Source organism: Argonema antarcticum A004/B2, assembly GCF_023333585.1.
GTDB classification, from domain to species: Bacteria; Cyanobacteriota; Cyanobacteriia; order Cyanobacteriales; family Aerosakkonemataceae; genus Argonema; species Argonema antarcticum.
Genome location: NZ_JAIQZN010000001.1, coordinates 1 through 115,343, shown reverse-complemented (window position 1 = coordinate 115,343; position 115,343 = coordinate 1). Strand labels below are relative to the sequence as shown.

Sequence of the window (115,343 nt, the reverse complement as noted above, 5' to 3'; positions counted from 1 at the left end):
AATACAGTTGTTTCTAACAGTGCAATAGTTTCCGGTTCCAGTTGTCCTAATTTCTTGGTAAGTCGAGTTTTATCGAGAACGCGAATTTGATGGCAGAGGGCAACAGAGTCTTGATTCAAGCCTCCTTCACCACTAGATATTTGAATACAAGTAGGAAGCTCGGCACGGCGCAAATTGCTGCTGACAGGAATTGTGATGACGGTTGTGGTAAATTTGGATAGAGTATTTTCTTGAAAAATAATTACGGGACGAGTGCCAGCCTGTTCTGAACCCTGAACTGGATCGAGAGTTGCTAGCCACACTTCCCCACGCTTAATAATCATGCTCGATCCTCTTTTTGTAGTTGCTCGATGTAGTCTGCTATTCCAACTTCTGCAAGTTCTCTGTCTTCCTGGGCAAATTCTTGATAGAGGCTGGCAAATTGATCTAAATCAACTACTTTTTGATTGAATCGACTGCGAAATTTGATAAATTCGATAAATTCGGCAACTTGCTTGAGTTGATCGTCATTAAATCGATCGATTTCTTGTTTGAGCTTTTCTTTGGTTAATTGCATTTTGGTTCTCCTAAAAGAGTTAATTCAGGTTTGTTTATTCTCAACAATAGCAATTTCTTCCTCTGTCAATCCATAGAGTTGATAAACAATCTTATCTATCAGTTTATCACACCGCATCAGTTGCATTTTGATTGGCAGTAAGGTATCTAAACTTGCCTGATATTCTTTTTCTAAGGGTTGCTGTTCTTTTCGCGCAACGGGATCGATTTTAAGTTTCTTTTTGTTTTTCTTCAGCACTTCGATTAACTCGTCAAAGCTGAGATGGGGTTCGTCTTTGGAATAGTCTCCTAAATAATTCTGAATTTTCGATTTATTTGTGAGGGTGTCAACTGGACAACCGATAAACCGTTCTAGCCATTGCAAAAAGCTTTTGATTTCGGTTTGTTTTTGTTTGTTTAAATCGATCATTTGTTCGGCTAGATAGGCTAATAAATCGTGGATTACATCGGCTTCTTCCGGTTGTTGGCTGAGGTGATGGTTGGTTGACTTGGGATATTATTGGATCGAGGTTGTGAGCGATCTTTATGCTTGATAGTGCGTAGGTGCTTCGCCTTCTCCCAGAGGTTGCTCTATTCCTCTTCAAATGCTCCATCAAACTCTGTAAGTGAATCCTCTTCAATTTCAATCTCATCAACTGCATCATCAGTTAATCCTAGTTCCTTCTTGGCAAATACACGCCGTGCGCGGCGATCGAGAATCTTGATAATATTAGTTCTATCTTCTTTAATAGCCTCAATATCCTCTTTTTGAATCAGCACCATATAGTAACGGGATACTTCCATCATGCGATAAGCGTACTGGAAAGCATCTCTAGTAAACTCACCAGTAGTCACAATCATCACTACATCAGCGCCAGTTACAAAAGTCATGCCTACTTCTTTAGCTAACACCTCAACATCTACTCGTTTGGTGTTTTTGCACTGAATTTGCCAACGGTGATAAACAAAGCGATCCGATGCAGCTAAAACATCTACTTCCCCTTGTCCAGTTTCATAGTCCCGTTTGCGCCATTTTGTGAATCGAAGACTCGTCAAACGAATCATCCAAATTGCTAGCAATTCTAGTGCTTTGCCTTTAATATGTTTATCTGCATGATCTAAATCATTGACAACATCTTCAAAACTTCGATTTAGCTCAGTTTGGGAAATTTCTGTTATGTCTGCAATAGACTCTAACAATTTAGACAGTAATTCACGCTGTGCTTTTTCAGTCAGCTTAACCAGATTGGGTTTAGCACCACGTCCACCCGTAGTTTTCTCAGTTTCAATTAAACCTACTTCTACTAAAGGTTGAATAATATCCTTAACAAATGACTTTGAGGGGAACCGTACTTTATAAACACTCACCGCATAGTTAGCAATGTCATTCCACTTGGTTAGCTCTATAATGCTCATCTGGAGCATTGCCAATAGAAAATACTTTTGCTCTGAAGTGAGAGTATAAATCTCATCGATATAGTCTTTATCAAGTTCTAGGATGTCATAGACTCGATCCCAATTAATTTCGTATGTTTTCTCAAATACCCCTGCTTCTTGTAACCATTGCCGCATAGTGCTAACATAGATGGCGTTGGGAGAGAGAGAATACCCCATCTCTTGAAGTTCGTAACCAATTAAATCCAATTTTGGTTTATCGCCTCTACTGTTAATTGCTTCCACTGCTTTCAGCAAAGACATTCCAGTTAAGTTAGTCAGAATGTGACGAGCAAAAATTGTAGCTGCTTCATCAGCATCGCTCTGATAAGCTAATATTTCATTAGCAAGATCTGTTACTTGGTACTGCCAATCATCATCATTAATCGACTCAACTAACTTGTAAGCACGAAGAGAAAGAAATGTATTCATCGCAAGTTTGCTGCGATTTTCCCCTTGCTGTAAATCATTTTGCGTTGAGTGACTAGAATAATAACGCTTGGCAATTTCAGCCTGTAAGAGACGGCGATCGGGTTGGCAATTTACACAGAGTTGCACTAATTCCGGTAAATTCATCGTTTTAGGTTCAAACTGATGCCCGTAGGTAAACTTTAGTTTTTGATCTGCCATATTGTTATTATGTGATTGAAATAAGTCTAATTGGATATAACTATTTTGCTCGTCTATTGTAGATGATTTGTCAATATAATCAGGGGCTAAAGCCAGCGCTTTGGCTTTCAGAACTTTTCTCTCTTTTAATGGAGTAACAACCAATGGGGCATCTTCTTCAAATCGAAACTGCGATGCTTTAATATAATTTTGATCTAATTCAAAAGCTAACCAACGGCGATCGAGGGTTTCCGCTACTCGTCCTGTAGTATTTGAACCTGCAAATGGATCGAGAACTAAATCACCAGGTTCTGTACAAAGTGCTATGACAAATTCAGGTAATGCTTGGGGAAATCTAGCAGGATGAGCTTTAATTCCTGCTTCTTTACATCGTCGCTGATAATAATCATTAGATGCAGTATTAGAAGCTGAGATAACATTGACAGGCTGTGCTAAATCATGCTCTAAAATCCAATTAAATTCTCCTAATACTGGCAGCCCAATGAACGCGCCGGAACTGCACGTAGGATCGGCTATGATGTTTGGAGGAATAGCACCACCCCGATCGTTCTGAAATTTAGTAGAAATATCATGCCCAGACGGGCGTAACTTGGCATCATACCCATTTTTCAATAGGTTTTTCATCGCCTCACTGTAAGGGCGTAAAACCCGTTTGTTATTGGCTTTAGGGTGCGGATCTTTTGATAACCACCAAACTGTATTCACAGCATCTTTCACCCTTTCTCTCCGCACTGTAACCCACTCAGCAGGGGTCGGAAGTTTGGCTGGATTGTACCAAAAAAGTTCTTGGGCGAGGAAGAAACCCAAACCACCTTCTGATTTTGGTTTGCAAAGCTCTATTACTAACTCAAAATGATACATCGAGCGCACGGGAAAACCTTTAAGCCACGTTCCTCCAATATCTATGACTAGCGAGCCTTCGCGCTTGATAATACGATAGAATTCACGGGCAAATGCCTTGAACCATTCAACGTATTTATGAGCATCTACATTACCATACTCTTTTTTTCTTACTAGGGCGAAAGGTGGAGAAGTGCAAATTAAATCGACGCTTTCATCTGGCAATTCTGCCATGAGTTCCAAGCTATTACCTAAGTAAGCTGAACCTAGCTGCGTCCTGTAGTAGGGCTGACGGCTAATTTGGCTGGCGATATCAAACTTAGAAATACTTTGCACCATTTCGCTTTCCTGTGACAACCCAAAGAGATAGAGTAACGACTTTTATCAATATCTTGAACGCAGACTTTCACAGATTATACCATTCCTCTTTCAAATTTGCGGTTTTTCAATGGTGCATCTCATTGTTCCGATGTCACCGCTTCCCCGCGTCGGGTAGCATCTGCGACAAATCCTCCCGCCAAATCAGGAAAAATGCGATCGAACACCAACGCTTTTAACTCATTCCCCACTCGCGTCGCATAAGTTGTGCTACCATCGCGCACTCGTTCTAAAAAATTGCGTCCTTGGGAATCTTTAACGAATGCTTCTTGGCGAAAGAATAGCCAAAAATCTTTAAACTGATCTAAATCTTCTGCTTCCAGAAGTTCCACCAAATCCACTTGATAAAACTCTGTTGCTGTGGAAGAAGCTTGTCGATAATATAACCGCCACTCTCTCCCATTGGTTAAAATTCCCCAATCTACCCCCGTTCCCGTGAGATAGCTAGCAATCTGAAAAGATGGGTTAGTATTCTTATAAATATCACGTCGATCGTTAGCGGAAACCTTGCTGAGTGAACGTTCCCAGTATTTTGCTTCTGCGATCGCAATTACCCGCCCATAAAACGCAGTCTCATTACTTTGTAAAGGATAGGCAGTATCCCGCTCATTTTCACTATTAAATAAAGCATAATCTGGTCGTTCTGCCCTACCTTTACCGCGAGTCGTCACCTGGGGAATATAGCTAAATCCCAGAATATCCAATGCAGGTTTAATAAATACTTCCTCTGTTTGCGCTTCACTCAGGGTTGGCAACAGAGCTTTTTTGGAAATATAAAGATTTTTTAACTTTTGAAACTTGGCTGCCACATCCACTTGCCATTCCGGGGATTCCTGAAGCCGATGTTTCAGATAATGCTGGGAAAAAAGCGGTTTGTTTGGTTTTTGTCTATCTGTCACGATCTAACCTCCGATTTTCAGTATTCCCACAATTTACCCCACCCCCCTCTTCTATACTTTACAGCAACTTGCAGTCGGAGGTCGTAAACCCCAGAAACCCGGTTTCTTGAAGAAACCGGGTTTCGCGTACCTACTCACCAGAAAAGCGCTGTAACAACTTTTCCAAACACAAAGGTACTGCAACTTCCATCTCCCATCTAGCTAATTCTTCTAAATGGGAAACTATCCAGTAATAAGTTATCGCCTGATACAACATTCCCAACGTTTTCGACAATTCAAACGCTTCAATCAAACGTTCCATCGGTTCGTAAATTGTCCAAGCTTCCAGATAGGCATTGCGGAGGCGAGTACGTACATCGGGAATATCGGGAACGTATTTTTCAATATACAAAAAGTTAACGATATCGAAAAAAGGATGCGCTACGGCGCTAGTCGGCCAATCAAAATAAATATAATTATTATCATCGGTTACAACGACATTTTTTGCCCAAAAATCCCCATGTACTAGCGTCTGCGGCAGATTGTAACTTGCCAATGCGTCGCACATTGCCTTAAATTTGGGAATCAAAGCACGCAGTTCATCAATATCACTTTCTTCAATAATTATAAAATCTCCTGCCTGCAATGCCTCGGTATCACTTAACAGCAACTCAATAAAGTATGATAGCGTTTTCAAACGACGATCGGGCCAACCCAACCTTATCAAATTATCAACGTGCTGAACAGATTCTATCTGAATTTCAGCATATAAGCGCAACGCTTTCTCCCACTGAACGACATCTGTAACTTCTGACAAAATCCTTCCACCGAAATCCAGCATCAAAATCCAGTGCTGTTCTGGTTCCACAGCTAATATTTTGGGGAAATTTGCTGGATAATATTCAGCTAAAGTTTGCGTGAATAAGAATTCTTTACCTAATACATCGGGCGTAGCTTTAAAGTAAATATTTCCCGCCGTCGTACTTATCCGCATCACGCAGGAAACACCCCAAGATCTTAATTGTTCAATAGGAGAAATAACACTTATGCCAAGACTATTTAATTGTTCGTCAATCCAAATTGTTGCCTTTTCAAACCAGCCAATTCTTGCCCAAGGAACTCGGTGTGTGCTAATTTTAGAATCTTCAACCTCATTAAACCAAGCTTTCAGCACATCACGATGCACTGGCACAGTTAGCGGTAGATTATCCAATTCGTATTTATCAATCCAACGAGCCTCAGCAGGTGGGTTCCAGCCGGGAGTGTGATTTTCAATGACAAAAACTCGGTTTACGCGATCGCTCTCAGTATCCAAGTCATTGTAGACGCAGCACAGCGTTGTTACATCAATGCCCAACTGCTCGTGCATAGCTTGGTTTACCAGACCAACATGAGCAAAATGATTTTTAGCAGGCACAAAATGTGGTAAAGACCAACCATCCTTAACCCGAAGCACCAACACCTTGGACTCGGTTGTATGGGGAATAATCGTGTAGCAATCAAATATTCTTTTATTAATCATAAGCTGCTACGCATCTAATTTGACAGTCAGTTTTTCCGATCTTCTTGTGGGATGGGCATCCTGCCCGTTTTTATATTGGATTTAGATGCGTAATATCTTATTATGTCCGGTAGCATCTGTTACCTAAAAAATTCAGGTTCTTATTCTTATCTGCGTTCATCTGCGTTCATCTGTCTTCATCTGCGGTAAAAATTTAACCAACGATGAAAACAGACAATTTGACAATATCACTGATAAGTAGTCGGACACGATATCATTAGTCATTGGGGAATCTGAAATCTCAAATTGCCCAGTACCTAACTGCCAAGTTCTTTCGATCGCCGATAAGCCTTTTTAACCGCTTCAATCAAAGCCGATCGAAAACCAAGACGTTCTAATTCAGCAATGCCAGCAATAGTTGTACCGCCAGGACTGGTAACCTTGTCCTTGAGTTCCGCCGGGTGCATACCCGTTTCTTTAAGCAGTTGAGCGGTGCCAAGTACGGTTTGGAGTGCTAACCCAGATGCGATCGCTCTTGGCAAGCCTGCCGCCACCCCACCATCGGTAAGCGCTTCTACCAGGATCGCCACATAACCCGGCCCAGATCCCGATAAACCCGTCACCGCATCCAGCATAGTTTCTGGCACTTCCACCACCTCTCCCACAGCTTGGAAGATACCTTGCGCCCGTTCAAGGTGACCCAGCTGTACATGATTGCCAGGAGCGATCGCAGTCATCCCAGCGCCCACCGTTGCGGGCGTATTCGGCATCGCCCGAATCACCGGCTGTCCCGGAAAAGCCCATTCCAGCTTATTCAAGGGAACGCCAGCCATAATCGAAATCACCAGCTGCCCTTCTACAACAACCCCATCTTCTACCAACTCTGCCGCTACGCTATCAAACACTTGCGGCTTAATTGCCAAAAACAGCACTTCGGCTGCCCTTACCACTTCCTTATTGTCAGATGTCACTGCGATCTGGTATTGCTGGGTCAACAAACTGCGGCGTTGCGCCTGGGGTTCGCTGACCAGAATTTCTGACGGTAGATATATTTGTTGATTAATTAAGCGGGATAAGAGAGCTTCTCCCATTACCCCGCCACCGATGATGCCAAATTTTATAGTCATTGGTCATTAGTCATTGGTCATTAGTCAAGAGTCATTAGTCAAGAGTCATTAGTCAAGAGTCATTGTTGACTGCCGACTGCTGACTGCTGACTAATGACCAACTCTAGTTAGATCGACTGAACGATCCGCTGATCGGTTGCCCAGGAGGGGGCTGGAGTGGCTGGACGGGGGACGCGCACTTGAGGCTGAGGGACTTCGTGAACGACACCCGATTGGGTACTCACCTGGACACAGTTAGGCGTAAACAGGAAGATGCTTTCGCCAATGCGTTCTTGGTGACCGTCGATCGCATAAGTGCCACCTGCGATAAAGTCTACCGCACGTTGGGCCTGGTCGGGGTCCATCATCGTCAGGTTCAACACCACCGATTTCCGTTCCCGCAAAGCTTGAATTGCTTGAGGCATTTCTTCAAAGGTGCGGGGTTCCATTACCACAACTTCAGAAAAGCTGTTGCTAACTCCGGGCATTCCAATCACGTTATTCATTGGGGATGGTATTGTAGTTTCTGGTGCTACGGTGATGCGATCGCGCATCCGGCGACGCTGACGGCGATCTTCTTCAGTGGCGGGTTGAGCAGTTTCCTCTGGGTAGAGGTTTTGGTAGTTATTCCGCTCGTCCGCATCGTCGTAATCGTCGTACTCGTATTCGACTGGCTCGTTGAGGCCAACGAAATCTCTTAGCTTGGTAAAAATATTATTCACGGTTGTTCACACTCCATCCAACTACAGTTTACTAGAGATTGTTTCGATCGTTTTGGCAGAGAAGAGGCATTTGAAAATCGGAGTTTTTCGCATACCTTCGCTTATGGTAAGGTTACTTGACTTGGGAAGCACCTCTTCTATTTATAATGTCTCGACGCTGGCAATATGTTAGCCTATGGTCTGTTTAATTTTAGAAATTATTCCGGCTAAAGTAGCCGATCGTCGATTTATAGCTAGGGACTAGGGGCTAGGGGCTATAAAAGTCAAAAGTCAAAAGTCAAAAGTCAAAAGAAGAAACAAGAAAGAAAAAAGGGGCTAGGGGCTAGGGGCTAGGCTTCGACGTGAGCGCTCAGCGTTCGACTGAGCGTTCGGCTGAGCGCTCAGTCGAACGCTCACGCCGAAGTCCGAACGGGGCTAGGGGCTAGGGGAAGAAGATTGTCAGCACTCAGCACTCAGCACTCAGCACTCCTGAAGCACTCAGCACTCAGCACTCAGCACTCAGCACTCCTTCTCTCTTTCGCCAAACAGAGTTGTCCCCAAGCGTATCATCGTCGCACCCGCTTGCACTGCCAGGTGGTAATCGTCGGACATACCCATTGAAAGGTGCTGCATTTGAATGCGCGACCAATTTTGCTGCTGGATTTTTTCCGCTAGTTCGCGGGTACTTTGAAAAAATGCCAGAATTTCTTCTTCATCCAAATTTAGGGGAGGAATGGTCATTAACCCAACTATTTGTATATGTTGGCACCGATCGAGTACGGCCAGATCTGCTAGCAGTTCGGATACTGTCCAACCGTGTTTGTTGGGATCGGGTAAAAGTTTGACCTGGAGGCAAACTTGCGGCTGTTTGGATAGCGATCCTGCCAAGTTATCCAATTGCTGGGCTAATTTTAAACTATCTAAAGAATGAATCCACTGAAAATGCTCCAAAGCTTTTTTAGCTTTATTGGTTTGAAGATGTCCGATCAGGTGCCAGGTGATATCCGGTAAATCTTGCAGCTGAGACTGTTTGGCTTCTGCTTCTTGCACGCGGCTTTCGCCAAAATCCCGTATTCCGGCAGCATAAGCAGAACGCATAGCATCTACCGACACCTGCTTGGTGACGGCAATCAAGCGGACAGATTCGGGTAGCTGTTGGCGAAGGAGGCTAATCCGAGACGCTATTGCATCAGATAACTGGGAGCGGGTCATTGAAATGTGCGATGATGAATGACCATGAGCTTATCGTACTCCTGATATTGACCGCTGCGACGCAGCGATCGCAGGCGATTTTCTACCAAAAGGCGAGAATCCGAACGGGTAATCGGCTCGCAAGTGATGCCAGCCGGTGTAGTGACAACTAAAAAAAACAGACGTTGAGCGTAGAGTGTGGTGAATAATTCCTTGTGTTCTTCAAGTACGCACACCCGGTAAAGCAAACCAAATGTAGGATGATTCAGGTAAGTTTCTGTGTTTTCATTCATTCTTCAGCGTAAGCTGATTAATACTTATTCCAGCTATAAAGGGCGGTAACCTATATCTGGGTTGTACCCAGTTCGCATAACCTCCAGCATGGCTGGGGCTCAGATGCCAGTTGTATTGCACAACTCTGTCACCAAAAGGGACAACAGTAGATTGCTTGGCGGGGGTATTGACAATATCAGTATTTTGACAAATGTGCAACACAGTATATCTCAACTATTCATCCCATTACTTTATAGCAATCTGGGCTCATCTTTTTGCTAATTTGCCGTCAGCTACGATCGCACCTCCCACTTGACCCCAAATGATATTTAGCTATGCCTGGGGCGGGCTAAGCCAAGGAGCGATCGCCAATACTAGGGTTGTACTGGTTCCATCATCACAGTTCGCCGTTCCCCCAAATCAACCGCACTCCCCAGAATACCGCTAAAGTTGCGATCGCAAGCCAGTCACTTCTCTTCATACGCAACTGACTCCACTCTACCCGATGTCGATCGGGACTGGTAAAACCGCGTACTTTCATCGCGCTGGCGATTTGATCGGCTCGCAGGAGCAGATTTTTCAGCAGTCGCTCTGCGATCGTCATCCACAGTCTAATCGCTCTCCGCAAACCTAGCTTTTTCCAATTTATTGCCCTTGTCCACACCGATCGGACTAGGTTCTGCACTTCTTCCAAGACTAAGGGAATGAAGCGCAAAGATAACGTTAAAGTTAGCACAATTTCTGTCACCGGCCAGTTGAATCGGCGCAGGGGTCGCATTAAGCTTTCAATCCCAGCAGTTATTTCCTCTGGAGCAGTTGTGAGCAGGTACAAATTAGTGCTGTAAATCAGCGTAAATAGTAAGGTACTGACGCGAATTGCCAAATCTAAAGACCTGCGGGTAACTGCGATCGGCCCCTGTTTAAATACTATGTAACTGTAGCCTGGGGATTTTAGATTTGCGATCGCCGATAAGAAATTCTTCTGCTCCCCCGCTCCCCCACTCCCCCGCTCCCCCGCTCCCCCGCTCCCCGGCTGAGGGTTGACAAAAGCCATTTCATCTGCTGGTAGTCGCGGCTGATAACTTACCGCCATTCCGTCAGGGGCTAGAGCGCTCAAGAAGAAAACAAATATACTGAGGATCAGCAACCAAACCATTTGCTGACGCCACACCCGCAACGGAATTCTCGCTGTCAAGGTAATCAAAATCAGCAATACTGACAGGGCGATGCGGCTAGAGGCATTTGCCAGAATGGGCGCAAACAGGAAGCTCATCAACCAACCTAGCTTGACTCGCGGATCGAGTTTGTGCAGCCAAGTGGTGGGTTCTTCGAGGTATAGCCCTAAAGGTAGCGATCGCAATAAATCCATCTTTCGATTTTAGACTTTAGACTTGGGAGTTTCGGTCAGACTTGTAATGGATGCTACCGTCATAGCTAAGATTTCATTTGTTTCTGACATCAAACTTTTTAATTGCTCGGCAGGCATTAATTCAGATTCGATTAAAAGCTCCATCCAGTATAAACTCTCATCGGTCTTCTCTTGTACGATTCTCAGTTTATCGACTAAATGGAGACTAGCTTCATAGTGACAAGCTGCCCGATATTTAGCACCTATAGATGTAGCCGATCGCAGTAACCGCTTGCCCATAAATTCAGCAGTTTGCCCTGGTGGCAAGGCATTTACCAGGCGAATAACTCTCAAGGCAAGCTGCTTAGTTCTAGTCTTAAACTTTTGCTTGTCCATAATAGATTTTAGGTTGTATGGTTAAATTGTATAACAATCTAAAATCTAAAATTTTTAGACGCGGGTAGCTCTGTTTTTCGTGGGGCCTTCTACTTCACGAGCTTTTTTACCGCGCCACAGCAATCGCAATGGTGTGCCTTTAAAACCTAGTTGTTTGCGGAATTGGCTTTCCATGTAGCGGCGGTAATTATCGTTGAAACGGACGGGATCGTTGACAAAGAGAGCAATGGTGGGCGGTTGAGTTTTGACTTGAGTGCCATAGTAAATTTTGCCCTGACGCCCTTGACGGGTGACTGGGGCAGAGTGCCACCTGATGGATTCTTGAATCACTTCATTAATCACGGCGGTAGTTACCCGACGTTGGTGTGCCTCAGCTGCGGAGTCGATCAAATCGAGAATCTTTTCTACACGCTGACCCGTTTTAGCGCTGACAAAAATACTTTCTGCCCATTCGGTAAAATGCAGTCGTTGTTGCAAAAGTTTTTCGTAGTCGTAGATTGTGTAGGAATCCTTTTCGACCGCATCCCACTTATTAACTACAATTACGCAAGCGCGACCTTCTTCAGCAATTCTACCTGCGAGTTTTTGGTCTTGGTCGGTAATTCCATCAACAGCATCTATTACTAACAAAACTACATCAGCGCGGCGGATCGCTTTGAAGGCGCGATTAATCCCAAAAAATTCCGGGCCATATTCAACGTTTTTCTTTTTGCGAATCCCCGCCGTATCGATCAGGCGATAAGTTTTATCTTCCCGTTTTACGACGGTATCGATCGCATCGCGAGTGGTGCCGGAAATCGGGCTAACTATGGAGCGATTTTCTCCTACAAAGGAGTTCAATAAACTCGATTTACCAACGTTAGGACGACCGACAATTGCAACTTTAATTTCGGTTACGTCTGGGATTTCTCCTACTGGCGGCAAGTAAGTAATTAGATCGTCGAGTAATTCGCCAGTACCGCCACCGTGAATGGCAGAAACGGGATAAGGTTCGCCTAATCCCAGTTCCCAAAATTGTGCGGCTTGAGTTAAACCTTGTTCTGGGGATTCGCATTTATTGACGGTTAGCAGGACGGGGACGGATTGAGTACGCAACCATACTGCGATTTCTTCATCTGCTGCTGTTGGGCCAGCTTGTCCATCTACGACAAATATAGCGGCACAAGCTTCTGAGAGTGCTGTCATTGCTTGTTCGCGAATCAGGGGTAGAAATTCGGTGTCGTCGTCGAATACTAAGCCGCCGGTATCGACAACGGTGTATTCGCGATCGCGCCAGTATGCGGGGCGATAGGTGCGATCGCGCGTCATCCCCGGTTGATCGTGGACAATGGCATCCTGTAAACCTGTCAAACGATTGACAAGGGTAGATTTACCCACATTAGGGCGACCGATAATAGCAACAATTGGCAGAGGCATAGTTCAATCCTGAGTCTTGTGCGAGTTTGGTTAGGCAGTGACTCAGGTTTGATTACTTTCCCCTCAGCCCTGTTTTTGCTCCAACATTTTATTATAGCATAATATATTCGGATACTATTTAATTAATATGAGGACTTTAGAACGTATTGTCTGGAGTCCAAAACACCAATGAATTAAACACACTAAAATCGCGATAATTCATTGTCCAAACTGGACAGCGATAGCGCAAAGCAGTCGAAATCACAGCCGCATCTTCTAAAGTACCGCGCCAATCCGGTAAATTGCTGACAAAAGCTTGTAATTCAAGCAGATCGACTTGACTAACAGAGATTAGGTAAAACCTCCTGACCATTAAATTGAGTCTACTTTGAGCAATGCTTGGACTAATTTTTCGCGACAGCCACTTGTAAACCTCAAAAACAATAGGTATAGGAATGAGTAGCTTGGTTTTTTGTCCTTGTAACTGGTTAAACCCCGCAACACATTGATTATGTTGCGGGTGATTAGGATGAAACAAGCCAATAATAGGGCTAGAGTCAATTACAATTTGTTTCAAAAAGAATCCTCCGAAAAATCTTCTTGATTAAGATGGCTGTCTTTAATCATGCCCGCTACTGCTAGCAATTCAGAAAGGTCTTTGTATTCCGGTTCAAATATTCCCAATCGTTCGCGCATATAAAGGATTAATCCTGACGGGGAATTTTCCTTGAGGTATTGTTCGAGTAGGTCTGCCAATTCTTCAGGCAGTTCAATTGTTCGTTTCATGATGGCGTACTTTAAGCGCTCCGACTTTATTATACAAATTAATTACAAATCTGGTAAACTTCGTACAGCCTGCTCAATTTTTGCCGCTTCCGAACAGTAAGCGATCGTAACATCTCGAACTCGCCGTGGATAGGGATCTTTTCTCTTATCTAAAAGCAGATCGAAGCCACGGGCGATAGATATAGCTACTTGATTCGTAATCAAATATCTATCATGAGGCATTTGATTAGCTTGGGTTTCCTTCTTGATAATTAATTTAAAGTTAGGAAAACTATGGGTGTGTCTCATTTCAGATTCAAATTGACGGAGTGAGGCAACAAAAGTACGTATTTTAGCTTGGCATATATTACGGGTGTCCAAACCACAGTATACCTCCAAGACACAACTCACTCCCAAGCGCGATTCTCGAAGGAACACATCAATAATCCACTCCAGCGTAAGTTTATAATTATCTCCTATTTGGCCTATATCAGGAGGTTGTAAAGCTGACCGACCGATCCAGCGATCGTAAATTTTTATATGCTTGGCATCTCTAAAAAGGGGTATGAAGATTTCCTGCTCGAATTTATCCTGCTTAGATTCGCCGTTGAGAAAAACGCGATCGACCTGTTTTAAATGAGATTCAAATAAATTAGAGATGCGATATTCAGCAACATCGATAACTTCAACACTTGGGAACAACGCTAACTGTGTCTCTGTACACTCTTTGCAACCATAACTAACCAAAATAGCTGGCGGCAAATATTCTTTACCTATCCTGATACATTGCTGGCATGGTTTGTTCTTGCAGATAGGTTTAAATACATCTGGTAGCGACAGTTCAACAAAGCGATTTTTCTTCTTAAGATCCTTCAAAAGTACCTCGGCTTTCTTCCTGAACTTAACTGGTAAATTGCCGATATCTTGAAACAGTGCGGCTTTGATACAGTTAGTTTCATCTAAAAGAACTACACCGTTTTTTTCTAGATCCTGAAGTAGTCCGATCATCATGCCGTAGTGAACGGATTGGTTCTCAGGATTGGCCTTTAAGACTGAGGGCAGAAGGATTGTTCGCACCAGCATATTATTGAAAAATCTCGTTAAAATCTTCTTCAAAAAATCCATCAGGCCACTCATCTATAAAGTCGCCTTCTTCGTCCAATCTTAAGTGCAAGCACTTCGAGCCTTCAGCACCACGGTCAACATAAATAACTGAGACATCTTCTGGTTTTAACTCTCCCTTACGGATTAATTTCTGAAGCCGCAGCATTAGATGTTCGCTGTGAGTTTCGATAATAAATTGATTATCGAAAGGAGACTTAATGCACTCTGCCAATAGAGAACAGAGTTCTGCTTGTAGGCGTGGATGAATATGGATTTCTGGTTGCTCAATTAAGATAGTTGTGTTGCGTGAAAGCATACTTTGCACAATGATTGGCAGCACTTGGCTGATGCCAAATCCCACATCCAAAAGGCTAACATTTACACCAGTGTATTTGTCAACTAAGCGGAGTGCGAAAACATCACTTAATTCGGATGTCTCCTTGTTAGTGTATGATGCAACTTTAAGTTCGTATTCCAATCCAAAGCGCTCCAGTTGTTCGTTTACCTGTTTCAAAAGCTCTGGATTCCTGAACAGGATGTCTGATAGCATCTTTCCAGACTTTCCTACTTGTTGGCTTGAGTTGCCACTTAAGATGTATAGTCGTTCTGGGTATTCTCGCAAAGGGCCTATGTAAATAAGGCTTTCTAGGAAACGTCGAAACATAGAACACCCCTGAAGGGTGATACCCAAAATGTCTGGTAGCCAATGACGTCTGTGATCCTGAAATAGGTATCGGATTTCTGGGTCAGGTAACTTTTCTGCAAGCAGGCCATCTGACGTGACGGGTAGGAAGTTTCGACAGATAATAAATGGATGCTCATACGCTTTTGAGAAATCCTCTATAAATTCCTTAAATTTGTAGTTATCGAAGCGTTTCTGCAACTGGATTAATTCGGTTATTTCCTTATTAAGTTTTTCTAGCTGTTCTTTTTTTCGCTCTGACTGTAATAATTGCGATGCTCGACTCTTTTTTTGCTTCAGATGGCTGTCAACCTCTGCGAGTGCGTTTTCGGCAATTTTCGAGCCGTAAATATCAAACCAAGCTTTCCAAAAGTTATAGTCATAGTTAATATTGTCTACTTTTAGGATAATCTCTCGCGAACCAGCACGCTCAATTTCCAAAACCTCTCGCTTTTCAGGTTTATAGATAACCACAGGGTATGACTCGTCTTCGAGGAACAATTCAACTGATAAAAAAACTACATTTGATGTCTGTTTATCATAGCTGAAAGCAACCTGCAACCCTAAAAGAGGAGCCTGAATCAGCTTATCTCTGAGAAGGTTTTCTAAAGCATTAGTTTTTCCCTGATTGCCAACATCGAAAACAACCTTGAACGAAAATGATTTGCTGATATCGTGACGATGGATAAATTCCCGATAGCCACCTAAATTAACAAGATTGCCTTTGGGGAGTAAAAGGGTTTCTGGGTTTTCTGCTTCCTGAAGAGTTTGTTTCAGCAGCAGCAGGGATTGCAGTACCGAACTCTTGCCGGAGGAATTTGGCCCATAGATGAGGGTGATGGGTCGAATCGGGATGGTTTCTGGCCCGGCGAATGCCTTAAAATTGGTAAGCTGGTATTCACGCAGCATGGTATTATCTCCGACCCAGCCTTGAGTCAGCACCGTAAGTTGTTCTTTTGAAATTATCTCAGAACGCGCAGAGATTATTTGCATCTACGCCAAGACAGTGGATTATAGGATGCGATCGCATCTGATTTTCAGGTGCGTCTGAGGGGATGAAGCTGGCTTTAAATGTGGCGGTGGCGGCAATTCTAATAGCTTTTTTAGGATTGCTAGCCTTTGTAAATGCGTTGTTAAACTGGTTTGGTACGCAGGGCTAAGGCATTCGGGAGCGAAAATCTTTGAGTAGAAGCGATAAATTATCGGCCTGAATGCGTTAGCCCTTACAATAGACCTCTTGCATAAATCCGAAAAGGGGGAAGCATTTGCGGATAAAAACTCTTATTTCAGCGATAAATCTGGGCGCAAATGCTTCGCCCCTACAGTTAAAAATCGACTTTGGCAAGAGGTATAATTTGTCGTAATCGCCTTGGCGGTTTTTATTTAACTCGATCGCACATTACCATCAAAGCTATGCAAAAATACATCCCACTGGTAGCACGAGCTTTTCTGTCTGCCATTTTTCTCAAGTCCGCCTTTGACAAGATTACCGACCCGGCTGGCACGCAACAGTATATGGCTGCGAACGGTATGCCCCTGACAGGTTTGTTTCTAGTGGCGGCAATTATTGTAGAACTGGTTGGTGGGCTATCGGTGTTGTTAGGTTACAAAGCTAAGTGGGGCGCGATCGCACTTATCCTCTTCTTAATTCCAGCCACCTTAATCTTCCATACCAATTTTGCCGATCGCATTCAGGTAATTCAGTTTATGAAGAATTTAGCGATAATGGGTGGATTGCTGATGGTGTATGATTTTGGCTCAGGGCCTGTTAGTTTGGATGCACGCACCAAATCTAAAAGTTTTGAGTGAGAAATGTTGATAAACGCATCGACAAATCATCCACTTCGCCAACCCCTATTTCGGGCGCTTTGGATCGCCTCAATTGCATCGAGTATCGGCACTTGGATGCAGAATGTCGGGGGGGTGTGGTTGATGACATCCCTCACACCTTCGCCGTTGATGGTGGCGCTGATGCAAACAGCAACAAGTTTGCCAGTTTTTCTAGTCGGACTTCCGGCGGGGGCGCTTGCCGATATTGTCGATCGCCGTCGCTTGTTGCTATTCTGGCAAGCTTGGATGCTGCTGGTAGCTATTTTGCTTGCGGTAGTGACGTTCTTAAATGTGACTACACCCTGGTTATTGCTAGGACTCACTTTCGCCCTTGGTTTGGGTGCGGCGATGAACGCGCCAGCTTGGCAAGCAATTATACCCGAACTGGTGTCGCGTGCGGATCTGCCAACTGCTGTGACGGTTAACAGCGCTGGCTTTAATGTGGCACGGGCTTTGGGGCCAGCATTGGGCGGGATTATCGTCGCAGCAGCAGGCCCAGGGGCGGTGTTTCTGCTGAATGCGGCATCGTTTGTGGGCGTAATTTTGGTGATCTACTCCTGGAAGCGATCGCCTCGCAAAAATGCCCTGCCCACTGAACGCACGATCGGTGCAATCCGAGCCGGAATAAGATATTTAAAGTATTCGCCAGCCCTGCGTACTGTGCTGGTGCGTACAGGTGTATTTATTATTTGCGGCAGTGCATTGTGGGCGCTGCTGCCCCTGGTAGCGAAGCAGATGGGACTGGGTTCGTTTGGATACGGGGTGCTGCTGGGGTGCATCGGTTTGGGTGCGGTAACGGGTGCTTTTGTGCTACCGAGAGTGCGGCAGAAAGTTTCCACCGATCTGCTGATCGTCAGCGCAACGGTAGTATTTGCCTCTTCCACACTGGCATTGGCTTATTTACGCAATCTGGGTTTGCTCTACGTGGCCCTGGTGGCGGCGGGACTGGCATGGATTGCGATTATGTCCAGTTTCAATGTGGCGACGCAGCTAGCCGTGCCGACGTGGGTGCAGGCCCGATCGCTCGGCGTTTATCAGTTGGTATTTCAGGGCGGTTTAGCGATCGGCAGTGCCATCTGGGGCTTAACGGCTGAGCATTTCGGAAACTCTGCTGCCCTTTCTGGTGCGGCAATTGGGCTGGTTGTGGGGCTAATAGCGGCGCTACCTTATCGGTTAATTGCTAGTGAGAAGTTGGATTTAACGCCGTCGTTACATTGGCCCGAACCCGTTGTAGCGATCGAATTAAATCCAGAGGAAGGCCCGGTGCTAATTACCATAGAATATCGCATCGACCCGGAGCGATCGCACGACTTTGCAGAAGCAATGCACGCTTTAAGCCGTGTCCGTCGGCGCGACGGTGCAATTCGCTGGAGTTTGTGGAAAGACACCGCCTTACCAAATCGCTACCTGGAAACTTATGTTGTCGAATCTTGGGCGGAACATCTGCGTCAGCACGAACGCATGACTGTCGCGGATCTTGGAGAGGAAGCGCGTGTTCGTGCTTTTCACATTGGCGACAAGCCGCCTCTAGTTTCTCATTTAATTTACGCTCATGATACTCACGGCGTTCGTTAATTATGAAGTGCGATATATGATAAGGAGACTTGGAAAAATGACGATTGGTTTGAAAACTCCTAGTAACTACTACATGGAACTAATTACCACATTTCCACCACGTCCGATTACTTGTGAAGTTGAGTTAACCGCTACTCAAAATCGGATTAATTCTATTTTGGATAAAAGGAATATTACCCAAGATGACCGCGACTACTTAAATGTGCTTGGCACTTTAGTTTATGATTACGAACAAAAACATGAAGTAATGCCTGTTTTGAAAGGTGTCAAGCTGCTGAACGCTTTGATGGTGGAAGATAATATGGCAGTAAATAAAAGACTTGGTTGGTATATGGGAAACTGAGGTACAGGTGTCTGAGGTACTGAATGGGGAACGAGAACTGACAGCAACTCAAATGCAAAATTTAGCTGAGTTTTTCCATGTTTCTGCTGCTGCGTTTTTGGAGTGAATATCGCCAGATGTTTCGCGATCGCTAGATTCTTCTTCCAGTAGTTCCTCTATTGTCTCCAAATGTCCTAAAATGTGAGGAATAGAACCATACTGGAAAAAATCAAAGATTTCTGTAAGTTTTTCTATTTTTGGAGATCCTTTCGCCACATCAATTATCTGCTTGGAAATGCTTTCCAAGTCCAAGCTAATTTCTTCGAGATTAAATAGCAATCGATCGAGCTTCTTTTTGCCAAGTTCAATTTCTAGTTTATCTCGATTTTCTTTGAGGGTATTGATTGCATCTCTTAGCGAGTATCGTTGGGAAAGCATAAGGTTAATTCGTTGCTAGATTTGCAGATAAACTCAGCCGCGATCGCACGCATTCTGCTATTGAGCATTTATAGCTAGGGACTAGGGGCTAGGGGCTAGGGGCTAGGGAAGAGGGAAGAGGGAAAAGCTTACTCCGTAAGGGATTATGGACTAAAGGTAACAGTTGGAGTTGGCTTAATCGCCCTGGCGGTTGCTATAACTGTCAATGCCGATTTGCCAAACAATTTCATTCCTTTAACGCTTCTTGTTTTAATTGCACAAAAGCGATATTTTCTAGCACAACAGAAGGTAGTTCGCCTTTCCCTAATACCTGTTTTGCATCTAAAATTTCAATACCTACGAGTAATTCCCCTTCGCCAATATCTAAAGCGATGTCTTCATTTAAACGTAAAGTTCTGCATTGACGATCGCCTTCAATTAAACTAATGTAAAGTGCATCAGCTTCAGAGTCGTAAGTGATTTTCATGGTTTCTATCCTCAAAGGTAAAAGGTATATACAGTAATAACAACAATTTCCGTATCTGTCTCTACAATAACTGGCGCTACCTGTTTAATTCGGTAAAATGTTCCCTGCCAGTCAGCATTATATTCAAAATTCTTACGACATATCAATCTATCCTCCTTGGCAGATTCTCTGCTGCCTGTCTGAACTACTTCTCGCACCTCCTCTTGATTCGTACCGCGCTGAGGACATCGTAGTAAAGCGTGTCTGGTAAACCGTATATTTTTCATATTCCTCTTATTTTACCTTCATATTAATCGGTTCGATCGCTCCCAACAAAGGTTCTAACAATTGTCGTTCTTCGATCGCTAATTCCAGCAAAACCCGCCGATCGCCTTTCTTCACCCGATATTTAACAGCAGTATTGAGAAGACGGAGGGGGATTTGGAATTCTTTATATTCACTTGTCAATTCTTGCCACACTTCAAGCCATGTTTGTGCTGCTTTGTCGCTAACCATTTCTGACATTAATGCAGGGATGCTTCGCACAATTCCCTGTCCTAATTCAGCAACGACTTGGTGCTTGTTGTAAATTTCTATTAGGGTGGAAATGCGCGATCGCCACATTTGTGTATGGTGAATATCATTAAACAAATTGCGGATAATTCCAGCCGTGTCGCCTGTATTTGGCTCCGAAGAATGGGCAAAGCGTTCCAGCGCGTCATCTAACGCTACACTACCTTCGTCCCAATGGTTTAGCATCAAGAGTGCTTGAGCGCGGTGGAAGAAAATCCAAGAATATTTTTCGTCTAGTTCGATCGCCTTATCGTAGGCTTCTAAAGCCTTATTCCATTTTTCTAATCGCTCCAGCACCCAGCCTTTCTGACACCAAGCCCAACCATAATTTAGGTCAAGTTCGAGCGCTTTGTTGTAGGAAGCCAAAGCATCATCGTAGCGTTCGAGTCCGCACAGAACCCAGCCTCGATTGCTCCAAGCCGACTCATCAAAAGGGTCAAGAGAAATTACCTTATCGTATGACTCCAAAGCTTCTTTATACTTTCCCAGTGCAGACAGTCTCCAAGCTCGTGTACTCCAAACCTCTATATTATTAGGGTTACCCTCGATTTCCCTGTCCAAGGATTCTAAGTCATCGTTTTCACCTTTTTTTTCTTTGTTTTTGAGATAGCAGCACTTCCAATCAAACAAAATTATCAGATTGCGCGGATCGAAGTTATATGCTTCGTCAAAGGATTCTAAGGCTTTATCATAGTCTTCTTGTTCGTAAAATACTTTACCTCGTCCCCACCAAACTATTGAATTATTCGGTTCAATCTTAATTGCTTCGTCACAGCATTCCAACGCTTCATTATAGCGTCCCAGAAAAAGTTTGGTAAATGCTACGGCTAAATAGTCTGAAGCATGACCGCGAATCTCTAGCAGTTTGTTTCCTTGTTTTAAAGCATAGTCAAAGTCTGCCTTTTTAATATGAGTTTCATATTCCTTCCACAAGGCTGGTACACGCTGATCTTCAGGTTCATTTTTTTCACTTTTCTTAAGTGCTGCCAGCACAATTTCAAACTCTGATATATTGTTTAAAGGTGACTTCAATTGCTCCTCTAATTCGTTCCGTGAATACCATTTTCGCAGAAAGTCTACGCATAAACATATCGGCTCTGTCCGCTTTTGTTTGACTTCCAAGCAAAGGCGCATCAGCGGATCTTGTAGTTCATAAAAATAGTTGTCTCCGATTGCTTCATAAATTACATACCCTTTTCTCTCAAGATCCTTAAGGTTACTAGAAGCTGTTTTATATTCCATTAAACAGGATTCCGCAATTTCTTGTATCGGAATAGCACCTTGGCGATCGCACAAAAACTTCACAATCTTTCTTTCTTCCTGCGAAAGCCACGCCATCCGCCCCTGATAGTATGGCGTCAGTTCATCCACCGTCCGATTAAACTGTTCGATCAATTCATCTAACTTCTTGCGAGTGAGAAATTCGGCGAATATAACATAAATGCGGTGGTTCCCACAAGCAAGGTGGTGGACTGCTTTGATGCGATTCCGTCCCGTTGGCGTTTGGATGAAAGATTCTAGTTCGCTATTGCCTTCTAAGTTGGCAATTTTCGTCAACAAATCAACAGCCTCATCTAGCTTTAACTTTTCTAAGTTATGAGAATTAAAAGTGCCATAGAAAGGGTAATCTTGCAACCTAACTCCATCAAATAAACTCTGTGCTGTTGCTAAAATTGTCAAAAATGAATAATTGTGAATATATGCCCGAAGTTGTTTTTGTCCAATATCACCCAAACCGTCAAATAAATCATCTAAGTTTTCTACCAGCAGCAGCAGGGTACGCTTACCGACAAAATCCTTAAGCAAAGCGGCGGCTGTATGTTCAGCCTCATCAGGCGATGATTGATAAATTGCCTCCAGTTCCTTAACTTTCTGATTTAACTGAGCATTATATTCTTCTGGATATTCTTTTTCAAGGGCCCAAAATATCCGTCGCAGGAACTCCAAAAATGATGTAACCCCCCACTCTTCCTCCGCTAACCACGCAATCAGCAATTTATCCCGCAAATCCTCCATTTTGGAAACCCGGTGATAAATCAGTGCTATTAAGTGCGTTTTACCAATACCCCGCATCCCAACTAACAGTCGGAAATGTTTATTGGCTGTTAGCGCACTTTCGCTGATTACTTCTACTAAATGTTGTGCTAAAGTTTCACGCTGGACAAATATAGTTTCCAGTGTTTCCTGCTTCATTAAACTGGGGGTGAAGCGAGATATGAAAGTGCTTGTCATACTGTTAGCCCTCTGGATAACTCCCAGTAACGTTTAATTAGGGGATAACGGAAGAGAAATTTACCGTTAGTTTCTTGAATTATGTAGTAATCACGCTGTAACAAGGTTATCACAGTCAGTGCTATTTCGCGGTCTTGTGTTGTTGGCTGAGACTTGAGACTATCGAACAATTCATTAAATGACAAAGGCTGGTTTGTAATCGCCAAAATATCCAGTAAATCTAAGGCATAAGGACGCTTTTCGTCATTGTAGTAAGTATCAATCCTCCTCCGATAGTGAACCATATCCCAACGATTGAGGGGATCTGTCAAGAAACCATTGACAATTTCACTGACGGTTGCTGCACTAACAACACCACCACGCGATTTTAATTGACTAACAATGTGGTGGATGTAGAAAGGAATATTATCCACTGCTTGTGCAATTTCGGCAGATGTTATCTGTAAATCAGGCGTAGAAATATTTTCACCTTCAAGTAACTGACGTGCTAACTCTGTCGCATCAGTTGAAGATAAAGGCGATACATCCTCAATGTACATATCATTGGTTGGGGCATTAGCATATCCTGCTTGTCTGAGAGAATCGATCGCATGATGCAAACCGATCGAACCTGTAAATACCATCCTAATTTCTGGGTGCATCTGACGGAGCGATCGCAAAGTATCCAGCACTTCCATCGCCGCCTCATCGCCGATATTACCCAACATATACGGTACTTCATCCCAAAAGAAAATTACCGTGCGCTCTTTATTTTCCACCAAATCTTCAATAGTTTGAGTCAGCACGTTTTTCCAGTGAGGAGCGGCAAAACTGGGTAATTTGAACCCCCTGAATTCTGCTCCTCCTAATTGCCTTAATAAGTCGCGTGTCCGCTTTGCTGTCCGCTTCAATCCGCCCAAATATTCTTCTACATCCTGCAAAACTACTTCGACGAATTCCAAGGGCGATCGCACTTTTTCTAAGTCATGATAAATAGGTAATTTATCTGCTGGCGCTTCTGCTTCCATCTTCTTAATCACGCAAGTTTTCCCCATTCGGCGTTCAGCACTCAGCACAAGACTCTGACGCTCCAAAATGTCCCACAATCGTTCAATTAAGCGATCGCGTCCGATCACTTCCGATGGCGCGACTTGTCCCCCAGGATTAGCTCTCATGTTCTATCCTTTATATGCTATTGTTAGATACTTATTTTGATTTTACTTTAAAATTAACGTATAGTGCCATCCGACTGGTATTAACTCAAATTATATGTCGATCAAAAGGTTATGGATAGCTACCGCCGGAGTAGCGATCGCACTAGCAATTATTTTTGTTTCTCCGAGCGGGATTCTAGCACAGAATTTCGATCGCATTTATGTGTTTGGCGATAGCCTCTCCGATATGGGCAATGTCTTCAAAGCTACCAACAAGAAAGCACCCACAAGTCCGCCCTATTTTCAAGGACGTTACTCGAATGGCCCTGTTTGGGTAGAATATCTGGCGTCTAAGCTCAAATTACCCCTCAATCTAAATAATAACTTCGCCTACGCAGGTGCTACTACAGGGGATTCTCAGGCATTACCTCCAGGAGTGCTAGCGCAGATCGATCGCTTTAAAGCCACTAATTCTGCCGTCGATCCGATCGCTCTTTATATTATATGGGCTGGTGCTAATGATTACCTTGGTGGTGCTACGGACACTACCGCACCAGTCAACAATTTAGTAAAAGCAGTTAAATCTCTTGCCGCAGTTGGCGCTAAAAATATCGTCGTGGTTAACTTGCCGGATTTAGGAAAACTTCCAGGGACTAGGATAATTGAACGTTCCAATTTACTCAGCAATTTAAGTAAGAAGCATAACTCCGAATTAGCTGCGTCTGTCAACGGTTTGCAGCAAAAATTAAGCGACGATATCAATATCACATATCTTGATGTTAATTCCCTATTTAATCTAGCTATCACATCTCCAGAAAAGTTGGGTTTTAAGAATGTCAAAAAACCCTGCTTAATCAAAGGCAGGATATGTGATAATCCAAATGAATATTTATTTTGGGATAACATCCATCCCTCAACTGCCACCCATAAGTTATTAGTAGAATTAACCTTTTCGGCATTAAAACCAGTACCAAAATCGACCCCATCGTTTATTCTAAAGTTCACGATTACATTAATTATAATTGTCTTATTTTGTGCTTTATGTTTGGTATCAATACTGAATTACAAAAAAGCTAAGAGAAAGAGAGCGTAAAAAGCGATCGCCAGCCCTAACCTTAATATTAGTTACTGAATATGCCCTCTATACAACATTTCCATAAATTTAGAACTACCCATCCCTGAATCAAACGTATGTAGCCCAAAATTGCGGGAAAGTTCTTCACAAACTTTCACCCCGCGAACACTATTACCGCGATCGTCAAGCAGTGGCGAAAACACTGCAATCCCAATTTGATTGGGAACGACAACAATAATTCCTCCAGAAATCCCGCTTTTAGCTGGTAATCCAACAGTGTACGCCCATTCACCCGCAAAATTGTACATACCGCAGGTGTACATGACGCTGAGAATATCTTTAATATAAGAACTATCTACGGCTCGTTCTCCCGTAATGGGATTGACGCCATTGTTTGCCAAAGTTGACGCCATCACTGCCAAATCGTGACAGTTTACCATTAAAGAACACTGCTGAAAATATAGGTCGATCGCCTCATCAATTTTTTCGTCAATCATGCCAAAATTGAGCATTAGGTGCGCCATCGCCCAATTGCGGTGTCCGGTAGTTCGTTCTGACATGAAAACCGATATATCTATAAAAACATCGTGGCCGATATATCGCCGGAACATATCTAGCATTCGGTTCAGGCGTTCGGTTGGCCCCGCACCTTTAATTAAGCTAGTGGTAGCGTTCGCACCCGCATTTACCATCGGATTGTAAGGTCTTTTCGATCGCTCATCAAGGATAATAGAGTTGAATGCTTCTCCCGTCGGTTCAACGCCAACTTTGGTCAAAACATAATCGCGCCCGTGTTCCTCAAGGGCCATCCCATATACAAATACCTTTGAAATGGATTGAATGGTAAATAGCCGATCGTAATCGCCGACCTCGAAAACTCGACCATCCACTGCGATCGCGCAGATACTGAACAAATCTGGGTTCACCTTTGCCAGTTCCGGGATGTAAGTCGCTACCTTGCCATCGCCTAGTGATTTGTACTTGAGATGCAGGTCGTTCAAAAAAGACTCAAATGGCGATGCGACAACCTCAGATGGGTTAATCTCTGCTTCCAGATTGTCTCCGTTTGCCATACTCTTTTAGATCTTGCCCTTAACGAATAACTCTTCTTCAAGAATATCTCTTATGAGCGGCAAACAGATTCTCAGACTAAAACAGAGAAACAAATCATATCAATGCTAGAATTTGGTAACGAGTCGCTCGCATTTAACATTGGTCTTTTCTTACTCTCAGCTTTAGCAATTGGCCTCAGCGGCTTCTGGATGACTGGGATCGCCGAGCGTTTAGCTGAAAAAACCGGACTGGGACAAGCCCTGATGGGGGCCTTATTTTTGGGATTTAGCACATCCTTGCCGGGGATTGTTACCTCAGTCACCGCCGCCTTGGAAGGCTATCCACACCTAGCCATTGGCAATGCACTAGGGGATATCGCCGTCCAAACAGCTTTTCTGGGAATTGCCGATATCACTTACCTGGAGGCAAATCTCGAATACGCAGCTGCTGACGCTGCAACATTGACGCAAGGAACTTTGCTGATAGTTTTATTAGCCATTCCTTTACTGACGATCGGTTATCCATCAATCACCTTTTGGGGAATTCATCCCGCCTCGATCGCACTCGTAGCCACTTACATTTTCGGGTTGCGTCTGGTAGCTGAGGCTCAAAATCTGCCGATGTGGAAACCACAGCAGACAAAGGAATCAACTGTCAAAGAACCGCAAGCAGAGGAGTCAGAAAGCCCCGGATTAATTAGTTTGTGGTTGCGTTTCTTTTTACTTGCTGCCGTTCTTGGCATTGCAGGATATGGCGTCGAACAAGCTGGAGTTTCGATCGCCAACTCTACAAGTCTTTCGGAAAATGCCGTTGGCAGCCTCTTCACCGCTATATCAACCTCACTGCCAGAACTCGTGACCACCATAGTTGCTGTCCAGCGCGGGGCTTTTACTCTGGCTGTCAGCGGCGTCCTGGGTGGCAATAGCTTCGATGTATTGGTTTTAGCTTTGTGCGACTTAGCCTATAGGAAAGGCTCGATTTATGAAGCTTTAACGCAAAGCGAACTTTTTGTGCTTGCCCTAACCATTCTGATGACTGGTATCTTACTCTTGGGTTTGTTGCGTCGGGAAGAACATGGCATTGGCAACATCGGCTTTGAGAGTTTTTTCTTGCTGCTGCTGTATTTATGTGGGTTTTTGCTGGTGTTTTTCTCCGGTTGAATTCCTGGGGCCGATCGCTTTAATCAGTTATGGAGGAAACCAATTTGGTTTCCTCCATAAGTCTTTTGATGGCGAATATCTTTTAAATTTTGGCTTGCTTAGTAGCTGTCTTGGCCCGGAACCTTATCAGCATCAGCAGCAGACAAAGCCTGATTGAGGGAGGCATCGCGGATAGCCTCCCACTGAATGAGGAGTTCAGAACCGCTGAGGTCACTAGCTTTGTAGCGCTGAATGGCTTGTTCCAGTTCTTCTAGAGTACTGAGAATGGGAATACTGTAGGTAAGCTCTGACATAGGGCAACCTTCAATTACGGGACTGATATTATTTTGACCTTACATACTTCTATTTTAATCAAAGCTGTATATAAACAGTATAAAATATAACATTTTGTATAACTTTGACTAAAAAGTTTAAAGTGATGCAAATCACAACTTAGGACGAGAGCGATCGCAAATCTGGGAGAGCTGCATCACGAGTAACCCTAAAATTTATCACAAATAACTCCTATTTGCATCACTGGAACAATTCATAACTGAGCGGATGATAAAGATATCAAAGAAAAACACCAATTTGAAATTCTTACCAAGGTCAGCTATGTCTTCCATCACCAGTGCTTCCCCACAAACAAACCTGAAATTTCAAGGCCCGATCGAAAATATCCTGCATCCAGTACGCCAGTGGCTAGAATCAATAGAAATCCAAGACTCCAAAGTAGCTAAGTTGTTGTGCAAACTTATCCCATCTCAATGTCCCTTTGAACGAGATATTCAGGTATTTGGACGTACACTTTTCCACATACCCCCGATGTGTAAACTGAATCCTGTCTACGACCAGTTGATGATGTTGCGTTTCCGCGCTTTAACTTTCCTAGCCGATGTTTGTGGAGAAGATATTACCCAATACTGCTGCTAAGTCAATCCATTTGGGATTTTAGATTTTATATTTTGGATTGAAGAATTGACCTCGCAGCCTGTACTGAATGCTTGGTTTGTTATTTTAAAGACTGAAGGACTTAAACTCAACTTGGCTGTCCGCCGACTCGATCTACCAAGCTTTAAGCAGCTTATTGAAAAAGGTAGTAATCGATTCTCGCATCTGGTACTTGCGATACCACTGCTGAAATGCTCTCTCGTATTCCTCGTCCTGCAAGTGAAAATTATTCCAAGTATTAAGACCAAGGGCTAATCCCCAGAATAATAAAATATAAAGCGACCAAGAAAGGTAGCCACCACTAACTAAATTCAGCAGTACCAAAAATGTATTGACGATCGCATACTTGCCTAAACTTTTCTTGAATCTTCCGACGCGGTAGGTGTTGAACGCCTGCCGCTTTTGCATTTCGCCCTGTAAGGCTAGCCACTCTTTTTCTGCTACCTCAAGATTTTCTGAAGATATTTCTAACTCAGTCGCAATTTCCAACAACTGTTCGCGGGTAAAATCCCCTTCGTAAGATTGCCGGGAGATAGCCAGATGGAGAATTTGCTGGATCTCTTCTTGGTTGTAAGAACGGGTAATTCTGGATTCGGAGACTGACATAATCTAGTTTGCTATCAAATTTTTCTCAAGTTTGGCGGTACTTCTTCTATTATGGCGAGTATCTAGGGTAAGCAGTGTCTACCCTACTACAGTAATTGGGGATTATTCCATTTTTGCAAATATATCTGTAGGGGCGTTCGCGAAGCGTGCCGGAGGCATTAGCATTCGGGCTGATAATTTATGGCTACAGCCAAAGACTTTCTGCCCGAATGCTTCGCCCCTACCCAAAACCTTAGCAGTAATTGTGAGCCATGCCCACCTTATGTACTGTTCGCTACGCACCGTTCGCTAAACCGAACCTTAACGGACGGCTACCACTATAGTTGAAATATTAAAAGCGTTGTTACATTCCGTTACAATCAAAGCATGAGAGCAAAACAAAACTCTCAAAGCTGAAATAAGAGGAGTCCTAATGAACGGCACTTTTCGCGTTGGCAATCTGTTTGGCATTCCCTTCAATATCCATCCATCCTGGTTTTTGATCCTGGGTTTGGTAACGTGGACTTATGGAAGCGAATTAGCGGCTAATTTTCCAGGATTGGGCGGGCCATTGCCTTGGGTACTGGGATTAATGACAGGGTTACTGTTATTTGCTTCCGTCTTAGCGCACGAATTAGGACACAGCTTTGTCGCCATGCGCCAGGGAATTGATGTTAAATCAATCAATCTGTTTCTGTTTGGTGGGTTGGCAAATTTAGAAAGAGAGTCCAAGACACCAGCTGAGGCATTTTGGGTAGCGATCGCAGGCCCAGCAGTCAGTTTACTACTATTCGGTATCTTCACAGCCATTGGCTTAGGAACAAACATTTCAGGGCCTTTGGCAGCTATTGTAGGACTGCTAGCCTCGATTAACTTGGCTTTGGCGCTATTTAACTTAATTCCCGGTTTGCCTTTAGATGGCGGCAATATCCTCAAAGCTGCTGTATGGAAAGTCACCGGCAATCCTTATAAAGGTGTTGTATTTGCCAGTCGCGTCGGTCAAATCTTTGGTTGGATTGCGATCGCCTCTGGTGTGCTGCCTCTGGTACTATATGGCAGTAGCGCTAACTTCTGGAATCTCTTAGTCGGTTGGTTCTTGCTGCAAAACGCCGGTCAGTCAGCCCAGTATGCTACAGTGCAAGATAAGCTCGCTGGATTGACCGCTGAAGACGCCGTAATACCCAACAGTCCGATTGTCTGTGCCAATATCTCTCTCAGACAGTTTGCTAACGATTACGTTATCGGTCAAACTACCTGGCAGAAGTTCTTAGTTACCAATCAAGAGGGACAGTTGGTAGGTGCGATCGCAGTTGAAGACCTCAAAACCGTTTCTCTCGAACTTTGGCCCCAAATTAAAGTCAGCGAAATAATGCGATCGATCGAACAATCCAACACTGTTAAATCAGATCGATCGCTGCTAGAAGTTGCCACACTCCTGGAACAACAAAATATAACTCAGCTACCTGTAATTCGCGATAACGGTGTGCTGGTGGGACTGCTGCTAAAAACCTCTATTGTCAACTTGCTTCAGAGACAAGCGCAAGCAAACCCAGCCTAACAATTTTAGATTGGAATGAATTTGAGATCTAAAATTAAAATTCCCCAGGATAACGAGAATCTCGACAATCCTGGGGAGTTTTGTTTGGTAGACAGGGGGGATAATTTTAAATCTTAGATTTTAGATTTCAAATTGAAGAATTTTATATTTGCTTTTCTTAAATTTGAAATTATAAATCCCTATCTCCTTTTGACTCTTTTACATCCTCATCAAAGCAACCAAGTATTAACGGCAAAGTCAGGTTCCTTAGTTCCCTCTGGTGCCATTTTTCCTATTTTCCGCTCTATTGGTTTGTAAATGGGTGTAATGGGTGCAGGTGTAATGGGTGCAGGTGTAATGGGTGCAGGTGTAATGGGTGTAATGGCTGTAATGGATGTTTTGATGTCTTTAGTCTCTTTTTTCAGAGCATTCATTTCTTCAATAAGCTTAGAATTAGCATCAGCTAGTTGCAAAGCTTCTTTTTTGGTTTGCTCAAGGTCTGCCTTTAGCTTATCAACCTGTTTTAAATCTTTTTGTAGCTTGTGGACAAGATTTTTTTGCTCAGTCAATTCAGATTGTAGCTCGATTACTTGCTGCTGTAGAGAACCTTCGTGTTGATGTGCTAGCTCAAGTTGGCTGGCTTGCTCCAAAGCTGCTTTCAACTCAACTATAGTCGCTTCTAACTCAGCCGTGGTTGTATCTGCCCCTTTAACAGCACTTTTATCGGGAGAGACTGTTGATAATTCTTCTACTGCTGGAGCATCTTGTTCTACAACTTCCTCAGCGGTGGTGTCGATCGCAGGTGTCTCTTCTACCTCTGGGGATTTTTGCGCCTCTTGGCGTAGCACATCTGAAACTGAAATCCGTTTTCTAGTAGCCATCATTTTCTCCAATCACGCTGTAATTCATTAGCCACGCGGCGGTAATCTGCTTGAGCTTCTCGTGCATTATTGCCTCGCCATTGAGTAATAGGTATCCCCTCAAGCGCTGCTCGTTCGTGGGCTTTGTAGGCACGGACAAAGGCATTGCAGGCGGGTATTCCTAACTCCATGAGGGTGTTTTGCGCCTCTAGGGCTTCTCCCAAACTTCGGGAATCCACCCTAGTCAGAAGCACCCGATGGGCAATTCCAACCGGCGTGACTGCTTCCCGTACTGTCTCAATCAGTACAGCCAGATCCATTGGCGCTGGTGGTGTGGGCAAAATAAGGTAATCTGCGATCGCCACAACTGCCGCTAATGCTTCCGAATGCAGCGCCGGAGGTGTATCCACCACTACTAAATCATACCCTTCTATCTTGCTTAAACCACTCAAAAGTTTTGGGTCTGTCTCTTGAGCTAAGTCAAAGCCCCATTTTTCCCGATTGCGCTCAACCCACCAAGTAGCAGAACCTTGAATATCTGCATCCACTAGAAGAACCCGTGTTTTCTCCGAGAAGGTGGCAGCCAAATTGACTGCTGTAGTAGTTTTGCCTACTCCTCCCTTACCGTTGGCGATCGCAATTATTCTTGGCACTGCTTGCTTCCGACGCTGACTTCACTTAGAGAAATATAGCGCTTTATCTGGAACTTCCGGCATTAGATTCATCTATTTTAGAACTTACCCTTTTCGTCCCCTAACCCCTTGCCCCCCTGACCCCCAGTACTGGGGGGAGCTGGAGCCAATGAGTCTCAAAGACTTCTCACTCATTTGCCCTGTTACAGATGTTATACTCAAAAAAATTACGTTGCTTGGTCAAAGCCAATAGCGCTGTACATGGCAAACGCAACTTTTTCTAACGGTCACGCCCTACTGATTGGTGTTGGTGCTGATTTACCAGTTACCGTAAAGGATGCAACAGCCTTACGAGATGTGCTGATTGACCCAACCCGTGCGGCCTACCCACCAAAACAAGTTGAACTATTGACGGAGGCTAAAGCAACTCGCCAAGAGATTCTTGAGGCTTTTGACCGACTTATCGAGCAGGTCAATCAAAATCCTGATGCTACAGTAATTATCTACTTCTCCGGTCATGGTGGACGGATTGAGTCCCTTGATGGCCCTCCTGAGTATTTCCTAGTCCCATCTGGTTTTAACTGGAACCAACGGGCAGACACCGCCATTTCAGGATTGGAGTTTACTGAAAAGATTGAAGCAATCAAAGCTCGAAAGCTCGTTGTTCTTTTAGATTGCTGTCATGCAGGTGGTGTGCCAGCACTGAAAACACCAGGTACAACATTTATCAAGTCACCCGTGCCGCCTACTTTACTAAGTAGCTTGGAAAGCGGTAGTGGTCGGATTGTTGTTGCCTCATCGCATGAAGATCAGTATTCCTATACTGGCAATCCATATAGCGTCTTCACTGCCTGTCTGCTAGAGGCTTTACAGGGTAAGGCATCTGTAAATCAGGATAATTATGCCCGTATTCTCAACGTTTTGAGTTACTTATTCGACCAAGTACCCAAGCGAACAACAGATAAGCAGAAGCCTTTTGTCAACAAGATACTCGACCTAAGTGATAACTTTCCGCTTTGTTACTATGCAGGTGGTGAACTAAAATTACGGGTCGAAGTACAAAGTTCTGAGCCAGTTTTTCGACTCAATCCTTTGACTGCTAGTGAGGACACCTTGACGAAAATGAAGAGGGAGCGAATACAGAGAGAAATAAGTATAGCCGCTCAAGAGCGTAAGTCTGTAACTGAAAAAATAGAAGTCATAGTTAAGGCTCTTGATATCGAAGATAATGCTTTGCGAGTGCGTAGTCTTAAAATTCAAAAAGAGCGATATGAAGAAGAACTTAATCAAATTCAAGAAAAAATTGAACAGCTTCAAACAAAAATGTCCTTACTTACTTAGTTTTTAGGGAGGAAGAACATAAAGGAAAAAAGTCTAAAAACTACCATTAATTAGAGTAATAACGAGCATTCTGCAATCTATGGCTGATGGATAATTATATAGGTAGGAATTGAGCGGCAATGACAGACAAAAAAAATGCTGATTTGACACCTGAAGAATCTCAAACTCCGAAAAGTTCCGAATCTGGGCAAGAAGCGCCTAATCAGGAAGCAAAGTTAGATGCTGAGAACAAAGCAGAGGAACCCGATGCTGCTAAGAAACCAGCTGGAGTCAACGCCAAAAAAGAATCTCAAGATTTTTTTGAAAAAATTCATCAAAAATCTCCCAGGCAAGATTCACATCAACCTTCTTCAAAGAATGATGGCGACGAACAAAAAGAAGATTATTCAGATATTTTAACTGAAGATCCAGAGCTATTGCAAACCAAGCTAAAGCGATATGAAAATGATCATAAACAGAAACACAATGAGTATAATATTTTAACTGAAAATATAGGAATACTAATAGATTCTATTCACGATGACAGAAGATCCGGCTTACAAAAAGATAAAGATTCAAAGCAAAGGGCAGAATTTGAACAACAGAAAGAATCAATTAACAAAGATATTGAAAAGCTTGAAAATAATATACATCTAATCAAAGATAAATTAGCAAAAGTTGAAACACTAAAAAGTAAAATACCTGGATATAAAGGTGAGGTAACCGAACTTACTAAAGAAGATGAGAATATTTCTGCTAATTCACTGTTTGTAGAAAATAAACCTATTAAAAATACAGTACTGTATGTAGCTACATTTTTCCCAGATCTGAATCCCCATGATTTCGATCGAGTTGTTTCATTTTTGTTAGAAGAGCAAACAACTACTGTCATGGTAAAGTCGCAAATAACTACAGAACATGGCGAAATACGACTGATTGAAGCTCCGAAAGAAAAGCCGCTAACCGAAATTTGGCAAGAGAGCCAACACGATCAAGTTTTAGACAATTGCTACCTTAATTCCGTTTATCTAGAAGATTTATCACAAATACAAATAATTGATTTTAATTTTCTATCCTTAAGAGACAAGCTTAAAAAATACTTTAAGAAAAAGCTAAGTTTATATTTATCCAAACAATTTAATCGCTCTCGATTCTTAATATTTTCACTTTCTATAAAGGTAGCTATTAATGCAATATATTTATCAGTTGATATGGCTATTTCTTCTCCTTCTGCTTATGGAGAGGATTGGCTGTTTGAAATTATTGTAGGATTTACTGAAAAGGCAAATTATAACATTGATAACGATAGCGAAAGCGAACCAGAACCACAACTTAATAGATTACTGGCAGAAATTACACCCGAAAAAAGAAGCTCTTTTGTCTTTAATCGCGTATCAAGTTTGATTGTTGAAATGCTCGATTACTCTCAGCTACAGGACGTAGTTAAGAATTTCTTTGAAAAGTTGATGTTAGTGAAACGCTATGATGCTGTTCTAGGAATTGTCAAACGTTTGCGTTCGGCACCTCAATTTGATGAACTTTACTGGATAAAGCAGCTGTTAGACCGGGGAGATGAAAAAATACGATCCGATGCTTATAAGTTCTTATACAGTCAGCTAGAGCAAAACAGTTCCTGTATTTACGAGCTACTAGATACTATAAAAGCTTGGTTACCTGAACGAGATCGTACTCCAAAAACATATTCTCAATCCAATCAATATGCTTTACGGCTATTGGTAGAGTACTGTTCAGAAACAATCCGGGATCTAGACTTCAAGGACTATGGTTGCTGGCCATCTAAGTATCCACTGTTTGCGCCTCTGCATGGTAGCTCAATTGAGAGCAAGCTAGAGACTTTAGTTACTTGGATCTTTCATCCAGGTTTGAACTATATCCTCAAGTATATTTTCGACACTAATACTACACAGTTTATTGGCTTCTTGGTTGCAGAGTGGTTTACTATCTTATGGGGGTTGGAAAAAAAAGAGCCTGAACAAGAAGCTTCTGAAGTAGCTGATAACTTAATTCGGCAAATAATTTTAAACACTAATCGTTCCCAACAAAAAGAGCTTGTTGAATTTTGGACAACACTTACAGATAATTTGCTAGATGAAACTGAATTTTATGGAGAGTCTGAAGATAAGAAATTAAGGAAAGAATCTTTACGTAGGCGTAATTTAGTCAAACAATTGAAGAAACAATTCAAAGCTTTTCAAAAAAACATACCCGTAGCAAAATAAGGAGATTAACAATGAGTCAAACTAATTCTTTAGTTAAAGTCATTAGGGAAATAGATGCCAAAACAAGAGAAGAAAAAGCAAAAGCAAAATCTTCTGATGAAAAAGTAGTAATTATTGATAAGAAAAAATGGCAAGCCGTACCCAAAAAGCCTTTGTTTGGGGATTTAGCGTTTTACCTTGTTTGCAATAATAACGACCCTTCAAATATTGCTGAACGTCAAGCTCTTCCCTACTATCTAACGTATTTTGTTACGGGTGAGAAACTCGGTATTTCTATCACCTACTGGGCAAGTTGCGAGCCTGGCAATGAAGAGAAAGTGGCAGAAACTCTCTGTCGTGGCAAGACTTTGGGCGAAGCACTTGATAAAAAAATTGAGAAATGGATTGCTGATTTTACTAGAAATGATGCTTCTGTATTCCTGGAAAACTATTCTATTCAATTAGCAAAATTACGAGAGTATGTAAAAATAAAGGTTAAAGAAGAGGTTGGTATAAACCTCGAACTGAAGCTTTCCCTTGAGAAAGAGGCTCAACTTCAACCTTTTACAATTCCCTCTTTTCCAATGGATGTGTACGTTTCTGATTGTGATGATACATTAGAGCTTCAAATTCAAACTGAGTTAATTGTTGATGAAAACAATAAAGTAAAAGCCATATTCAATGATGTCAAAGATGCTCTCAAATGGCGAGAATTAGTAAAACAGTTTAAGAGTGAGGTTAAAAATTACTTACTACGTCAAATTACCATAGACCAGTTTAGCTATGAATTGAAAGATACTGTCCGCGACCAACTGGTAGCACATTTAAACTCCATTTTAATTAATTATGGTCGGAAAGTAGGGTACTTATCTCTCAGCAGTAATGCGGTTGCCTCAGCCAAACAGCTTGTCCCAATAAAATGTAAGGTGGAGTGCGAGGTTCAGAAATATTCAGAACCAATATTTGTTGGAAACACCATATTGATGTTGCCTCTAAATACAGCAAGGTATAAACCTAATGAAGCTTCTAAATTGGCAGAATGGGTTGAGAGCGAACTAGAAAAAATTATCAAGCCTTTAATGCTTAAGAAGAAGTATATCGATGTTTTGTGCGATTTTGAGGATGTGGCTGAAGAAATTAAAAAGCAGATGCAGTATGAGGCTAAGTCTATTGGCTATGCAGTGAATCAGATTGTCTCTGTCCCCAACTTAGAACACCTTGAACTCAAAGAAAATTTTGATATAGAAGTTTATCAAAAAACTTTTGCAACTAATGATGCCAATGTCAAAGTAATTTTAGGCATATCTGCTACTGCAAAAATTGAAGACTTCACCAAAATACAAGATTACTTGAAGCCCAAAACTGACATCAAAAAGTTAATTGAGGAAACAATTTACCGTGCTACGAGTCAATTTTTAAATAACATCTCACCAGAACGATATTATATGCGTTTTTACCATGCTGGTGTAGATGAAAATGGACGCCCTGAGAGAGAATCAGTTCAAGAAGAATTAATAAGTGTAATCAAAAAAGAACTAAAAGCACGTTTCAGTGCTGAGGTTAGCAGGATAACTACAAATATATATGACACAGAGATTGCCAAACACTTCAAAAAATTGTATGGAATGATAGGTTCCTTTGCTGTGGAAGTCTCTTCAAATGTTGATATAGAGGAAGCAGTTAAATTCCAGGGTGATTTCCAGATTGAGGGTGTTGAAACAAATAGTTGGTATAAATTTCAAGCTCGAAAGCCTGAAATCGATAAAATTCGTGAATCTCTTGAAAAAAATCTTAATAGGAATTTAAGTGCTTTTACTAAAGATGACCTACAGTACATAAACTTGGAATACCTATCTTTGATAGAGCGTCTGATAAACGAGTGGGCTACAGATATTGTAGTTGAACAATTTGGTTTAAAAATCCGCATAACCAATTTGTATCGTATACGTACCGAACAAGAAAAGCTTCTGGCTGGGGAGAAAGTGAACCAACTCCAGGCAGCTCGCGAAGCAAGACAAAAACAACTTGCTGCTCAGGGTGAAATGACTTCAATAACAAATCAGTTTAAATTGTCAGAATTAACTAAACTGCGTGAAAAACGCTTGAAGCTTATTGCAGGCGAGGATAATGAAGATGAAATTGAAGAGTTAGATGAGAAAATTCGCGTTCTAGAAAAAGAAGTCCGGGTTTCCTCTTTGGAAGAAGCTACAAGCAAGGTTGTAAAACCCCAAACATCGAAATCTCCAAGTCTTCGTGAGGTAGCCGAAAAAGCTAAACTTCAGGGCAGTAAAAACAATCCGGCTCTAGATACTGCTCATGACACAGCCCTTCCAGAACTAGAAGGAAAAAATAGTGAGTGAGTAATTAGTTGGCATTATGTGACAAATCAGTTACATAATGCCTTGTCGCACAAGAAAGACTAAAACCAAAACAGTTAATAATCAGAAGCAATAAACTGAACTATGGAACAGATTAGAGTAACATTCCAAAAGCATGAGGGAAGCGATGAGCGGACGCTAAATATTTTACTAGATGAGAAGTTAGGTGAATTCCGTAAGGAGGTGCAGACACTACTGGGCTTGCCAGATGACCCACCTTGCCGACTTGTGCTGGATAGAACTGGCGAAGAATTAAGGGATAATGCGACTGTTAGAGAAGCAGGCATTCAAGCCAATGACAAGCTCTTACTGTTCCCGTTAGGTGCTTGGCAAGAAAAGAATAGCAGAGGTTCTGTTTCCAGCAACATTAAAGCTGTCCAGGAGCGAGATGGCATCTCTAGGGACACTGAAACTATCCAGCCAGAGCCAACTAAGACGACGTTCTCAAGTTTAAAGGATTGGCAAAAAGCGACGATAACTGGTAGTGTGATTGGGACGTTTATGCTTGTGGCTCTGGTTTTGACTAGACCTCAAACGCCGCCATCTCCCCCACCTACGCTACAACAAACAACTGCACAACAACAAATAACTGCTCAACGGCCTTCACAATCACAGCCAATTTCACAGGAAGAGGCTGTCAATTTGATTCAGAGATGGCTACAAGCCAAGCGAGTAATGTTGGCTCCTCCTTATAATCGTCAAATTGCTGCTGAAATAACAACTGGTGAGCAATATGATAAAACTGCTGGCCCTGATGGGTCGATTGATTGGCTAGAGAAAAATAATGCTTATTACCGATTCGGTGTCCAAAAAATTGATGGTGTTGAACGATTAGTCACCAATGGTAATGAAGCGACTATTCAAGTAAGAGTTACTGAAGACAGGACACTTTATAAAGATGGAAAAATTGACCCCAATGAAACTGATTTTAAAACGCGAACAGTAGTGTACAATTTGCAGTTATTAAATGGTACTTGGAAAATCGTTTCTTATAAAATAATAAAAAAATAAAATAATTAAGATGGTCTTCAAAAAAAAGTTTGCTCACTTTAAATTTATATTAATTACAATTCTAGTCGCGTTTACTGTAGTGGTATGCGGGGCTTTATTGGTGCAATTATCGTCCCAAAATTTACCAGTTCAGTCTACTACTAAATCTCCTTCTAATCTGGTTTCTCCTCAGCCCAACTCAAGTTCTCCTGTTCCATCTGCATCAGTTGCACCAACTAATTCGACGGTAGGAAGCGCCAATTTAGATCTAGCCCAGCAAGGATCTGTTTTTAGTCAGACTACTTATGGACATTTTCCTTATAAACAAGCAGATCCAAAGCGAATGATTATTGTAGCTAGTTATGCTACAGAAGAGTACCAGCGATTTGAATCAGTTGATCCAGAAGCCGGAAAAGCACTTATGAAGATGATTTATGCGGCTAGAGATGAAGGTGTCTGGATCATCCTTGTCTCAGGCTTTCGCACCATCAAGCAACAACAAAAATTATTTCAGGAACAGATTAAGCGTCGTGGTTCTCCTGAAGCAGCGGCCAAAGTCAGTGCTCCATCTGGGTATAGCGAACATCACACTGGCTTCGCTGTTGATTTAGCAGATGGTCAATTTCCTAAGCAGGATATTACCTATCAATTTGAAAATACCGCTGCTTATCGTTGGCTAACTCGCCGCGCTAAAGAATTTGGCTTTGAAATGTCTTTCTCACCCAACAATGCACAAGGGGTGAGCTTTGAGCCTTGGCACTGGCGATATGTGGGTTCACCTGATTCAGCCGCAATATTTGCAAATGCAAGAAACCTGCGATAGTTGGTGCGACTTAACACTTGAGAGTAAAAATATTTTTTGAAAGAGAGGATGCTTGCATTTTTCTACGCAATTTAGTATGATTATAAAAATGTAAAAATCAACCCTATCAAGGAAAAACTTATCCCTATGGACACAAAATCAAAGGCTAAATTACTAAAACTGTATGCACATTATCACCCCAACGAGACTTAATTTTGGGAAAAGCACCCTAATGCAGAAGTTAGCCTCCGGTTATGGAATAAACGCACAAAAAAAGCTCAATGGCAGAACCTTGATGAGTTAAGCCAAGACTTTGCCTCAGCAGATTTAGTTGCCAATCTAACGGTGTTTAACATCGGCGGTAATAACTATCGACTCATCACCTTGGTAGATTACAAAAAACAAAAAGTTTTTATCCGCCATGTCCTCACCCATGCAGAATATGATAAGGAGGACTGGAAAAATGACGACTGGTACACATAACAATAACGCTTATATAGAGTTGCTCAAAACTTTTGCTCCTCGCCCGATCAATTCTGAGGAAGAATTACTCGCTACGCAAAAAGTAATTGATTCGCTGATCGATCGCGGCGAACTAACAGCAGACGAACTAGACTACCTCAACGTTTTAGGTAGTCTAGTCTACGAGTACGAACAACTTCATCATGAACCGATACCCGACATTTGTGGTGTAGAGCTAATCAACGCGCTTTTGGTAGAATACGATTTGCAGCCCAAAGACCTACTTCCCATTTTTAAAACCGAATCCATTGTATCTGAAGTGCTAAGCGATCGACGCAAACTAACAGACATTGAGATGGGCCAACTCGCTGATTTCTTCCAGATGTCTCCTGATGATTTTTTGGGTTAAATTAAGCTAATTTTTGATTGATATCATGTCCTTGCTCATCGTTAGTGTAAGGACATGATATCGTCAAATTGTTTGTTGTCATCAGTAGTTAAATTTTTACCACAGACTTCGACGTGAGCGCTCAGTCGAACGATGAAGACAGATGAACGCAGATGAACACAGATAAGAATAATCACACGAATTTTTTAGATGAACGATGCGTAAGGACATGATATGATTCCTTATTTAAATGCGCCTCAGCTTAACTATCGTTGTGTCGCAGAAGAGTTTGGTCGATTCAATAAAACTCGTTCACCATAATTCAATAGCTTTTCTAAATTAGCCAGACGGTTATCCCAAGTTTGAACTTGATAGGAATTCTGTGTAGAATGCTGGCTCATCCAGTTGCGAAACTGCGAACGAAATGATTTTAAAGAATTCCTTGCTGCTGCGAAATTAGTGGGAGTTGGCTGTTGAGCTAGTTGATTTAAAGCAGTTGAAAGTGCTGAGCCTTGAGTGCTAAAAGACGATCGCATTCCCTCTGCCATCTGAAGTTGGTTTGTTTGTGTTTGCACCAGAAAACCCCATTCCCGCTGGAGAGAGGCGAAACCAGAAGCCGCCGAAGCGAAAGGCTGACGGTAGGGAATCGGTTCTTTTAAGCTAGCCCCGTTGTTGCCTTGGGTACGATTGAAAATCGATCGCAGTCGATCGCTAAAATGCTCGAAGGCAAATAGCGAGTAACCGCCGTTTGGCAAATCTCTCACAAACTGAATTTGATCGATCGCACTTATTTCCGGTAAGTTTAGAAGCAAAATCCCCGGCAATACCAGGGTTGAGCTTAAATCCGGGCTACTCAGCCAGGGTGCAGTAAGTTGAGAGAAACGATTGGTATCCTGAGCATAAGCCATCGGCACCACCAAATCCACATCGCCTCTTTTTGCCCAAACTTCCCAATTTTGTTGCAACTTTTGAATTCGTTCCTGTACGGGATACCCAAAAACAGCAGCCGACATAATTAAATTGGGACGGCGCTGGCGTGCCATGTGGGAAACTTCTGCCACGAAAGAATTAATTTGACTGGTACGAAACTCAGTCCACTTTTGCCACATTGGGCGATTGCTAGGAGAAATCTTCATCGGATCGACCCCAGCCATTTCCTGAAATAGCTGACGCGCCGCTTTCCCATATCCGTAGACCGATCCCCGACTGGGGTCTTGAAACGGGTAGCGAATGTAGTCGAGATGCAAGCCATCCACGTTATAGCGGCTGAGGATTTCATCGCACAAACTGAGTAAATAGCGCCGCACTTCAGGATTTGCCGGGTCTAGGAACGGCTTTGTCTGTCCCGCCGGAATCATCCGGCCTTGGTTATCGTAATTAGCCCAATCGGGATGAGCCGAAATAATTGGGCCGGGATAGTCAGGGGATAGGTTGAGAATGGCATTGTGACGCTGGTTGCCAACTGCAAAAGTCCAAACCCAGGCGTGCAATTCCATACCCCGCTCGTGAGCTAACTTAATCGCAGCAGCTAGGGGGTCCCAACCCTTTGTGAGCGGGTTCTGTTCTGGCGCGACTTGACTGGGGTAAATGGTGTAGCCTGCATTGACCGTTTCAAAAAAGACGGTATTAATTCCCGCTTGAGCGAGCCCATCAAAAATCTTGGCTAAGCCGCGTTCTGAGCCTGCTTGAACGATCGAACCGCGATCGAGCCAGATAGCCCGGATTTCCGATTGAACTATAGGGCTAGAGGTTGGGTAAAGGTTCCAGAGGTTAGACCGTGCTTGCAGCCATTGACTTCTAGCAGTGGCGTAGTCCCGTTTGGCAATCAATTGGGGGAATGCTTGCAGCACTTCTCGTGCATTTTGTAAAGTGCCAAGTGCTGTGTTCTGAGTGCTAATTGGAGAAGTAGAGGCGACTGTTGAAGAAGAGCTGATGGAGATAGTTTCTTTTCTCCCCGGTTCTGCCGCTCCCCCAGCAACCTGCACCCCTGTATTTAGACTGGCGGAGTTAACAGCCAAAATGGCGCTTTCCACGCGACCGAGGAGGTTTTGTAGTTCTTGGCGCATAGCGATCGCTTCTTTAGGCGCGATCGGTTCCCCATTTGGTGCAACGCGAATCCCAGCAGTCGCCACCCGTTCGGTCGGGTCAACTGGGGATTGGCGATTGGCGATTGGCGATTGGCGATTGGCGATTGGCGATTGTTCTCCCGCTCTCCCCCTCCCCCGCTCCCCCGCTCCCCCGCTCCCCCGCACCGCCGTCGTCGGTGTCTGTCTGGGAGCCGCTGCAACGTTGGGTAAAGCGCCAGGAGCGACGCAATTAGCGGAAGTTGGGGGAGGTGACACTCCAGCCTGGGCGATATTGCCATAACGGCTTAGAGCCGCCTTTAGCCAACCCAGATCCAGCTGAGCGCTAGCCGCAGTATTGACGCCCCAGCGCCAGCCTAAAAAAGTGGCGCGGTTAGTCGTCACAACTGCTGGAGGAGAGTCACTTATTGTCCAGGTGGCAGCTGTTTGACTGTTCAAACTGGTGGGAATGATCACGCCGCCGTGGATAGTGCCTGTGAGTTCCTGTCGCACCCACTCCTGAGTTCTGGTACGCATGGGTTGTAGCGCTTCTGGTTCGGAGAGAGGAAAAGCCCAGTAAGCACCCAAAAGACTGCGTAACATTTGGCGAACTCCCGGCGGGGAGAGGTTGCCCACAGGCCCGCTCGCGATCGCACGACCGCCTTTACTCATCCACGCTTCTAGAGCTAGAGTCTGCTCCTGGGTCAAGCTTTCCACATTCGGCAAGAACAGAACCGTGACGCCGTTCAAATCTGCCACATTTTTAATTTTTTCCAGGTCAACAACGCAATATGGCACGCCGCTCTCGCTTAAGCGAGTCGTAATGCCGCTCCATTGGGTAGCATTATCGGGGCTACGTACCACACCCAAGCGGATACCTTGCGCTGACGCAGCAGAAAAAGGTAAAAGCATTTCCAGGCAGAGCCAGGGAACGAGGTAAAAAGGTAAAAGAAACAGACGAAAAAGATATTCCAGTTTGATCTTTTGCTTTTTACTTTTTGATTTGTCAATTGTGACTTCTGACTTGCGACTCCTCACTCCTAACACCTGATTTGTGACTCCTCACAGCAATTTTGGATAAAGGAGAAGATTTAAATCCCCTAGCCCACAATCTCATTAACCGGGAACCGATCCATCAATTGGATAGCGCGGCTGGCATTTCGCTTCAATGAATCTGGTAAATAAGGTACGTGAGGTATTTGCGAGAGGAAATCTAACGTTCTGCGTAACATCCGCACCACATCTCCTTCATCTAAAGAAGTGTTTTCGCACAGATGCACCCAATCCACACCCAAAGCCCATTGTTCCACCAAGCCGATTAAATCATCCTCTAACCATACTGGCAAAGCGACATTGTGACGACGCTGGAGCTGGAATAGCTGGCGTCGCAAATTTCGCAATTTGTCTATAGCTTCCTCAACTTCTGGAGCGGGATCGAAGTTTGTTCTGGAATCTGGGCGGGGTGTTTCGGTAACTAGGGCGGCACAAGCCCCTGCCAGGTGATGGGGGTCTAAATCGTCAAATTCTCCCGACATCAGCGCCAATCCCAGCCATAGCTCGTTATCGCCGCGAATTGCTGCCGCCGCTTGTCCCATGCGAGTTGGCAGCAATCCCTCCAAGCAGCCAAACCCTTGCAAAATTTCAATCAAGTCGAGGAATTCATCCCAGTGCCGTTGGGTTTCGAGATCGAGTTTTTCTTGGCGATCGCTAATTTCCTCTTGCAAACTAAGCATACGACGGAAACGTTTGAGCAGCGCCGCTGGATTGCCCCACTGATGGATGGGGTGAGCGTCCAGTTGCGCTTCCACTGCCTTAACTCGGTGGGCTTGAGCCACCACTTCTGGGGGATCTTCAGGCGACGGTGGTGAGGGGATCGCACGAGCGACAGGGGCGCTAGCTTCTGTACCACTACGCACGCTACCGAGTTTCATGGGCAGTTCGGGCGGTGGCCCCTCCAAGTTATCGACAGCGGCAATGCGGGGCAATTCCGCATGAAAACCAACCACATCTACCGTCCCCACCACATACCAGCGGTTATCCTGCCCCAAACAGATCAGGTACGGACTTTGTCCTGGGCCTGGTATTTTATTTACTAATGTTGCTGAGATGGGGTTAGGAACGGGTATATGTCTGCCTTTGAGGCTAAGTATTGTTCCTGCTACGGCGAAATTGAGGGCAAGAGCCATATCGCTCGCCTGCATAGAGGCAGACTGCTGTTGCAGCGTTTTCAACAACTGCTTTTCTACCCTGAGTCGCTGTTGTAATTTTTCATAATTAGCCAACACGGCGGGGTCAAATTTTCCCAATTCTGACTGATATTTGGCCAACTCAGCCTCTCGATCGGCGATCGCTTGCTGTTGGGGTCTGAGCGTCAATGTCGCCAAGTACTGACCGAAACTGCGTTCTACGAGTGCTTTCGCCTGTTGGATGGTATGCGTTTGCAGGAGGTTCAGCACCATACCATAGCTGGGGGTAAACTGGCTGACTAAAGGATCGGGCTTGGATGTTGCCAGGTAAGCTGCTTCTTTTGCCCCTTCAAAGGGCGTTTGCAGCGTCACCACATAGCCTCTTTCGTCCATCCCCCGACGCCCAGCCCGACCGGCCATTTGCAAGAATTCAGAGGCGTTCAGCAATCGATGTCCGCGATCGGTCCGTTTGGAGAGCGTTGAAATTACCGTTGTCCGGGCGGGCATATTTATCCCCGCTGCCAACGTTTCCGTGGCAAACACCACTTTAATCAAACCCAGTTGGAACAGTTCTTCTACAAAGCCTTTCCAGGTGGGCAAAATGCCAGCGTGGTGGGCGGCAATGCCCCGATAAAGCGGTTCGATCTGCCCAACTCGACCAGCTTCTGGGTGGCGTGCCAAAAATTCGTCAATTCGCTGTTTTAGCTGTTGAGTTTCTGCTTTGTTAACCAGACTGAAATCCCCAATATCTTCCACTGCCTGGTCGCAGCCCCGGCGACTGAAGATAAAGTAAATTGCCGGTAGCATATCCCGTGCCTGCAATTGGCTCAGTACAAACGATAAACTGGGACTTTCCGGTCGTTTGCCGCCCCCTTGTTTCCCTTGAGCGCCTTTGGGTTTGAGGCGAAGGTTTATTTTCGTTTGGTCATCGTTGAGCAGGGGAAATAGCCCTTTGGGAGAACAGAAGTTAAATTCCAAGGGTACGGGGCGGAAGTCTGAGTAAATCAGGTCGGTTGGCCCGTGAACCTGGCCGATCCAGTCGGTCAGCTGTTCGCTGTTGGCGACTGTGGCAGAAAGTGCCAGTAATTGAATCTCGTGGGGACAATAGATGATCGACTCTTCCCAAACTGTACCCCGCTGGCGATCGTTCATGTAGTGACACTCATCCAGCACTACTGCTTCCACGCCAACTAAGGATGTGCCGACTTCCCCTATTGGTGTGCCGTAAAGCATATTGCGGAAGATTTCTGTAGTCATCACCAAGATGGGGGCTTCCCGGTTGATGGACATATCCCCGGTTAGCAGTCCCACATTCTCAACCCCAAACTGCTCGCTGAAGTCGCGGCACTTTTGGTTGGAAAGGGCTTTGAGGGGGGTAGTGTACAGCACCCTTCTGTTCCGCGCTAAGGCACGGTAAATGGCGTATTCTCCAATTAATGTTTTCCCCGAACCTGTGGGGGCACAAACTACGACTGAGCGATCGTCATTCAATGCCTCGATCGCATCTAGCTGGAATTTATCCAGCTCAAATGGGAATAATGTATTCAGGTCAAGCTCTGCTTTTGTACGCGAACGGTTCACACACGAATATTCCAAATAGTGTTGCAGACAAGGATTCACTCATATCTTGCACCAGCTTCAGAAACCAGGTTTCTCGCAACTGGCTAAACCTAAAAGCCTAGATTTTTCGTCTAGAAACCCGGTTTCTCAGGTCTTGTTGAGAATGGTGCAAGATGTGAGTTCACCAAACTCTAACCCAATTGAGATGCCGAGTCTGCCTGATTCTATCCAATTTTGGCATTTCTCAGAGATTCCTAACCAGGGGCTAACTTGCTAGGGGCGAACTTGCTAAGGGCTAGCAAGGCAACTTAATAAAACCGACCAGGCACCTGTGGAATTGGTAACCTGGTCATTTTAGGTAATAAAGGCTCGTGCCGATTATTAATAATTTTGATTGTTAGCTGACGCCCGAAACCGAGACAGCCACGAAGATCAGACTACCTACTAGAGCTAGAGCAGCCGCACCCATAATCACATAGTTACGCTGTTCGGTTTTGCTTGGAGGGGTTGCTTCGTAGATTTTTGGCTCGATCGCAAAGTTGTTCAGCAGACCGCCATCTTCTTTAATGTAGGGCATGAATATTATCCTCAGTTTTTTTGATCTTAATTTATCGTAACAATACTTATCATACTCGCTTTCTCAAAAAAACTTACAAATCTTTACAAAAACTAAGGAAAGTCAAAAGTCAAAAAGGGGAGGAGCAGAGGAGCAGGGGAGCAGAGGAGAAATTTTCTTGACCACTGACAACTGACAACTGACAACTGACAACTGACCACTGACAACTGACCACTGACCACTGACCACTGACAACTGACAACTGACTACTGACTACTGACCACTGACAACTGACAACTGACAACTGACAACTGACAACTGACAACTGACAACTGACAACTGACCACTGACCACTGACCACTGACCACTGACCACTGACCACTGACCACTGACCACTGACCACTGACAACTGACCACTGACTTTCCCTACCCAGTAATTTTGCCAGTTAGGGGCGAACTTGCACTGGCGTAAGCTTTCACCGGAATTCTCCCAGCCAAATAAGCGAGACGTCCTGCTTCGGTAGCCATACCCATCGCCCGTGCCATCGCGGCGGAATTCTGAGCTTGGGCTATGGCAGTATTAATTAACAACGCATCTGCCCCCATCTCCATTGCCGCTGCTGCTTCGCTGGGCGTTCCAATTCCGGCATCAACTACCACAGGAACGGTTGCATTGTCAATAATTATCTCGATATTCGCAGCATTTTTGATTCCCTGTCCCGAACCGATAGGAGAACCGAGAGGCATGACGGTAACGCAGCCGACTTCTTGCAAGCGTTTTGCCAGCAGTGGGTCAGCATTGATGTAGGGCAAAACAGCAAAGCCTTCTTTCACAAGCTTCTCAGCGGCCTCTAGAGTGCCGATGGGGTCTGGCAATAAATACTTGGAGTCGGGAATCACTTCTAATTTGACAAAGTTATTGTCCTCTTGCCCTAAGAGTTTAGCCATTTCCCGTCCTAATCTGGCTACGCGGATGGCATCTTCAGCAGTTTGACAGCCTGCGGTGTTGGGCAACATCCAAATTTTAGTCCAGTCTAGAGCTTCGGCGAGTCCTTCGTGTCCTGGGGCGTTGGTTTGCACTCGCCGCACGGCAACGGTGACGATTTCGCAACCGCTGGCGATGATGCTATGCTGCATTTCTCTTATGCTGCGATATTTGCCAGTTCCCGTCATCAGGCGGGATTTAAAAGTTTTTCCGGCGATGGTGAGAGGGCAATCTAACAAATTGACATCGTTTGTTTGTGGCGTTGATTTGTCTAAAATTTGCATTTTTTTATCTCTTGTATTCGTACAGTAGCGAGAAACCAGGTTTCTTATATTGTCTTATATTTCTCTATTTTCGGAGGTATAGCAACCGCTCTCGTCGGTTAGGACATTCTTAATTCCTTAAACCGTTCGGCTGAGTTTCGACAAAGACTTCGGCGTGAGCGCTCAGGCTTCGACGTGAGACGGTCGGCGAGCGCGCAGTCGAGTCGCGCTCAGCCGAACGTCTCACGTCGAAGCCTAGCCCCTAGTCCCTATTTATATATTCTGATTCGCACTTTGCTTTTTGTAACGCTAATTGTTTGTGAACCTGGAGTAGTTAAAATGATTCAGAAGCCGATCGCAATTTCGATCTAAAATCAAATCGGCCATTAGCAAAGCGGTGATAGGAGCTAACAAAATACCATTGCGATAGTGTCCTGTGGCTAAAATCAAATTGTCGTAGGCACTAGATCCGAGAATGGGTAATTCATCGGGAGTTGCAGGTCGAAATCCCCACCAAAATTCTATGATGGGAAAATGTTGTAATTCTGGATAAAGTCGGATTGCTCGTGCCAGTAATGCTTGCATCCCCGCTGGAGTATTATGCGGTGCGAAACCCACATTTTCGCTAGTAGCTCCTATAACAATTGTGCCATCTCGACGCGGCACAATGTAAATTTCCTCCCCAAACAAAACCTGTTTTAAACCCAGGGTTGGTGATGGCGATCGCACTGAGAGCATTTGTCCCTTTTTGGGATATACTGGCACTGGCAATAATTCATGTGCCCACGCACCAGTTGCTAAAACATACCGTTCGGCTTGCCAATCTCCGGCAGAGGTTTTTATAGAGGCAACTTGCCGATTGCGGATTTGGATTTTTTCAACATTTACGCCTTCGCTCATATTAACGCCCAATTCGCGTGCTGCTGCCCACAATGCTCTTGCTAAAGCACGATTATCGACTTGTGCGTCTTCAGGATACCACCATCCACCGACAACTTCCGAACTCAGTCCAGGCTGATGTTTATGAATGGCTTCCCTATCTAACCAAATGCTAACAGGACATTCTTCCTTGCGTTGTTGCTCCCCAGACCTATAAACTGGAGCTAGAATACCACAAGGCCAGTATCCGGTTTCTAAACCGCTGATTTCTTCTAGTTTTCTTGTCCAATCAGAATATATTGCCCGACTCTGCACGCACAAATCGAGCATCGGGCTTGGTAGTATTTTTTCGGCTTGGGGTGCGAGCATTCCGGCGGCGGCATGAGCTGCTGCTTGCTGAAAGTCTCGTGTCAGAACGGTAACATTTGTTTTGCGTAGTTTGAGTTCGATCGCAAGTGATAGCCCAACAATCCCACCGCCGATAATTAGAATGTCGCTTGGTATATTCATTTATTCAACAAGATTCTCTACCACAGCGCTGGAATGGGCTCCCAGAAGGATTGCTACAGCCACTGCGATCAAAACGCGAGGTTAGCTGAATAAGCCTATCTTTGTCCAATTAATAGCAATCTACCATTGGCTTGCTACAAATTGCGCCTTTCAATAGTAAGATGTCTAGGCGACAGGCAAATATTCACCGCTAAATTGCGATCGGGGATGGAAGTTATCCCTGGGCTGTCCACACGGTGCGATCGCCCTGCCCCCACATCCCATCAAATTTTGTCACGGTTACATCACCTAAAACTTGGGTTTGACAGGCTAAACGGAGGTTTTTCGCAGGAGAATGGGGAGGAAGACTTAGCCGCGTTTTCTCCCGCCAGCTAGCCTCGGAAACCTGCCCTTCCACCTTGACGGCGCAGGTGCCGCAAGTGCCGAAGCCATGACAGTTCACTACTTTGGCTTTATCGTTGTACAAAGCAATGTCATTTTCTAACAAGACTTTACGGAGATTCGCGCCAGAAGCGCATTCAAAAGTCTTTCCTTGTGCAGTTATCTTTGGCATAGTTATTTATCGATGCGTTTCTAAACATTTTTACATCTCTTAAACAATATCGCGTTTAGGCATTTCAACAACAGGCTTGGGGATTGGTCAGTTGTCAGTGGTCAGTTGTCGGTGGTCAGTGGTCAGTTGTCAGTTGTCAGTGGTCAGTGGTCAGTGGTCAGTTGTCATTCTCCTCCACTCTCCCACTCCCCCACTCCCCCACTCTCCCACTCTCCCACTCCCCCACTCCCCCACTCCCCCACTCTTCCCCTTTTGACTTTTGACTTTTGACTTTACTAGCCCCTCTCTCTCTATGACCCCTGACACATCTAGCCAGAAAATTTGGATTTACGATACAACTCTCCGAGACGGCGCTCAGCGCGAAGGATTGTCTCTATCTTTAGAAGATAAATTGCGAATTGCCCACCAACTAGACCGGCTGGGAATTCCTTTTATTGAAGGAGGATGGCCAGGGGCGAATCCGAAGGATGTGCAATTTTTCTGGAAACTGAAAGAAGAACCCCTGATTCAAGCGGAAGTGGTAGCTTTTTGCTCGACGCGACGACCGGGAACAACTGCCGCTGAGGATTCCATGCTGCAAGCGATTTTGGCGGCTGGGACTCGCTGGGTGACTATTTTTGGCAAATCCTGGGATATGCACGTCACAGAGAGTTTGAAGACCAGTTTAGAAGAGAATTTGGCAATGATCGGGGATACGATCGAATATCTCCGCAGTCAGGGACGGCGGGTGATCTACGATGCCGAACATTGGTTTGATGGGTACAAGCACAATCCAGCTTATGCTTTGAAGACATTGGAAAGTGCGATCGCAGCTGGTGCTGAATGGCTAGTCTTCTGCGACACCAATGGCGGCACCCTCCCCCACGAAATTGCCCAGATTGTTCGAGATGTGGCTAGTGCGATCGTAGATGGCGACATTTCTCAATCCAAAATCCAAAATCCAAAATCCAAAATCCAGCTGGGTATTCACACCCACAACGACTCAGACACAGCCGTTGCCAACGCTCTAGCTGCCGTGATGGAAGGTGTCAGAATGGTTCAAGGCACCATCAATGGCTACGGCGAACGCTGCGGCAATGCGAATCTTTGTTCTCTGATTCCCAATTTGCAACTAAAGTTAGGGTATTCCTGTATTAAAGATGAGCAACTAAAACAGCTAACTCAAGCCAGTCGGTTTATCAGCGAAATCGCCAATTTAGCACCCGACGAACACGCAGCTTTTGTAGGACTTTCTGCTTTTGCTCATAAAGGTGGCATCCATGTTAGCGCTGTTGAGCGCAATCCCCTGACTTACGAACACCTTGAGCCGGAACAGGTGGGCAACCGTCGCCGCATCGTTATTTCTGACCAAGCTGGACTGAGTAATGTTTTAGCAAAAGCCCGCAGTTTTGGCATCGACCTAGATAAGCAAAACCCAACTTGTCGTCAAATTCTCCAGCGCCTCAAAAAGTTGGAGAATGAAGGTTATCAATTTGAGGCCGCAGAAGCTAGTTTCGATTTGCTTATGCGCGAAGCTTTAGGGCAACGACAGCAGTTTTTTGAACTCAAAGGTTTTCGAGTACATTGTGATATTGTTGCCTGCGATCGCGAAAAAGACTGCCTTCCTTATGCGCTAGCTACTATCAAAGTGTCTGTGAATGGCAAAGATATTTTGGAAGCGGCTGAAGGAAATGGGCCTGTTGCCGCCTTGGATGCCTCTCTACGCAAAGCTTTGGTGAATTTCTATCCGGCGATCGCAGAGTTTTACCTCACAGATTATAAGGTGCGGATTCTGAACGGAGACAGCGGTACTGCGGCGAAAACTCGCGTTTTGATTGAGTCTAGCAACGGTCATCAACGTTGGACAACCGTGGGAGTTTCCACCAATATTTTGGAAGCTTCTTATCAGGCGGTGGTAGAAGGTTTGGAGTATGGTTTGCTGCTGCATTCTGCCGCGAAGGCTTCATCTCTAGGTGCTAGGGGTTAGGGAAAGAGAGAAATTTTAGATTTTAGATTTTAGATTTTAGATTTAATTTCAATCTTCTCCCTCTTTTCTCTTCCCTAGTCCCTAGAGCGCCAGTCCAGTAGAAGTATTTGACAAAATAAACTAAACGTGATTATTTCCACAGACCTCGGCAGGGCGAAGCATTCGGGCAAAAAAATTGTTGCCGATCGCAATCGACTGTGGCCCGAATGCTAATGCCTACGGCACGCTGCGCGAACGCCCCTACACAATACATATTTTGTCCTTTCTGTCAATTTATTCTACTGGACTGGCGCTCTAGTGCAGCGCGGCAGAAATAACCCACCAGGGAAGAAGTAGTTAAATGCCTGACACCAAAGGATTTTTGACTTTTGACTTTTGACTTTTGACTTCCGCGTAGCGGCACTAGCCCTCTTCCCCATTGCGAGCGAAGATTTCGATCGCTTCACTGCGAGTCAACTGATTTTTATGAGCTAGAGCCGCCAGTTGTTCCCAAGCTGTATCTGTGAGGCGAATTGACCGCAAGCGTTTTGGTTCGCTTTGATAGTCCTGTTCAAACTTACCAGAAGCGGAACGCTTGCGGCGAGAGGATTTCTGCCTGGTACCGGAATAGGGATCGGGTGGTTTTTCTTGGCGATCGACAGTAAACAAGAAAATCAAAGTGTCAATCAGGCGATCGCTTTCCATCGGCATAATCTCCTTCGCGTGGAGCATATCCTGAATAATCACAAAATGCACTAATGTACCGATAAACACTCGCGCTGCTGCTTCTGGATCGGGTAATCCCATTTCCTCATGAGACTTCAGGTATTTAAGGAGATGCTGAAAAATCTTTTTATCTACGTTACGAACAAAAATTTGAGCTAGTACGGGAAAACGACCTGATTCGCCAATAATCAGTCTTACTAAGTCTCGCAGTTCGTGCTTGTTCTTTACGGTTTTGACAATATTTGTGGCTAAGCGTCGCAGAACCTCAGCGGGTTCTCCTGACCAGGATTTTGGATCTTCGGGATTAAACGCGACCTGAAATTCATTTTGCGTCAATTGCTCAATCAGGGCGGCGAACAAGCTTTCCTTATCTTGGAAGTAGCTATACACCGTAGTTTTGGATACACCAGCCGCTGCTGTTACCTTGTCCATCGTGGTAGCAGCATAGCCATGCTCTAAAAACTCTTGCATCGCACCTTTGAGGATGGCTTCGACTTTATCTGCTGACTGGGGACGTCCTGAGCGATCGCCATCTGCCTTTTTCATCTTTCTTGTTTTTCGCTTGCTACTCTGCACTCTCAAGCATACCCCTTGACAAACTAAACTGTATCGTTTAGTTTTGAATGAGTAAACTAAATCGTTTAGTTTACCCATCTCACCCAGAAGGAAGCTTATGGTAAGCAATGCAACGGTTAAGGATTCCCTATTCCTCAAACCTATCCCCCGCCAGTTTGTAATACTTGGAATAGCAGGAAGTATTGGCATTATGGGGATAACAGCAGCGCGAGTCTTCAACTTAGAGTTACCGCAATCGGAACCTGCAAGCCTTGTATCTCAGGTAGTTGTACCCCAAGTGAAGACAGTGACGGCATTAGGCAGACTCGAACCGGCGGGAGAAGTGATAAAACTTTCCGCGCCAGCGCAAAGCCAAGGGAGTCGGGTAGAAAAACTGCTGGTAAAAGAGGGAGATAGTATAAAAGCAGGACAAGTTATTGCGATTTTGGATAATCGCGATCGCCTGCAAGCAGCATCCGAGAAAGCCAAAGAAGGAGTGCAAGTCGCCCAAGCTAATCTGGCGAAAGTGCAAGCAGGTGCAAAGCTTGGGGAGATAGAAGCACAAAAAGCCGAGATTGCGCGGACACAAGCACAGTCGCTAGGTGACGAAAGGGCGCAACGAGAAACTCTGGCAAGGTTAGAGGCGCAGTGGCAAGGTGAAAAAGCAGTACAGCAGGCGACATTGGCGAGGTTAGAAGCGCAGTCCGAAGGCGATAAAAGGGCGCAACAGGCAACCATCAAGAGACTGGAAGCGGAACTCAATAACGCCCGATCGGAATATCGCCGTTACGAACAATTGTATAAAGAGGGTGCGATCGCGCAATCATTATTTGAAAGCAAACGTTTAAATGTAGACACCTTTACCCAGCAATTAAGCGAAGCCAAAGCAATTCTGACGAGAACCGACGCCACAGGGGCAAAGCAAATCGGCGAAGCTAAAGCCAACCTGGAACGAATTACCGTCACCGGAAGCAAGCAAATTAACGAAGCCAAAGCAGTTCTGGCCCGCATTCAATCCACTGGTAGCCAACAAATTAATTCCGCACAAGCCACACTCAACAAAATTGCCGAAGTGCGTCCGGTAGATGTAGCAGCAGCAAAAGCCGAACTAAGGCAAGCAGTTGCAGCCGAGAAAGAAGCTTTGACAAATTTAGAGCAAGCTTACGTCAAATCGCCTCAAGACGGCGTAATTTTCAAAATACATACTCGTTCTGGCGAAACCGTATCCAATGATGGCATCGTCGAGATGGGACAAGTTAGCCAAATGATGGCAGTTGCAGAGGTTTACCAAAGCGATGTCAGCAAAATCCAATTGGGGCAAAAAGTGCGGATATCCAGCAGTTCTTTGCCAAGCGAGATACATGGCAAAGTCGATCGCATCGGCTGGCAAATAGAACGTCAAAACGTGATCAACAGCGACCCCAGCGAAAATATTGACTCCAGAGTCGTGGAAGTCCACATTCGCCTAGATGAAGAATCAAGCCAGACAACTGCCAAATTCACCAACTTACAAGTCAAAACGACGATCGAACTATAGCAAACCATGAAAGTCAGTTAGGACGTTCTTAATTCCACCAAACCCTTGATTCTAGACCCTTCTTTTCTCTTCCCTCTTCCCTAGCCCCTAGCCCCTAGCCCCTAGCCCCTACCAATATGATTGGATTTATCAATGAACTGCGGCGACGTACACCCCTGGGATGGTTGCAACTCAGTCGCCATAGAAGCCGTCTTTTAGTAGCCTTGTCGGGTATTGCCTTTGCCGATGTCCTAATGTTCATGCAGCTGGGATTTCAGAACGCCCTGTACGACAGCAACACCCGCCTCAACCGCGCCATACTTGCAGACATAGTTCTCATGAGTCCGCAAGCGCGTAACTCTCAAAGTTTATCCACCTTTTCCCGGCGACGACTGTACCAAGCTTCCGATATACAAGGAGTGAAGTCTGCCGACGCCATGTATATCAACACGGTTAGTTGGAAGAATCCCCAGACACGCAAAAAGACGATCGTCCAAGTCATTGCTTTTAACACCGAACAACCAGCTTTAGACATCCCAGAAGTTAACGCCCAACTCAATAAGATTCAGCTACCGGATACCTTCCTATTTGATAAAGGCGCAAGAGGCGATTATCAACAGGTGTTTGACAAAATCGAGGCAGGTGGAGAAGTTACCACGGAAATAGATAAAAGAACAATCTCCATTAGTGGCTTATTTCAATTAGGGGCTTCCTTTGGTGCTGATGGCACCATAATTTCCAGCGATGAGAATTTTTTACGACTATTTCCCAAACGACAAGCTGGAAGTGTCAATCTGGGCTTAATTTATACTGAACCTGGCGCAGATTCATCTCAAGTAGCGACTGCATTAAAAGCCTACCTCCCCGATGACGTAAAAGTGCTAACCCGTGAGGAATTCATCAAATTTGAAGAAGACTATTGGAAAAGTGGAAGTCCCATCGGTTTTATTTTCGGTTTGGGAGTAACAATGGGGTTTATTGTTGGTGTGATTATCGTTTATCAAGTTCTTTCCACCGATGTAAATGCCCACATCAAAGAATACGCCACCTTCAAAGCAATGGGCTATCACAATTCATATCTGCTAGGGGTAATTTTTGAAGAAGCAATCATTTTAGCAGTCCTCGGTTTCATACCAGGTTTCGTAGTACCTTTAGGACTTTATAACTTAGCTAGAAATGCGACCAACTTACCAATTTACATGACCTTAGCGCGTGCCGTCATGGTTTTATCATTAACCGCGATCATGTGTGTAATTTCAGGTGCGATCGCCACAGGCAAATTACAATCTGCCGATCCAGCCGATATGTTCTAAAGCCAGAACTTCCCAACCCAATCTTATCTGTGTTCATCTGCGTTCATCCCTCTTCATCTGTGGTAAAAAACCAACCTATAACGTAAGTAAAATCACCATGTCTTCAGTAATTTCCGTTCAAAATCTCAACCATTACTTTGGTAAAGGTCAAGTCCGCAAACAAGCATTATTTGCGCTCAACACCGATATGTTCTAAAGCCAGAACTTCCCAACTCAATCTTATCTGTGTTCATCTGCGTTCATCCTTCTTCATCTGTGGTAAAAAACAACCTATAACGTAAGTAAACTTACCATGTCTTCAGTAATTTCCGTTCAAAATCTCAACCATTACTTTGGTAAAGGTCAAGTCCGCAAGCAAGCGTTATTTGATATCAACTTGGATATAAATACTGGTGAAATAATCATTATGACTGGCCCTTCTGGTTCCGGCAAAACTACATTGCTAACCTTGGTGGGTGGATTGCGTTCTGCCCAAGAAGGAAGTTTGCAAGTGTTAGGAAGAGAACTTTGCGGTGCAAATGAAAAACAATTAACAGAAGCGCGACGCCACAACGGTTATATCTTTCAAGCGCATAACCTGCACGGAAGTTTAACTGTAGTGCAAAACGTGCGAATGGGTTTGGAAGTACAGCCGAAAATTCCACCAGCAGAAATGATCGATCGCGCAAAAAAAATGCTAGAAGCAGTCGGATTGGGAAATCGCATCAATTACTATCCAGATGACCTTTCAGGAGGACAAAAACAACGAGTAGCGATCGCGCGTGCTTTGGTAGGTCAACCTAAAATTGTACTTGCAGACGAACCTACCGCCGCCCTCGATAAAAAATCGGGACGGGATGTGGTAGAGTTGATGCAGAAATTAGCAAAAGAACAAGGTTGCACAATTTTGCTGGTAACACACGACAACCGCATTTTGGATATAGCCGATCGCATTATCTATATGGAAGATGGGCATCTGATCAGCGATGACAGTGTAAATGCCTTAGCAATAGCCGGAGATGGGGCTAGGGGCTAGGCTTCGACGTGAGCGCTCAGCCGAACGGGAAGAGGGATCGGAAAAAATAGCCAAAAGATTTATTAACCCACATTCCCCACTTCAAAATCTATTAGAATAGACAAAACTGAATTTTCTCCTGCTTAAACAACTATCCATCTTGGCAACAAGTTATAACATATTCCCTAAAAACAGGAGATAAATTAAAGGAAATTTTCTCGCCTTCTATTGTTTTGAGTAAATAGCGTTTGCTCAAAGATTGTAAACCATTTATCAAGTCCATTGACGACAAGGATAAAGCTTGCCTTAAATCTTCTCTTGACACGGGTTGATTAAATTTACTTAATTCTACAACAATCTGTTGTTCTATCGGGGATAATCTATCGAATAATTCATTGAGACGAAATTTAATATCTTCTGTCAACAGTAAACAATCTTCTTTTAAAAATTCAGATACTTTACCCAGAAAAATATTCCTAATTAAACTGGCAATATCCTTTAAATAAACGGGATTACCTTCATATAAATTAATTAGGTTTGGCCAAGTTTCCTCATCTTTTAATTTAAGGTTTTTCAGAATTTCGTTATTATCTACACCTTCTAATTCCAAGCACTTAACAGGATATAATTCTTCATCTAAGCAGAGCATTTCTTGGCATTGTTCTTGACCGATTAAGATTAAACTACTTTGATGCTCAATCTCTATCATTTTTGTGAAAAAGCTTTTGTAGTCTTTATATTCAGTTTTGTATTGTCCCGCAAATTGTCCGCTAGTAAATAGTTCTTGCACATCATCAAAGATGATTAAACATTTTTGCTGGCGTAAAAGGTTGAATAATTGAGTTAATTTATTGTCATTTTGAATAGAATCGGGATTAATAAATGTTAAAATTTCAGTTATAATGGTATCTAAAGAATTGGATAGTTTGATACTTTTCCAGATGATTACATCAAATTGTGGTAGATTTAGGTCAACAAACTGTTTAACTAGGGTGGTTTTACCAATTCCACTGAGTCCTAAAACCGAGATGAGGCGGGGGTTTTGGGTGGTTAACCAGTGGGATAGGGTTTGGAGTTCGAGAGTGCGATCGTAGAAATGGGTGATTTTGGGTGCTAGGGTTAAGTCGTGAACAGGTTTTTCTGCCAAATTGGATTCATTGTCTTTATCAGAACGCCTATCAATTTTTTTATTTAATGGACATACATTAAAACTACTATTGATGCCTATGCAAACTACCTGTGACGAATTAGGCGAATTAAACGAATCTTTTAATCTCTCTATTGTCGAACGAAAATTTGATTTATTAAGATCTTCTCCCAATTGTTCAGATAAAATTTTATATAATTCACGGCTAACATTGCCGATATGATTTTCACTATCATAGCCAAACTCTTTTGCCATTTCAGCGTAAGTTCTACCTTGCCAAATTCCTTGAACTACATTCTTTTGTAAGTTATTGAGGTGGTTTCCTGTTTGCGTGAAGACTAACTGATCCACCCATTGTAAAATTTCTGTTACAGTCATAAAAACTAGATATAGTGATGGTTTTAGCCATTATAGCTTAGTCTCAGGCAAGATTATCGAGGGTTTTCAAGGGTTTTTCTTAAAATTTCTTAACAAAAGAGGGAAGGAAATGAAGTTTTTTTAGGTGGCAGTGTTCAGACAAGGCAATGTAAAGTCTGATCAGAAACAGTAAAAGTATCTGATTCTCAACAGTCACTTAAAAAACCCTAATTATTTATGTGGGAAAAAATTCTAACTTTTGTGACTCCTGGCCCAATGACTGAAACTTTCAGCTTTCGGCCAAGAGTATTTTACAGTTGGATTAGTTTAGGGGTAATTTTAACATTAATTATGGCTATCAGATCTTTAATGTTAGGATACCCGATAGACATTGAATCATTAATAGCAATACCCATTGTTTTTTGTTTATTTGGTTTATTTGGTCTAGGACTAGATTCTGTTCGAGGACGTAGTTCTGAGTATCCGGGCTGGTACTGGTTGTTTTATCCAATTGTAACTTATTTAGTGATAGGTTTTGTGTTGAGTTTTGCGCTCATCGGTTTTGTTTTGGGATTTGGAGGCATTAGATTACCACAACCTCCCAGAATGGTTCGTCACCCCAAATCTTCTAAAATAGATCCTCAAAAATTTCGGCAGGAACTTAAAAATATGAAAGCCGAAGAGTTACTAAAAGAGTTTGATAAACAGCTTAAAGAGATTGAAAAAAGTAATAAAATAAAGCCGGAAGAAAAGAAAGTTATTAAAAAACTTCAAGAGCTAGATCGTTCCGGATTACGTTCTGAATTAAGAAATGCACTCAATGATGATGAAATGGAAATTTTATTTATGCTGATTCTAAAACTACTAGGTTTTGAGTTGAGGTGATCTAATGGGTATCAGACAGTGGAGTAGATGGCATATTCCCGCACCAATTTGTAATAAATACAATATTAAGGCTGGTGATTATTTGGTGATGTATGATGGGTCAACAGGAGAATTTATTATCAAAGATCCAATTCAAGGGAGGATTGTATATAACAAGCAGATAGATTTTGAGGATCTAGCTTACCTCGCACCTAATAAAGAAGCGTCAGAAGCGATCCAACGACTTCAACCTAAAAAACAACCATCACTAGGGGGAGGATATAACAATCACCATATCATTCTACACGATCTTTGGGATCAGTGCGAACTAACCATAAGAGCGGAAAGATATGGTGTTTTGAAGAAAGATGGTAATGAAAACTTAATGCCTCTACCTGATGAATTTCATAGAAAAAATCATGGTTCATCTTCACCATATTCTAGGACGCTTCGTAAACATCTAGAGAAGCGATGGAATCAGCTTATGGATGCAGGTTTGGATGAAGATCCTGATGCAATTAGGGAAGCTCTTCTCGAAATTATTGAATTTATTAGACAAGAATTAACATCTTTGTTAGAAGAGGAAGGAAAAACTATACGAAATTTTTATATGCGCGATTTGTAAATAAATTCTTGATCTCTTGCGCTTGCGCCTTCATTTTACAGATTGTAAATCAATTAACGAAACACTCTTCGCCCAAAAAAATGGCTCATTTTCAATATTTCAATCCATTGAAAACAAGCTAATCCAGAAGTTTTTTATTTTCGTCAAAACATGAGTTGTCCAAAAACAGTTGCATATAAATTTTAGCAGGATAGTTTATGAGTAAGACTCCACCTGATAACAGCCCTAAACAATGGGCTGGACGAGATATCTCCAACTCAGGAAGAGATACAAATCGGAACACAAGCGTTAGTATACTGTCGAACAATGTGATGTTATTTGTTGTTGTTGGTATTGCGGCACTTGGAGCTTTGGCTTGGGCGCTGGGTGTTGGGATTAAGCAAGGTCAAAACGGAATTGAAATTAAATTTCAAAACCAGCAACAATTAAATCCTACTTCATCTCCAAAGAAAAGTCCATGAAAGCTGGATTAGCAGACTCTTAAAAAAGTATATCAGTTAATTTATGAGTCAAAATGAGCAAGCAGGTAGAGACATTATCAAAGTCGGACGTGACTATATTAGACACATCCAGATCAATATTTGATCTGGTAATTGGGGTGCTGTCATTGTCAGTCTGATTCCGGTTTTGCTGGTTTTTTATATATTAATAGTAGGAGCAAACTGGACCGTAGGAATAATTGGCAATCAATCTCAAGATATTTCTACAAATGCAACGTTAAATCAGGGAGAGGTTCAGATATTGGGTCTTGGTAGTTCAGCAATCTCACCTTTTCTATTTATACAAGCTTCATCAGAAAATAGAATGGTAAATATTATACTTAGTCAAGTGCCATTTTCCGAATATAAGAAAGGGGTGATTAAACTAGGAAAAGGATTTCAAGGTGAGGGAACATTGATGCTTGGGGGTAAAGAGGGAGTCAAGGAGTATAAAACCAACACAGATGGTACAGATTTAACTATCAAATTAGACGCTAATCCTACTCAGAAAGGGGAATTTGTTAAAGGCACATTATTCGGAACTATAACTGATGGTACTAAAAGTAGTAAGGTATCTTATAAAATTGTAGTACCTATTCAATAGCCTATCTCATAGTTTCGATCAAACCAAAAAAGTGATCGATCAGATAATTAACTTAACAATCTGACGCACCCTATAGACTATGGTTGAGGATAGCGCTTTTTGGTAGAGTTTGGATGAGAGGCGATTCAATGGGGCCGATCGCTTCCCCGTGAATACGACATTTTATATGCTATAATTACCGAAAAATAGCATTCCACTAGCTCACTATGTCTTCCGTAGAAATTACACAAGCTATTTCTCAAATATCAGAATTATTCGATTTAGCTTTAAATGGAGAAGAAATCATCATTACAGAAAATCAACAACCATTATTAAAATTAGTTTCACTTAAGTCAAAATCTCAACGCCCTCCTTTATTTGGCACAGATAAAGGAATCATTTCTATTTCTGATGATTTTGATGACCTGTAGTTATTCGCTCGATCGCGCTACATTAATAACATAACTATAAAAGCCATAATCAAGATGAAAGCTGAAGACTATCCATTTGTTAAAGAATTGATAACTGACACTGAAGGTACTGTCCGTAAAGTCGTGATCGATTTCAGCGACTATCAGCGTCTCCTCGAAGCGATGGAAGATGAAGGACTTCTCCGTGCGATGATGGAAGTAAAAGACGAAACTCCCCTCAACTTGGAGCAAGCAATAGCAGAACTTGAAAAAGAATGAATATAGAATATTTACCTAGTTTTGTGAAAGATCTTAAGGCGCTTAAAAGTACGCCTGTTTTTGAATCTATCAAAGCACTTGTTTTTGAAGAAATACCCCATACATCAAGCTTTGACGCTCTGACAAATTTAAAAAAATTAAAGGGATATGAAAATGCTTATCGAATTCGATTAGGTGACTATCGCATCGGTTTTGTATTTGATGGCGAAACGTTTATATTTTACCGGGTACTGCATCGTAAAGAGTTTTATCGCTACTTTCCTTGAGTGCGATCGGCTTCTTAACACCATTCCAGTAGTGCGATCGCTTAAAAATTACTCGTATACCTCGCGGCGGTGAGCAATTACAACCACAATAACCCGACCTTCATCTTCCTCACTATTGGTATCAACATCAGTAGCAACATTATCTTCAATATCTATCTATACATCGTCTCGTACTTTTCGCCAGTCAGTTACCCTTCCAGCAGCAACATCCTGTTTACCCCGCTCAAAAGCTTCGACAAAACCGGGAATTTCTAACAATTCCTGAGTTGCTTCGTTACTTTCGCTTTCTGCCAAATAAGCTAAAAAATCAGCAGCAACACGCAATCGTTCAGGGGATAATCGATCGACGTATTGTTTGACCTGTAGGCGAATCTCGTCAGTGGTGTTCATAGACAATTGCGGTGCGTTCGCGTAGCGTGCCGTAGGCAATATCACCTCCCCATTGTAACCTGCAACTTCTGTTTGTGTAAGTGAGTGCGATCGCACATACTAGAATTGGGATACCAGCAGATGTTGGAGTACGACATAATGACTGTACATGACCAAACTATAGCCAAAATTCGCCAACTACCAGAATCTCTAGTACAGGAAGTCAATGATTTCGTAGAATTCCTACTAATGAGACACAACAGGGAATTACCAGAAATTGCCGAATCAGACTTTGCTGATTATTTGACCAACTTAGAAAATTATGAATAACGTTTGGCGCTCTTAGAGATTCAGTGGTAACAGTCACGCGGGGAGATGTAGTTTTATGCGATCTTAATCCGGTAGTAGGTACAAGTCAAGATTCAGTTGTGCTTTGCGAACAGATTCGCGTGATAGACAAATCCAGAATTATTAGAGTTATCGGTCATCTGGATGATGTTTATATAGAAGAGTTAGGAAAAGCTTTGTGTAAAATTCTTGGTTTGCCAAATTCTGAGGATAATTCTCAGGAGTGATGGAAAGAATGCGATCGCACTTTCCCACATCTCCAAAAAACCTAACCCCCCGATACCCTTCCCTTGTAGGGAAGTGGGAGAATTCTTACTCCCCTCTCCTGCAAGGAGAGGGGTTGGGGGAGAGGTCAAGCGATCGCAATTCGTTTAGAAGGTAAAGGAATTTCTTTTTTCCCACTATCATAAACAGTTTCTATCCATAACTCTCTCGCTTCATTAATATTTTCTAGCGCTTCTTCAAAGGTTTCTCCCTGACTCATACAACCTGGTAGATCGGGAATAATTACTGTATATCCTCCATCGTCTTCTGGGTAAATAGACATCGGATATTTTAAAGAGAGATAATATTCTAAAGGTTGATGCTCTAGCTGAGAATTAGTTTTCATCTTTCCAGTTTAGGTGCAGGAATATTGAGATGGCTATCTAAAACCAATTGACCTTTTTCATCAATTGTTCCCATTACTTCAAAGGCTTGCATTATTGACTATCCTCAACCTATGGTAAATTTATATATTGTCTCATACTTTTAACTGCTTATCTAATATTATAGCACGATTTTATTCTAACAGTAAATTGGCATTTAAAGCCGTTCATCAATTTGTGTCCCTGAGTGCGATCGCCTATCTCATATTTTTCATCAAACCAAAAAAGTTATCGATGAGATAATTAACTTGACTATCTGACGCACCCTACAAATTATGGTTGAGGATAGCGCTTTTTGGTAGAGGTTGGATGAGGTGCGATTCAATGGGGCCGATCGCCTTCTTAATCACACCACTATTACTGATTTGACCTTCTCAGGAAAAGCGGGAGCAATAAACTTTTCCCTATCCTCTAAAGTCACATAATCCCGATCGATCGCCAATTGCATTACTTCCACCAAAAACCTTCTTAACTCTCCTAAAACTTGCTTTTTATCCAATTCATAATCATCATAATTCTGCTCATAACCAAACTTCCTTAATTGGCAACTAACTACCTCACCTATCGGCGTTAAAATCATGGTAATATGATAACTTTCGGCAAAATCTATACGGATGCTTTTACCCTGTTCTAATTCCCCAATTTGTTCGGGAAAGCAATCTTCTAGTAACATACAAATATCGGGGTCAAAAAACACGGCAAACTTGATATCCCCAATTTCCACAACAAGCTGGCGATCGCAATAATAACAAAACCGACGTAATCCTAATTCAAAATCAGAGAATTCTCCCAAAGGATCGTCAGGAGGTAACGCATAACTTTCTAAATTGCGATCGCCAATCTTAAAACTAAAATTAGTTGTTCTTTTCATTAACTTACCGATAAGCTTCTAACATCTCTTAATTTACTCATTAGTTCCAGCTAGGGGTAATTATTAGGATTTTCAATCATCAACCCCTCACTAACAACTGCTGCATTCAACTCATTGTCTGCGGAGACAAAAACAATCGGAGGTAATCCATTAGCGATGCAAAGAGAGTTGACTGCACGACCAGCAGCTAGTTGGATAGCATCATAACCTCGTAATCCGTAAGTTTCTGACAATACCATTCCCGAATTAATTATAGTTTCTGTAATTTCAATAATTTGATAGTCTTTCTGGAAATCTGTTTTAAACTGATTGCGTATTAACGTTGCATCTGTAATACTAATACTTCCACTGCTCGATCGCCGCGTAATTGCAGCAATAATTTCCACACCAGTTATTGCTGCAATAAATCCCTCATTTTTAAGCGTTGGATCGAATAGCCCTAAAACCCAAGCTGAGCCAATTTCGCTAATATAACGCTTCACTAATGCGCTACTGTCTAAGAAGTAAATTGCCATTTAACGCCGTTCCTCAATGATAGTTTCAGAAACAGGCTTTCCCTCGATTTGAATTAATTTTCTATCTGCGCTCGTTAGATATGCAGGATGCTTAATCTGCTTGACTAATCCAGAATTAATCAGAGCTTGGTGAAAGGCTGATTTATTTAGAGTTTCTTCTCGTTCTGCAAGATATTTTTGAATTGTTTGATTAAGCTCTTTAAGTTCTTCTATTTCAAGAGTATCAAGCTGTTTAAGTATTTGATCCAAAGTTGTTACTGCCATAATTTTCGGGCTAAATAATTTAAAAATTTTCTTCGATCGCCATTATAACATAAAGCTGCATTGGCGAGGTATTGGAAACAAATACCTAAATGTTACAGATTGTAGAGTAGGGGCGGGTTTTGACTTTAATCTTATCGATAGGAATCAAGCTCTTTGGCTAAACCCGCCCCTACCCATTTGCACTAATTGATAGAATTTTGGATTTTGGATTTTGGATTTTGGATTGGTAAATTTCCCCTCTTCCCATAGCCCATCTTCCAGATGGCAAAATAGAAAAAGTATTTACTCCAACTGTTGTCTGATGGAAGCCCATAGTTCATCTCTAGAATTCACACTCCAACAACTGCGCCAAGTACGGGCTGTTTTGCTTCGTCTGCACAAAGCACTACTCGAATCTGAGCGCGTTGTTTATGAGCAGTTTTACGGAAGAATTCAATCAAAAGGTGAATTTTTCCGATTAGTCGTCGATCATGAATGGTTTAGTTGGCTGCGCCCTATATCTCAATTTATCGTCCAGATTGATGAAACGCTCAGTTCTAAAGAACCTGTAACCTTGGATCGAGCCAATGAGCTTCTCGAAGAAGCACGAAAGTTGCTTTCGCTTGGGGAAGAGGGAACGGCTGTACCGAATCGATACTATAGGGCTATTCAACGCGATCCTGATGTTGCTTTGCTTAATGCAGAAGTATCGAAACTACTACAACAGGAAGGGATTTGACAAGTGATTCGATTTTAGATTTTGGATTTTGGATTGAAAAATTCAATCTGAAATCTAAAATTCTTATTGTTGAGGTTTTGCTTGCAGAACTTCCTTAGCGGATATCCCTTCATTCTGAGTGCCAAAATACCACAGGGTTGCTGCTGCCTCAGCGCGAGTTACAGATTTCTTCGGCTGGAATAGGGTCGTGTAACCAAAAACCCGGCGAATATTAGAAGTATCTCCATTCTGGAAATCTGTCAAGACCGATCGCAACGCCTTCGGGTCAATCTTGGCCACATCTTGGAAACCCCAAGTTTGTTTCACGGAGTCAATAGTGGCAGTTGACACCAGACGGGTATCCAAAGGGAGTTTCCAAACTAGCATCTGTTCCCGCGTTAGAGCTGCACCAGGGCGAAATAACACCGCTGTGCTGTCGCCAGAAAGCGGACTGGGAATCAAACCAGCTTCAGCTAATCCTTGAATAGCTGGAAAATCGGGGTCAGTCCGAGGTATATCCTGAAAAGTCGGTTGAGATGAATCTGTTGCCAAACGAATTTGTTTGGCGGGATTGTTGGCATATATCTGATTATTGGTAGCAATCAGCCAACGGGCAAACTCGCGGTGACTGATGGGTTTGTTGGGCTCAAACTGTGTGCTGGTGGCAGATGAATTTTGTTTTGAGCCACCTGGATTGAGCGCCAGTACTCCTAATTGCGCTAAGTCGGTAATGTGGGAACGCAATTCGGTTGGGGCTTTGTTGATGTCGGAAAAAACAAGTGAATTAGATGTGTTGGTGGGGTTGTTTGCTTGAGGAGTTGCGGTTGGCTGAGCGGTAGGGGTTGGTGTAGGGGTAGGGGCAAGGGGGGTAGCGTTGGCGGTGGGTTGCGCGGCTGTGTCGCTGCGATCGCGCACGTACTCTATTGTAAGTTCCGTTGCGGCTCCTGAATTTTGTTCGCCAGCCGCTTGACTGGGTGAAGGCGTAGCGCTAGAACTGCCGGTATTGGTGCCGTTACTCTGAATGGGTTGGATGGAAACCTTGACTTTCAAGTCATTTTGCCGAGCCTCAAAGGTGCCGCCTACTTCATCTACAGTAGGCTGGCTGAGCAATTGCCAATTACTATCTTGAAACTGCTTTTGGTAAAAGTTCTGAACCAGGTTGACGGGATCGGCGCTAGTCCAGCGAGTTGTGGAGTTGCCGTCAGATTGTGCTGTTGGTGGCGTGACTTGCTGTAGTTGAGCTAGGGGATATTGGGGAATTTCTGATGGGAAGTCAGATGGGAGTTGAGCCAGGGTTTGATTCTGAGCTTTTGGATCTGTAGCTGATTGCTCAAATGCGATCGCGTTATCTTTTAGTTTGGGGTCTGCTGCCAAAGATTGCTCTAGGTTTTTGCCAGCTGGACTGTCGGCGCAGCCAGTCAAGGAGGCCAGCAGCAAAGTAACTAAACTCAGTAATATAGCAGGTCGTCTGGAAGGAAACACAGTTTAGCCAGAGAAATCGTCTCACACCTACCCTAGCGCAATTTAGTCATTAGTCGTGGAAGTGAGAAACTGGATTTTCTTTATAATATTGAAATGACCAGGTTTATTCACGACCAATTTGCCAAAGATTATTTGGAAGAATTGCTAGCACCTTTTGGTGAGGTGAAAGCGCCGCGTCGCGTTTCTGCGGAAGTCCGGGAAATTGATGTTTGGTTTGCGCCCACAACCAACACCGATATTTTAGGATTACTCGGTCAGTTAGCGGCAACGCCTTCTATTTTTGAACCATTCCGCAATGCAGTTTCTCCCACTGATATCAGCGGTTGCTTATCAAAAATTTTAACTCTCACAGGAGAGTTGCAGCGAGAAGCTCATCGCCAAAAAGAGCGGATAGCTGAGGAAACTTTACCGCATCTGTGGATTCTTTCCCCAACTGCTTCTGAATCCATCGTCAACGGATTTGGCGCTAGAATTGACCCAGAAAGCTGGGGAGAAGGAATTTATTTCTTGCCGTCATATTTGCGATCGGCAATTGTAGTCATTCATCAGTTACCGAAAACTGAAGCTACCCTTTGGCTGAGAGTTTTAGGCAAAGGGAGAGTGCAGGAGGAAGCAATTGATGAGTTACAGCAACTTCCGGTAAATCATCCCTTACGCTCAAATGTTTTCAATTTGCTGACCAATTTTCAGGCTAATCTGCAAACAACAGAAAGTTTAGACAATGAGGAGAGGAGTTTAATTATGAAGTTGTCACCACTGTATATTCAATGGGAACAAGAAGCTCTCAAGAGGGGAGAAAAACAAGGAATTCAACAAGGTGTTCAACAAGGTGTTCAACAAGGTGTTCAACAAGGAATGCGCCTGATGGTTGAGAGTATGTTGGAAGTGAAGTTTGGAGAAATTGATGAGGAATTAGCTCAAATTGTGGAGTCTTTAAGCCAATTGCCAGCTAAGGAGGTAACGCAATTGATTATGCAGTGTAACCGCGAGCAGTTATTAGCGCGGTTTAGGGAGTAAAATTAACGGGGGTGCATTTGCCTCCCAAACCATCTACGATCGCGCAGGTATTAGCAGTTAACATTCCTATATAGGTACTAGCAGGAGTTCCCGCTTCGCTCAGACCGTCAGCCATCAGTTTTCGCTCGGAAACTTTTACTTTCGCCTCTCTAGCTACTGTGTTAATTACCCGATCGTTGGCGGTTAATTCAGCGAAAATCGTGGGAACTCTGGCTTCTTTAACTTCTTTAACCAGTTCTTTTACTCGTGCTGCTGTTGGCTGTTCTTCAGAGGAAAAGCCTTGCAGCGTACCTTCAACTGTCAGACCGTAAGCTTTGGCATAGTAACCCAAAGCATCGTGAGTTGTCACTAATTTGCGTTGCTTGGCTGGAATTGTGTTAATTTGAACTTTAATCCAGCTATCCACCTGTTTTAGTTCTTCTGTCAGCTTTTGGGCGTTACGGGTATAAAGATTTGCATTGGCTGGGGTAATATTAATCAATTGGTCGCGAATTGTATCTACCATTTGGATGCCATTCTGGGCATCGTGCCAGACGTGGGGGTCGGGTGTTTTCTCTGCCTCAGTTTGCTTTTCTTTACTATCGTGATGATGTTCTTCACCTATGAGTGGGTTAGGCACTGCTTTCTCATCGACAGCAATCTTAGGCGCTGAGTTGTTCGTTGCTTTAATCAAGTTGATGATGGTGGGTTCAAAGTCGTAGCCGCCATAGAGAACGAGTTGCGCCGTTTCAATGGCTTTGCGGTCTTCCGGTGTCGCTTGATAGGTGTGGGGGTCTTCATCGGCATCAATCAAACAGTTCAAGTCAACTGTGTCCTGGGCAATTTTTTCGGTCAAGTCGCACAGAACACTGTAAGATGCAACTACTTTCGGCTTTGCGATCGCTGTTGTTTGTGTGGTAGCCTTGGTGCTGGGACTGCATCCGGCTAGATTTGCTGCGATCGCTACTACCGCCACACCCCAAAACCACCGATTTTGCTCTTGCATCGTCTGCTCCTTAAGGTTATTTGCCGTTACTTCTTACAAACTTACCATTTTTATGAGAATGATACTCATTATTATATAATTAAGTTAGTCGCACAAAGTGTTATCCATGCTGCAAGTCCAAAACCTAGCCGTAAGTTACCAGGGAGTTTGCGCCGTCAACAGTATCAGCTTCTCCATCGAACCAGGAAAATTAGTTGGCGTGATTGGCCCGAACGGTGCGGGCAAAAGTACGATGATTAAAGCCATGCTGGGACTTATTGGTAGTTCCAGCGGTGTGGTAAAATTTTATTCGCGTCCGCTGAAACAGCAACTCAAACAAGTGGCTTATGTGCCGCAGCGATCGCAAATCGACTGGGATTACCCAATAACGGTGTGGAACGTGGTAATGATGTCTCGCACCGTACACACCGGCTGGTTTAAAGAACCCAGCTATCAATCCAAAGAAATTGTCAAAGCTGCTTTAAAACGAGTGGGAATGTGGGAATTGCAAAATCGTCAAATAGGGGAACTTTCCGGCGGACAGCAGCAGCGGGTATTTTTAGCACGCGCACTGGCGCAGCAAGCGGAATTGTTATTCTTTGACGAGCCATTTACTGCCATTGATAAAAAGACAGAAGAAATTGTCTTTGAGATTTTCTTTGAACTGAAAGCGCAAAACAAAACATTGCTAGTTATCAGCCACGATTTAGGAGAAAACTTGAGTTATTATGACCGTTTTTTATTAATGAATAAACAGATGATTGCCGATGGCTCGAAGTCAGAAGTACTAACCGCTGTCAATCTTCAAAAAGCCTATGGTCACTTAACAATACAATGATAAAGGAATTCGATGTTAGATTTTCTAATTGAACCGCTTAGTTTTGAATTTATGCGTCATGCCCTAGCGATCGCTATTTTGCTAGGAATTCTCTGCTCAGTCGTGGGCAGTTTCTTGATTGTACAACACATGGGCATGATGGGTGATGTAATTGCCCACTCAGTTTTACCCGGATTATCAATTGCCTTTTTCCTGGGAATTGATATTTCGATTGGTGCGTTTATCGCCGGTACGCTAAGTGCTTTGGTAGTTGCTTTGATTCGATCGCAATCTCGCCTCAAAGTCGATACAGCTATGGCATTAGTTTTGTCAAGTTTTTTGGCATTGGGAGTCACGCTGATCAAACTGTTAAAGACCAATAAGCTAGACCTCCACAATATTCTATTTGGAGATATCTTAGGAGTGACGCCGGGGGATGTTTGGCATACACTAGCAATCACCATTACCATTTTACTTTTAGTAAAGCTCTTTTACAAAGAACTGCTTTTTTATACTTTCGATCCTTTAGGGGCGCAAGCTAGCGGTTTGCCGATAACTTGGATTTATTTAGGCTTGATTGCGGCAATTACGCTGACTGTAATTGCTAGTATGCAAACTGTAGGCGTCCTGCTGATTATTTCCTTGCTAATTGGCCCTGGCATTACGGCCTATTTATTAGTAAAAGAATTGCACCTGATGATGGGAGTGGGGGCGGTTGTCGGGATAATTGCCAGCGTCAGCGGTATGTATTTTAGCTACTACTGGGATATTCCATCGGGGCCAGCAATTGTATTAGTTGTTTTTGGGTTATTTTTACTAACACTATTGTTTAGCCCCTCGCAAGGAATATTGACTCGATTGTCAGCGACGAGTCGTTCTGCTTGGATTATGCAACAGCTAAATTACCTAAAAAAACGATAAGCGATCGCTTTTTTAACGGCAACCGAATTTTCAACGGGGTGCAACAAGCGCCTCCCTACTTCTGCTATTGAGGAAGCTGACCTTGCAGACGCCGACCCGTTGTGCAGGTAGCGCAGCTGCATCCCAATTGGTCTAAAATAGGATTTCCCTGTTGCAGATTAAAGGTCAGCATTGGATTTCCCAGGCGCACCTGCGTAGCCTGTGCGGAGATCGCGGAGTCTGCGATCGGAGATAATATCTCAGTAGCGTTGGCGGGATTAACCGTCAGCAGCAAAGCACCCAATAGCCCGGAGGAAGCAAGCAAAATCAAGGTAGCTTTGTTCATAATTTAAATCCTAGATTTTTTGGAAAGGTTAATTTAGCTGATTATAGCCTTTCCAAATCCTTGAGTGCGGGTGACTTTTGACCAAACTAGCAATTCGCCGTTCGTACCACCTGCTGCCAGTTTATTGCCTTGGGGATGCCAAGCGAGACAGGAAAACCCTTTTGCTGCACCTGGGAGAGTTTGGACGAGTTGTTTGGCTTTTTGCCAGAGACACACGACACCATCTTCGGCGGCGGAAGCGAGGAGAAAATTACCTGGTTGGAAGGAAATTGCCTGCACTATTCCATCGTGGATATCTAAAGCTCGTCCTTGCCAACCTGCTGACTCGTCGGCGTCCTTTTCCCAGATGATAACGCTGAGTGCGGTGGCTACTGCTAATAAAGGATAGCCGATTCCTGTTACTGCTTCTGACCAAGTAACGGCTCTTATTTTACCGGGAAAGCCGCGCATTAACCAGGGTTGGGGGTTGTTCCACTGCCAAACTGTAATGGTGTTATCGAGATTGCCGGAAGCGATGAATTTGCCATCAAGCGACCAGGCGATCGCTAAACTGGTAGCAGATACTACTAAAATTTCCGGGTCTTCATCCCAATATTTAGTATCCCAAACTTTGATACCTTGATGACCTGCGATCGCAAGCTGTTGTCCGCTTGGATGCCAAGCCATACTTAATACTGAGGATGTCTCAAAATTAAGCGTAACGACAACTTCTCCCACCTCGGCATCCCAAACCTGCACGTAGCGCCCCATACTAAAGGCTAGTTCATTACAAGTGGGATTCCAAGCTAATTTATCCACCCAGTTAGGCGCATTTTCTAGAGTTGTAATTAGTTGACTTTCTCCTGACCCGAAGCGCCAAATTTTTACCTGTCCGTTTTGACCGCCAGCAGCTAAAAATTTGCCATCTTTGGAAAAGGCAAGACAATCTACAGATTGACCATCAGCAGTTTGCAATAAAGTTAAATTTCCTTCCACCCACAGCGCAACTTCCCCAGCACCAGAAACTGCGGCTAAGGTTTGATTATCCGGCGACCAAGTAATAGCAGTGACGTAATCTGAGAGTGTTCCTTGCCAAGGTTGGTGGAATAACTTTTTGGTAAGGCTGATTAAATTAGACATTGGCGAAAATCCTCTCTTAATTTGGCTTCGTCTAAATTGCGACCGATGAAGACTAATTCGTTTTTACGGGTTTCGTTGCGTTTCCAGGGCCGATCGCGCTTACCTTCAAATAACATATGTACGCCTTGGAAAACAAAGCGATTATCTTCACCAGCAACATTCAGAATCCCTTTCATGCGAAAGATATCTGTTCCTTGAGTTCGCAGTAATTCCCCTAACCAATCGTTCAACTTTTCCCCATTAACTGCGCCAGATTCTACCAACGCCACAGAATACACCGTTTCATCATGTTGGTGAGTATCTTCACCCAAAAAGTTGGGATCGATTGACAAAGCGCGACTCAAATCGAATGCTTTCACACCCAACAGCGCGGACATTTCTAATTCAGAATTGCGGGTGCGGTAGATTTTAGCCATTACATTCATCGTCCGAATCCGCTTTTCTAATTCATCCAACTGTTCTGGCGTCGCGAGATCGGTTTTATTAATTAAAATCACATCGGCAAAAGCAATTTGTTCCTGCGCTTCATCCGCATCCCAATGTTCCCAGATATGCTTGGCATCCACTACCGTTACTACAGCATCTAACTGCAACTGGGTACGCATATCTTCATCTACGAAGAAGGTTTGAATTACCGGCGCTGGGTCAGCCAAACCAGTTGTTTCAATTACCAGATGGTCGAATTTATGACGGCGTTTCATCAAGTTGGCGATAATCCGAATTAAATCGCCTCGAACGGTACAGCAAATACAACCGTTGTTCATTTCAAAAATTTCTTCATCGGCATTGATAATTAACTGATTATCGATACCCACTTCTCCGAACTCGTTGACAATCACGGCTACCTTCTTGCCGTGTTCGTGAGTCAGGATGCGATTGAGTAGGGTGGTTTTACCCGCACCCAGATAGCCAGTCAGAACCGTTACGGGTACGAAGTCCGTCGTTGCCGCATTCACCACGATGAATTCCTCTCGCGCTATTTACATAATGATAACCATTATTATATTATAAAAGCGTTGGAATAAATAGTTGTTTGATAAGCGCAGGTGAACGCCAATGAGTTTATCTGCCTTTACCTGCGTGTATCTGGGGTTAAAAATAAATTTACCTTCATTATGTTATAGTTGAACTTTGACCAATAGCGGCAAATGATCTGAGCCAATATCGAGGCCGAGAGAGCGGTAAAATGTTAAAATAGACTGACTATGCAAACAGTGGTCAATTGAAATCATTAGAGGTAATGGTAAACCAGCAAGCCAGGTTGGTTGTAAGCCAAAACCTGAATGTGAGATGGTGGAAGGAAAAATAGCGATCCAATTAGGATGAGATTGACAGATAGTGGCAAACACCAAAAAAAGCACCATTTTTGTCGGAAAATGCCGCCGATAATGAGTGCGATCGCTAAGATTAAACAATATTGAGGTCGGGGATGATCGAGGAGTTCCAAAAACCACGCCTGATTCCCGAAAAACCCCAGAATTGTTGCGAAGGTTGCACCCAATGCGGTAAGATTAATCAGAAATTTGAGGAGAGCGATCGCACATTAAATTAATCTTAACTAACACACCTTGAAAACTTAATGCTATAATTTACAAAATAGAATAATTCAAAAAACAGAAAGAGTCTGTGGGATCGTACCTGCATCGGCCATTCGAGAATATCAGTCAATTTTAGATTAAGACAAATCTGGTTAAATAGTGAGGGTAAAACTATGACACAAGAACTCATTGATTTAAAAGCCAGTATTCTAGAGGGACGTTATGCTGATGCTTTGTTTATAGTAGATGAGTTAGAAGGGATGAGTAAACAAGCTATTCTGCGAAATATTAAAGCTTTTCTCAAAATTATCTTAATTCATTTAATTAAAAATCAGGTAGAACAGCGTTTGACTGGTGATTGGGCTAGCTCTATTCGTAATTCGATTCAAGAAATTCAAGACCTTAATTTAAAAGGGAAGAAAAACTGTTATTATATCAATAATGATGAATGGGAAGGTTTTATTGAAAGTGTACTAATGGCTGCGATCGCGGATGCTTCTGAAGAAGTATTGAATGGTATCTATAATGAATTTGAACTGGCAGAAATTATAGATAGAGGTCAATTGATGCAAACCACGATGACATTATTAAATCTAACTTATCACCACTCAGCCAAAGATTTACCTGTGATTTTAGGTGATTATCTACTTAAGTTACCTGGTGGAGAAGACTGGAGAAATAAACGTAAGTAATCAGCGCGATCGCACTTCTACTGGGCAATTTAAGTAAAATAAAGGGAGAAGTGCGATCGCGGAAAACACCGATCCAGACAGACGTATCAATCAGAAACATTTCGGTTTTCCCGTAAAGCCTTATAATCGTAGTCATTGGAAAATTGAATTTGTCCGCTTAGATCGAGTAAATTTCGCTTTTTGTGCGTGCGAATTAGTTTTTTCAAAAGCTTAAATAAAACTAAGTTCTACACTCATTTAAATGTTCAAACTTGGGTAGCTCGCGCAGTGGTTATCTGGGGATATTGGGTAGTTAAATATCACCTATTTTGGCATGATTGTGCTAAAAAAGGTAGGATGATTTCTGCCAACTTATCCGCATATTCTTCATGCAATCCTAAAGAACCTGGTAACAGACAAGATTGCACTCCTGGTAACTGAGATAGTATTTCCATTTCTGCTTTTGATTTGGGTGGACTTTGTTCGCCAATTACTACCATTACTGGGATCGATAAATCTTTAAACCAAGCGAGAAAATCGGATCGATCGCTAACAGGATCGAGAGTACCAGTCACAAATGCCGCTGGCGCAAATCTCGCACCCGGTTGTTGGGTAATTTCCCACTTTTGATAGATGAAATTTGGTGTGAGATGACTGTCATCTACGAAAACGTGGCGACGATACATCCAACGCAGGAAAGATGGAGTGGTATTAAGTTTGTATAAAGTTTGACCTAAAATTGGCGATCGCACCATCTCTCTTACTGTACCAAACCATCCCTGCTGTTTACCAGCCATTGTCGGCAATGGCCCACGCCAAGTGGGAGCAGCTAACACGATTTTTGACCAAACTGGCGGTTGTTTTTGTGCCAATTTCATCGCGTATCCGGCGGCGTGACCCGCTGCTACTACCGTTACGGGAGTATTGAAAATATTTGTGACAAAATCTTGCAAAAATTGATGATATAGGTCTGGTGTGTAATCCAATCGAGGCCGAGAAGATTCGCCAAATCCCGGCCAATCTAATGCTATCACTTGAAACTTAGAAGCCAATAATTTTGCCAATCCTGCCATTTCTAACCGCGTGGAAACGGTGCTAAAAGCTGGTAGAAGTAAAACAGGTGTTCCTTGTCCGATAGTTTCGTAAACCACCCGCAGTTGTTGTCCTTGCCAATTCCATAAATATTCTTGGCGGACACCACCGATGGCGATATTTTTTGTTTCAAAAGTTGCAGTCATCATGGAGTGGTGAATAGGTTGGGTTGAGGTAGAAAACTAAACTTATTATAACTGCTTGGGATTATATCTGGAGGTAGAACCTCCCAAGATTGCGTTACCAGGTAGAAACTGGTAACGAGAAAATAAAATTAGCCCGCGCAGGCGGGCTTTGTTTGTGTAGCCCCACCCTTTAGGGTGAGGGTATCATAGATAATTCACGGGACATGATATAACTCCCTATCGAGTCAAACAGTTATTTAACTGCTGGTTCAGTTCTAGTGCATTTAAGGAACGTCCGATAAATATCAGTTGATTGCTAGGTTTTCCTTCCCATTCTTCATCTTTCAAATCGTAGCGTTTGCCACTTAGCTGAAAGATGTGACGCCTCGGACTTTCTTTGAACCAGAGAATTCCTTTGGCGCGAAAGACATCTGCGGACATTTTTTCTTGCAAGAAGACTTGAAATTTCTTGACGGCAAAAGGGCGATCGCTGCGGAAGGAAACGGATACAAAACCGTCGTTGACTAGGTGCTTTGAATCTCGATCGCCTTCAGTTAAATAAGTGTCTGGTTGGGATAATCCTACATCTAAGATTAGCGGTAGGGGGACTTGACCGTATTGCGATCGCAAAATTCTTGCCCCTGCTTTCACCGTCTCGATGTAGTTCTCCAGTTCCTTGACTTTTTCTTCTGACACCAAATCTGTTTTGTTCAGCAATATTATATCACCATAGGCAATCTGTCTGAAGGCTGCTTCACTGTCAAAACTATCCGGTGTAAACGTCTCGACATCCACAACCGTGAGAACGGCATCCAGGTTAGTTAAATCCCGTAACTCTGTTGCTACAAAGGTGATAATAATCGGCAATGGATCGGCAACTCCCGTAGTTTCTATCACCAAATAATCAATCCGGTCTTGACGTTCCAAAACCCGGTAAACCGCATCAACTAATCCATCATTAATTGTACAACAAATACAGCCATTACTCAATTCTATCATGTCTTCATCAATCGAAACCAATAGCTGGCTATCGATATTAATATCGCCAAACTCGTTAACTAAGACTGCAACTTTTACATTCTCTGTGTTTTTAATAATTTGATTCAGCAATGTAGTTTTGCCGCTACCGAGAAACCCGGTAATGATAGTTACCGGCAGTCCCCGTTTGGCCCGATCGAAAATTAAGTCTTCTGTTGATGTTGTTAGATTCTTCATCCTACTTTAAATTTGATTAATTATGAGCTTGTGCAGACATTAAGTTCTGATAGAACATCGTCTTCTTTTTCAAGGTTTGAAAAATGTTGTAAAATCCATTAGCGCGGGAAGGCGTCAAACTTACATTCAAACCCGTATCTTGGATAAAATCTGGAGAAACTTGCAATATTTCTGCGGGGGTTAGTCCATTCAGCCCTTCAATCAATAGTGCCACTAATCCTTTCACCAATTGGGAATCTGAATCCCCTTGAAAGAACACCTTCTCTTCATTAATATCGGCGGTAATATAAACTTGGGAAACGCAACCTGGAACTTTGTTTTCCGGCACTTTATCGGATTCTGGAAATTCAGGCAGTCGCTTGGCATACCAGATTAGTTGTTCGTAACGCCGTTTGGGATTGGATTGGCGGGCAAACCGTTCTACGATCCGGGCGAGGGAAGCTGGTAACTTGGCAGTTTCGGCAGACATGATGAAGTAAAAGTAATAATGGTTAGCGAAACAAATTTGAAATCTGAAATCGGAAATTTCCAATTGTTTTATCTCTATCTCAACATCAGCGCCACTTCTTTGGCAAAGTAAGTCAAAATCAAATCCGCACCAGCGCGTTTAATGCTGTTGAGAGTTTCCAAAATCACCTTTTTTTCATCAATCCAACCGACATTAGCAGCAGCTTTAATCATGGCGTACTCGCCGCTGACGTTATATGCTGCTATTGGTAAATTAGTTTCTAGCCGAATTTGATGGATAATATCCAAATAAGCAAGTGCGGGTTTTACCATCACAATATCTGCACCTTCCGCAATATCTAACGCAACTTCTTTCAACGCTTCCCTAGCATTAGCTGTATCCATTTGATATGTCTTTTTGTCGCCAAATTTAGGGGCAGAATCTAAAGCGTCGCGAAAAGGGCCATAATAGGCAGAAGCATACTTAGCCGAGTAAGCAAGAATTCCGACATTGATGTATCCTTCTGCATCTAAGGCTTTTCTAATCGCGCCTACTCTTCCGTCCATCATATCGGAAGGTGCGACCATATCTGTGCCAGATGCTGCTTGAGATAGCGCCATTTTGACTAAAACTTCCACTGTCGGATCGTTCACAATCGTGCCGTTTTCATCGATTAAACCATCATGTCCGTGGGTGGTGAAGGGATCGAGTGCTACATCGGTAATTACTACAATGTCGGGTACTGCTTGTTTAATCGATCGCACTGTCTGCTGTACGAGTCCTTGTGGATTGTAGCTTTCGCTGCCAGTATGGTCTTTTTTGCTTTCGGAGATGACTGGGAAAAGCGCGATCGCATTTATCCCCAATTCCCAACATTCTAATACCTCTTTTACCAATAAATCCAGGGCATAGCGGTAGCATCCCGGCATTGATGCTATTTCAACTTTTTGCCCCTCTCCTTCCATCACAAACAGGGGATAAATCAGGTCATTAACGGTCAAATGCGTTTCCCGTACCATTCTCCGCAAAGCGGGTGTGCGACGCAAGCGACGGGGGCGATGAAGTAAGTCAGTCAAAGGTGAGGTATGGGCCTTTGTCATGGCGGTGGGGTGACAATCTTCAGTTTATTATATAATGAGAATCATTATATAATAGATTTGAGTTTATTTACGCAATAGTTTGTGAAAATAGGACTTTACTCGAAATCTACGTATTTTTCTAAACCCTGAATTTGAGGATCTGGGAATTGTTTGATGACGCGCCACAAAACAGTGTAACTGCCATCTTGGCGGCGATAAACTGGTCGAAAGGCGATGAGTAAATCGATGCTGGGCGTTTCCAGTAACGCATTGAGATTGCGGCGCTGACTGAGGGAAATGCGATCGCCATTTAGAAGAATTTCTGGCAACTGAAACTGGATTGTCCTGACCAGATAAGTATGATTTAGCACTGCTGGTGCTTCAGTAAGGATAGGTTCGGACAAGCCAAAATTTTGTTGTTTTCCAGTAATGAATCTTCTGCGGTCTGCTTGCAATGGGTCTAACTGATTGGGCGGTTGATAAGTGAGAAAAAATTCCTGTGTAAAAACGGAAACGTCGGTAAAGGAGGAATCGATATTTTCTAAAGGAATATCGCCCAAATCTACCATAAAGCCATAATTTAGTTCTCGCTGCACAATCTGGAAATTGTTATCTGCAATCTGAATTTCCAGTCGGGGAGTAAATCCGTCGAATGGCTTGAATAAAGGTGGGAAAGAAAAACGTTCTGCGGTGGTGGGCAAGAGGCGATTGCGTAGCTTATCTCGATCTTGGCGGTAAAATTCAGCGTTGAGAATGCGGGCTATGCCTGTATTAGGTATGGAGAGAAATTGGTTGTATGGCTCAACTTCAGCGCGATAAAGAGCGTAAGGGTTGTTTGGATCGCTTAAGCTAACTTCATCGGGAACGATAAATTCGGTTCCGCGTGGAAAATTTCTTTGTGCTTGCGCTAATAATGTCTTGGCAGCTAAGAGAGAGGTATTTGCCTGCACTGGAAATGCTAGAGCAGGCGGAAACGGGGGCACATAATCGGCGATCGCGTTTTTACCAGTTCTACCAATTAGGGTTGGTTCTGCGGGGGGCAGATCGGGTAACGGCGATAATCGAGGTGTTGGCGGTACAGAAATGTCGCTGCGTACAATTGGAATACCTAAAATAGGGTCGCGTCGCCGATCGACAAATTCTCCCACTTCATCAAGCATAACCAGACGATGGTCGAGTACTGGCCGAAGGGAATCTAGTTTCTGGGTAGACGTATAGAGGAAGCAGTAAACTCGTACCTGTTCTGCACTTAGAGACCCGACGGCTGGCAAATCATCAAAGGTAGCGGTAGCAGTAGGGGCGCAAAGAACGTTTGGAAATTGGTAGTAGTCTTTGAGCAACCGATCGACAGATGATGTGTGTAGGAAGAGTTGTCCTCGAACAGATCTAACTTGGTTGGGATCTGGACTGAGCATAGCTCTTTCAATCTCGGCAATTAAATATATCTGTTTCTGCACCAGTTCTTGCGCTGGCGGCCAAAAATCCGGCGGTTCGCTGGGCTGGAAAATTGTTGATGGATCTTGGACTGCTAGGACTTTGAGGGTTTGAGACAGCAAACCTAGCATCAAAAGTAGTGAGAAGTAATAGCGCATTTCCTTCAATTTTAGATTTTATATTTTATAGCAACCGATGAGTCGGTTGCTATAAATCTGGGGAGGGGGCTAGGGGCTAGGGGCTAGGGGCTAGGGGCTAGGGGCGAACGCGAGTGCGTGCCGGAGGCATTAGCATTCGGGTAGTAAATATAAGGTTTTAACCAATAAATTATATGCCCGAATGCTTCGCCCCTACTGTCCTAATCGACGAGAGCGGTTGCTATAGATTAGCGGTCAAGACAAAATTTCTATCTTCCTTTTGGTAGAGATATAAAACCCTTTCCAGCGCTTAAGTAACATCCAGCGATTGATGCACATAGGTTTGAGAAATTGCCAATCTAGAAGAGAAAAAGATGCCTTGTCACTAGAGGAAACAATTATGGAACTTAGTCCCTATCAGCGAGCTTTTGGTATTTTCTCTAACTCTGAGGATGTCCGCAATGCTTTCAACGAGCTAGAGGCAGCTGAGTTTCCAATGGATCGGATTTCGGCTGTAGCTAAAGATCCAGAAAAGCAAACTGTGGAAATCCGGGAAGTCAAGGGCAACAAAGCACAGGAAGGAACAACTATCGGCGCGATCGCAGGCGCTACAGTTGGCGGTAGCCTTGGCCTAGCGGTGGGACTGGCAACAGCTGCTGCACTGCCTGCGATCGGCCCTGTAGTGCTGCTGGGTGCGGCAGCAACGGCTCTGGCTACGACCTTAACGGGTGGCATGATGGGTGCAACGGCGGGCAGTTTAATCGGCGCGTTGATTGGTTGGGGGATTCCCGAAGAGCAAGCTACAGTTTATCGCGATCGCATCTACCAAGGCGATTACTTGGTGATGGTAGACGGTTCTGAAGCAGATATCCGTCAAGCGGAAGCCATTTTGAGCCGCTGGAACATCCAGGAGTTCAGGATTTATGACATAGCCCGTAGCCCCTAAAATAAAGTCAGTTCATCAATATCATCACCAGTTATGCCAAGCTTACTTGTGGATGCCAAAAACTTGCTCTGTGACTTAATCGCTCGCTATCGCTCCCAAGTTGACTATTTGGCGATTCGACTGGAAGAAGCAGAAGGGACTGATATTTTCCTGCGAGGAGACAAGATAGAAACGCTTTCCCAAGGGATCTCAATTGGTGGACAGGTTAGAGCTTGTTATAAAGGAGGTTGGGGTTTTGCTAGCTTCAACCAACTCTCGACACTAAAAGAACGAGTTGAAGAAGCGATCGCAGCTGCGCGGATAGTCGGAGATGAAGAAACTATTCTAGCTCCTGTAGATCCGGTTCGCGATATCGTACAACTGCCTCTGACAGGCACCGATCCGCGTAAAATACCCTTATCTGACAAAAAAGCATTGTGCGATCGCTACACCGAAATTCTCCGCCGCGTAGATAAACGAATTACCACCACCTCCGTCCTATACAGCGACAGCGCCCAGCGGATCTTTCTGGCCACCTCCGAAGACACTATGCTAGAGCAATCTTGGGTGGATATGGAAATGCGCTTTGCCGCCACCGCACGGAATGGCGACACCGTACAAACCGGACGAGAAACCACAGGTTCCCGCAAAGCATACGAAGATTTAACCAATTTGGATGCCCAAATTCGCAGTGCCGGTCAACGCGCTGTGGACGCCCTCGCACTGCCTCCCGTCAAAGGTAACACTTACACGGTAGTAATTGACCCCATTCTCACCGGCTTATTTGTCCACGAAGCTTTCGGACACCTCTCAGAAGCCGACATGGCTTATGAAAACCCGGACTTGCTGGAAGTGATGACTCTGGGACGCAGATTCGGGCCAAGAGAACTGCAAATCTTTGACGGTGCGTTACCTCTCGGTCATCGCGGTAGTTATTTCTACGATGATGAAGGAACGCCAGCTACCACTACTCAGCTAATTAAAGATGGTGTTTTGGTAGGACGGCTGCATTCTCGCGAAACAGCTGGCAAACTGGGTGAAGAACCGACTGGAAATGCTCGTTGTCTCAACTACCATTTTCCGCCTCTAGTGCGGATGACGAATACTTGGATTGAGCGTGGAAATACGCCAGTCAAGGATTTATTTACGGATATCAAAGAAGGAGTTTATGCTCGGAATTGGTTGGGTGGAATGACGAATGGGGAGATGTTCACCTTTAGCGCCGGTGAAGCTTGGATGATTCGCAATGGAGAAATTGCCGAACCAGTGCGGGATGTGACACTTTCCGGGAATGTTTTTACAACTTTAGCTGATATTGAAGCTCTAGGCGATGACTTCTATTGGGATGAGTCCGGCGGTTGCGGTAAAGGCGGACAAAGCGGTTTGCCAGTAGGTTGTGGTGGGCCTTCTTTGCGACTTCGCAATGTAGTTGTGGGTGGCGAAGCAGGGTAATGAAATATTTAGTATGTAGTTGCGCTTTAGCGCTATCTTAAAGAGCGCTAAAGCGCAACTATAGCTAGGGGCTAGGGGCTAGGGGCTAGGGAAGAGGGAAGAGGGAAAAGCTTACTTCGTAAGGGATTATGAACCAGAAGTAAGAGTTGGAGTTGCCCTAACCGACGAGAGCGGTTGCTATACATACCTAAAAAATTGTTGTTCTTATTCTTATCTGTGTTCATCTGTGTTCATCTGTCTTCATCTGTGGTAAAAATTTAACCAAAGATGACAACAGAAAATTTGACGACATCACTCATGTACTAACGATGCAACCGGATTTGGTATGAAACACTCCCCACCCAGTGCTACGCGATCGCGTCCTTCCTTTTTGGCTGTATAAAGAGCTTGGTCAGCCGCATTAATCAAATATTGTGGCAACAATCCTTTTGTGGGTACGGTACTGGCAACTCCCAGACTGACGGTAACGCGATCGATCTTCAAACCCAAGGCCCGATCGCACACCCTAGACTGAGCGTGGGGAATCGCCAAATCGTGAATTGCCTGTCTGATCGCCTCTGCCACAATGACAGATCCAGAGGTATCAGTATTAGGTAGAATAACAGCAAATTCTTCGCCACCATAACGAGCAACTAAATCCTCTGGACGCCGGATCGCACTTTTAATAGTATCCGCCACCAGTCGCAAACAATCATCCCCTGCTAGATGACCGTAGGTATCGTTGTAGCTTTTGAAAAAATCGACATCCAACATTATTAAAGACAGGGGTGCAATTTCCCGTTTTAGCCGCTTCCACTCAGCGTTAAGATACTCATCAAATCGGCGACGATTGGCAATTTGAGTCAAACCATCGAGGGTCGCCAGTCGTCGGAGTACTTCCTCGCTCTTTTGCAGCGCCGCCTCTGCTTTTTTGCAATGAATCATCGACCCTAATTGGGTTGCGATCGCATTGACTAGCTGTTGCGATCGCTCATTCGGGATCATTTCCTGGTTTTGGAAAAACACTAACACAGCCAGAACTTGGCGATCGAACACAATTGGAATTCCCAAAGCACCTTTGATTCCAACCTCGGCTGCAATTTTTAGCCTCAGAAAAACCCGCTCCTTCTCCTGAGTTACATCAGCAATCCATTCAAATTTTTGGGATAACCAGATCCGTCCTGGTAACCCCTCACCAGGAGCAAAGCGAAATGTCTCGCTCTGACGGCGAAATTCATCCAGACGGATATCGCCGCCATCCCAACCTCCAACATATTCCAGCACAGTTGCATCTGAGGAAGGCATCCAAGCTTCCCCAAACTCCCAACCAAGAGTTTGACAAACATTTCTCACAATTACTTCTAATGCTTCTTCCACATCAGCGGCAGAACTAATTGCTTGAGTTGTAGTCAATAAAAGTTGTAATTGTGCATTTTGCCTTTGCAGTTGTAACTGATACCGACGCAGACGCAATTGATGTTCTATTCGTACCAAAACCTCGATATGCTCAAAGGGTTTTGTGATGTAATCTACCCCACCCATAGTAAAAGCTTTTACTTTATTAAAGATTCCATCCGAAGCACTGATGAAGATGACCGGAATATCACGACTTTGCTCCGAAGCTTTCAACTGTCGGCAAACTTCATAACCATCCATATCCGGCATTTTGATATCCAGCAAAATCAGATCGGGAGGGTTAGCTCGGACAGATTCAAGCGCCATTTTACCATTAAGAGCAACCCGAAGCTTATACCCTTGATTGGATAAAATCCGAATTAATAAGCTGATATTTTCTGGTGTATCATCGACAACTAAAATCTTGGTTTTGGATGTGAAATGCTGCCTCGAATTCATAAGCGATTCTAAAATGACTTTCTCCCCATAAGAAGATAGGTCATCATCTCTCCTTTACCTTTAATTATAATAGTTCCGCGTTCTTGCAAAATAAATTGCTCCTTTAAGCGATCGTAAACTGCTGGTGTTACCTGAATTTCACCGGGGATACCAGTTGACTCCATCCGGGAAGCCACATTCACCGTATCCCCCCACAGATCGTAGATAAATTTAGTCAAACCAATCACCCCAGCGACCACCGCACCGATATTGATCCCGATGCGGAGACTGAAATTCTCGCCGTTTTGGGCGTTGAATCGGGCAATAGCCGCCTGCATATCGAGTGCCATAAGGGCGATCTCATCTGCGTGATCGGAACGAGGTGTCGGCATTCCTCCCACCACCATATAAGCATCCCCAATAGTCTTAATTTTCTCTAAGTTATGCTGTTGAGATAATTGATCGAATTCACTAAAAATTAGATTGAGAACCTTAACAAGTTCCGTAGAAGTTTTGTTTGATGCAAAATCAGTAAAACCTACTAAATCTGCAAATAAAACACTTACATCAGAAAAACTATCCCCAATAATCTGCTGGTTTGCTTGCAACCGTTTCGCAATCGATGGAGGCAGAATATTTAATAATAACTTTTCTGTTTGTTCCTGGGCAATTTTACGAGCGGTAATGTCAGAAACAGTTCCTTCGTAATAAAGCAATTTCCCTTTAGAGTCCCGCACTGCACGAGCATTTTCAGAAATCCAAATGATTTTGCCATCTTTCCGATAAACTTGAGCCTCAAATTCGAGTACAGCATTATGCAGTTCCATTTCTTCGATAAACTCGCGCCTTCGATTCCGATTGACATAAAGCTTATCTTCTATATTTTGAAGATTTGTCATCAAGTCTTCGGGAGAATCATAACCATAAATTTTTGCCAGTGCTTGATTGGAACTTAGGTAACGACCGCCAGGGGTAGTTTGATAGATTCCTTCTACTGCATTTTCCACAATGCTGTGATAGCGTTCTTGAGTAATTCGCAGGATTTCTTCAGTTTGCTTGCGCTGGATCAGAGAACCTAATTGTGTTGAAACTGCGTTGACCAAATTAATGATGCGCGAATTGATAGCAGCAACCTTTTTCTTATAAAACACTAAAATTGCCAACACTTTGTCCTGAAAGACAATCGGAACTCCAAAGGCTGACTTGAAGCCAGTATCAGCAAGTTGAGAATGTAGAATAAATAGGTCTTTTTTTAGTGAAATATTTTCTACCCACTCCGGTTGCTTAGAAGTCCAGATTTTCCCTGGCAATCCAATATTATGAGCAAAAGTAACCGTTAAGCTTTGCTCTCTTAACTCTAAAAAACTGAAATCGTTACCGTACCAACCTTGGCTGCATTCTAAAACTTTATTATTGTCATCGGGAATCCAAGCTTCTCCATAGTTCCATTGGATATTCGTACAGACTAACTGCAAGACAGCGTGCAAAGCTGAATGAACGTCATCCCGGTGAGTGATGGCTTGGGTTGTTGCTAATAATAGCCGAAGTTCAACTTCTGCTTGTCGGCGTGCTTCTAGGTGGCTTTCGAGGAGTTTATTTTGTTCTATCAGTTGCAGTTGGAGTTGGCGGAGGCGTAGTTGATGCTCGATCCGAGCTAAAACTTCTAGAGGCTCGAAGGGTTTGGTGATATAGTCAACTCCGCCAACTGTAAAGGCATTGAGTTTATTAATTGTTTCATCTAAAGCACTAATAAAGATGACTGGAATATCGCCTGTTTGCTCAGATGCTTTCAGATGTTTGCAAACTTCGTAGCCATCCATCTCTGGCATATTGATATCGAGCAAAATGAGGTCGGGAGGATTTGATTGGCAAGATTTTAATGCCAGTTTTCCACTAGGGGAAACTCGTACCTTATAGCCCTGTTCGGATAAAATTTGGGTCAATAATTTTAAGTTTTCTGGCTTATCATCCACAACCAGAATATTAGCTTTAGGGGTAAGCGTTTGGCTTTGGTTCATAAGTTATCCACCGTATGAATTAAGGTTAATAATTGCTCAAATTCGTACTGGTCGATCATCGTGAGTAAAGCATACCCTAGAACTTCTTCTTGCTGGCTAATTTGCTCGATGGATATAGCGATCGCTTCCAAGTCTCCCTCAACGAGAGCCTGACGCAAACTCCCCAACATATCTTTAGGCAAAGCCGCCAGATGGGAGGGTTTCAAGGTTAGCGGTTCCATTAATGCTGTATCAGGGACAGAAGTTGATTCCTCATAAATAAACGACACACCTAAATGTTTGTGGATAACATCAAAAATCTCCTCTTCTCGGAAAGGTTTGCGAATAAAATCATCGCAACCCGCTGCCAAAACAGCCGTTTTCTCATCTGTAAAGGCACTAGCACTGAGGGCAATAATTACAGTATGGGGTATGGGAAATAGGCTATTTTTTCCCGCCCTGCTCTGCTCCCTCGATCGAATCTGCCTTGTTGCTTCATCGCCATCCATCACTGACATTCGCATATCCATCCAAATTAAGTGGGGTTGCCAATGCTCCCAGAGTGACAATGCCTCCCTACCATTGTTGGCTTCTTGTAGTTTAAAGCCAAGTGGGTTGAGGAGTTTGTGTAATAATTGGCGATTTACATTGCTATCATCGACAATGAGCATTCGATATTCTGGTTGGTTGGGGGCAAGGGCTTTGACGGGACGACGATCGGACCGCTGCTCGATTTCGCTCTCCGCCACCTGGTTCGCTTGAATATCGAACTGAAATATAGTACCAGTAGTTGTTTCTTCCTGCTGTTCTAAAGAAGCTGTGCCAGGGGTGAAGGCTATACCGTGACTGATGACAGTGATTTCACCCCCCATCAAGCGAATGAATTGGCGGCTAATCGTCAATCCCAATCCTGTTCCTTCTTGTACTTGTTGACCCGCTGTTGTTTGCACGAAGGGTTTGAAGAGGTTTTGGAGTTCATCAGCAGCAATCCCAACGCCTGTGTCTATGACTTGAAAGGTGATTGATTGGGAATTTTTTCTGCCCAGTTTGACTGTGAGGGATACGCTTCCTTGGCTGGTAAATTTAATGGAATTACCAATTAGGTTAATTAGGACTTGCCGCAACTTGACTTCATCAGTGCAGATATGTTGGGGCACATCGGCGGCCCGATCGCATTTTAACTGCAAGCCTTTTTCTTTGGCTTTCAAAGAAAACATATTTTCGACATCATTTAGCAGCAGGTAGAGGTCGAAGTTATTTTCATGGAGTATCATGCGTCCGGCTTCAATTTTGGAGAGGTCTAGCACTTGGTTGATCAGGGTGAGCAAATGTTCGCCGCTGCGACGAATGATGCCGAGATTGTCTTGCTGTTCTTTGACGAGATTTGTGGCCCGACTCATGAGTTGGGAAAAGCCGAGAATGGCGTTGAGGGGCGTCCTCAGTTCGTGGCTCATGTTGGCCAGGAAGGTACTTTTGGCGCGGTTGGCTGATTCGGCGGCTTCTTTGGCGGTTTCGAGTTCGGCTTCGGCTTTTTTGCGATCGGTAATATCTCGTCCTACTGCTTGGTATTCTAGAAGGCGATCGGACTGGTCAAATATCGCCCGGTTAATCCACTGAGCCCAACGTATCTCTCCTTTGACAATTACCCGATTTTCAACTGAGGCTACTGGGTTTTCTTTGCTAATCGAATTCACGAAAGCAGCAACATATTCGCGGTCTTCCTCAAACACAACAGGTGCGTAGTGATAGCCGATAATTTCTTCTCGCCTCAGTCCAAAAAACCGACAATAAGCTTCATTAACAAAAGTTACTTTTCCATCTCGTAAAAATCTAATAATCAGTTCGGTCTGATCTTCGATAATTCCTAGATAACGTGCTTCGCTCTGCCGCAATTGCACTTCTATCTGTTTGCGATCGATGATTTCCTGCTGTAATAATTTGTTAGTTTGACTTATTTGAGCCGTGCGATCTTCTACTTTTTCTTCCAGCGTCCGATAGAGAAGAGCGTTTTCCAAAGAGATGGCTGCTTGGGCGGAAATAAGTTGCAATACTTTTAGACGTCCGGGAGTAAAAGCACCTGCAACCAAATTATTTTCTAAGTAAAGTATGCCCATGATTTTCCCTTTATTTATGATAGGAGTACACAGGACAGATTTAATTTTATTAGCGGCAATGTAAGGGTCTTTGACAAACATTCCTTCCAAGGCAGCATCGTTGATAACAATATTTTTGAGAGTTATTTGAACGTAATTGATAAGTGTTAGCGGCAGGGCTTGGGAAATTTCGATTTGGGGCAATCGCAACACGATAATATTGCCACCTTCAACTTGACCGGAGACTTCGATCGCCAGAGAACCAGACTGATTAAAAATTAGAAATCCTTTTTGAGCGCCAGCATTTTCGATCGCGATTTTCATTAACCGGGAAAGCAATTCATCTAGGACTATCACGCTAGAGAGCGCTTGCGATGCTTCGATCGCCGCTATAAAATCTAATGTACCTCCACTTCCTCCACTTGTTCTGAGCGTGGTATTACTAACATCAAATTCTGCATTTTTGCGTTCGGTGATTATCGAAAATATACCCGGATATTTTGATTCTAAATCTTTAATTTTTGCCTTCGCTCCCCAGCGTCCATATCCGTAGTAAGCTTCTAACAAATAGAACCGACCCATACTTTCTTGACCGCGAGAAAGATGAAATTTTCCCGCCAGTTCGTTGGCTAGTGCTTCTTCTTGGATGTATTTTTGTTCTTTGGCTCCAGATATGGCCCGATCGTAATAATTTATAGCACCTGCCAAATCACCTAATACTCGCGCTTTTTCTGCTTCTACCAAATCGTACTTATGTTGAAAGTTCATCGGCGCATAGTGCGCCCATTTCTTCATTTTTTCCTGGTTACTTGTTACCTTTTCCAACAGTTTCTCTTGTTCTGAATTTGGGACAGATGGATAGATAGACAGCCGTACCAAAGAATAGTACAAGTAGAAAAAAGAAATAATGGGAGAGCCAGCTACACCGCTTGTATATTTTTCGGCAATTTCTGCATTTCTCAAGGCCCGATCGTTTTCTTCCAACAAAAAGCACAAAATTAGTTTGTTAAAATGTAAAAAGAACAAAGCTGTAAGGTCATTGGACTGTTCGTGAAGAGGCAACATAGCCTCTTCGTTATAAGCTTGACCGATGAGATCGCACGTATTATCCAATTCGCCGATAAAATTCAAAACAGTTTGATGGTATATTTTATTCCAGTTCAAAGTTTTTTCTTGTTTAATTTGGCTCATAACCTGACTGTATGCAGCCATCTCTTTCTCTAAGTCGGTGAGTTCTTTACCAACTAAATATGAATAGATGCAGTAATCTAAAAGTGAGTTAGCAGTAAACTCTAAATCTCCAGTTTCCAATCCACTTTGATAGGCTTCTAAAAATGGTTCTAAGGTTTCTCTAATATGCTCCTTCCAAGGCTTAATGAGTAGATGAACTATTGTAGATGTTCCCGCTTTCAGTTTTTTAGCATTAAACTTCGCCAATATATTTAATGCCAGTTTACCGAATTGATAAGCAGCGTCAAAGTCTTCTGCAATTCCGCACAAAAGTATCCCATAAAAAGCATAAGCAAAAGCTGACTCGGAAGTATTGCCGTATTCAAGTGATAAATTAACTTGCTTGAAAATTAATAAAGGTAACAATCCAGGTGCAGCATTATAAGAAGCAGTCGTTACCCTCAAAAGAATACGCATAGCTGCCAATTTCTTTGCTTCTGTCATTTCCGGCAGGTTAATTAAATCTGAGATTCGCTTTTCGGTTAAATGTGAGGAAACTTCTGTCATTCCCAACTGAATATCTGATTCGCTAGACTGTTCGGGAAAATTCACATCTAATAACTTAAGAATTTCTAATCCCGTGTTGATGGCTTCTAGAATTTTTACCTGTGCCATACACGCAGATATCTGCACTTCATAAACTTTTACTTTATCGAGCAAAGTTTTGGCTTGTTTTCGCACCGTATCTGAAAGCTTCTGCATCAAATCGAAGTCGCCGCCCAGATAAGCTGCTTCTGCTCCTTCCTCATGCAAAGTTAAAGTTAAATCATAGTTAGTTTGCCAACTATCAATTGCCAGCAATTCTATCCCTAGAGTTAAATACCTGAGAGCAGCTTCATAAGCTGTCGCCGCTTTTGCTTTCTGTCCGGCTAGAAGATTGAGTTGTGCTAACTCATCTTTTTCTGGCTGAGTTGCGAGTAAATCCGTGCCAAAATTTAATTGGTTGACGAGAGCAAAAATATTTTCTTTGCGTTCTGCGGGAGTAGTATTTTTCAGCAACAGTTGACCGATTTTTAAGTGAGTGGCTTTTTGCTCGGATTCGGGAATCAGAGAATAAGCTGCTTGCTGCACTCGGTCGTGCAAAAATTTGTAGTTAACTTTAACATCCTGCAAGCCAATAAATGCCGATTCCGAATCGGCAAACACCAGCGGAATTTTGTAAGCTTCCGATAAAGGTAACAATAAACCCGCCTGAATTGCAGGCCATAAATTAGTTGCCGTCACCAATACCGATTCTTCGTTGACAATTGCCAAAACATCTAAGTTGAAAGAATTGCCGATGCAAGCTGCCATCTTTAATAATTTCTGGGCAGAATCTGACAATTTTTGAATGTTTCTAGCCATCAGTTCGACGACGTTATAATCGGTAATCCCAATGGTTTGAATATGCTCTATATCCCACTGCCATTTATCGGCGATCACTTCATAATTCAGCAGGTTTTCGGAGGATAATGTTTTGAGGAGTTGGGTGAGGAAAAAGGGATTGCCTTGAGTTTTGTTAAACAGGAGTTTCGAGAGAGACTCGATCCGGCTTGCTTCTGGAGATTCGTTGAGTGTATCGGCGACTAATTGACTGACGTGGCTGAAATGTAAAGGTTTAACGGTAATATTATTGACTGTCGCTTCCTTTTCTTTGATTTTTTCTAATGTCTGCATCAAGGGGTGCGCCGGACTGACTTCGTTATCTCGATAGGCTCCTATTAGTAACAGGTATTGGCTATCGGTATCCGTGATTAAGAGTTGGATTAATTTGAGAGAAGCTGAATCGGCCCACTGCAAGTCATCTAAGAAGAGAACAAGGGGATGTTCTGGTTGGCAAAATACTTTGAGGAATTGAAGAAAAACGCGATTGAAGCGGTTTTCAGATTCGGTTGGGCCTACTTGCGGTACTTCTGGCTGAGAACCGATAATTAATTCGACTTCGGGAATAACATCGATGATTACTTGTCCGTTGAAGCCGATCGCGTCTAATATTTTCAGTTTCCAACCTGCGATTTGCGTGGCGTTTTCTGTTAAAATTTGATTGATTAATTCTTGAAATGCCGCGATCAGAGCCGCGTAGGGAATATTGCGTTTAAATTGGTCGAATTTACCAACGATAAAATAACCGCGCTGTCGCGTAATCGGTTTTTGTACTTCGTTGACAATGGCAGTTTTACTAATACCTGAATAACCAGAAAATAAGATTAGTTCGCTGCGGGAGAAACCTACCCCCCCCAGTCCCTCGAAGGGGGAAGTATTCGTGTTTTTGTCCGGAGAGATTCCACAGACTCGATCGAATGCTTCCAATAGCAGGGAAACTTCGATTTCGCGTCCGTAGAGCTTTTGGGGGATCAGAAGTTGGTTGCCGCGATCGCGTTTTCCCAGCGGAAAATTATCTATTTTTCCCGTAGTTTGCAACTGTTGCAGACAAATTTCCAGATCGAATTTAAGTCCGGCTGCACTTTGATATCTTTCTTCCGCTGTCTTGGCTAACAGTTTCATCGCGATCGATGAAATTGCTTCTGGAATTTCTGGATTTTGCTCGTGTAGCGGTACTGGTTGTTTGGCTAAGTGACAGTGTACCAACTCCATCGGATCTTGGGTAGTAAAAGGTAAACTACCGGCCAGCATTTCGTAAAAAGTGATCCCCAAAGAATAAAAATCTGTCCGATAATCGACCGATCGATTCATCCTCCCAGTTTGCTCTGGGGACATATAAGCGAGAGTACCGACAAGTTCCAAAACAGTACCGAGATTCTGGTTCTCCACACCCTGACGGGAAGCCATGCTGAAGTCGGCAATTTTAACCGTTCCGGTGGCAGGATTGATAATAATATTGGCCGATTTAATATCTTTATGAATTATCAAACTTTTATGCAAGTAAGCCAAAGCTTCTGTTAAATCAATGGCGATCCGCAAAAATTCCGACAGCGACAATTTTTGAGAAGTGAGGTAGTGTCTGAGGGAAATGCCGCCAAAATCTTCTAAGATGAGGGCAAACCCGTTTTGATAGTTTTCCAAACTGTAAGCTTTGACAATTCCCGCACTATCGAGATTTTGAAGTATTTGATATTCGTGTTTCAGGCGTGCAATTTCTTCTATACTAGGATAGTCTGGTTTGAGAATTTTAACGATAACTGTTTGTCCAGAGGTATGGCAATATCCCCGATAAACAACCGTATTTACGCCGTTATAGATTTCTTTGACGATTCGATAACCTGACAGTTCGAGCATGGTGTTTTGCTTGTTAATAAGAGGTTGAGCCTGGATATTCTTATGATGCTGTTGGTAAATTGATGAGATTTTAATTCTACACAAAGCCACTGACTTCGCTTGGGGCCCGCCAGCAATTCAAATCGCAGCGTCATAGTAGGGGCACGGCGTCCGGGATATTTGGGTTACAGGAATAAGGTTAATTATGCCGTGCCCCTACACAACCACTCTCAAGTGCAGGGCGGGTGTAGGCGACACCACCGACTTTGCCAACAGCATCATTCTTATTTCCAGATTGAATGCACCATCTGTTGTCAGGGGAGATTGATTCCCCCCTACACATAAACTATATCTGCCAAGTCCTTAACAAACCAACGCCCTATTTTTGAGGGGGTTTGTAATATGTGAGGCGACTTTGGGATAACCCACATCTGATTAGCGATTGCAAAGAAGTTATCGCCGCAGTTGTCGGATCGATTACGGGTGCTGGTTTGCCTAACTCAGCCAAGATTCTTTCTACCTCTTTGGCTACATCTAACATTCCCGTACATCCCAATACAATTGCCTGAGCGCCATCTCGATCGATCGCCTTTTCGCTTTCATGTATGAGAGCCTGTTTTAACTTTTCTTTGTCCTCTAATTCGAGAACAGGTATGTCTACATCTCTGACAGAGGCAAGATTGCTTGTTATGCCCAGACCTCTTGCCAGATCTTCGATGATTGACTTAACGCTGCTGACAACTGTAATAATCGAAAATTTTTGGCAGATCAGAGTGGCAGTCAAAACAGCAGGATCGAAGCCCCCCACAACTGGAATATCTACCAATTCTCTGACCACACTAACTCCTGGTTCGCCAAAGCAATCTACGAAGATTCCATCATATCCTTCCGCTTCGGCTTTTTGTGCTTTGCTAATGATATCGCCTGTACTGAGAAACTCTTCGTAGCGACTTTGAATAGATTGTGGCCCTACGTCGAGGTTAACCACATGGATTTGCGTATCTGGTGCTGCCACCTTTTGGACTTCTTTTTTGACATCTTCATTAAATTGGCTATTAGCGAGAGGAACGATTATTTGGATTTTCATTTTTCCCCTTTTGAGTTAGATTTTTAGGAGTCACCATAAGGGTGAAGCTTTTCGAGCGGCACGTAAGGGCCATAGTAACCCATTAAGTTTAACAATTGTTGAAATGCCGCCAGAATTGAACCCGATCGTAATTGCTCTGGCGCTTTTACACCAATCAGAACTAACTCTTGTCCTTTCTTTTCTTTGAGATCGTCGGCATTTGTCAGCGGTATTCCATCTGGCGTCATATAGCAAATCAAGTCGGGTGCCATTGCAATTGGTTGACTGCTGTCGTTTCGCCATGCCATCAGACTTTCGTTTCGATAAATTACATATACTTCTCGATCGCCATTTTTAACAGTTACAATACCCCGGTCAAAACCACCTTGAGTTTGTTGGCTGACATCCTGTATTTCTCCCCTAAAAAGCTCAAAAGCACTGCCTTGAAAAAACGCTAGTGCTGCTTCCACAGGGTCTTCTCCTTGCTCTTTCGCCTTGCGTAGAGTCAAGCCCAATTGCCACGCTCGGCTAATCGCGCCAGGGATAACTGACTGCTTATCGCGCATCGTTTGACCGTCAAGCGCATAAGTTGCCAAACCTCCTTGCTGACCGAATTGCTCTGTGCTGATGATCGGTCTGATCAAACTTTCCATATCTGAGGATGTTTTTGCATATAGCACTGACTTCACATCCTCATCTTTTTTGCTGACTAAAGGACAAGGAGAAACGTCGATGCCTGTAGCGGCGTAAGTCGTCATTGATAGTTCGGGTACAGACCTACCCGCTCCGTCGCAGTCAACGATTGGGATTTGCTTGTATACCGCTACCAGCATGGCGATGAAGATGTTTGCCGTGCCTGTTTCTACGGAAAGCGTATAGGAGAATTTCTTTCCCAGTATTTGCTCCAAAAGCTCAAAAGCTTTGATGGAAGACTGCCCAATTCCATGCAAAGCCTTGAATATGCTCGTGCGAAGAGGATAAGTTCGCGTTTCTGAGTGTTGGTCTTGGCTGGCATTTGGGGCTCCAATGCCTGCTACAACTGCTCCCCACTCGTCGTCACCCACGTCGGTAACGTCGATCGAGACAACTACTTCTGTGTGCCGAAGAATCTCGTCGATCAGGTCTTGGCCCATTTTCCGGGAACCGCCTCCCCCGCTGCCGAAAAACGCGGCTCCGTTAAGTATGTCCTCAAGTGCGCTTTTGTCAAGTTTTTGCATTTAGTTTTTCTCCCACGATTTAAGCTACTGTAATTTTTAATTTTCTCACTCTCGGCATAATGCCTGCCAAAATCTTAATTATTTATTCCTAGTTGCACAGTAGCAAGTTATACTCCCCTGCCTCTTAAAACAGAAGACGAAACTTTTCGGCTCGGCTATTTTCACCGTAACAAGGCTGCATCTACTTGTTGGCAAAGATGTTGTTGAGTAGAAGAGTTATCCAAAACTACATCAGCTTTGTTGCACTTCTCCTGCATTGACATTTGACTATTAATCCTCGCTTTCGCCTGCTCTAAAGTCAATCTATCTCGTTCCATCAATCTATTTAATTGTTGTTCTTCACCAGCAAATACTACCCAGATTTCTGTTACCAAATCTGTCATGTTTGCTTCAAATAAGAGCGGCACAACTAACACTACTGTCGAATGTAAAGGTAATTCATCGATCGCACTCAGAAACCGATCGCGTACATAGGGGTGAATTTGTTGCTCTAACCAATATCTCTCGGTGGGATTATTGAAAACGATATTGCCCAACTCCTTACGGTTTAAAGTTCCTGAAGTTGTCATAATATCTGAGCCATAACGCTCTAGGATTTGGTTGAAGATTGGCGAACCAGGTTCAACTGCTTCGCGAGCATAAATATCTGCATCAAAAATCGGAAAATTGTAGGTTTTGGCAAGATAATTCGATACAGTAGTTTTACCTGTGCTAATGCCGCCAGTTAGACCGATGAGGCGTCGGACTGGGGCATTGGGGTCAGTTTGGGCATTGGGCATTGTTCATCGAATTTTGAGTAAAGCTTGAAATAAGCCTTCCAAGGTATATTCTTTTGCCTCTACATCCACCCGTCCGAATAGTTGCTGACAGGTTTTGGAGGTTTGAGGGCCGATCGAAGCAATCCAAACTCCCTCTAGAAGATCTGCCGATCGCAATTCCCCTATTAGCTGACAAAAATATTGCACAGTTTTGGAGCTAGCAAAAGTAATCGCATCCACCGTTTTGCGCTGTAGGGCATCCAAAGCTAAAGCTGGTACAGTCGCAGGACACTGGGACTGATAAGCTGGTACTTCGATGACCATAGCGCCTTTGGCGGTTAATTCCTGCACGAGGATTTCTCGTCCGCCAGTTTCCACTCTGGGAAAGAGAATTTTTTGGCCTTCTAACTGTTCTGGGAAGTTTTCGACGAGGGAATCTGCCACAAAGTCTGGGGGGATAAAATCGGGATTGAGGCAGTGTTGTTTGAGTCGTTGGGCTGTTTTTTTGCCAACTACGGCAATTTTCAGGGCAGCTAAGGCACGAACATCTTTCTCTTGTGCTTCCAGTCGTGCAAAGAAATAGTCCACGCCGTTGGTGGAAGTTAGGATTAACCAGTTAAAAGTTTGAATATTTGCGATCGCACGATCGAGACTCTCCCAACTGGAAGGCGGGCCAATTTCTAGGGTAGGCATTTCAATTACCATTGCGCCTGCTTGTTGCAAGAGGTTGGTAAACTCCTCAGATTGACCAACCGATCGGGTTACCAGGATGGTTTTGCCGGAGAGGGGAGTGGGGGAGTGGGGGAGTGGGGGAGTGGGGGAGTGGGGGAGTGGGGGAGTGGGGGAGTGGGAGAAGAGATTTGTCATGGGGATAGAAATTTGGGATTGAGGGTTTTGAATATAGGATTTGAAATCTTCCTTTATAGAAACTGTACGATCGACTCCGCCGGAGAGCAAATAAGGGCGCAACCCCACAACTTCCCCGATGACGATCGCAACTGGCGAGAGAGATATCCCAGCTGTGACCGAGACAATATTCCCCAGATCTCCCGTCCAAACTTCCTGTTGGGGATGTCCCGCCCAGCGAATGACTGCAACGGGAGTTTTTGGCGATCGCCCGTACTCTTGCAGGCGATCGACAATTTCACCCAAATGACGCCCTCCCATCAAAATCACCAGCGTCTCAATCCCAGAGAGAGTTTTCCAGTCCAACTCGGCTGGATCGTGACCGCTTAAAACTGCAAAACACCGACTCAAAACCGGGTCGGTAAGGGGAATTCCAGCCAGCAAAGGAGCTGCCAGTGCCGAGGAAATACCCGGTACTACCTCAAAAGCGCAACCTGCCGCCAGCAAGCTTTGAATTTCGGAAGTACATCGCCCAAAAATAAACGGATCGCCACTTTTGAGGCGCACCACCTGCTTTCCTTGCTGACATTGCTCAACCAAGAGGCGATCGATCTCTGGTTGCTTCATGCTGGGGCGTCCGCCGCGTTTCCCCACATCAAGCTGGCGACAATTATCTGGCACTAGCTGCAATAACTGAGGATCGACCAAGGCGTCGTAGACCAAAACTTCTGCCATCGCTAGCAGTTGTTGCGCCCTGACAGTGAGGTAGCCGACATCTCCCGGCCCAGCACCAACTAGGTAGACTTTGCCCCTTTGCTCCGTCATAGTTCACTTTTGCTGATTCAGTTTCTGGATCAGCTCATCGACTTTAGTAGCTTGCTCGGTTTGTCCCTGGGTTTGCAATAATTCTTTAGTTTTTTTGAGGCTCACCAGTGCTTCGTCTTTCTTACCTTGCTCGGATAAGCCAGCTGCCAAGACAAAGTGAGCTTGTGCTAAGTCGGGCTTGAGGCGAATGGCTTCTTTTGATTGTGCGATCGATTCGTCGAGTTGGCGCTGTTGTCCTAGCGCTACAGCTAATTTAACGTGAGTATCTGCGTTATCGGGAGCGAGGCGAACTGCCTCCTTGTAATGATCGATCGCTTCTTGTTGCTTACCCTGACGTTGCAGAAGCACCCCCAGATTCGACTGAACTTCTGGATTCTTAGGGTCTAGCTGAATAGATTTCCGCCATGCTTCTTCGGTACTCTTGAGGTCTCCTTGTTTCGCGCTGGCAATTCCTTGCTGGTAATAATCAGCAGCACTGCCTTTCTTTACAGGTGCTGTTGGAGTACTAGGATTTTCTTTCCCATCTGACGCGGCTGAGGTAGACTGCGGGGTTTGAGCGTTTTCTGGGGTTGACGCCGGTACGGAGGCGGCTGGGCTTGGCTGCGGGGTTTCCTTGGCCTTTTCTGAGTTTGAACCCGGTGAAGAACAACCAAAAGTAGTTAAGCCCAGACTGATGAAAGCAGCCAGAAGCAGGTGTTTGCGTTTGAGTTTTTCAGACATAATTGGGGGATCTGTAATCGTAGCTCTTAGCCTAGTTTAAGCTAAGGCTGATTTTTAGGTACGTAGTTGCGATGGCGCGCGCCATCGCAACTATGTACCTCTGTTTAATAGTCAAGTCATATCAAGTCCTGTTGCATCGTTAGTGTAAGAGTGATATCGTCAAATTGTCTGTTGTCATCGTTGGTTAAATTTCTACCACAGATGAAGACAGATGAACGCAGATGAACGCAGATAAGATCGCGAATTTTTAGGTAACTGATGTGTAAGAACATGATATGAGATCGTGCGAGTCTAACGGAAAATGGTAAGCTTTTACGCACCTAAATTTTACAGTCAATTTAATGAAATTCTTGGGGGATGGGCATCTTGCCCGTCCCTAACTACAATTTAGATGTGCGACAGTTTATTACATTCGTTAATTGGATCTAAAAAAAAGGCAATAGCGAATGATGCTATTGCCTTTTTTTTACTGATAACTTGCAGTAGTCTCAATAACAAGGAGACAGCGCCTCTTGTTGACATTGGTGCAAGTTATCAGTTTTAACTCAGATCTTGCACCATTACCCGCCTGGGGTTCAAACCCCAGGCGGGCTTTGGGCTGAGAGTGACATTGGTGCAAGATCTCAGTTTTAACCAACCATTCCGTTACCAGCGGTTTTCCTGGTCGGCGGGGTCGCCATAGGGGTCTTCACTAGCGGAAGCGATATCTGCGGGGTCGCCGTAGGGGTCTTCGCTGGCGGGACGTACATCACCGAACATTCCTTGGTCGGCGGGGTCGCCATAAGGATCTTCGCTGGCGGGACTTACATTACCAAACATTCCTTGGTCGGCGGGGTCGCCATAAGGATCTTCGCTGGCGGGACGTACTTCCCGATCGTAGTTGTCGTCTTGCTGGTCATCGGAACCAAAGACTTCACCAATTTTTCTCAAAAATCCATCTACCATGATTTCTCTCCCTTAAATTTGTAATGGAACGGCTGTGTAGATGGGCGGACAAGATTACAAATAGACTTTTTTAGCCTAACTTGAATGCGATCGCGCCTTCGGCACATTACGCGATCGGCCCTTATGCCGCCTATCTGCACTAGCGTTACTGCGCTGGTGCCAAATCCTTTAAGTCGCGCCCGGTGGATTGTCCGTTATAGCCCTGGAAGTCTCGGTACTGTTGGGCTTCCGACTCAGGAACTTGAATTCCCCCAGGCGGCGGCGTTACCCACTGAGCCTTACCTTGGGCGTCGCGATAGTAAACGCGCCCGTTCTTGGAAAGGTAATACTTGCCCTGTGCCCCTTCCGCTTGTTTGCTCTTATGCTTGTTGTAGAGATAGTAAAGTGCGGCGGCTCCTGCCAATGTGATCGCCACTTTCTGGCCTGTTGATAATCCTTTACGTGCTTGCGGTGTGGCTGGACGGGAAGTATTTGGCGCTGTTTGACCAGCCCTCGTATCGCGGGGCGGACTAACTTCATTTCTGGAGCCTCCCCCGCAAGCAGCGAACAGGGGCGACATTAGCAACGCTATCAGCAGTAAGGCTATTTTGCGCGAAGCTCTTGGCTGGGGGTATGCTTTGTTCATTCAGTATCTCCTCTGGCTCTGGGTTATAAGCAGGTTTTAGCGCAGTTTGCGAACCGAAACAATAGTCTTTCCCTTCAATTAATTTATAAACGTCAGTAGAACTAGGTTCATGCGATCGCAAACCATACCGCTTCATAGCCACAGCAGCACAGAGGCGGTTTTTTTCTTATAAACTGAATGATAATCAAATCTGCAAATATTTTTCTCCAGCCTTAGATAGAAAAGCACTCTCTTACCCAGGGAAGATAAAGCGCCGATCGGTTAGGACATTCTTAATTCCTTCTTCCCTAGCCCCTAGTCCCTAGTCCCTAGCTAACTTTTTCGCCAAACGCATTGGCCAAGGCCATACCCACCTGTTTAGCCCAGACGGTAACTTTAAGCGATCGCAACCCGCTCGACTCAAAAAGGTGTAATGTTCAGTACATGATTTTTGTAAATTTCCGGCAAGCGAGACAAAATTAATTCTTTGCCAACAACTTGACTTTGTTGAATTGCTTGTTTATACTACAAATTCCCAATCTTTCCTGGAAAGTAGTATGGAATGGGCATATTTTATTATTAGCAGTTTAGCAATTAAGCCATCAGACAGGCGGCTGGAAAAATTAGATATTCCAGGAAGAAGAGTTTCCAGATAAATTGGTAATACTGAGCGATCGCACTTTTATCTTGCAAGTCTACACTCATACTCCGCCACCACATCAAACCTAGCGCGATCGCATGAGTGACAATCAGAAAAACTGGGTTGACTGATGGTAAGTATAGTCCCCCAGCAACTAGAGCCCCCAGATAGCAGACAGTTAACACCCAACGGGCTAGATTAAATACTGCTAGGGAACCCAGTTTAATCGTGAAAGTGGTAATGTTGTATTGGCGATCGCCTTCCATATCCGGGATATCTTTCAAGATGGCGATCGCAAACGTAAACACCAAAACAAACAGCGTCAGCGCCCAAACCTCTGGCGGCACAATTATATCGTTTGCGTTTTTCAATTTCTGGTTAAAGTGCAAAAACAATCCTAAATTAACAATCACCCCTCTTACGCCAAAAATGCAAACTGCTGCCCAAAAAGGAAACCTTTTTAACCGAATAGGCGGCAGAGAATAAGCCGTACCGATTCCCAAACTAATACTCACCATCAACAGCAAAAATGGCCCCAGTGACCAAGCCAATAACAGTGCCAAAACGCCTGTAACACCAACAATCACCTGCGCTTGCAGCCGGGAAAATTCACCAGCAGCTAGCGGCAAATGGGGTTTATTAATCTGGTCAATTTCCACATCTTCCAGCTGATTTAATCCTACGATGTAGACATTGCCGCACAAACAAGCAATCCAGGTTCCGAAAAGCTGGATAAGCTGGATGCTGGAAAAGGTGGTAGGGGAATTTGCCAAAGCGATCGCATACAATCCCAATACACTCAGACTTGTGCCAATAATGGTGTGGGGACGACTGAATTTCCAAAAGGCATACAGCCAGGTAGTATATCGCTGAAGGAAATTAGGTTGTGGGACGGGAGACTTAGTGGGAGAAATCTGGCTCATTGGATGAAGGTTTTAGGCTGCTGTAAGCCATTAAAAGCTTATTTGGTAGCGCAAAGCAAGCCAAAGCGAATTAGCCCACTCTGGTAGCCTCGACTCATCAATCCCAGTGAAAGCGCCGCCTGAATTGTCGTCCAACCACTCAAGAGCAAACCCAAAATGGCAGCGGGATTGAAGGCTGAATCAATTACTATATCCCAAAATGGCGCTACAGCTTTTGACCAATCTGCCGTGCGGATGTTTTGGAAACAGAGGTGGCGTGCGATCGCTTCATACTCCGGCAAAGAAATCACGTAAGGTAAGCAATAGACTCGATAAATCTCCTCCAAATGCTTTTGCTCATCCAGCGTTAGCGGTTTATTTGGACTCATCGCCGGACGATGACACCAAGTTGCCATCAGGAACGTTCCACCCGGCTTCAGCACCCGGTAACACTCCTGGAGAAACTTCTGTTTATCGGGCATATGTTCGCCGCTTTCCAGCGACCAAACAAAGTCAAACGAGGCGTCGGCAAAAGGCATATTCAGGGCGTCTGCAACCTGGAATTCGGTCTTTGTACTCATTCCGGCTACCTGGGCTCGTTCTGCCGCCCTAGACGCCTGCACAGGGCTCAGGGTGATCCCGACAGCAGAGGCGTTATACTTTTGCGCCAGATAGAGAGAACTGCCGCCAATCCCGCAACCTACATCAATAATGCGATCGACTTCTTGCACCTGGGCCCAAGTAAGCAGTTCCTCAATCAAATCAATTTGCGCCTGACGCCGGTCTTTCTTATGGTTACCATCCGGCCCATAGTAGCCGTGGTGCATATGTTCTCCCCAAATCTGTTCCCACAGACCGGAGGAAGCATCGTAAAATTGTTGAATTTGCTGATAAAGAGTTGAAGTCATAATATTGTTGTTTATGTCCAGACCGGAATCAGCCTAGCAGACGATGCCACCGTAATACAGCGCTTTGCAACTGAGTGAAGTACAGATTGTAGGGGCAAAGCATTGCGGAATGTGGGTTAACTTAAGACCGAAAGGTTTATTCCGCAATGCTTCGCCCTATACCTCATTCGCCTGCAAGCCGCTGTAAACAGTGGTTTTAGTTTTAAGTAGGTGGGCGTAATTAAACTGCACTCCCAGAAACCCGGTTTCTTGGAGAAACCGGGTTTCTAAGGGCCTGGCAGTTTTACGTTTATTTTTGCCCACCTACTTATCAGTTGACATCAACGGTACTAAATCAGCAAGCCGCAAATAAGGTACTCCTTTGGGAGTAAGCTTTTGAAGAGATAATTGAATTAAATTCTCCATGACCATACCTAGAACCATTTGCCTGGGATTCGTCGCCGTCATCGCCGTAGGCGCTATTCTCCTGATGCTGCCGTTTTCGACCAGCAGCGGCACATGGAATGACCCGATTGTGGCCTTGTTCACATCAACCTCTGCTGTCTGCGTTACTGGTTTGGGGGTTGTAGATACTGGCACCTATTTTTCTTTTTGGGGTCAGTTTTTTGTTCTCGCCCTTGTCCAGATTGGGGGACTGGGTTATATGACAACGACGACTTTTCTCATCCTACTGATAGGTCGGAGGTTTGATTTAAGGCATAAAATGGCGATTCAACAAGCTTTGGATCGACCCGGTATGCAGGACAGCGCCCAGATGATCCGCTCTATTATTGCCACAACGATGATTTTTGAAATCACCGGAATTTTTCTGCTTATGCCTGTTTTTGTGCCAGACTATGGTTTAAATTATGGGCTGTGGCTATCAATTTTTCATAGCATTAATTCTTGGAACAATGCTGGGTTTAGTTTGTTCAAGGATAATTTAATAGGTTATGAATCATCGATATTATTAAATTTGGTAGTTACGGCATTAATTATTTTTGGCGGCATTGGATATCAAGTTATTTTTGAGATGTACCTGTGGTTCCGCGATCGCTTATGGAGAAAATCATCCTGTATGGTATTTTCCCTGAACTTCAAGGTAGCTACCAGCACAACAATAATACTGTTGTTACTCGGAACGGTAGCATTCTTTTTTATAGAAATGAGAAATCCCGAAACCCTTGGCTCTCTTAACTTTAAAGATAAATTGTTGGCAGCTTGGTTTCAATCTGTAACTCCCAGAACCGCTGGTTTTAATACTATTGATATTGGCAAAATGACAACGGCGGGTTTATTTCTTACGATCGCACTCATGTTTATTGGCGCTAGTCCAGGCGGTACAGGTGGCGGCATCAAGACAACAACATTGCGAATTTTAACCAGCTGTACGAAGGCGATTTTGCAAGGTAAAGAAGAAGTTCATCTGTATCAGCGCCAAGTGGCAATATCTCTGATATTAAAAGCAGTTGGCGTATTGGTTGGTTCGTTTGCAACCTTGCTGGTATCGACAATTTTAATTTCACTTACCGATCCGGGGTTGGATTTTATTCAAATACTCTTTGAAGTCGTCTCAGCTTTTGCTACAGTGGGTCTTTCTACTGGCATTACTGCTAGTATTTCACCAGCGGCAAAGCTGATTTTAATTGGAACGATGTATATAGGAAGAGTAGGAGTTGTACTCCTGATGGCAACTCTACTGGGAGACCCTCGCCCCAGTGTGGTTCACTATCCAGAAGAAAATCTGCTCGTGGGGTAGCGTATGAAAGTGCGATCGCTTTCTTGATAAACTGTAGTCAGTAGTCAGTTGTCTTTTGCAAATGACTAATGACTAATGACTAATGACTAATGACTAAAACAGGATTGATATGAATTTGTCATCGTTAGGTTTTTTTCGCAGTCTGCGTAAAGACAATCAACAGTTTGCAGTGATTGGCTTGGGACGCTTCGGTCGAGCCGTATGTTCATCGCTGCACAGCATGGGATACCAGGTTTTAGGGACTGACGTTGATGAAAAACGAGTATCCCAAGCTTTAACAGATCAATTGGTTTCTCATGCGGTGCAATTGGATTCAACCGAACCGGCGGCGCTGAAAGAAGGGGGGATTTTAGAGTTTGATACAGTTATTGTCGCTATTGGTAATTACGTAGAAGAAAGCATAATTACCACGCTGAATTTGAAGGAGGCTAAGGTATCTCATGTGGTGGCAAAAGCTTCTTCAGAAGTCCACGTTAAGCTATTGAAGCGAGTGGGTGCAGATCATGTCATATATCCAGAACATGAGGCGGGTTGTGCGCTGGCCCGATCGCTCACTAAGCCAGCTATTTTAGACCGTTTTGACTTGGACACGGAAAACAGTATCGTGGAACTTATTGTTCCTGATGAATTTCACGGCAAAACTATCGCCGAACTAAAACTCCGCAGCCGCTATGGTTTGAATATGCTAGCAGTCAGCCACGATGGCAAATTTGAGATTAATCCCGATCCCAACAGGCGGCTTTCCAAGGGTGAGGCGATGGTCGTAATTGGCTCGAACAAAGACATCAACCGCTTGCCAATTTGAACTCAAAAAGGTTATGACGACAAAATCTTGTCTCAAAACACTAGAGAGCAAAAGGTTAATATCAATGATTGCGATCGCCCAAAAAACCCTTTCCTTCGAGGAATTTCTCAACTGGGATGACGGCTCTGGTAGGTCATTCGAGCTAGTCAATGGAGTTGCCATGCCCCTGAGTGAACCCACTGCTAAACATGAGGATGTCGTCGATGGATTATGTCGTCTCTTGGTGGAGCATTGCCAATCCTTGAACCTTCCCTACGTTCCTCGACAAAGTAAACAAGTCAGATTGAACGCTGCCCCTGGCGAAAGTGAATCGAGTCGTAAAGCCGACATTGTGGTGTTTGCCAAGGAAGAATGGGTCAGAATGCGTCAAAGTTCTGCCTCTGCTGCTGCTTATATTCCACCTCCCTTGGTTATAGAAGTCGTCAGTACTAATTGGCGGGATGATTACCGCATCAAATTGAATGAGTATGAAACTTTAGGAATTCTGGAGTATTGGATAGTTGATTATGCAGGGTTGGGAGGCGTTCAGTATATTGGCTCTCCAAAACAGCCTACGGTGACTGTCAACCGCTTAATCGATGGTGAATATCAGGCACAGAGATATCAAGGAGAAGCTACTATTGTTTCTCCAACTTTTCCTCAGTTGGCATTAGCGATCGCTCAAATCGTTGCCCTGACAGAAGTTTAGCATAAATGCCACTTCGGTAGCGCCTTCAACCAAAATAGCAATTTTCATGGGCGACCACCCATTACATTCATTGCCCAAACTTGGTCAAGGCTGTAATCTTCCAACCATTTATCTAGGTTCAGGCTGTCAGCCCACGTCATTTTTGCCTCACCTTCTTCGATATCGCAAATCAAAACTTCGCGGGGTTCAAGAAATCGGATCAGTCGATCTGAGTGGGTGGCAACTATCAGTTGTGTGTGTTTTGATGCTTCTCTCATTAAATATACTAAGTGTCTTAAAAGTTCGGGATGTAAACTAACTTCCGGTTCATCTATCAAAGTGATTGTTGTTAAACTTTGACTTTGCAGAAGAGTAACTAACCACAAAAAGCGCAGTGTTCCCTCTGACAGCTCATGTACATAGATAGGTTGAGAAAAATTTCTATCTTTCCAAGTCATGGAAATAGTTCCGGCGGCAACTGGAGGAAAATTTAATCGCTCAAAATCTGGAAAGGCAGCAGATAGAATATTTTCAACCATTTCAAAGCGATCGCGATCTGTTTCCCGCAGGTCATAAAGACAGGAAACTAAGTCTTCACCGCTTGCTCCAGGCAACTTTGCAGGGCGCATTGCTTGAGGTAGACGAACAGGGCTTTTCTCTGAAACATCTAGCGCTCCATAATAGGTACAAGAAGCAAGGATATTTCTCAAATTTTCAGGCTCGCGATACATTTTAGGAACTTGAGAAAGTGATGTTTCAAGAGGGTTATGTTCCCAATTCGGTCTCAAAAGCCCGCTGCCTTCCTGAAAATATTTAATATCTAACCCATGTGATTCAATATATTTGAATGGTTCCGGTCTATGGGGATTTCTCTGCTGCGTTAAATTTTCGTCTCTAAATTCATAAGATAATCCTTTAGGAGACAAAGTTAAACTGTATTTCAAAGGGTTTTCATCTGGCACCTGCATGGAAATTTTAATTTCTAGTTCCCGCGCCTTACCTCTTGTCAAAATTTCATTCAAACCGCCTTTGTGTTGCAATATATTATGTAAATTTCCACTTGCTGAAGCAGCTAGTACTGAAAGAACATCTAAAAAAGAGGTTTTTCCCGATCCGTTTGCACCAATCATCACGATGAGATTTCTCATCTCAAGATCGATATTTTGAAGACGGCGAAATCCCTTTACTGATATGTTTTCAAATCTATCCATACGGCTAATCATTATTATCAATGGTTAAACTGGCCTAGACAGTAAAGTATAGGTCAATCTTTATTGTACCTGCTTTAGAAGCATTAGGTAGTTGGTCAAGCCCGATTAGTCCATAACACACTCTGCATCGTTTAGATTAGCGCGGCATAACTTCCTTCATTGTGTTCTTGCCGGAGTTCTGGGTTGTTTTCGCAGTACGTCAATTTGTTGGATTAATAGATCGACTTGTTCGGCTTTGTCAGTGTTACCTTGGACTCTGTATAAGTCTCTGGCTCTCTTAAGGGGAGTGACGGCATCCTTGAGCTGGTCTTGATAGTACAAAATAACGCCCAAATTATAGTAAGCAGATGCGTCGTTCGGCTGGCGGCGAATAGCTTCTCTGTATGCGACGATCGCTTCTTCTGGCTGGTTTTGTCTGCTTAAAATATTCCCCAAGCTATTGTGAGCCGCAGCTAAGTTGGGATTGATACGAACTGCTGTTCGGTATACAGATGCTGCCGCTTCCAGTTGGCCTTGCTTTTCGAGGACAATTCCTAAATTGTAGTAACCATTGGCATTGTTGGGAGCCAGACGAATTACTTGCCTGTAGGCGACGCTTGCCTCGTCTAGCTGTCCCAGCCGATCGTAAATCACTCCCAAGTTGTAATAAGCATTGGCATTTTCGGGATTGATGCCAAGGGTGCGATCGTATGCAGCTACAGCGTCCTGTACCTGGCCCTGCCGATCGTAAATCACTCCCAAATTATAATGCGCTTCTTCTAAATTGGGGTTCATGCTAATCGCTTGCTGGTATTCAGCTAGAGCCTCCCCAGTTCGGCCCTTTTCGTTGAAAATATTTGCCAGGTAATAATGAGCTACAGCAATTCTGGGATCTCGCTCAAGTGCTTGGCGAAACGAGACTGCGGCGGCGTCAAGATCTCTATCGTTGTAACGATTGACTCCTAGTTGGAAGTAACCAGCCGCCTCCAGATCCTGCGTAACAATGCCTTGGACTGCTTCTGGTATAGCTCTAGCAGCCTCGGTTAGTAGTACCAGGGGTGTAAAACCGAAACCGATAACGGCGGCAACTATATAGATCGAGGGGTGCTTTTTAAACATTTATGCAAGACCTGTTTCCAAGGGCTATGAGGCACCAAAACCTTTTGAGAACACTGTACTCTTAGCTTCGGGCAAAATCAACATGGCGTCGCCAAAAGAATAGAAGCGGTATTCGCACGCGATCGCTTCTTGATACAAAGATAGCAGGCGCTGACGCCCGATCGCTGCACTAACGAGCATCAGTAAGCTTGAGCGAGGCAGGTGAAAATTAGTAATCAGTCCCTCCACCACTCGCCATTCATAGCCGGGATAGATAAATATATCGGTTCTGCCGCAAAATTGTTGCAATTCACCGCCAGCAGCAGCTCCTTCCAACGCCCGTACCGCCGTTGTTCCCACCGCAATAATCCGACCTCCTCTAGCCTTAGTTTCGCGGATTTGCGCCACCGTTTCTGTCGATACCTCCACCCACTCGGAGTGCATTTTGTGAGTTGTAATCTCCTCCACCTCCACTGGTCGAAACGTTCCCACCCCAACGTGCAGCGTCACGTATGCTTGCCCAATTCCTTGTTCCTGCAACCGCTTGAGTAACTCTGTCGTAAAGTGCAGCCCAGCTGTGGGCGCTGCTATCGCCCCCGGTCGCTCAGCATAAACGGTCTGGTATTGCTCTGGTTGCGATTGTGAATATTTGATGTAAGGAGGTAAAGGAACATGACCGAATTGTGCCAAAATTTGATTTAGAGATTCTCCTTCTGGCAGTTCAAATTGCAAAATTCGTCCGCCGATGGTATTATCGCTAGCCAAAACCGTAGCACTTAATTGATTCTGGATTGAAAATTCAACATTCTCCTGCGGTGTAAATAAAATTTTTTCTCCCGGCGTTAAGCGTTTACCGGGCTTCACTAAAGCTAACCAGCAGTTGTTTTCTAGTTCTTCGAGCAGCAACACTTCTACTGCTGTACCGCTGGGTTTGCAACCGTAAAGTCTGGCTGGGATGACGCGAGTGTTATTCAGCACCAGCAAATCGCCGGGTTTGAGTAAGTTCGGTAAATCCCTAAATATGCAGTGGCTGTGGCTAACGGGGGAGTCTACCACCAGCAAGCGAGAGCTATCCCTGGGAATTGCGGGATTTTGTGCAATCCGCTCTTTGGGCAGTTCGTAGTCATAGCCTGCTAATGAGAAGTCTTTATCCTCATTGTTAGCGGCTGGGTTGGGGGATGATATCGATTTTGGATTTTGCACCTGGACTTGGGAATGTAGGAGGGACTGGTGGGAATCGAATTTGGCCTTAAGGGGGATTTGTGGCCGCGTTAAAAAAATTATTGTTAATTTAACTTAATATAAAACGTCTATGATAATGCGATCGCGGCGAGCGAAACCAATTAAGTAAAGTTTTTTATCTTTTCGGTTGTAAATAGTATATTATTGTAATAAATCTATACAAATTTATCAAAAATTGGGTAAATCTCCCCAGTCAATATTGGGGGTTTCTCCCCTATCTATAAATAGAGACTCCTGGCAACAATATAGGTATAAGATTCGCTACTCCCCCCCCAACTAAATTTATGGAATACATATATTTCCTCGCCAATGCCAGTCTCACCCAAAGAATAGTTGAGTATTTGCACGCAAATCGCCAATTTCCCTTTCACTCGGTCACGGTTTTACATCAGATTGATGGCTGGGTGGTGAAGGTGAAAATGAAATTTACTTTAGAGCCACAACAGCATGGAGACTTTCGGGCTTACTTAAACGAGTTAGGAATTCCCTATCAACCGGAAGTTCGCGTAAAAATGGCCCTTTGGAGTCTGGATGCCGGACAGTCACCCATCGACGTCATGCGTCGCTATCAGGTGGCAGTAGTTTCTCACGGTAAACCCGATCGCGAAGAAATTGACGCATTTCGTCGCCAATTTGTCAATGGTTTGGGATATTGTCCAGAAACCCTCGCCTAATTTCTAGGTTTTAGATTTTATAACTAAAATCGAATGCTCCCTGAATATACTGCTGCAAGACCAGTCGATATCCAGCTATCTGTGCAGCTGACTCCAGCGTGAGGGGAGATTGCCCAACATAGCTCTCTTTTTGCTGCGCTATCGATGGGGGGTCAAAGCCGGAAATATTGCTTGACTCAAAGTTTAAATTATGAGATAATTTGCTATCTAGCCGTTGACATCTCACCAAAGCTACATCAAATCGGCACGGGTTATCTGCTAGCTCTGGATGTACGGATAAAAATAACTGAACAGCCTGCCAAAGTTTAGCTTGTTTTTGCGATGTAATCGACAGCAGACCATCCGCATCCCAATTTCCCCGACTGCGAGTTTTGACTTCTACAAACACCAAATCCGCTGGTTCTTGTTGGGCGATGATGTCCAATTCTCCCCAACGGCAATGCCAGCGGCGATGGAGAATAACCGCGCCTTGCGATAGCAACCATTGGGCAACTAGGTCTTCACCTAATGCACCAATATTGGGATAATGAGATACAGAATGGTTTGCCATCAACTGGTACGAGCATGAATTCTAGGTTAAACAATCGGATTTCGAGAATATTACTCAGTTTATGGCTTTGGGTAGCGGTCTGGTTAACAGGTTTTGGAGCTCTAGCCACCCCGGCCTGGGCCACAGATTATACCAAAGAAACGCTTGTTGGCCTCGATTTGTCTGGGCGGGTGCTGACAGATTCCGCTTTCAACCACGCCAATCTCCGCAACAGTAACTTGAGCCATACTGATTTGCGGGGAGTAAGTCTTTTCGGGACTAATCTAGAATCGGCTAATTTAGAGGGGGCCGATCTCACGAATGCTACTGTGGACAATGCCCGTTTCAGAGGCGCAAATTTAACTAATGCTGTGCTGGAAGGGGCTTTTGCTTTTAATGCTAAGTTCGATCGCGCGATCGTTGACGGTGCGGATTTCACCGATGTTCTGCTGCGTGGCGATCAGCAAAGGTTGCTTTGTGCAGTTGCTAAAGGCACTAATCCTGTTACGGGACGCAATACCCGCGATACTCTAGATTGCCGCTAATATAGCAAAGTGCTGAGTGCTGAGTGCTGAGTGCTGAGTACAAACACAGTCTCCGCCTTGCTTTGAGCGTTTAATACAGTCCTAATGTATTCGCGTAGCGCTAAAAAAGGGGCTAGTGCCGCTACGCGGAAGTCAAAAGTCAAAAGTCCTTTGGTGTCAGGCATTTAACTACTTCTTTCCTGGTGGGTTATTTCTGCCGCGCTGCACTAGGGTAAGAGGGGAGGGGGGAGTGGGGGAGACAACACAGATTCTTCTTGTGTTGTGCCCTTTAAATTTTCCCTAAGTCAGAAAATTTGACTTCGTATTCCCGCTCCAATTTCACGCTCTGCCATTTAGAAGCATAAAATTCTTCGCCGTATTGCTGCCAAAGTTCTGGCTGGGTAAAGCGGTCAGTTTTTTCCCACAGTTCTTGAAAATAATGATAGCGTTTTTCACACATCACCTGCTCTATGCGGTTGACAGCAGCTTGAATCTGTTTGGAGGTGCGGGAAATATCCTGCTCGCTCTTTTCATCTAAGTGAAACAGGTGAGAAACTTGGCTCATTTCTTGCTTAAATTCTAGGTTATTATCTTGCAGCTTCGAGATCAAGTCTAGTTCTAGTTGTGCGGCTGTTTCCTGTAAATGTAAAATCTGTCGCCACAAAAATCGGTGGTGGGAAAGACTAAATTGCAAATCTCGCTCCTCTAAAATATCTGCGATCACCTGACGTTGATCGGGACAATGCAGATAAAGGCGCAAAAGTAAAGCCTCAGCTTCCTCTAATTTCTTGCTTTTAAAAGAAGCTGGAAGCGATTGAGAAGGACTGGGACGCTTGGTAGCTATCCCAACTAGGCCAGCACGCTGAGATCTTTTAAGTTGGGCTATGAGATTTTCGGCAAGCATGGATATCAGTCGCCCCTCGCCTTGGCTGAGAATTTGTGCACAATGGCGGATGTAGTGCGATCGCGTATCTGGGTTGCCAATGTTGTTCAGTAATTTCACCATTTGCTGAACGACTTGCTGATAAATATCGGCTTGTTTGAGGTTTTTATTGACCAGCATTTGCTGAATCTGCCAGTCTAACCATAGTGGCGCGGTTGTCAGCAGATGGTGATATTCTTCTGGGGAATATGTTTTGAGGAATTCATCGGCGTCTTTGCCATCGGGGATATTGAGAATTCGCAATTGCACTTCTCCCCGGTAGGCTAAGTCGGCGATTTCTCCAATTGCTCTTTGAGCTGCGTTAGTACCTGCTTTGTCGGCGTCGAAGTTGAGTACCAGTTGTTTGGATTCGGTGTAGCGCAACAACAGGCGTATTTGATCTAAGCTGAGGGCTGTGCCCAGGGAGGCGACTGCGTTGGTAATACCGGCGGCGTGGAGTGCGATCGCATCAAAGTATCCCTCCACCACGATACCTCGATCAAGCTTTGCAATGGCGTCTTTGGCTTTATCTAAAGCAAATAAAGTTTTACCTTTATTAAATAGTTGGGTTTCGGGCGAGTTGAGATATTTGGGTTGGTCGTTGGTAAGAGTTCTGCCCCCAAAAGCGATCGCACGTCCTTGGATGTCGCAGATGGGTATAATTAAGCGATCGCGAAATACATCATAATAACCACCCCCCTCCTTGCGAGACTTAATCAACCCCGCCTCTTCCACCAAATGAACAGAAAAACCTTTCTGTTCCACTAAGTAGCGGTAAAGCGTTTCCCAACCCGCCGGTGCATAGCCTAGCTGAAACCGTTGGATGGTTTCTTCACTCAGCTGACGTTGGGATTTGAGATATTCTAGAGCCTTTTGTTCTTGGGGCGATCGCAGTGCGTGCTGATAAAACGCCGCCGTCACTGCCAGAATCTCATATAGCTGATCCCGTAGGGTGATTTGGCGTTGCAGTTCTTGGCGCTGTTCTGGTTCGAGGGTTTGCACCGGGACGGCGTAGCGTTTTGCCAATTCCAGCACTACATCGCTGAAGGGTTGTTTTCCCAGTTGGATGAGGAAGTCGATCGCATTTCCCCCTGCTTGACACCCGAAGCAGTAATACATCTGCTTATTGGGGCTGACGGTGAAACTGGGAGATTTTTCGTCGTGAAAGGGGCATAATCCGACAAAATCTTTGCCCCGCTTGCGTAGGACAACGCGATCGGATATCACGTCAACTATGTCGGCTTTTTGTTTGACTTGTTCGATCGTGTCTGGGTGCAGGCGGGGAATTTGCATGGGGCATGGGTAATTTTAGATTTTAGATTTTAGATTTTCTTTCAATTTTAAATCTGAAATCTAAAATTTTCATCCCACTCTCCCACTCTCCCACTCTCCCACTCTCCCACTCCCCCACTCCCCCACTCTCCCACTCCCCCACTCCCCCACTCCCCCACTCCCCCACTCCCCCACTCCCCACTCAGCACTCAGCACCCCGCCTCAAGAAAAATTTCCTGAAACGATTTCTCTCCAGCGTATCTTTTATTGGACAGGCGCGAAGACCTCCACTAACCCCAAGGGTATAGCGATCGAATAAAACTTCAGCCAGTTCTCAGAGTGTCTACCCTCAAATGACTGTTCTCCTTCACTAAAGTCGATTTAGAACTGAAATTGACAATGACGCTCAGTAAACTGGTCAACCAGGACTTTTACCCAGGGACTATTTCCACTTAAATCAAATCAAGTAGGATAACTTTGCGAGGTAAAAATATGGAAATTCTAGCTTATATTCACATGGCTTTAGCCTACGCACAAGGTCAACAAAATAATGGTAATTGTAGTCAATCTGAAACAGGAAATTCCCAAAGTTATGAGCGACAAAATGCTGCTTATCAAGCAGACTTATATTTTGAAATTGTCAACAATAATTTTTGCACTCTGCAAATTGCTAAGGCTTGAGAGATTAATAGTTATGCCGCTCATGACTGATAGAACACTTGAAGTAGTAATCGACGATTTAAATATTCTGATCGGGGAAATCGAAGCAAATCCTGGCACTTCTTCTTGGACTATTCGGATGGCGCTCAAGGCGATAGTGGATAAAGCAGACAAGATCAAGAAGGAAACAGCATAAAAGTAAGTTTGGAATCAAACTATAACAACCGATGAAAGTCGGTTAAGCCATAAATCTGGGGAGGGGCGAACGCGAGAGCGGTTGCTATATAATGCCAGAAACCCGGTTTCTTTGAGAAACCGGGTTTCTCATACCCTATCCCGAATACTGAATCGGGTTTCTAGTGCAGGATGGCGGAAATAACTCACCACTAAAAATTGCCAACGATCGCTCTGGAAATCTTGATTTTTACCACTGACCACTGACAACTGACCACTTGCACTAGGGATTACGCTGTCTTGAAAAACCGGATGAGTTCGCGAACGCGATCGAGAAATTGGCCGTCGGTTGTCAGTTGGGCGATCGCTTCTTGCGCCTCACGCGCCAGTCGGTTATGCTCAGCTTGATTGGTCGATCGCAATTCTTCAAACCCAGTCGCCATGCGGGTTAAATCGTTGCGAATCGCTGCCAACTGGCGCTGCTGTACGGAAGCCCAAGAGTCTGGATATTCTGAGTTCAGCAGATCTTCTAGGCGCTGAACTGCTGTCTCCAAAGTAGCAAAGCGACTACGCAATTCCACAACATCTTCGCGAGGATACTTGACTTGTTCGCGAATCATCGCCAGCCGCACCGCTAAATATTGATAACCCCGCACGGCTGGACGCAGCACAGTTAAGAGCAAAGCGGCTCCAGAACTGAGGTATCCGATGACACTGAAACCAGCGGCAGCTAGGATGTACAAACCGATCGCAGAAATAAGATGTAGAGCAATAGCGACAAAGAGCGATCGCTTCGCCACCATTTTCGCATACTTGACTTGCTTGTCATCAACTCTAATACCCTTTTCCGCAGACTGTGCTGCTTCTGCGATTACTTCCTTAGCTTCAAAATGGATATTCCAAGGCACCGTCACAATTGCCAGCAACCATTCAAAAATAGCCACCGCAATAACCCAATCGATAAAACTACCCGCTGGTACGTGCAACCATTGCAGTATGCCAAAAACCAGCAAAACTAAAAAGACAATTCCCAAATTAAAACTGATGAAATAGGAATAGACCACGATTTTTACCGCCTGAAAACATTGCTTTGATCATGGCTGATGGTTGGGGTAGCATCTAGATAGTTTGTGACAGTTGAGCGTGCGGAATGTTGGTTAAAATAACAGCACTCAGCGGATCGCTAGCAGCACGCGATCGTCCAAGTTCTGCCAGATTACCTCAACTTCGCGGAAACCGGCATCCTGCAAAGAGGCAGAGTGCAGGTCAAGCAGCGGTTCAAACTCAGTGAACCGTTGGCCAAAACGGCGATCGCGTTCCTCAAGCAATTCCTTCATCCCCGGCTCCTCTGAAAGTGCCTGCCACCAACTGTTCCAGTCCTCCACACCCCGTTGCTCGAAAGCTTCCCTCTCCTGACGCGCCGTCAAAGTTTTCGAGAGTCGCCTAAAAGTCTCCAAGTGCGGCCCAAACGGCATAATGTCCCCGTTAAGTACGACACCGCCAGGACGCACCAACTGCCCCAACTGCTGATAAACTTTGAGCAAGCGATCGCTCGGTAGCCAGTGCAGGTAAAATCGGCTCTTCCGTACTTAGTGTGCTAAAATATTATAATAGCGCAGAACAAGAGGACATTCGGAATTAATTATGAAAAGAATAATGACCAAACTACTAAATTTATCTGGTGTCATAGTAGAAGATAGCAAGGAAACAGAAGAAACATTAATATTATCGGTAAGAGTCGAGAAAAAAACAGCAGATTGCTCCCGTTGTGGTAAGGTAAGTCATCGGCTTCATCAAAATAAAAGTCATTTGGTAAGAGATTTACCAATGGGAAATAGAGAAGTAATTCTCAAAGTAAATCGGCGACGATTCAAGTGCGATAATTGCCAAAAACCTTTTAGTGAGACTT

The 115,343-nt window shown here is 44.0% G+C and carries 115 protein-coding genes and 1 pseudogene (1 of these 116 running past the window's edge); 43 read left to right on the top strand and 73 right to left on the bottom strand.

The window, feature by feature from the left end:
• From LAY57_RS00585 to LAY57_RS00505, 17 genes are all read right to left on the bottom strand, one after another.
• Positions 1–323 carry the 5' portion of a type II toxin-antitoxin system PemK/MazF family toxin gene (locus tag LAY57_RS00585; protein ID WP_249064328.1) on the bottom strand. Its footprint begins 28 nt before the window's first position, so 323 of the gene's 351 nt are visible here — the first part of the coding sequence; the start codon lies at positions 321–323; its stop codon lies beyond the left edge, outside the window.
• On the bottom strand, positions 320–556 hold the full coding sequence (locus LAY57_RS00580; RefSeq protein WP_249064327.1) for a hypothetical protein: 237 nt from the start codon (positions 554–556) through the stop codon (positions 320–322). The genes LAY57_RS00585 and LAY57_RS00580 overlap by 4 nt, the downstream gene beginning before the upstream one ends.
• A 24-nt stretch (positions 557–580) precedes the next feature.
• Entirely contained in the window at positions 581–997 is a 417-nt protein-coding gene (locus LAY57_RS00575) for a DUF8810 domain-containing protein (protein ID WP_522729849.1), read from the bottom strand.
• A 128-nt stretch (positions 998–1,125) separates the two neighbouring features.
• Positions 1,126–3,777: a DNA methyltransferase gene (locus LAY57_RS00570; RefSeq protein WP_249064325.1), complete on the bottom strand. Its 2,652-nt coding sequence runs from the start codon at positions 3,775–3,777 to the stop codon at positions 1,126–1,128.
• A 119-nt stretch (positions 3,778–3,896) separates the two neighbouring features.
• Complete coding sequence (locus LAY57_RS00565) at positions 3,897–4,715, bottom strand: type I restriction endonuclease (RefSeq protein ID WP_249064324.1); 819 nt, start codon at positions 4,713–4,715, stop codon at positions 3,897–3,899.
• 130 nt (positions 4,716–4,845) lie between these two features.
• A complete protein-coding gene (locus tag LAY57_RS00560) occupies positions 4,846–6,216 on the bottom strand; it encodes a phosphotransferase family protein (protein WP_249064323.1) in 1,371 nt (456 codons plus the stop codon).
• 296 nt (positions 6,217–6,512) lie between these two features.
• Positions 6,513–7,322, bottom strand: coding sequence for a pyrroline-5-carboxylate reductase (gene proC, locus LAY57_RS00555; RefSeq protein WP_249064322.1), 810 nt, complete (start codon positions 7,320–7,322; stop codon positions 6,513–6,515).
• A gap of 107 nt (positions 7,323–7,429) precedes the next feature.
• Complete coding sequence (locus LAY57_RS00550) at positions 7,430–8,023, bottom strand: cell division protein SepF (RefSeq protein WP_249064321.1); 594 nt, start codon at positions 8,021–8,023, stop codon at positions 7,430–7,432.
• Between the two features lie 498 nt (positions 8,024–8,521).
• A complete protein-coding gene (locus LAY57_RS00545) occupies positions 8,522–9,214 on the bottom strand; it encodes a YggS family pyridoxal phosphate-dependent enzyme (RefSeq protein ID WP_249064320.1) in 693 nt (230 codons plus the stop codon).
• A complete protein-coding gene (gene pipX, locus LAY57_RS00540; RefSeq protein WP_249064319.1) occupies positions 9,211–9,486 on the bottom strand; it encodes a transcriptional coactivator PipX in 276 nt (91 codons plus the stop codon). Before pipX ends, LAY57_RS00545 begins: the two co-directional genes overlap by 4 nt.
• A gap of 377 nt (positions 9,487–9,863) precedes the next feature.
• Positions 9,864–10,835, bottom strand: a complete 972-nt coding sequence (locus LAY57_RS00535) for an energy-coupling factor transporter transmembrane component T family protein (RefSeq protein ID WP_249064318.1) — start codon at positions 10,833–10,835, stop codon at positions 9,864–9,866.
• A gap of 9 nt (positions 10,836–10,844) precedes the next feature.
• On the bottom strand, positions 10,845–11,210 hold the full coding sequence (locus tag LAY57_RS00530; RefSeq protein ID WP_249064317.1) for a four helix bundle protein: 366 nt from the start codon (positions 11,208–11,210) through the stop codon (positions 10,845–10,847).
• Positions 11,211–11,264: 54 nt separating this feature from the next.
• Positions 11,265–12,626, bottom strand: a complete 1,362-nt coding sequence (gene der / locus LAY57_RS00525) for a ribosome biogenesis GTPase Der (RefSeq protein ID WP_249064316.1) — start codon at positions 12,624–12,626, stop codon at positions 11,265–11,267.
• Positions 12,627–12,762: 136 nt separating this feature from the next.
• Positions 12,763–13,182 carry a type II toxin-antitoxin system VapC family toxin gene (locus tag LAY57_RS00520; protein ID WP_249064315.1) on the bottom strand — a complete coding sequence of 140 codons (420 nt, stop codon included), beginning with the start codon at positions 13,180–13,182 and terminating at the stop codon, positions 12,763–12,765.
• Positions 13,179–13,391 (bottom strand): hypothetical protein, encoded by a 213-nt coding sequence (locus tag LAY57_RS00515; RefSeq protein WP_249064314.1) that lies wholly within the window; start codon positions 13,389–13,391, stop codon positions 13,179–13,181. Before LAY57_RS00515 ends, LAY57_RS00520 begins: the two co-directional genes overlap by 4 nt.
• Before the next feature lie 42 nt (positions 13,392–13,433).
• Positions 13,434–14,453: a hypothetical protein gene (locus tag LAY57_RS00510; protein WP_249064313.1), complete on the bottom strand. Its 1,020-nt coding sequence runs from the start codon at positions 14,451–14,453 to the stop codon at positions 13,434–13,436.
• A gap of 1 nt (position 14,454) precedes the next feature.
• Positions 14,455–16,149, bottom strand: coding sequence for an AAA family ATPase (locus LAY57_RS00505; protein ID WP_249064312.1), 1,695 nt, complete (start codon positions 16,147–16,149; stop codon positions 14,455–14,457).
• A gap of 345 nt (positions 16,150–16,494) precedes the next feature.
• Here LAY57_RS00505 and LAY57_RS00495 point away from each other — a divergent pair, with 345 nt between their 5' ends.
• The 3 genes from LAY57_RS00495 to LAY57_RS00485 are packed head-to-tail and all read left to right on the top strand — an operon-like array spanning position 16,495 to position 18,904.
• Positions 16,495–16,965, top strand: a complete 471-nt coding sequence (locus LAY57_RS00495) for a DoxX family protein (protein WP_338022329.1) — start codon at positions 16,495–16,497, stop codon at positions 16,963–16,965.
• Positions 16,966–16,968: 3 nt separating this feature from the next.
• Positions 16,969–18,561, top strand: a complete 1,593-nt coding sequence (locus LAY57_RS00490; RefSeq protein WP_249064311.1) for an MFS transporter — start codon at positions 16,969–16,971, stop codon at positions 18,559–18,561.
• Between the two features lie 37 nt (positions 18,562–18,598).
• A complete protein-coding gene (locus LAY57_RS00485) occupies positions 18,599–18,904 on the top strand; it encodes a hypothetical protein (protein ID WP_249064310.1) in 306 nt (101 codons plus the stop codon).
• A gap of 48 nt (positions 18,905–18,952) precedes the next feature.
• On the opposite strand, the gene LAY57_RS00480 is transcribed toward LAY57_RS00485, so the two are convergent.
• The 5 genes from LAY57_RS00480 to LAY57_RS00460 all read right to left on the bottom strand — a co-directional run bounded on the left by LAY57_RS00480 (position 18,953) and on the right by LAY57_RS00460 (position 23,725).
• Entirely contained in the window at positions 18,953–19,321 is a 369-nt protein-coding gene (locus LAY57_RS00480) for a hypothetical protein (RefSeq protein ID WP_249064309.1), read from the bottom strand.
• Positions 19,322–19,547: 226 nt separating this feature from the next.
• The gene (locus tag LAY57_RS00475; protein WP_249064308.1) at positions 19,548–19,787 is read right to left on the bottom strand and encodes a DUF2283 domain-containing protein; all 240 of its coding nucleotides are present in this window, start codon (positions 19,785–19,787) and stop codon (positions 19,548–19,550) included.
• 11 nt (positions 19,788–19,798) lie between these two features.
• Positions 19,799–20,053 carry a DUF4258 domain-containing protein gene (locus tag LAY57_RS00470; RefSeq protein ID WP_249064307.1) on the bottom strand — a complete coding sequence of 85 codons (255 nt, stop codon included), beginning with the start codon at positions 20,051–20,053 and terminating at the stop codon, positions 19,799–19,801.
• 7 nt (positions 20,054–20,060) lie between these two features.
• The gene (locus tag LAY57_RS00465; RefSeq protein ID WP_249064306.1) at positions 20,061–22,571 is read right to left on the bottom strand and encodes a tetratricopeptide repeat protein; all 2,511 of its coding nucleotides are present in this window, start codon (positions 22,569–22,571) and stop codon (positions 20,061–20,063) included.
• Complete coding sequence (locus LAY57_RS00460; protein WP_249064305.1) at positions 22,568–23,725, bottom strand: ATP-binding protein; 1,158 nt, start codon at positions 23,723–23,725, stop codon at positions 22,568–22,570. Before LAY57_RS00460 ends, LAY57_RS00465 begins: the two co-directional genes overlap by 4 nt.
• Positions 23,726–23,819: 94 nt before the next feature.
• Between LAY57_RS00460 and LAY57_RS00455 the strand changes: the two genes are divergently transcribed.
• On the top strand, positions 23,820–24,797 hold the full coding sequence (locus tag LAY57_RS00455; RefSeq protein ID WP_249064304.1) for an SGNH/GDSL hydrolase family protein: 978 nt from the start codon (positions 23,820–23,822) through the stop codon (positions 24,795–24,797).
• A gap of 32 nt (positions 24,798–24,829) precedes the next feature.
• Here LAY57_RS00455 and glsA read toward each other — a convergent pair whose 3' ends face one another.
• A complete protein-coding gene (gene glsA, locus LAY57_RS00450) occupies positions 24,830–25,852 on the bottom strand; it encodes a glutaminase A (protein WP_249064303.1) in 1,023 nt (340 codons plus the stop codon).
• 102 nt (positions 25,853–25,954) lie between these two features.
• On the opposite strand from glsA, the gene LAY57_RS00445 reads away from it, so the two are divergent.
• Complete coding sequence (locus LAY57_RS00445; RefSeq protein WP_249064302.1) at positions 25,955–26,992, top strand: sodium:calcium antiporter; 1,038 nt, start codon at positions 25,955–25,957, stop codon at positions 26,990–26,992.
• Between the two features lie 98 nt (positions 26,993–27,090).
• Here the strand turns inward: LAY57_RS00445 and LAY57_RS00440 are convergent, their stop codons facing one another.
• A complete protein-coding gene (locus LAY57_RS00440) occupies positions 27,091–27,285 on the bottom strand; it encodes a hypothetical protein (protein ID WP_249064301.1) in 195 nt (64 codons plus the stop codon).
• A 301-nt stretch (positions 27,286–27,586) separates the two neighbouring features.
• Here LAY57_RS00440 and LAY57_RS00435 point away from each other — a divergent pair, with 301 nt between their 5' ends.
• The gene (locus LAY57_RS00435) at positions 27,587–27,904 is read left to right on the top strand and encodes a Mo-dependent nitrogenase C-terminal domain-containing protein (protein WP_249064300.1); all 318 of its coding nucleotides are present in this window, start codon (positions 27,587–27,589) and stop codon (positions 27,902–27,904) included.
• Between the two features lie 132 nt (positions 27,905–28,036).
• On the opposite strand, the gene LAY57_RS00430 is transcribed toward LAY57_RS00435, so the two are convergent.
• Entirely contained in the window at positions 28,037–28,528 is a 492-nt protein-coding gene (locus LAY57_RS00430) for a 2TM domain-containing protein (protein ID WP_249064299.1), read from the bottom strand.
• Positions 28,529–28,940: 412 nt separating this feature from the next.
• Here LAY57_RS00430 and LAY57_RS00425 point away from each other — a divergent pair, with 412 nt between their 5' ends.
• A complete protein-coding gene (locus tag LAY57_RS00425; RefSeq protein ID WP_249064298.1) occupies positions 28,941–30,065 on the top strand; it encodes a site-2 protease family protein in 1,125 nt (374 codons plus the stop codon).
• A gap of 209 nt (positions 30,066–30,274) precedes the next feature.
• On the opposite strand, the gene LAY57_RS00420 is transcribed toward LAY57_RS00425, so the two are convergent.
• Together LAY57_RS00420 and LAY57_RS00415 are read right to left on the bottom strand one after the other, a co-directional pair.
• On the bottom strand, positions 30,275–30,928 hold the full coding sequence (locus tag LAY57_RS00420) for a hypothetical protein (protein WP_249064297.1): 654 nt from the start codon (positions 30,926–30,928) through the stop codon (positions 30,275–30,277).
• Complete coding sequence (locus LAY57_RS00415) at positions 30,925–31,557, bottom strand: ParA family protein (RefSeq protein ID WP_249064296.1); 633 nt, start codon at positions 31,555–31,557, stop codon at positions 30,925–30,927. The genes LAY57_RS00420 and LAY57_RS00415 overlap by 4 nt, the downstream gene beginning before the upstream one ends.
• Before the next feature lie 240 nt (positions 31,558–31,797).
• On the opposite strand from LAY57_RS00415, the gene LAY57_RS00410 reads away from it, so the two are divergent.
• The 7 genes and pseudogenes from LAY57_RS00410 to LAY57_RS00380 all read left to right on the top strand — a co-directional run bounded on the left by LAY57_RS00410 (position 31,798) and on the right by LAY57_RS00380 (position 40,116).
• A complete protein-coding gene (locus tag LAY57_RS00410) occupies positions 31,798–32,877 on the top strand; it encodes a caspase family protein (RefSeq protein WP_249064295.1) in 1,080 nt (359 codons plus the stop codon).
• Between the two features lie 119 nt (positions 32,878–32,996).
• Positions 32,997–35,096 carry an MPP10 family protein gene (locus tag LAY57_RS00405; RefSeq protein ID WP_249064294.1) on the top strand — a complete coding sequence of 700 codons (2,100 nt, stop codon included), beginning with the start codon at positions 32,997–32,999 and terminating at the stop codon, positions 35,094–35,096.
• Between the two features lie 11 nt (positions 35,097–35,107).
• A complete protein-coding gene (locus tag LAY57_RS00400; protein WP_249064293.1) occupies positions 35,108–37,435 on the top strand; it encodes a hypothetical protein in 2,328 nt (775 codons plus the stop codon).
• Positions 37,436–37,537: 102 nt separating this feature from the next.
• The gene (locus tag LAY57_RS00395) at positions 37,538–38,464 is read left to right on the top strand and encodes an IMS domain-containing protein (RefSeq protein WP_249064292.1); all 927 of its coding nucleotides are present in this window, start codon (positions 37,538–37,540) and stop codon (positions 38,462–38,464) included.
• A 100-nt stretch (positions 38,465–38,564) separates the two neighbouring features.
• Entirely contained in the window at positions 38,565–39,266 is a 702-nt protein-coding gene (locus LAY57_RS00390) for a M15 family metallopeptidase (RefSeq protein ID WP_249064291.1), read from the top strand.
• A 276-nt stretch (positions 39,267–39,542) separates the two neighbouring features.
• Positions 39,543–39,728 (top strand): annotated as a pseudogene (locus tag LAY57_RS00385) (type II toxin-antitoxin system HigB family toxin); the annotation flags it as partial.
• Positions 39,709–40,116 carry a helix-turn-helix domain-containing protein gene (locus LAY57_RS00380; RefSeq protein WP_249064290.1) on the top strand — a complete coding sequence of 136 codons (408 nt, stop codon included), beginning with the start codon at positions 39,709–39,711 and terminating at the stop codon, positions 40,114–40,116. The pseudogene LAY57_RS00385 and the gene LAY57_RS00380, both read left to right, overlap by 20 nt.
• A gap of 245 nt (positions 40,117–40,361) precedes the next feature.
• On the opposite strand, the gene LAY57_RS36095 is transcribed toward LAY57_RS00380, so the two are convergent.
• From LAY57_RS36095 to LAY57_RS00345, 7 genes are all read right to left on the bottom strand, one after another.
• Complete coding sequence (locus LAY57_RS36095; protein ID WP_249064289.1) at positions 40,362–43,205, bottom strand: glycoside hydrolase family 10-like protein; 2,844 nt, start codon at positions 43,203–43,205, stop codon at positions 40,362–40,364.
• Positions 43,206–43,258: 53 nt separating this feature from the next.
• Positions 43,259–45,925, bottom strand: coding sequence for a DEAD/DEAH box helicase (locus tag LAY57_RS00370; RefSeq protein ID WP_249064288.1), 2,667 nt, complete (start codon positions 45,923–45,925; stop codon positions 43,259–43,261).
• Between the two features lie 376 nt (positions 45,926–46,301).
• Positions 46,302–46,481, bottom strand: coding sequence for a photosystem II assembly protein Psb34 (psb34, locus tag LAY57_RS00365; RefSeq protein WP_249064287.1), 180 nt, complete (start codon positions 46,479–46,481; stop codon positions 46,302–46,304).
• Positions 46,482–46,590: 109 nt separating this feature from the next.
• Positions 46,591–46,863: a hypothetical protein gene (locus LAY57_RS00360; RefSeq protein WP_338022335.1), complete on the bottom strand. Its 273-nt coding sequence runs from the start codon at positions 46,861–46,863 to the stop codon at positions 46,591–46,593.
• Positions 46,864–46,886: 23 nt separating this feature from the next.
• A complete protein-coding gene (locus LAY57_RS00355) occupies positions 46,887–47,729 on the bottom strand; it encodes a thiazole synthase (protein ID WP_275993429.1) in 843 nt (280 codons plus the stop codon).
• A 288-nt stretch (positions 47,730–48,017) separates the two neighbouring features.
• Positions 48,018–49,097 carry a glycine oxidase ThiO gene (gene thiO, locus LAY57_RS00350; protein WP_249064285.1) on the bottom strand — a complete coding sequence of 360 codons (1,080 nt, stop codon included), beginning with the start codon at positions 49,095–49,097 and terminating at the stop codon, positions 48,018–48,020.
• Between the two features lie 214 nt (positions 49,098–49,311).
• Positions 49,312–49,650 carry a 2Fe-2S iron-sulfur cluster-binding protein gene (locus LAY57_RS00345; RefSeq protein ID WP_249064284.1) on the bottom strand — a complete coding sequence of 113 codons (339 nt, stop codon included), beginning with the start codon at positions 49,648–49,650 and terminating at the stop codon, positions 49,312–49,314.
• 76 nt (positions 49,651–49,726) lie between these two features.
• Here LAY57_RS00345 and LAY57_RS00340 point away from each other — a divergent pair, with 76 nt between their 5' ends.
• Positions 49,727–49,906, top strand: coding sequence for a hypothetical protein (locus LAY57_RS00340; RefSeq protein WP_249064283.1), 180 nt, complete (start codon positions 49,727–49,729; stop codon positions 49,904–49,906).
• Positions 49,907–49,942: 36 nt separating this feature from the next.
• On the top strand, positions 49,943–51,616 hold the full coding sequence (gene cimA, locus LAY57_RS00335; protein WP_249064282.1) for a citramalate synthase: 1,674 nt from the start codon (positions 49,943–49,945) through the stop codon (positions 51,614–51,616).
• A 402-nt stretch (positions 51,617–52,018) separates the two neighbouring features.
• Here cimA and LAY57_RS00330 read toward each other — a convergent pair whose 3' ends face one another.
• A complete protein-coding gene (locus LAY57_RS00330; protein ID WP_249064281.1) occupies positions 52,019–52,867 on the bottom strand; it encodes a TetR/AcrR family transcriptional regulator in 849 nt (282 codons plus the stop codon).
• A 127-nt stretch (positions 52,868–52,994) separates the two neighbouring features.
• On the opposite strand from LAY57_RS00330, the gene LAY57_RS00325 reads away from it, so the two are divergent.
• The 3 genes from LAY57_RS00325 (at position 52,995) to LAY57_RS00315 (ending at position 56,720) form a co-directional block, all read left to right on the top strand.
• The gene (locus LAY57_RS00325) at positions 52,995–54,413 is read left to right on the top strand and encodes an HlyD family efflux transporter periplasmic adaptor subunit (RefSeq protein ID WP_249064280.1); all 1,419 of its coding nucleotides are present in this window, start codon (positions 52,995–52,997) and stop codon (positions 54,411–54,413) included.
• A gap of 116 nt (positions 54,414–54,529) precedes the next feature.
• Complete coding sequence (gene devC / locus LAY57_RS00320; RefSeq protein ID WP_249064279.1) at positions 54,530–55,705, top strand: ABC transporter permease DevC; 1,176 nt, start codon at positions 54,530–54,532, stop codon at positions 55,703–55,705.
• A 292-nt stretch (positions 55,706–55,997) separates the two neighbouring features.
• Positions 55,998–56,720: a DevA family ABC transporter ATP-binding protein gene (locus tag LAY57_RS00315; RefSeq protein WP_249064278.1), complete on the top strand. Its 723-nt coding sequence runs from the start codon at positions 55,998–56,000 to the stop codon at positions 56,718–56,720.
• A gap of 130 nt (positions 56,721–56,850) precedes the next feature.
• On the opposite strand, the gene LAY57_RS00310 is transcribed toward LAY57_RS00315, so the two are convergent.
• Positions 56,851–58,224 carry a helix-turn-helix domain-containing protein gene (locus LAY57_RS00310; RefSeq protein WP_249064277.1) on the bottom strand — a complete coding sequence of 458 codons (1,374 nt, stop codon included), beginning with the start codon at positions 58,222–58,224 and terminating at the stop codon, positions 56,851–56,853.
• A 216-nt stretch (positions 58,225–58,440) separates the two neighbouring features.
• Here LAY57_RS00310 and LAY57_RS00305 point away from each other — a divergent pair, with 216 nt between their 5' ends.
• The 7 genes from LAY57_RS00305 (at position 58,441) to LAY57_RS00275 (ending at position 61,709) form a co-directional block, all read left to right on the top strand.
• A complete protein-coding gene (locus tag LAY57_RS00305; RefSeq protein ID WP_249064276.1) occupies positions 58,441–59,088 on the top strand; it encodes a hypothetical protein in 648 nt (215 codons plus the stop codon).
• A 4-nt stretch (positions 59,089–59,092) separates the two neighbouring features.
• Positions 59,093–59,692: an AHH domain-containing protein gene (locus tag LAY57_RS00300; RefSeq protein ID WP_249064275.1), complete on the top strand. Its 600-nt coding sequence runs from the start codon at positions 59,093–59,095 to the stop codon at positions 59,690–59,692.
• A 197-nt stretch (positions 59,693–59,889) separates the two neighbouring features.
• Complete coding sequence (locus LAY57_RS00295) at positions 59,890–60,153, top strand: hypothetical protein (RefSeq protein ID WP_249064274.1); 264 nt, start codon at positions 59,890–59,892, stop codon at positions 60,151–60,153.
• A gap of 166 nt (positions 60,154–60,319) precedes the next feature.
• Positions 60,320–60,775, top strand: coding sequence for a hypothetical protein (locus LAY57_RS00290; protein WP_249064273.1), 456 nt, complete (start codon positions 60,320–60,322; stop codon positions 60,773–60,775).
• A 206-nt stretch (positions 60,776–60,981) separates the two neighbouring features.
• Positions 60,982–61,185, top strand: a complete 204-nt coding sequence (locus LAY57_RS00285; RefSeq protein WP_249064272.1) for a type II toxin-antitoxin system Phd/YefM family antitoxin — start codon at positions 60,982–60,984, stop codon at positions 61,183–61,185.
• A gap of 54 nt (positions 61,186–61,239) precedes the next feature.
• Positions 61,240–61,443 (top strand): RelB antitoxin-like protein, encoded by a 204-nt coding sequence (locus tag LAY57_RS00280; RefSeq protein WP_249064271.1) that lies wholly within the window; start codon positions 61,240–61,242, stop codon positions 61,441–61,443.
• Entirely contained in the window at positions 61,440–61,709 is a 270-nt protein-coding gene (locus LAY57_RS00275) for a type II toxin-antitoxin system RelE family toxin (protein WP_249064270.1), read from the top strand. Before LAY57_RS00280 ends, LAY57_RS00275 begins: the two co-directional genes overlap by 4 nt.
• 156 nt (positions 61,710–61,865) lie before the next feature.
• On the opposite strand, the gene LAY57_RS00270 is transcribed toward LAY57_RS00275, so the two are convergent.
• Positions 61,866–62,195, bottom strand: coding sequence for a hypothetical protein (locus LAY57_RS00270; protein ID WP_249064269.1), 330 nt, complete (start codon positions 62,193–62,195; stop codon positions 61,866–61,868).
• A 42-nt stretch (positions 62,196–62,237) separates the two neighbouring features.
• On the opposite strand from LAY57_RS00270, the gene LAY57_RS00265 reads away from it, so the two are divergent.
• Together LAY57_RS00265 and LAY57_RS00260 are read left to right on the top strand one after the other, a co-directional pair.
• Entirely contained in the window at positions 62,238–62,408 is a 171-nt protein-coding gene (locus LAY57_RS00265; protein ID WP_249064268.1) for a DUF2281 domain-containing protein, read from the top strand.
• Between the two features lie 23 nt (positions 62,409–62,431).
• Positions 62,432–62,653 (top strand): type II toxin-antitoxin system PemK/MazF family toxin, encoded by a 222-nt coding sequence (locus LAY57_RS00260; RefSeq protein ID WP_249064267.1) that lies wholly within the window; start codon positions 62,432–62,434, stop codon positions 62,651–62,653.
• A gap of 125 nt (positions 62,654–62,778) precedes the next feature.
• On the opposite strand, the gene LAY57_RS00255 is transcribed toward LAY57_RS00260, so the two are convergent.
• The 4 genes from LAY57_RS00255 to LAY57_RS00240 all read right to left on the bottom strand — a co-directional run bounded on the left by LAY57_RS00255 (position 62,779) and on the right by LAY57_RS00240 (position 64,723).
• A complete protein-coding gene (locus LAY57_RS00255) occupies positions 62,779–63,036 on the bottom strand; it encodes a type II toxin-antitoxin system HicB family antitoxin (protein ID WP_249064266.1) in 258 nt (85 codons plus the stop codon).
• Between the two features lie 383 nt (positions 63,037–63,419).
• On the bottom strand, positions 63,420–63,944 hold the full coding sequence (locus LAY57_RS00250; protein ID WP_249064265.1) for a hypothetical protein: 525 nt from the start codon (positions 63,942–63,944) through the stop codon (positions 63,420–63,422).
• Between the two features lie 50 nt (positions 63,945–63,994).
• Positions 63,995–64,459, bottom strand: a complete 465-nt coding sequence (locus LAY57_RS00245; RefSeq protein WP_249064264.1) for a type II toxin-antitoxin system VapC family toxin — start codon at positions 64,457–64,459, stop codon at positions 63,995–63,997.
• Positions 64,460–64,723 (bottom strand): hypothetical protein, encoded by a 264-nt coding sequence (locus LAY57_RS00240; RefSeq protein ID WP_249064263.1) that lies wholly within the window; start codon positions 64,721–64,723, stop codon positions 64,460–64,462.
• 301 nt (positions 64,724–65,024) lie between these two features.
• Here LAY57_RS00240 and LAY57_RS00235 point away from each other — a divergent pair, with 301 nt between their 5' ends.
• On the top strand, positions 65,025–65,441 hold the full coding sequence (locus tag LAY57_RS00235) for a hypothetical protein (RefSeq protein WP_249064262.1): 417 nt from the start codon (positions 65,025–65,027) through the stop codon (positions 65,439–65,441).
• Positions 65,442–65,504: 63 nt separating this feature from the next.
• On the opposite strand, the gene LAY57_RS00230 is transcribed toward LAY57_RS00235, so the two are convergent.
• Positions 65,505–66,902, bottom strand: a complete 1,398-nt coding sequence (locus LAY57_RS00230) for an S-layer homology domain-containing protein (RefSeq protein WP_249064261.1) — start codon at positions 66,900–66,902, stop codon at positions 65,505–65,507.
• 93 nt (positions 66,903–66,995) lie between these two features.
• On the opposite strand from LAY57_RS00230, the gene LAY57_RS00225 reads away from it, so the two are divergent.
• Entirely contained in the window at positions 66,996–67,919 is a 924-nt protein-coding gene (locus tag LAY57_RS00225; RefSeq protein WP_249064260.1) for a hypothetical protein, read from the top strand.
• On the opposite strand, the gene LAY57_RS00220 is transcribed toward LAY57_RS00225, so the two are convergent.
• Positions 67,909–68,904 (bottom strand): metal ABC transporter solute-binding protein, Zn/Mn family, encoded by a 996-nt coding sequence (locus LAY57_RS00220; protein WP_249064259.1) that lies wholly within the window; start codon positions 68,902–68,904, stop codon positions 67,909–67,911. The genes LAY57_RS00225 and LAY57_RS00220 overlap by 11 nt on opposite strands.
• A 106-nt stretch (positions 68,905–69,010) precedes the next feature.
• Here LAY57_RS00220 and LAY57_RS00215 point away from each other — a divergent pair, with 106 nt between their 5' ends.
• Positions 69,011–69,721 (top strand): metal ABC transporter ATP-binding protein, encoded by a 711-nt coding sequence (locus tag LAY57_RS00215; RefSeq protein WP_249064258.1) that lies wholly within the window; start codon positions 69,011–69,013, stop codon positions 69,719–69,721.
• A 12-nt stretch (positions 69,722–69,733) separates the two neighbouring features.
• Positions 69,734–70,621, top strand: coding sequence for a metal ABC transporter permease (locus LAY57_RS00210; protein ID WP_249064257.1), 888 nt, complete (start codon positions 69,734–69,736; stop codon positions 70,619–70,621).
• Positions 70,622–70,685: 64 nt separating this feature from the next.
• Here LAY57_RS00210 and LAY57_RS00205 read toward each other — a convergent pair whose 3' ends face one another.
• The 4 genes from LAY57_RS00205 to LAY57_RS00190 all read right to left on the bottom strand — a co-directional run bounded on the left by LAY57_RS00205 (position 70,686) and on the right by LAY57_RS00190 (position 73,512).
• On the bottom strand, positions 70,686–70,946 hold the full coding sequence (locus tag LAY57_RS00205) for a hypothetical protein (protein ID WP_249064256.1): 261 nt from the start codon (positions 70,944–70,946) through the stop codon (positions 70,686–70,688).
• A 33-nt stretch (positions 70,947–70,979) separates the two neighbouring features.
• A complete protein-coding gene (locus LAY57_RS00200) occupies positions 70,980–72,065 on the bottom strand; it encodes a WD40 repeat domain-containing protein (protein ID WP_249064255.1) in 1,086 nt (361 codons plus the stop codon).
• On the bottom strand, positions 72,053–73,024 hold the full coding sequence (locus tag LAY57_RS00195; protein WP_249064254.1) for a CobW family GTP-binding protein: 972 nt from the start codon (positions 73,022–73,024) through the stop codon (positions 72,053–72,055). Before LAY57_RS00195 ends, LAY57_RS00200 begins: the two co-directional genes overlap by 13 nt.
• A gap of 272 nt (positions 73,025–73,296) precedes the next feature.
• The gene (locus LAY57_RS00190; RefSeq protein ID WP_249064253.1) at positions 73,297–73,512 is read right to left on the bottom strand and encodes a hypothetical protein; all 216 of its coding nucleotides are present in this window, start codon (positions 73,510–73,512) and stop codon (positions 73,297–73,299) included.
• A gap of 264 nt (positions 73,513–73,776) precedes the next feature.
• Here LAY57_RS00190 and LAY57_RS00185 point away from each other — a divergent pair, with 264 nt between their 5' ends.
• The gene (locus LAY57_RS00185) at positions 73,777–74,295 is read left to right on the top strand and encodes a DUF29 family protein (RefSeq protein ID WP_249064252.1); all 519 of its coding nucleotides are present in this window, start codon (positions 73,777–73,779) and stop codon (positions 74,293–74,295) included.
• On the opposite strand, the gene LAY57_RS00180 is transcribed toward LAY57_RS00185, so the two are convergent.
• The 6 genes from LAY57_RS00180 to LAY57_RS00155 form a co-directional block, all read right to left on the bottom strand.
• Positions 74,252–74,431 (bottom strand): hypothetical protein, encoded by a 180-nt coding sequence (locus tag LAY57_RS00180; RefSeq protein ID WP_249064251.1) that lies wholly within the window; start codon positions 74,429–74,431, stop codon positions 74,252–74,254. The two genes, LAY57_RS00185 and LAY57_RS00180, sit on opposite strands and share 44 nt — an antisense overlap.
• Before the next feature lie 163 nt (positions 74,432–74,594).
• Complete coding sequence (locus tag LAY57_RS00175) at positions 74,595–75,515, bottom strand: alpha/beta fold hydrolase (protein WP_249064250.1); 921 nt, start codon at positions 75,513–75,515, stop codon at positions 74,595–74,597.
• Positions 75,516–75,728: 213 nt separating this feature from the next.
• Complete coding sequence (locus LAY57_RS00170; protein WP_249064249.1) at positions 75,729–76,706, bottom strand: CobW family GTP-binding protein; 978 nt, start codon at positions 76,704–76,706, stop codon at positions 75,729–75,731.
• Between the two features lie 16 nt (positions 76,707–76,722).
• Positions 76,723–77,175, bottom strand: a complete 453-nt coding sequence (locus LAY57_RS00165) for a SufE family protein (protein ID WP_249064441.1) — start codon at positions 77,173–77,175, stop codon at positions 76,723–76,725.
• A gap of 74 nt (positions 77,176–77,249) precedes the next feature.
• Complete coding sequence (hemB, locus tag LAY57_RS00160) at positions 77,250–78,254, bottom strand: porphobilinogen synthase (protein ID WP_249064248.1); 1,005 nt, start codon at positions 78,252–78,254, stop codon at positions 77,250–77,252.
• Between the two features lie 95 nt (positions 78,255–78,349).
• On the bottom strand, positions 78,350–79,825 hold the full coding sequence (locus LAY57_RS00155) for a hypothetical protein (RefSeq protein WP_249064247.1): 1,476 nt from the start codon (positions 79,823–79,825) through the stop codon (positions 78,350–78,352).
• Positions 79,826–80,204: 379 nt separating this feature from the next.
• Here LAY57_RS00155 and LAY57_RS00150 point away from each other — a divergent pair, with 379 nt between their 5' ends.
• Positions 80,205–80,750, top strand: a complete 546-nt coding sequence (locus tag LAY57_RS00150; protein WP_249064246.1) for a DUF1269 domain-containing protein — start codon at positions 80,205–80,207, stop codon at positions 80,748–80,750.
• A 33-nt stretch (positions 80,751–80,783) separates the two neighbouring features.
• Positions 80,784–82,181: a TldD/PmbA family protein gene (locus LAY57_RS00145; protein WP_249064245.1), complete on the top strand. Its 1,398-nt coding sequence runs from the start codon at positions 80,784–80,786 to the stop codon at positions 82,179–82,181.
• A 291-nt stretch (positions 82,182–82,472) separates the two neighbouring features.
• Here the strand turns inward: LAY57_RS00145 and LAY57_RS00140 are convergent, their stop codons facing one another.
• The 12 genes from LAY57_RS00140 to LAY57_RS00085 form a co-directional block, all read right to left on the bottom strand.
• A complete protein-coding gene (locus LAY57_RS00140) occupies positions 82,473–84,014 on the bottom strand; it encodes a diguanylate cyclase (protein ID WP_249064244.1) in 1,542 nt (513 codons plus the stop codon).
• 8 nt (positions 84,015–84,022) lie between these two features.
• A complete protein-coding gene (locus LAY57_RS00135) occupies positions 84,023–86,011 on the bottom strand; it encodes an adenylate/guanylate cyclase domain-containing protein (RefSeq protein WP_249064243.1) in 1,989 nt (662 codons plus the stop codon).
• Positions 86,008–92,529, bottom strand: coding sequence for a protein kinase domain-containing protein (locus LAY57_RS00130; RefSeq protein WP_249064242.1), 6,522 nt, complete (start codon positions 92,527–92,529; stop codon positions 86,008–86,010). Before LAY57_RS00130 ends, LAY57_RS00135 begins: the two co-directional genes overlap by 4 nt.
• A gap of 358 nt (positions 92,530–92,887) precedes the next feature.
• Positions 92,888–93,595, bottom strand: coding sequence for an aspartate/glutamate racemase family protein (locus LAY57_RS00125; RefSeq protein ID WP_249064241.1), 708 nt, complete (start codon positions 93,593–93,595; stop codon positions 92,888–92,890).
• A gap of 23 nt (positions 93,596–93,618) precedes the next feature.
• Complete coding sequence (locus tag LAY57_RS00120; protein ID WP_249064240.1) at positions 93,619–94,791, bottom strand: S-methyl thiohydantoin desulfurase family protein; 1,173 nt, start codon at positions 94,789–94,791, stop codon at positions 93,619–93,621.
• Positions 94,792–94,952: 161 nt separating this feature from the next.
• The gene (gene coaE / locus LAY57_RS00115; RefSeq protein ID WP_249064239.1) at positions 94,953–95,570 is read right to left on the bottom strand and encodes a dephospho-CoA kinase; all 618 of its coding nucleotides are present in this window, start codon (positions 95,568–95,570) and stop codon (positions 94,953–94,955) included.
• Positions 95,571–95,573: 3 nt separating this feature from the next.
• Positions 95,574–97,220, bottom strand: a complete 1,647-nt coding sequence (gene cobA, locus LAY57_RS00110; RefSeq protein WP_249064238.1) for a uroporphyrinogen-III C-methyltransferase — start codon at positions 97,218–97,220, stop codon at positions 95,574–95,576.
• 3 nt (positions 97,221–97,223) lie between these two features.
• Positions 97,224–97,940 carry a tetratricopeptide repeat protein gene (locus LAY57_RS00105; RefSeq protein WP_249064237.1) on the bottom strand — a complete coding sequence of 239 codons (717 nt, stop codon included), beginning with the start codon at positions 97,938–97,940 and terminating at the stop codon, positions 97,224–97,226.
• A 645-nt stretch (positions 97,941–98,585) separates the two neighbouring features.
• A complete protein-coding gene (locus LAY57_RS00100) occupies positions 98,586–98,885 on the bottom strand; it encodes a translation initiation factor (RefSeq protein ID WP_249064236.1) in 300 nt (99 codons plus the stop codon).
• Between the two features lie 145 nt (positions 98,886–99,030).
• Positions 99,031–99,510, bottom strand: coding sequence for a hypothetical protein (locus LAY57_RS00095; RefSeq protein WP_249064235.1), 480 nt, complete (start codon positions 99,508–99,510; stop codon positions 99,031–99,033).
• A gap of 573 nt (positions 99,511–100,083) precedes the next feature.
• Positions 100,084–101,052 (bottom strand): homogentisate phytyltransferase, encoded by a 969-nt coding sequence (locus tag LAY57_RS00090; protein ID WP_249064234.1) that lies wholly within the window; start codon positions 101,050–101,052, stop codon positions 100,084–100,086.
• A gap of 38 nt (positions 101,053–101,090) precedes the next feature.
• Positions 101,091–101,939 (bottom strand): methyltransferase domain-containing protein, encoded by an 849-nt coding sequence (locus LAY57_RS00085; protein ID WP_249064233.1) that lies wholly within the window; start codon positions 101,937–101,939, stop codon positions 101,091–101,093.
• 403 nt (positions 101,940–102,342) lie between these two features.
• Here LAY57_RS00085 and LAY57_RS00080 point away from each other — a divergent pair, with 403 nt between their 5' ends.
• The 3 genes from LAY57_RS00080 to LAY57_RS00070 all read left to right on the top strand — a co-directional run bounded on the left by LAY57_RS00080 (position 102,343) and on the right by LAY57_RS00070 (position 105,170).
• The gene (locus LAY57_RS00080) at positions 102,343–103,677 is read left to right on the top strand and encodes a TrkH family potassium uptake protein (protein WP_249064232.1); all 1,335 of its coding nucleotides are present in this window, start codon (positions 102,343–102,345) and stop codon (positions 103,675–103,677) included.
• A gap of 109 nt (positions 103,678–103,786) precedes the next feature.
• The gene (locus LAY57_RS00075; protein WP_249064231.1) at positions 103,787–104,482 is read left to right on the top strand and encodes a potassium channel family protein; all 696 of its coding nucleotides are present in this window, start codon (positions 103,787–103,789) and stop codon (positions 104,480–104,482) included.
• Between the two features lie 13 nt (positions 104,483–104,495).
• A complete protein-coding gene (locus tag LAY57_RS00070) occupies positions 104,496–105,170 on the top strand; it encodes a Uma2 family endonuclease (RefSeq protein WP_249064230.1) in 675 nt (224 codons plus the stop codon).
• 44 nt (positions 105,171–105,214) lie between these two features.
• Here LAY57_RS00070 and LAY57_RS00065 read toward each other — a convergent pair whose 3' ends face one another.
• The 3 genes from LAY57_RS00065 to queA all read right to left on the bottom strand — a co-directional run bounded on the left by LAY57_RS00065 (position 105,215) and on the right by queA (position 108,640).
• Entirely contained in the window at positions 105,215–106,360 is a 1,146-nt protein-coding gene (locus LAY57_RS00065) for an AAA family ATPase (protein WP_249064229.1), read from the bottom strand.
• 156 nt (positions 106,361–106,516) lie between these two features.
• Positions 106,517–107,458 (bottom strand): tetratricopeptide repeat protein, encoded by a 942-nt coding sequence (locus LAY57_RS00060; RefSeq protein ID WP_249064228.1) that lies wholly within the window; start codon positions 107,456–107,458, stop codon positions 106,517–106,519.
• Positions 107,459–107,482: 24 nt separating this feature from the next.
• Complete coding sequence (gene queA / locus LAY57_RS00055; protein WP_338022328.1) at positions 107,483–108,640, bottom strand: tRNA preQ1(34) S-adenosylmethionine ribosyltransferase-isomerase QueA; 1,158 nt, start codon at positions 108,638–108,640, stop codon at positions 107,483–107,485.
• A 323-nt stretch (positions 108,641–108,963) separates the two neighbouring features.
• On the opposite strand from queA, the gene LAY57_RS00050 reads away from it, so the two are divergent.
• A complete protein-coding gene (locus LAY57_RS00050) occupies positions 108,964–109,353 on the top strand; it encodes a hypothetical protein (protein ID WP_249064227.1) in 390 nt (129 codons plus the stop codon).
• A gap of 10 nt (positions 109,354–109,363) precedes the next feature.
• Here the strand turns inward: LAY57_RS00050 and LAY57_RS00045 are convergent, their stop codons facing one another.
• Positions 109,364–109,903 carry a YraN family protein gene (locus LAY57_RS00045; protein ID WP_249064226.1) on the bottom strand — a complete coding sequence of 180 codons (540 nt, stop codon included), beginning with the start codon at positions 109,901–109,903 and terminating at the stop codon, positions 109,364–109,366.
• A gap of 14 nt (positions 109,904–109,917) precedes the next feature.
• Between LAY57_RS00045 and LAY57_RS00040 the strand changes: the two genes are divergently transcribed.
• On the top strand, positions 109,918–110,427 hold the full coding sequence (locus tag LAY57_RS00040; protein WP_249064225.1) for a pentapeptide repeat-containing protein: 510 nt from the start codon (positions 109,918–109,920) through the stop codon (positions 110,425–110,427).
• Here the strand turns inward: LAY57_RS00040 and LAY57_RS00035 are convergent.
• The gene (locus tag LAY57_RS00035; protein WP_249064224.1) at positions 110,424–110,591 is read right to left on the bottom strand and encodes a hypothetical protein; all 168 of its coding nucleotides are present in this window, start codon (positions 110,589–110,591) and stop codon (positions 110,424–110,426) included. The genes LAY57_RS00040 and LAY57_RS00035 overlap by 4 nt on opposite strands.
• Before the next feature lie 104 nt (positions 110,592–110,695).
• Positions 110,696–112,621, bottom strand: coding sequence for a DNA primase (dnaG, locus tag LAY57_RS00030; RefSeq protein WP_249064223.1), 1,926 nt, complete (start codon positions 112,619–112,621; stop codon positions 110,696–110,698).
• 471 nt (positions 112,622–113,092) lie between these two features.
• Between dnaG and LAY57_RS00025 the strand changes: the two genes are divergently transcribed.
• Both LAY57_RS00025 and LAY57_RS00020 read left to right on the top strand, forming a co-directional pair.
• Complete coding sequence (locus LAY57_RS00025) at positions 113,093–113,281, top strand: hypothetical protein (protein WP_249064222.1); 189 nt, start codon at positions 113,093–113,095, stop codon at positions 113,279–113,281.
• A 13-nt stretch (positions 113,282–113,294) separates the two neighbouring features.
• A complete protein-coding gene (locus tag LAY57_RS00020) occupies positions 113,295–113,456 on the top strand; it encodes a hypothetical protein (RefSeq protein WP_249064221.1) in 162 nt (53 codons plus the stop codon).
• A 268-nt stretch (positions 113,457–113,724) separates the two neighbouring features.
• Here the strand turns inward: LAY57_RS00020 and LAY57_RS00015 are convergent, their stop codons facing one another.
• Positions 113,725–114,498, bottom strand: a complete 774-nt coding sequence (locus tag LAY57_RS00015) for a hypothetical protein (protein WP_249064220.1) — start codon at positions 114,496–114,498, stop codon at positions 113,725–113,727.
• A 108-nt stretch (positions 114,499–114,606) separates the two neighbouring features.
• Positions 114,607–114,978 (bottom strand): hypothetical protein, encoded by a 372-nt coding sequence (locus LAY57_RS00010; RefSeq protein ID WP_249064219.1) that lies wholly within the window; start codon positions 114,976–114,978, stop codon positions 114,607–114,609.
• A gap of 100 nt (positions 114,979–115,078) precedes the next feature.
• Between LAY57_RS00010 and LAY57_RS00005 the strand changes: the two genes are divergently transcribed.
• Positions 115,079–115,343: transposase family protein (locus LAY57_RS00005; protein WP_420839052.1), on the top strand; the 265-nt coding region annotated here is incomplete at its 3' end.

Excerpts from the sequence above, each read along its gene's own strand:
- LAY57_RS00580 (WP_249064327.1), bottom strand. The coding sequence starts at position 556 with ATGCAATTAACCAAAGAAAAGCTCAAACAAGAAATCGATCGATTTAAT.
- LAY57_RS00570 (WP_249064325.1), bottom strand. The coding sequence starts at position 3,777 with ATGGTGCAAAGTATTTCTAAGTTTGATATCGCCAGCCAAATTAGCCGT.
- LAY57_RS00560 (WP_249064323.1), bottom strand. The coding sequence starts at position 6,216 with ATGATTAATAAAAGAATATTTGATTGCTACACGATTATTCCCCATACA.
- proC (WP_249064322.1), bottom strand. The coding sequence starts at position 7,322 with ATGACTATAAAATTTGGCATCATCGGTGGCGGGGTAATGGGAGAAGCT.
- LAY57_RS00545 (WP_249064320.1), bottom strand. The coding sequence starts at position 9,214 with ATGACCCGCTCCCAGTTATCTGATGCAATAGCGTCTCGGATTAGCCTC.
- pipX (WP_249064319.1), bottom strand. The coding sequence starts at position 9,486 with ATGAATGAAAACACAGAAACTTACCTGAATCATCCTACATTTGGTTTG.
- LAY57_RS00535 (WP_249064318.1), bottom strand. The coding sequence starts at position 10,835 with ATGGATTTATTGCGATCGCTACCTTTAGGGCTATACCTCGAAGAACCC.
- LAY57_RS00530 (WP_249064317.1), bottom strand. The coding sequence starts at position 11,210 with ATGGACAAGCAAAAGTTTAAGACTAGAACTAAGCAGCTTGCCTTGAGA.
- der (WP_249064316.1), bottom strand. The coding sequence starts at position 12,626 with ATGCCTCTGCCAATTGTTGCTATTATCGGTCGCCCTAATGTGGGTAAA.
- LAY57_RS00515 (WP_249064314.1), bottom strand. The coding sequence starts at position 13,391 with ATGAAACGAACAATTGAACTGCCTGAAGAATTGGCAGACCTACTCGAA.
- LAY57_RS00510 (WP_249064313.1), bottom strand. The coding sequence starts at position 14,453 with ATGCTGGTGCGAACAATCCTTCTGCCCTCAGTCTTAAAGGCCAATCCT.
- LAY57_RS00505 (WP_249064312.1), bottom strand. The coding sequence starts at position 16,149 with ATGCAAATAATCTCTGCGCGTTCTGAGATAATTTCAAAAGAACAACTT.
- LAY57_RS00490 (WP_249064311.1), top strand. The coding sequence starts at position 16,969 with ATGTTGATAAACGCATCGACAAATCATCCACTTCGCCAACCCCTATTT.
- LAY57_RS00485 (WP_249064310.1), top strand. The coding sequence starts at position 18,599 with ATGACGATTGGTTTGAAAACTCCTAGTAACTACTACATGGAACTAATT.
- LAY57_RS00480 (WP_249064309.1), bottom strand. The coding sequence starts at position 19,321 with ATGCTTTCCCAACGATACTCGCTAAGAGATGCAATCAATACCCTCAAA.
- LAY57_RS00475 (WP_249064308.1), bottom strand. The coding sequence starts at position 19,787 with ATGAAAATCACTTACGACTCTGAAGCTGATGCACTTTACATTAGTTTA.
- LAY57_RS00470 (WP_249064307.1), bottom strand. The coding sequence starts at position 20,053 with ATGAAAAATATACGGTTTACCAGACACGCTTTACTACGATGTCCTCAG.
- LAY57_RS00465 (WP_249064306.1), bottom strand. The coding sequence starts at position 22,571 with ATGACAAGCACTTTCATATCTCGCTTCACCCCCAGTTTAATGAAGCAG.
- LAY57_RS00460 (WP_249064305.1), bottom strand. The coding sequence starts at position 23,725 with ATGAGAGCTAATCCTGGGGGACAAGTCGCGCCATCGGAAGTGATCGGA.
- LAY57_RS00455 (WP_249064304.1), top strand. The coding sequence starts at position 23,820 with ATGTCGATCAAAAGGTTATGGATAGCTACCGCCGGAGTAGCGATCGCA.
- glsA (WP_249064303.1), bottom strand. The coding sequence starts at position 25,852 with ATGGCAAACGGAGACAATCTGGAAGCAGAGATTAACCCATCTGAGGTT.
- LAY57_RS00445 (WP_249064302.1), top strand. The coding sequence starts at position 25,955 with ATGCTAGAATTTGGTAACGAGTCGCTCGCATTTAACATTGGTCTTTTC.
- LAY57_RS00440 (WP_249064301.1), bottom strand. The coding sequence starts at position 27,285 with ATGTCAGAGCTTACCTACAGTATTCCCATTCTCAGTACTCTAGAAGAA.
- LAY57_RS00435 (WP_249064300.1), top strand. The coding sequence starts at position 27,587 with ATGTCTTCCATCACCAGTGCTTCCCCACAAACAAACCTGAAATTTCAA.
- LAY57_RS00430 (WP_249064299.1), bottom strand. The coding sequence starts at position 28,528 with ATGTCAGTCTCCGAATCCAGAATTACCCGTTCTTACAACCAAGAAGAG.
- LAY57_RS00425 (WP_249064298.1), top strand. The coding sequence starts at position 28,941 with ATGAACGGCACTTTTCGCGTTGGCAATCTGTTTGGCATTCCCTTCAAT.
- LAY57_RS00420 (WP_249064297.1), bottom strand. The coding sequence starts at position 30,928 with ATGATGGCTACTAGAAAACGGATTTCAGTTTCAGATGTGCTACGCCAA.
- LAY57_RS00410 (WP_249064295.1), top strand. The coding sequence starts at position 31,798 with ATGGCAAACGCAACTTTTTCTAACGGTCACGCCCTACTGATTGGTGTT.
- LAY57_RS00405 (WP_249064294.1), top strand. The coding sequence starts at position 32,997 with ATGACAGACAAAAAAAATGCTGATTTGACACCTGAAGAATCTCAAACT.
- LAY57_RS00400 (WP_249064293.1), top strand. The coding sequence starts at position 35,108 with ATGAGTCAAACTAATTCTTTAGTTAAAGTCATTAGGGAAATAGATGCC.
- LAY57_RS00395 (WP_249064292.1), top strand. The coding sequence starts at position 37,538 with ATGGAACAGATTAGAGTAACATTCCAAAAGCATGAGGGAAGCGATGAG.
- LAY57_RS00380 (WP_249064290.1), top strand. The coding sequence starts at position 39,709 with ATGACGACTGGTACACATAACAATAACGCTTATATAGAGTTGCTCAAA.
- psb34 (WP_249064287.1), bottom strand. The coding sequence starts at position 46,481 with ATGCCCTACATTAAAGAAGATGGCGGTCTGCTGAACAACTTTGCGATC.
- LAY57_RS00355 (WP_275993429.1), bottom strand. The coding sequence starts at position 47,729 with ATGCAAATTTTAGACAAATCAACGCCACAAACAAACGATGTCAATTTG.
- thiO (WP_249064285.1), bottom strand. The coding sequence starts at position 49,097 with ATGAATATACCAAGCGACATTCTAATTATCGGCGGTGGGATTGTTGGG.
- LAY57_RS00345 (WP_249064284.1), bottom strand. The coding sequence starts at position 49,650 with ATGCCAAAGATAACTGCACAAGGAAAGACTTTTGAATGCGCTTCTGGC.
- cimA (WP_249064282.1), top strand. The coding sequence starts at position 49,943 with ATGACCCCTGACACATCTAGCCAGAAAATTTGGATTTACGATACAACT.
- LAY57_RS00330 (WP_249064281.1), bottom strand. The coding sequence starts at position 52,867 with ATGAAAAAGGCAGATGGCGATCGCTCAGGACGTCCCCAGTCAGCAGAT.
- LAY57_RS00325 (WP_249064280.1), top strand. The coding sequence starts at position 52,995 with ATGGTAAGCAATGCAACGGTTAAGGATTCCCTATTCCTCAAACCTATC.
- devC (WP_249064279.1), top strand. The coding sequence starts at position 54,530 with ATGATTGGATTTATCAATGAACTGCGGCGACGTACACCCCTGGGATGG.
- LAY57_RS00315 (WP_249064278.1), top strand. The coding sequence starts at position 55,998 with ATGTCTTCAGTAATTTCCGTTCAAAATCTCAACCATTACTTTGGTAAA.
- LAY57_RS00310 (WP_249064277.1), bottom strand. The coding sequence starts at position 58,224 with ATGACTGTAACAGAAATTTTACAATGGGTGGATCAGTTAGTCTTCACG.
- LAY57_RS00305 (WP_249064276.1), top strand. The coding sequence starts at position 58,441 with ATGTGGGAAAAAATTCTAACTTTTGTGACTCCTGGCCCAATGACTGAA.
- LAY57_RS00300 (WP_249064275.1), top strand. The coding sequence starts at position 59,093 with ATGGGTATCAGACAGTGGAGTAGATGGCATATTCCCGCACCAATTTGT.
- LAY57_RS00295 (WP_249064274.1), top strand. The coding sequence starts at position 59,890 with ATGAGTAAGACTCCACCTGATAACAGCCCTAAACAATGGGCTGGACGA.
- LAY57_RS00285 (WP_249064272.1), top strand. The coding sequence starts at position 60,982 with ATGTCTTCCGTAGAAATTACACAAGCTATTTCTCAAATATCAGAATTA.
- LAY57_RS00280 (WP_249064271.1), top strand. The coding sequence starts at position 61,240 with ATGAAAGCTGAAGACTATCCATTTGTTAAAGAATTGATAACTGACACT.
- LAY57_RS00275 (WP_249064270.1), top strand. The coding sequence starts at position 61,440 with ATGAATATAGAATATTTACCTAGTTTTGTGAAAGATCTTAAGGCGCTT.
- LAY57_RS00265 (WP_249064268.1), top strand. The coding sequence starts at position 62,238 with ATGACTGTACATGACCAAACTATAGCCAAAATTCGCCAACTACCAGAA.
- LAY57_RS00255 (WP_249064266.1), bottom strand. The coding sequence starts at position 63,036 with ATGAAAACTAATTCTCAGCTAGAGCATCAACCTTTAGAATATTATCTC.
- LAY57_RS00250 (WP_249064265.1), bottom strand. The coding sequence starts at position 63,944 with ATGAAAAGAACAACTAATTTTAGTTTTAAGATTGGCGATCGCAATTTA.
- LAY57_RS00245 (WP_249064264.1), bottom strand. The coding sequence starts at position 64,459 with ATGGCAATTTACTTCTTAGACAGTAGCGCATTAGTGAAGCGTTATATT.
- LAY57_RS00240 (WP_249064263.1), bottom strand. The coding sequence starts at position 64,723 with ATGGCAGTAACAACTTTGGATCAAATACTTAAACAGCTTGATACTCTT.
- LAY57_RS00235 (WP_249064262.1), top strand. The coding sequence starts at position 65,025 with ATGGAAGCCCATAGTTCATCTCTAGAATTCACACTCCAACAACTGCGC.
- LAY57_RS00225 (WP_249064260.1), top strand. The coding sequence starts at position 66,996 with ATGACCAGGTTTATTCACGACCAATTTGCCAAAGATTATTTGGAAGAA.
- LAY57_RS00220 (WP_249064259.1), bottom strand. The coding sequence starts at position 68,904 with ATGCAAGAGCAAAATCGGTGGTTTTGGGGTGTGGCGGTAGTAGCGATC.
- LAY57_RS00215 (WP_249064258.1), top strand. The coding sequence starts at position 69,011 with ATGCTGCAAGTCCAAAACCTAGCCGTAAGTTACCAGGGAGTTTGCGCC.
- LAY57_RS00210 (WP_249064257.1), top strand. The coding sequence starts at position 69,734 with ATGTTAGATTTTCTAATTGAACCGCTTAGTTTTGAATTTATGCGTCAT.
- LAY57_RS00205 (WP_249064256.1), bottom strand. The coding sequence starts at position 70,946 with ATGAACAAAGCTACCTTGATTTTGCTTGCTTCCTCCGGGCTATTGGGT.
- LAY57_RS00200 (WP_249064255.1), bottom strand. The coding sequence starts at position 72,065 with ATGTCTAATTTAATCAGCCTTACCAAAAAGTTATTCCACCAACCTTGG.
- LAY57_RS00185 (WP_249064252.1), top strand. The coding sequence starts at position 73,777 with ATGACACAAGAACTCATTGATTTAAAAGCCAGTATTCTAGAGGGACGT.
- LAY57_RS00180 (WP_249064251.1), bottom strand. The coding sequence starts at position 74,431 with ATGACTACGATTATAAGGCTTTACGGGAAAACCGAAATGTTTCTGATT.
- LAY57_RS00175 (WP_249064250.1), bottom strand. The coding sequence starts at position 75,515 with ATGATGACTGCAACTTTTGAAACAAAAAATATCGCCATCGGTGGTGTC.
- LAY57_RS00170 (WP_249064249.1), bottom strand. The coding sequence starts at position 76,706 with ATGAAGAATCTAACAACATCAACAGAAGACTTAATTTTCGATCGGGCC.
- LAY57_RS00165 (WP_249064441.1), bottom strand. The coding sequence starts at position 77,175 with ATGTCTGCCGAAACTGCCAAGTTACCAGCTTCCCTCGCCCGGATCGTA.
- hemB (WP_249064248.1), bottom strand. The coding sequence starts at position 78,254 with ATGACAAAGGCCCATACCTCACCTTTGACTGACTTACTTCATCGCCCC.
- LAY57_RS00155 (WP_249064247.1), bottom strand. The coding sequence starts at position 79,825 with ATGCGCTATTACTTCTCACTACTTTTGATGCTAGGTTTGCTGTCTCAA.
- LAY57_RS00150 (WP_249064246.1), top strand. The coding sequence starts at position 80,205 with ATGGAACTTAGTCCCTATCAGCGAGCTTTTGGTATTTTCTCTAACTCT.
- LAY57_RS00145 (WP_249064245.1), top strand. The coding sequence starts at position 80,784 with ATGCCAAGCTTACTTGTGGATGCCAAAAACTTGCTCTGTGACTTAATC.
- LAY57_RS00140 (WP_249064244.1), bottom strand. The coding sequence starts at position 84,014 with ATGAATTCGAGGCAGCATTTCACATCCAAAACCAAGATTTTAGTTGTC.
- LAY57_RS00135 (WP_249064243.1), bottom strand. The coding sequence starts at position 86,011 with ATGAACCAAAGCCAAACGCTTACCCCTAAAGCTAATATTCTGGTTGTG.
- LAY57_RS00130 (WP_249064242.1), bottom strand. The coding sequence starts at position 92,529 with ATGCTCGAACTGTCAGGTTATCGAATCGTCAAAGAAATCTATAACGGC.
- LAY57_RS00125 (WP_249064241.1), bottom strand. The coding sequence starts at position 93,595 with ATGAAAATCCAAATAATCGTTCCTCTCGCTAATAGCCAATTTAATGAA.
- LAY57_RS00120 (WP_249064240.1), bottom strand. The coding sequence starts at position 94,791 with ATGCAAAAACTTGACAAAAGCGCACTTGAGGACATACTTAACGGAGCC.
- coaE (WP_249064239.1), bottom strand. The coding sequence starts at position 95,570 with ATGCCCAATGCCCAAACTGACCCCAATGCCCCAGTCCGACGCCTCATC.
- cobA (WP_249064238.1), bottom strand. The coding sequence starts at position 97,220 with ATGACGGAGCAAAGGGGCAAAGTCTACCTAGTTGGTGCTGGGCCGGGA.
- LAY57_RS00105 (WP_249064237.1), bottom strand. The coding sequence starts at position 97,940 with ATGTCTGAAAAACTCAAACGCAAACACCTGCTTCTGGCTGCTTTCATC.
- LAY57_RS00100 (WP_249064236.1), bottom strand. The coding sequence starts at position 98,885 with ATGGTAGATGGATTTTTGAGAAAAATTGGTGAAGTCTTTGGTTCCGAT.
- LAY57_RS00095 (WP_249064235.1), bottom strand. The coding sequence starts at position 99,510 with ATGAACAAAGCATACCCCCAGCCAAGAGCTTCGCGCAAAATAGCCTTA.
- LAY57_RS00090 (WP_249064234.1), bottom strand. The coding sequence starts at position 101,052 with ATGAGCCAGATTTCTCCCACTAAGTCTCCCGTCCCACAACCTAATTTC.
- LAY57_RS00085 (WP_249064233.1), bottom strand. The coding sequence starts at position 101,939 with ATGACTTCAACTCTTTATCAGCAAATTCAACAATTTTACGATGCTTCC.
- LAY57_RS00080 (WP_249064232.1), top strand. The coding sequence starts at position 102,343 with ATGACCATACCTAGAACCATTTGCCTGGGATTCGTCGCCGTCATCGCC.
- LAY57_RS00075 (WP_249064231.1), top strand. The coding sequence starts at position 103,787 with ATGAATTTGTCATCGTTAGGTTTTTTTCGCAGTCTGCGTAAAGACAAT.
- LAY57_RS00070 (WP_249064230.1), top strand. The coding sequence starts at position 104,496 with ATGACGACAAAATCTTGTCTCAAAACACTAGAGAGCAAAAGGTTAATA.
- LAY57_RS00065 (WP_249064229.1), bottom strand. The coding sequence starts at position 106,360 with ATGGATAGATTTGAAAACATATCAGTAAAGGGATTTCGCCGTCTTCAA.
- LAY57_RS00060 (WP_249064228.1), bottom strand. The coding sequence starts at position 107,458 with ATGTTTAAAAAGCACCCCTCGATCTATATAGTTGCCGCCGTTATCGGT.
- LAY57_RS00050 (WP_249064227.1), top strand. The coding sequence starts at position 108,964 with ATGGAATACATATATTTCCTCGCCAATGCCAGTCTCACCCAAAGAATA.
- LAY57_RS00045 (WP_249064226.1), bottom strand. The coding sequence starts at position 109,903 with ATGGCAAACCATTCTGTATCTCATTATCCCAATATTGGTGCATTAGGT.
- LAY57_RS00040 (WP_249064225.1), top strand. The coding sequence starts at position 109,918 with ATGAATTCTAGGTTAAACAATCGGATTTCGAGAATATTACTCAGTTTA.
- LAY57_RS00035 (WP_249064224.1), bottom strand. The coding sequence starts at position 110,591 with ATGCCTGACACCAAAGGACTTTTGACTTTTGACTTCCGCGTAGCGGCA.
- dnaG (WP_249064223.1), bottom strand. The coding sequence starts at position 112,621 with ATGCAAATTCCCCGCCTGCACCCAGACACGATCGAACAAGTCAAACAA.
- LAY57_RS00025 (WP_249064222.1), top strand. The coding sequence starts at position 113,093 with ATGGAAATTCTAGCTTATATTCACATGGCTTTAGCCTACGCACAAGGT.
- LAY57_RS00020 (WP_249064221.1), top strand. The coding sequence starts at position 113,295 with ATGCCGCTCATGACTGATAGAACACTTGAAGTAGTAATCGACGATTTA.